The following is a 115,343-nucleotide window of genomic DNA, read 5'->3' as shown; positions in this document are numbered from 1 at the left end:
CGCCGCGCGGGTGAGGTTCAAACCGGCGCTCTCACCGCCGGGGTCAAGGACTTTCGGCTCGAGGCGGGTCAGGATGCGGAAGTTCTGGGCGTTGCCCTCGAAGCCGCCGCAGTCGGCGGCGATCTCGTTCAGCGCTCGCTCTCCGTTGTGGCCGTAGGGCGGATGGCCGATGTCGTGTGCCAACCCGGCGAGGTCCACCAGGTCGGGGTCACAGCCCAGCCCGATCGCCATGCCGCGGCCGATCTGGGCGACCTCCAGCGAGTGGGTGAGTCGGGTGCGCGGCGTCTCGCCCTGGCGCGGCCCGACCACCTGCGTCTTGTCGGCCAACCGCCGCAGCGCCGCACAGTGCAGCACCCGCGCCCGGTCACGGGAGAAATCGGTGCGGTGCTCGGTGTCGGTGCCCGGCAGCGCGGCACCCTTCGGCGGCTCGACCACCAGTCGCTCGCGGTCGAACTCGTCGTAGGCATCTCCGGTCGCTCTCACCGACGGATAGTCTGCCAGCAGCAACCGGCCCGACCGCGTCGCACACTAGATTGGCGAGCATGCGCTTCGTCCGCTTGCTGACCGTCCTGCTCGCGATGATCACCGCCGGTGCACTCCTGGCGCCGGTGGCGGCTGCCGAGCCTCCATTCCGGCTCCCCGGTTACGTCACCGACAATGCGGGCGTCCTCAGCGACGCCGGCCGTGCCGAGGTGACCTCGGCGATCGATTCCCTCTACAACAGCCGCAAGACCCGGTTGTGGGTCGTCTACGTCGATTCGTTCTCCGGCCAGCAGGCCGAAACCTGGGCGCGCAACACGATGCGGACGAGCGACCTCGGCTCTTTCGACGCGCTGCTCGCGGTCGCCACCGTCGACCGCTCGTATGCCTTCCTGGTGCCCGACAGCGCCACCGAGCTGAGTTCCAGCCGGGTGGAAAGCGTGCGCCGCAACAGCATCGAACCCGCACTGCGTCAGAACGATTGGGCCGGAGCGGCGGTGGCGGCGGCCGACGGGCTGGGCCAGTCCACGAGTTCGAGCATCAGCTGGACCGGATTGCTGGTCGCCTTGGGGGCGATCGCGCTCGCGGTCGTGCTGTTGATGATCTGGCGCCGACGGCGCCGGCGGAAGCGTCGGAAGGCCGAGTTCGCCGCTGCGCGCCGAGTCGATCCCGCCGATCCGCAGGCATTGTCGGCGGTATCCCTGGACGCCCTCGATGACCTATCGAAAGCGATGGTGGTCGAGGTCGACAACGCGGTGCGCACCAGCGACCAAGAACTGGAACTGGCCGTCGAGGAATTCGGCACGGCGCGGACCGAACCGTTCACACGCGCGGTCACCAATGCGAGGACGACGCTGACCCAGGCCTTCAACGTCCGGCAGATCCTCGACGACGCGATCCCGGAGACCCCGGCGCAGCGGCGCGACCTGCTGACTCGCGTGGTGGTCGCCGCCGCCAAGGCCGATCGTGAGCTAGATGCGCAGCGAGACGCCTTCGCCGACCTGCGGAACCTTGTGATCAACGCGCCGTCCCGGCTGGACGGGATGACCCAGCAGGTGGTGGATATCACCGCCCGGCTCGACCCGTCGCGGCAGAAGCTCGCGCAACTGCACAGCGAGTTCGACGCGGCGGCGCTGAGCTCCGTGGCCGGCAATGTGGACGCGGCCAAGGAACTGCTCACCTTCGCCGACCAGAACATCGCCCGGGGACGGGATCTGGCCGGCCATCCGGTGCCGGGCCGCCAGTCCGAACTCGTCGAGTGTGTGCGTGCGGCCGAGTCCGCCCTGGCCCAGGCGCGCGGACTGCTGGACGCGGTCGACAGCGCCGCCAGCGATATCCGCCGGGCCGCCGCGACGCTGCCCGCCGCGATCGAGGACATTCAGAACGGCATCAAGCAGGCCAGTGCCCTGTTGCAGCAGGGCAACGTGCCGCAAGCCGCCCAGCTGACCGAGGCGCGCGACGCCGCAGCGGCCGCGGTGGCGGCAGCACAGCGCTCGAAATCGGTTGACCCGCTGGGCTCCTTCACCGAGCTGACGAGGGCCGACGCGGATCTGGACCGGCTGCTGGCCGCCGTCGAACAGGAGCGGGAGGCAGCAGAGCGACTCACTCGCGCGCTGGACGAGGCACTGTTCACCGCGCGGTCGCGGGTTCGGTCGGTGTCGGACTTCATCGACACGCGCCGCGGCGTCGTCGGTCCGGAGGCCCGCACCCGCCTGGCCGAAGCCGTCCGTCAGATCGGCGCCGCCGAGGAGAAGCGGTCGACCGATCCGGCCGAGGCCATCGCGCATGCCAACGGCGCGGCGATGCTGGCGTCGCAGGCTCAGAGCCTGGCCAACGCCGATATGCAGAACGCACAACGCTCGTACATGGGTCCGTTCGGCGGCGGAGGCGGCGGAGGCAACATGGGCGCGATCATCGGCGGCATCCTTATCGGCAACATCCTCAGCGGAGGGATGCGCGGCGGTTTCGGTGGGTTCGGCGGCGGCGGATTCGGTCCGGGTTCGTTCGGCGGCTCCGGCGGCGGAGGCGGGATGTTCGGCGGCGGCGGCCGCTTCTGACGAGCACTATTTGCCAACGCAACTCGTTCGGGGGCGAAAGTCGTCCCACCGAGCGAGCGGCGGCCCCGTGATCGCGGTTGCTTTCGAGGGGCCGCTGCGGGGTCCCCGCACAGCCGGAAGTATCGACACAACCCGTCGGACCGCCAGGTGCGAATGCCGGAACAGGACTATGATCCCCGACAACTGACAGCTTCCCGGAGTCGGTGCACCTATCGTCGGTGGTGACCTTCTGCGTGGTCGGGAGGACACATCGATGAGCGGAACCCGTGGCCCACGCCGTGGCCCGGTTGTTTGCTGGACCTATCGGCCAGTGGGGTCGACGCCTCCGCCGTGACGGGCCCATGGTGACCAAACTGGAGTCTCCGGAGTTCGCCGACGTCGTCGCCTTCTTGGTGTCGGCCGCTCAGCAGGTGTCCGGTCTGGTGGTCGAGGGCGAGCCGGGAATCGGCAAGACGACGTTGTGGGGCGCCACCATTGAGCAGGCCCGAAACCAAGGGTTCCGGGTGTTGTCGGCGCGCGCGGGGTCGGCCGAGGTGGTGCTCACTCTCGCGGTGTTGGCGGACCTGTTCGGCGAAGTCGAGGCCGATGTGCTGACCGAGTTGCCGCAGGTCCAAAGTGTCGCGGTGGAAAGACTCATCGAGCAGGCCGGCGAAAGCCCCGCGACCAACGAACGGGTGCTGGGCTCGGCGTTCCTGACGGTGGTCGAGCGCCTCGCGACACATGCGCCGGTGCTAATCGCAATCGACGATGTGCAGTGGCTGGACGCGTCGAGCGAGGCCGCACTTTCGTTCGCGGTCCGGCGGCTCAAGGGAACGGTCGGGGTCCTGCTGACGGCGCGTTCGGATGCTGCCGGGCCTCAGGCAGCCTCGTGGTTGCAGTTGAGAAGAGCCGACGGCGTCGACCGGATTCGGGTGAGTCCGCTGACTCTGGGCGGTCTGCACGCGCTGTTCTCGGCCCGGCTGGGTCGATCGCTGCCCCGCCCGACAATGGTGCGGATCGCCGACATCTCCCGCGGCAACCCGTTCTACGCTCTCGAACTGGCGCGCACCATCGACGACCCTGCGGCCGGGATCGAGCCGATGCTGCCCGGTAGTTTGAGCGCGCTGGTGCGGGCCCGACTGGCCGGCCTGGAGGAGGACGTCGGCGCTGTGCTGCTTGCCGCGGCGACCGCCACGACGCCAACGGTCCAACTGCTGGCCCGGGCCACCGACATGGATGCCTCGCGTGTGGTCGAACTGCTCGATCAGGCCGAGGCCCGCGGCATCGTCCGCGTCGACTGCTCACGAATCCACTTCACCCACCCGCTCTTGGCCAGGGGCATATACACCGACGCCGGTCACGCCGCACGCCGCGCAGTGCACCGCAGGCTGGCCGAGGTCGTCGCCCAGCCCGACTTGCGCGCTCGCCATCTCGCGTTGTCCGCCGCGACCGCTGACCCCGAGTCGCTGGCGGCGCTGGACGCGGCCGCTGAGGCGACCCGCGTCCGGGGCGCACCCGCGGCAGCGGCCGAGTTGGTCGATCTTGCAATCAGGCTCGGCGGTGACACCACGCACCGCCGCATTCTGGCGGCCAGTTTGCACTTCCGGGCGGGCGATGTCCGACGTTCCCGCGCAGTCCTTGAGCCGGCCATCGCAACGCTTGAACCCAGCGCGCTCCGAGCCACCGCACTGAATCTGCTCGCCGCCACCCGGATCTACGACGACAGCTTCGTCGAAGCTGCCGAGTTGCTCGAGGGCGCGCTGGGCGAGGCGGAAGCCAATACGTCGCTGCTGGCCCAAACATATCTGGCCTTGTCGTTGGCTCAGGCCATGACGGGCAAGTTCAACGAGGCCGTGCACAGCGCTCAGAATGCCGTCACCCGCGCCGAAGAATGCGGTCACACCGGACTGATCAGCCAGACGCTGTCCTTCTGGGTGTCGCTGAAGTGTATGTACGGACTAGGCCTCGACGAGCCGAGTCTGCACCGCGCGCTGGCACTGGAAAGACTCGACAAGGACGTGCCGATCAGCTTTCGTGCGAGCGCGGCGAGCGCGCTGGTGCTGGCCTGGGTGGGGCGGCTCGAGGAAGCCCGCGCGCAGATGATCCGCGTGCGGCGGCACTGCCTCGAACGCGGCGCCGAGAGCGACATGATGTGGATCGCGAGCTACAGCACGCTCATCGACATCTGGTTGGGCCGCTTCGCCGATGCGGCGCTGCTCGCCGAGGACACCATCGAACGCGCCCAACAACTCGACGGTCTCAACATGATCGTCATCGCCAGGCTGGTCCGGACAGCGGTCGCGGCTTACACCGGAGCCGAGGAGCAAGCGCGCGCAGAGGCTAGCGAGGCCATCGAAGGCGCGCGGGAATGCGATGCCACCTACCTGACTGAGTGGCCGATCATGAGCTTGGGGTTCCTGGAGGTCTCACTTGGCAACTACGCCGAAGCGTTGTCGACTCTGCAGCCGCTGCTCGACAGTTTCGACACCACGCCGGGGACCGAGCTCATGACCTCGGCCTACCTTCCCGACGCCATCGAGGCGATGATCGCGCTGGGCCGGTCCAGCGACGCCGAACCGCTGATCGACGCCCTCGAACGCAACGGCAGCGACTTGGATCGCCCATGGATGCTGGCGGTCGGAGCCCGCTGCCGCGGAATGTGGCTGGCCGCGAAAGGTGACCTGGAGGCCGCCGACGATGCGGTGCGCCAGGCGATCAAGCACCATCGACGCTTACCCATGCCTTTCGAGCTGGCCCGGACCCAACTGCTGCTGGGCCAACTCGAGCGTCGGCAACGCCACCGCGAAGCCGGCGCCGCGACCCTGCGCAAGGCGCTGACGGCATTCGAGACTATGGGGACCCCGCTCTGGGCCGAGCGGGCGCGCACCGCACTCGCCCGCACGGCGCCGAGCCCGGGGTCCGTCCTCATCCCCTCCGAACAGCAGATCGCCGAGCTGGCCGCGTCGGGCATGAGCAATCAAGACATCGCCGCAACTCTGTTCATCAGCGCCAAGACCGTCGAGGCCAACCTGACTCGCATCTATCGCAAGCTCGAAATTCGGTCCCGGGCCCAACTGACTTCTCACCTGCAGACGCCATAGGGACGCCGCGAGGGAAATCCCTATTTCGCGGCACGCCCGACCGAACCTAACGTCCCGTGGGTGGTCAACTCGGCGTCCGAATCCCCGTGCTACCTCGCGGAGTGGTACGGGCCGAAGGTCACCAGACGGCCACTCGACGAAACCGTCGCCAGGCTCGGCACCGGGATCTCGGCTATCCGAGACGAGGGTTCGGCGGTGCGACTGCTGGTGGCGATGACGGCGCACGGCGACGAGGTGCTCTACAGCGTGTTCGCCGCGTCTTCGCCCGACATCGTCAGGCGAGCATGCGAGCGCGCGGGTTTCCCGGCCGAGCGGGTCACCGCGGGTATCGAAGCTCGTGTCCTGCCGAGCGGACCGTAGGACGGTACGACGATGCGATCGCCGAAGCCGATCAACTGCTCAGCGGGCCGGGGCGAGCCGCGAGGTATTGCCGGCACATCGAAATACGTTGTCAGGAACCAATTTTCAATCCAAGAATCCTCCGTTGCAGCGAAAACCCGCTGGGTCAGGGCAGATGAGGTGTGACAAATGGCAGATCACCCGTCGTCTCACGACGACTCAACACCCGAGAACACGTCTGAACAAGAGGTGACCCAAGCGTCGCCGACACAGTCGCAGCCCACCGTGCACCGCGACGAAGCCGACAGTGGCGCCCCAACCGAGATGATCGGACGGGTGAAAACCGGTCCTGGGCTCCGCGACCGCACCACCAGGCGGGTGCTCATGGTCTCCGCCGCCGTCGTCCTCGTCGCGACCTTGGCCTTCGGCCTCACCCAGATCATTCGGAAGGATGCGCCACCTGTGGTCGAGGAGACCGCTGCGGCCGAGGTGTTCCTGGAACCGGCCGACTCAGCCGGTGACAGCCCCTTCGCTCCGACATCATTCGCGACAGCGCAGCCCGACCCGACCACTCCCGGCACTGACCCGCTCGGGCCGCCTCCGGCAGCGCCGCCCCCTGCGCCGGACGGCCAGGCCGCGCCGATGACACTGCGCACGGCCAACGGCGACCTGCCGGGCCTATACGGCGGCACGCTCGACACGACGACGTGTGACGTCGAGCTGATGATCAACTATCTCGATGCGAATCAGAACAAGGCCAAGGCATGGGCAAGCGTGCACCGCGTCGCACCGAACCAGATCAGGGCCTACGTCACCGAGCTCACGCCCGTGCTGCTGCGAACCGACACTCGCGTCACCGACCACGGATACATCGAGGTGGCACAGGCGATTCCGCGGCAAGCGGTGCTGCAGGCCGGAACCGCGGTGCTCGTCGACAAGTACGGCTCGCCGCGCGCGCGCTGTATCTCCGGCAGCCCGTTGCTGGACCCGATAGCGGTAACAACCCCTGCGCCCCGGCGCGCGGGCAACGCGCCCGTTCCGCCCCCGGCTCGGCCCGCCTGGAACGCGGCCGTTCCGCCTCCGGCCCGGCCCGGGGCGCCCGTGGCAGTTCAGCCAGTGGCCGCGCCTGCACGTGCCCGGGTCGTTTTCGTCGGTCCGCGGTGGCCCCGCTTCGACCCGCTGACGATCGTGGTGATCAGGCGAGTCGCCAGAGCCATCGAGTGGTTCCTGCTGTGGGATTTCCGCCGGGGGACGTTGTTCGCCCGCCGGATCGGCAACCTGATCCGCGACATCGCCAACCTCTTCGACCCGCGCCTCGCAAGGATTGTTCCGGCGAACCTTCTCGCGAACCTGCGGGCCGGCAGGCCGGCGCTGGTTCCGCCACCGCTGCAACCGCCTTTGCCACGAGGTCCCGCGCGCCAGGCCCCAGGCGCACCAGCCCCGGCCGCACCGGCCCCAGGCGCACCAGCCCCGGCCGTGCCGGCTCCGGGTCAGGCACCGGCCGCGCCGGCTCCGGGTCAGGCACCGGCCGCGCCGGCTCCGGGTCAGGCACCGGCGGCGCCGCAGGGACCCGCGCCCGCGCCCCAGGCCCCGCAAGCACCCGCACCGGTGCAGCAGCCTGCAGCGCCACCGGTCGCTCCACCCCCGGTATTCGTCGACGACGGTCCGGTATCGGTTCCGCCTCCGCTCGTCGACAGCTGGGATGAACCGCCGGTCGCGGACCCGGGGATCTCCGGTGGGCATCCCGAAGGGATAGTTCCGCAACAGCCGATGCCCGCCGGCGACATGCCCGAGCACCAACCGCAGATCGCCGACAGCACGCCGTCCGATGGCGGCTACGCACCCGGCCACGTCTCGGAGGACCCGGGCGTATACGTACCGCCCGTGGACGGCTCGAACACCAATCCCGACTATCCGGAGTTGCCGGCGCCGAGTTCGGGCGGGCACGATACGGCGCCGATCCAGGACGCCCCAGCCGAGATCCCGCAGGACACCGGCTCGTATGACGATCCCGGATATCAGCAGCCCCTGGCACCGGATTCGGGCGGGCATGAAACCGCGCCCATCCAGGACGCCCCGGCCGAGCTTCCGCAAGATTCCGGCGGTTACACATCGCCCGACTACGGCAGCCTGCCCGGTGCTTCCGACAGCGGTGGCGACCCGGGTGGCAGCCTGCAGTGCGATCCGGTTCTCAATCCGTGTTAGAGATCAGCAACCCGGCAACCGGGCGGCCAGGTATTCGCTCACATTGTCGAGGGCGACCCGGTCCTGGGTCATCGCGTCGCGCTCGCGGATCGTGACGGCCTGGTCCTCGAGTGAGTCGAAATCGACCGTCACGCAGAACGGGGTGCCGATCTCGTCCTGGCGACGGTAGCGCCGACCGATCGCGCCGGCGTCGTCGAAGTCGACATTCCAGTACTTGCGCAGTTCCGCCGCGAGGTCGCGAGCCTTCGGCGACAGCGCCTCGTTGCGCGAAAGCGGCAGCACCGCGGCTTTGACCGGCGCGAGGCGCGGATCCAACCGCAGCACCGTGCGCTTGTCGACGCCGCCCTTGGCATTGGGTGCCTCGTCCTCGGCGTAGGCATCGACCAGAAACGCCATGAACGACCGCGTCAGCCCGGCCGCCGGCTCGATGACGAACGGCACGTAGCGCGTGTCGTTGGCCTGGTCGTAGTACGACAGGTCGACACCGGAATGCTTTGCGTGGGTGGACAAGTCGAAGTCGGTGCGGTTGGCTATGCCCTCGAGCTCCCCCCACGGGTTTCCCTGGAAGCCGAACTTGTACTCGATGTCGACCGTGCGCTCGGAGTAGTGCGACAGCTTCTCCTTCGGGTGCTCGTAGAGCCGGAGGTTGTCGCGGTCGATGCCGAGTTCGACGTACCACTGCAACCGCTCGTCGATCCAGTACTGGTGCCATTCGCGGGCGGTCGACGGCTCGACGAAGAACTCCATCTCCATCTGCTCGAACTCCCGCGTCCGGAAGATGAAGTTGCCCGGCGTGATCTCGTTGCGGAAGCTCTTACCCGTCTGGGCGATCCCGAACGGCGGCTTCTTGCGTTGCGTGGTAACCACATTGGTGAAGTTGACGAAGATGCCCTGCGCGGTCTCGGGCCGCAGGTAATGCAACCCCTCCTCGGTCTCGATCGGCCCGAGGTAGGTCTTGAGCATCATGTTGAAGTCGCGCGGTTCGGTCCACTGCCCCTTGGTGCCGCAGTCCGGGCAGGCGATCTCGGTCATCGCCACGGACTCGGGATCGGCGATCCCCTTCTTCTCCGCATACGCCTCCTGCATGTGGTCCTGCCGATGACGCTTGTGGCAGTTGAGGCACTCGACCAGCGGATCATGGAACACGTCGAGATGCCCCGACGCCACCCACACCTCGCGGGGCAGGATGATCGCCGAGTCGAGGCCGACGACGTCGTCGCGGCTGGTAACCACGGACCGCCACCACTGGCGCTTGATGTTCTCTTTGAGTTCCACCCCGAGCGGGCCGTAATCCCATGCCGACCTGGTGCCGCCGTAGATCTCCCCGGATTGGTAGACCAGACCGCGCCGCTTGGCCAGGTTCGCCACGGTATCGATGATCGCGGAAGAGTGAGCCACGACTGGACAGCCTAGCGATCCCGCTCAGCGGCGTTGACATGCGTACAAGCGCATGTATCGTTGGCCGTAATGAAAACCGTTTCCAGTTTGGCTGGCGGGCTGCCCGGCACCGCGGAGGACTCGCACGCACACAGCGGCGCACCGTTTCCCGAGCTGCCGCCGCGCGATGTGCTCGACACCTCCGGCGACCTGCTGCGGGCGCTGGCCGCGCCGGTGCGGATCGCGATCGTCCTGCAGTTGCGGGAGTCGGCGCGCTGCGTGCACGAACTCGTCGACGCGCTGGCGGTGCCCCAGCCGTTGGTGAGCCAGCATCTGCGGATCCTCAAGGCAGCGGGCGTGGTTTCCGGCGAGCGGTCCGGACGCGAAGTGATGTACCGCCTCGTCGATCATCACCTCGCCGACATCGTCGTCGCAGCGGTGACACACGCTGCCGAGGCCGGCGAATGAGCGTGACGAAACTCCGGTCGACCCGTCAGCGCGCGGCGATCGCGGCACTGCTGGAGAACCTCGACGAGTTCCGGTCGGCCCAGGAGTTGCACGACGAGCTGCGGCGGCGCGGCGAGGGCATCGGGCTGACCACCGTCTACCGCACCCTGCAGCAGATGGCGGCCGCGGGCGTCGTCGACACGTTGCGCACCGACACCGGCGAGTCGGTGTACCGGCACTGCTCAGAGGATCACCATCACCACCTGGTGTGCCGGGCGTGCGGTTCCACCGTGGAGATCCAGGGTGGAGATGTCGAAACCTGGGCCGCCGACATCGCTCACGAACACGGGTTCTCCGATGTCAGCCACACGATCGAAATCTTCGGTGTCTGCGGCGGCTGCGCGTCGGGGAACGGTTCAGCCGACTAACGCCCGACGAACCTCGGCGCCGGTGGCGAGCACCATGAGTATCAGCGTCCGCAGCGCATCGTCGGTCAGGCCCGCGGCGGGAAAGTTGTAGCGCAGCAGCACATCCGCGGACTTCTTGGAGTTGCGCCTGGCCCCCGCGGCGACCTGTTTGTCGCCACTCTTGGCCGCCAGCGACACCGTGCCCAGCAGCGTGTTGTGCGCGTGTTCGGCGACCGAGGCCCGCAGCTTGGCGTCCAACGGCAGGTCCCAGGCCAGAATCTGGGTGAGCGACACCAGCTCGAGACCCTCGGCGACCGGAACCGTGCGCAAGGAGGCGAACGTCTCGTCATGATGGACGGTGACCGCCCCGTCGTCCTCCCGGGTCACCGGGAGCACACCCTCGAGGATGTCGCCCAGCCGCTCCTGCAGCCCCATCACGCTCTGCCGCTCGGATACATCATTCGGCTCTGCCGAAGCGCCGGTTGCGGTTGACGTACTCCTCGCACGCCGCCCACAGATCGCGGCGGTCGTAGTCCGGCCACAACTTGTCCTGAAACACGAACTCAGCGTAGGCCGCCTGCCACAGCAGGAAGTTGCTGGCTCGCTGCTCCCCCGAGGTCCGGATGAACAGGTCGACGTCGGGGATGTCGGAGCGGTGCAGATGCTTGGCGAAGGTGGCTTCGCTGATGCGGTTCGGCTTGATCTTGCCGTCGACGGCCAACTGCGCGAGCTCGCGCGTCGCCTCGACGATCTCGGTGCGGCCGCCGTAGTTGACGCAGTAGTTGATCGTGATGACGTCGTTGCCGACGGTCATCTGCTCGGCGATATCGAACTCCTTGGTCACGCTGCGCCACATGCGTGGTCGCGAGCCGACCCAGCGCATCCGCACGCCCATGTCGTTGAGGTTCTCCCGGCGACGGCGCACCACTTCCCGGTTGAACCCCATCAGAAACCGCACCTCCTCGCTGCTGCGGTTCCAGTTCTCGGTGGAGAACGCGTACACCGTTAGGTGCTTGATACCGATTTCGATTGCGCCGCAAGTGATGTCGATGAGTACAGCCTCCCCCATCTTGTGCCCCTCGGTGCGGTGCAGGCCACGCTGGGTGGCCCAGCGCCCGTTGCCGTCCATGACGACGGCGACGTGCTTGGGCACCTGGTCGGCCGGGATCCGCGGCGCGGCTGCCTTCGAGGTGTGCTGGGGCGGGCGGGCGAACCGGCCGTTGGTGCCCGCGGGAATTTCGGGAAAGACGACGGGCCACGTCGACTTGTCGGGAAACGTCGGGTAGTCGTCAGGCGCCGGGGGCAGCTGTGGGTAGGTCCCCTGGGCCTTCCTCCTCCGCCCAGCCCGTTCGGTTGCCATGTGCCACATCATTCCCGACCAGCGACACATGCTGGTCGGCAGCCACCGAGGTGCGGTGATCGGCCAGGGTTCTGTCCACCCGGTACACCCGCTCGACCAGCGGCAACGTCCGTAGCTGGCGTTCCAGATGCCACTGCAGATGCGCGGCCACCAAACCGCTGGCCTGGCTGCGGTGCGACGCGTTCGACGTCTGGGCGTAGTCCCAGTCCCCGTCGTGCAGGGCGGTCATCAGGTCCAGCACACCCTGAGGCGGCGTCACCGACCCGGACGGCCGGCAGTGCACGCATACGCTGCCACCGGCCGCCACGTGGAAGGCCCGGTGTGGACCCGGTGCAGCGCAGCGGGCGCATTCGGTCAGCGCCGGGGCCCATCCGGCGATCCCCATGGCCCGCAACAAGTACGCGTCCAACACGAGCTCGCGGGGCCGACCGCCGTCGGCCACCGCCCGCAACGCGGCCACCGTCAGCCGGTGCAGCGCGGGCATCGGGGCGCGTTCCTCACCGGCCAGACGTTCGGCGGTCTCCAGCACAGCGCACGCGCAGGTGTAGCGGCCGTAGTCGCTGACGATGTCGGTGGCGAACGCGTCGATGGCCTGCACCTGGGTGACGATGTCGAGGTTGCGGCCCGGATGCAGCTGAACGTCGATGTGCGCGAACGGCTCCAGCCTGGCGCCGAACTTGCTGCGGGTGCGCCGCACCCCCTTGGCCACCGCCCGCACCAAGCCGTGCTCGCGGGTGAGAAGGGTCACGATCCGGTCGGCCTCGCCGAGCTTGTGCTGGCGCAGCACCACCGCCCGGTCCCTGTACAGCCGCATCGGTTCAGTCTCCCACTGCCGTCCGTCGATTCCGATCCGCACCGCCGATATCCTCGTACGTGATGGTCGAAAACGTGCGATTCCCCACCCTGACTCAACAGCTCTTCCAGCTCGCGAGCGGCTCGCTCACGTCGGTGGAACTGGTTGCGCGCTCGCTCGACGCCATCGCCGCAAGCCAGCCGGCGCTGAACGCCTTCCGGGTCGTGTTCACCGAGCGGGCACTGGCCGACGCCGCCCGCGCGGATCGCAAACGTGCGGCCGGCCAGGATCTTTCACGATATCCGCTCTTGGGTATCCCGATCGCGGTCAAGGACGACGTCGACGTCGCCGGGGTGCCGACCCGGTTCGGGGCCGACGGCAACATCCGCCCCGCCCACCAGGACGCGGAGGTGGTGCGGCGGCTGCGGGCGGCCGGCGCTGTCATCGTCGGCAAGACCAACACCTGCGAGCTGGGTCAGTGGCCGTTCACCAGCGGGCCGTCGTTCGGCCACACCCGCAACCCGTGGTCACGCGAGCACACCCCCGGCGGGTCGTCGGGAGGCAGCGCCGCGGCGGTGGCGGCCGGACTGGTGACCGCCGCGATCGGTTCCGACGGTGCGGGCAGCGTGCGCATCCCCGCCGCGTGGACACATCTGGTCGGAATCAAACCGCAGCGCGGCCGCATCTCGACGTGGCCACTGCCGGAGGCGTTCAACGGCATCACCGTCAACGGTGTGCTGGCGCGCACGGTCACCGACGCCGCACTGGTGCTCGACGCGGCGTCCGGCAACGTCCCCGGCGACCGCCACCAGCCGCCGCCGGTGACGGTCTCGGAGCACGTGGCGCAGGCGCCCGGCCCGCTGCGGATCGCGATGTCGGACCGGTTTCCGTTCACGATGTTCCGGGCCAGGCTGGACCCCGAGATCGAAGCCGCGATGGCCGTCGTCGCCACCCAACTGGAGGACCTCGGGCACAGCGTCTTCGCAGCCCACCCCGACTACAGCCTCGAGATGTCATGGAACTTCCTGGCCCGGTCGACGTCGGGACTGCTCGACTGGGCCGACCGGCTCGGTCACGACGTGACCTTCGACAAGCGGACCAGGGCGAACATGCTCACGGGACGGCTGCTGTCCGAGCACGTGCTGCGGAAAGCCCGCGCCCGCGAGGCCCGCGCGCACCGCCGCATCGGCTACATCTTCAACATCGCCGACGTGGTGGTGGCGCCGACGACCGCGCAACCGCCGCCGAAGGTGCACGACTTCGATCACCTCGGTGGGCTGGCCACCGATCGCACGATGATCAAGGCCTGCCCGGTCACCTGGCCGTGGAATCTGCTGGGGTGGCCCTCGATCAACGTGCCCGCCGGGCTCACCTCCGACGGCCTGCCGATCGGCGTGCAGCTGATGGGACCGGCGCACAGTGAACCGTTGCTGGTCTCGCTGGCCGCGGAGTTGGAGGCGATCAACGGCTGGACGATGCGCCAGCCGGAGCCGTGGTGGCTCCCCGAACCGGCGCCCGACCCTGAGCCGAAGGCCTCCGGCGAACCCGTAACGAGTCCCGACCGGCCAAAACCCCAGGACGTCTCCGACGAGGTCGCGTAAAGTCTCCCGGCATGAGAGCGCTTCGCTACGCCTGTGCAGTTTCGGCTCTGGCCATGGTGGGTGGCGCGATCGCCGGCACTCCGGCCGCCGCCGCGGACAACAAGCGGCTCAACGATGGCGTGGTGGCCAACGTCTACACCGTGCAACGGCAGGCCGGCTGCGACACCGACATCAAGATCAATCCCAAGTTGCGGCTGGCCGCCGAGTGGCACACCAACGACGTGCTCAACAACCGCGCGCTGAACGCCGACATCGGGTCGGACGGGTCGACCACCGCCGACCGAGCGCGCAACGCCGGCTATGCGGGCGCGGTCGCCGAGACCGTCGCGATCAACCCGGCGTTGGCGATCAGCGGCATCGAGCTGATCAACCAGTGGTATCACCGGCCTGACTACAAGGCGATCATGGCCGACTGCTCCAACGTCGACATCGGCGTCTGGTCGGCGAACTCACTGGACCGCACGGTGGTGGTGGCCGTCTACGGCAAGGGTGACGGCGCCCCGCCGGCGCACGGGCCCGACCGGCCGTTCGGGCAGCCGGGCTCGGGCGCCCAGAACTGACGCGCTAGAAGCCCAGCCGGCCCAGCTGTTTCGGGTCGCGCTGCCAGTTCTTGGCGATTTTCACCCGCAGGTCGAGATAGACCTTGGTGCCCAGCAGCTTTTCGATCTGCTTGCGCGCGGCGGTGCCGACCTCACGCAGCCTGACGCCGCCTCTGCCGATGACGATGCCCTTCTGGCTTTCCCGTTCGACGTAGAGGATGGCGTGCACGTCAATCAGCTCACCTTGTTCCGGCGAGCGGCCCTCCCGCGGGGTGACCTCCTCGATGACGACGGCCAGCGAGTGCGGTAGTTCGTCGCGAACACCTTCGAGCGCGGCCTCCCGGATCAACTCTGCCATCAGCGTTTCCTCGGGCTCGTCGGTGAGTTCCCCGTCGGGGTAGAACGCCGGCCCGGGTGGCAGCTCGGCGGCCAGCACGTCGACGAGCACGTCGAGGTTGTCCGCGGCCGTCGCCGACACCGGAACGATCTCCGCGTCGGGGCCGACCAACTCGCTCACCGCAACCAGTTGTGCAGCGACGCGGTCCTTGGGCACCTTGTCGATCTTGGTGACGATCGCGACCAGCGCGGTGTTGGGCGCCACGGCGCGGATCTGGTCGTGGATCCAGCGGTCGCCGGGGCCGATCTTCTCGTCGGCGGGGATGCACCACCCGATGACGTCGACCTCGGAGTAGGTGTCCTTCACCAGATCGTTGAGCCGCTGCCCGAGCAACGTGCGGGGCCGGTGCAGACCCGGCGTGTCGACGAGGATGATCTGGAAGTTCTCTCGGTGCACGATCCCGCGGATGGTGTGGCGCGTGGTCTGCGGCCGGTTCGACGTGATTGCCACCTTCGCGCCGACCAACGCATTGGTCAGCGTGGACTTACCGGTGTTCGGCCGACCGACGAAGCAGACGAACCCCGAACGAAATTCGGTCATGGCAACCTCGTCGAATGTGAATCCTTGGCGATTTTTCGCCCGAGTCTCCGCCCTGGTTTCACATTGCGCGCCCGGATCGGTCGGTGACGATGATCGCCGCGTCCGGCGACAGTTCGCGGACCGCGGCGACGCCCCCGTCGTCGGAAGATCCACCGACCAGCACGGCGGCCTCCAGACCGGTCGCACCGCTGGACACCGCGGCGGCGACGGCGGCCTGGAGCGCGGTGAGGCCCAACGACTTCAATGTCACCGGAGCACCGGCATAGGTGCGGCCGTCGGCGTCGCGCACGGCGGCGCCACTGGCCGCCTCGACCCTGGCCATCGCGCCGCGCGCCAGCGTCACCAGCTTGGCGTCCTCGGCGTCGAGGTCACTCATCATCGTCGCTCTTCGCGAAAGTCTGGGTACGGCTGACCAAGACGGTGCCGATGCGCACCCGCCCGCGGTGGTCCGGTCCGCCTTCGGCCTGCAGCCGCAACCCGTCCCACATCACCTCGGCGCCCGGCAGCGGCACCCGGCCCAGTTCCAGCGCGACGAGGCCACCGACGGTGTCCACGTCGAAATCGTCGTCGAACTCGATGTCGTAGAGCTCGCCGAGATCCTCGATCGGCAACCGGGCCGATACGCGATAGCGGTCGTCTCCCAACGCTTCGACAGGCACCACTTCGCCGGCGTCGTACTCGTCGACGATCTCGCCGACGATCTCCTCGAGCACATCCTCGATGGTGACCAGGCCCGCGATGGCGCCGTATTCGTCGACCAGCAGGACCATGTGGACGCGGTCGCGCTGCATCTCGCGCAGCAGGGCGTCTAGCGGTTTGGAGTCCGGCACGAACACCGCGCGCCGCATGACATCGGAGACCTTGGTGCCGCGGCCGCCGTCGGTGGAGTAGTACGTCCGTTGGACAAGGTCTTTCAGATACACGACGCCGACCACGTCGTCGACGTTGTCTCCGATCACCGGGATGCGGGAGTGGCCACTGCGCACCGCCAGCGAGGTCGCCTGCCCGGCCGACTTGTCGCTCTCGATCCACACCATTTCCGTGCGCGGCACCATCACCTCACGAGCCGGGGTGTCGCCGAGTTCGAACACCGACTGGATCATCCGCCGTTCGTCGTCGGCCACCACACCGCGCTGCTGCGCCAGGTCGACCACCTCGCGTAGTTCGATCTCGGAGGCGAACGGGCCGTTGCGAAAGCCGCGACCCGGCGTCAGCGCGTTGCCGATCAACACCAGGAGCCGGCTCACCGGGGTGAGCACCACCGACGTCGCCTGCAGCGGAAGAGCGGCGAACAACGAGATCGAATAGGCGTTCTGCCTGCCGACCGTACGCGGACCGACGCCGATCACCACGAAGCTCACCACGGTCATGATCGCGGCCGCCGAGATCAAGCCCCAGCGGACACCGGTGTAGTCATCCAGATAGGCGGCCAGCAGCACCGTCGCGCTGACTTCGCACGCGATGCGAAGCAGCACAACGAGATTGATGTAGCGCGGCCGCTCGGCCATGATCTTGTGCAAGCGCACCGCACCGGGCCGCTCCTCGCGCACGAGTTCCTCGACGCGCGCGATGGACACGGTGCTGATCGCCGCGTCGATCGCCGCGAACAGCCCGCCGAACGCGACGAGCACGATCGCGAAGATCAGCTGTCCGACGCTGGTCACAGTTCGTCGAAGTATCGGGAGTTGTCGAGCAGCCTGCGCTCCTTCTCCGACTGCCGATCCAGGTGGTACGCCTCGACCTGGTCGGCCACCCACTCTTCGAGCAGTTGGCGCTGCAGCGTGAACATCTCTTTTTCCTCGGCGGGCTCGGCGTGGTCGTAGCCCAGCAGGTGCAGCACTCCGTGCACGGTGAGCAGCGCCAGTTCCTGGCCCAGCGAGTGGCCGGCCGCGGTGGCCTGCTCGGCGGCGAACTGCGGGCACAGCGCGATGTCACCCAACATGGCCGGCCCGGGTTCGGGGGCGTCGGGCCGCCCGCCGGGCTCGAGTTCGTCCATCGGAAAGCTCATCACGTCGGTGGGGCCGGGCAGGTCCATCCACCGCATGTGCAGGTCGGCCATCGCCGCGGTGTCGAGCAGCACCATCGACAGTTCGGCCGCGGGGTTGACCTTCATCTTGCGGATGACGAAGCGGGCGACGCTGATCAGTTCCTCTTCGGAGACGTCGATACCCGACTCGTTGGACACCTCGATGCTCATATCGACCGCTACCGTCGGGGCCGGCCGCCGCCGGAGGCGCGTCGCTGCGCCCGGTTCAGCTGCGCCGGCTCTTCTTGTCGGGCATAGGCGTCGACGATCTCCGACACCAACCGGTGCCGTACCACGTCGGCACTGGTGAGCTCGGCGAAGTGGATGTCGTCGATCCCGTCGAGGATGCGCATCGCGGCATGTAGTCCCGAAGTGGCTCCACCGGGCAGGTCGACCTGCGTGATGTCGCCTGTGACAACAATTTTCGAGTTGAAGCCGAGGCGGGTCAAGAACATCTTCATCTGCTCGCCGGTGGTGTTCTGCGCCTCGTCGAGAATGATGAACGCATCGTTCAACGTTCTGCCGCGCATATACCCCAACGGCGCGACCTCGATCACCCCGGCGCTCATCAGCTTTGGGATCAGCTCGGGATCCATCATGTCGTGCAGCGCGTCGTAGAGCGGCCGCAGATACGGGTCGATCTTCTCGCTCAGTGTGCCGGGCAGAAAGCCGAGCCGCTCCCCCGCCTCGACGGCCGGCCGGGTGAGGATGATCCGCGACACCTGCTTGGACTGTAAGGCGTTGACCGCCTTGGCCATCGCCAGATACGTCTTGCCGGTACCCGCGGGGCCGATACCGAACACGATGGTGTGCGCGTCGATCGCGTCGACGTAGCGCTTCTGGTTCAACGTCTTCGGCCGGATCGTCTTGCCGCGCCGCGACAGGATGTCGAGCGTGAGCACCTCGGCGGGCGACTCGTTACCGGTTCCGGTGAGCATTCCCACGCTGTGGCGCACGACGTCCGGGGTCAGCGACTGGCCGTTGGCCACGATCGCGATCAGTTCGGAAATCACCCGTTCGGCCAAAGCGACGTCCGCCGGTTCACCCGAGAGGGTGAGTTCGTTGCCGCGCGCATGGATATCGGCGGCCAGTACGCGTTCGAGCGCGCGCAGGTTCTCGTCGGCGGAACCCAGGAGGCCCACGACGAGGTCGGGCGGAACATTAATGCTGCTGCGTACCGACTCAGAAGGCTGATCAGCCTGCGACGGGTCAGCGGTCGTCTCGCGGGGCGTCAAGAGGGTTCAGTGCCTGCTTTCTGGATCCTTGCCTGGTCATGCCGTGCTCTCACAGTTTACCGCTGGTCAGCGAACACGACCCAATGGTTAACCCCGGCACAGTAGCTCGTTGGCGGGCAGGTCCTTGTTCAGCACCTTGTTCGCCTGCTCGACACCCGTCACAGGCAGGACCGTCATGTCGATCAGTGCCACCTGAGCCAGCAGCGAAGCCTGATCCCAATAGATCCGCTCGAAGGCCACCTTCTCACCGTCGAAGCCCATGACCACCACCACCGGCAGACGCACTGGCCGTCCCGTGGGCGCCACCCCGGGCAGGAAGGTGTCCATCACGACGTCGTGGGTGAAGCTCATGATCATCTCGTCGACGACCTTGTCCGTGCCGACGGTACGGCTCACCGGGATGATCTCGGTGTCGTCGGGCCAGTGCCCGATGAAGTGCGCGCCGTAGAACTCGGCCACCGCCTGCCGGCCCACCCCGCCCATCATCGTGGGCACGTGATTGACGAAGGGGTCGGCAGTCATCGTCGCCATGGTGGCGGCAAGGTCCTTCGCCACGAACTCGTCGGCGACGTGTTCGTCGAAAATTGCGCCGAGATCAAATGTCTTGCTCATAGCGGTCACGCTATTCCCAACGCGGCGTCAATACACCCAGAGCGCCAAGCGCGACGGCGGCCGCGGTCGAGGTGCGCAGCACCGTGGGCCCCAGCCGCACCGCTGTCGCGCCCGCGTCGGACAGCGCGGCGAGCTCGTCGCCGGCGATTCCGCCCTCCGGCCCTACCACCAACGTCACCGAATCGGCCTCGGCCACCGGCATGTCGGCCAGGGGTTGCCTCGCCGACTCGTGCAGCACGAGCACCACGGACTTCCCGTCACGAAGCCCGGCGACCAACTCGGTCGTCGACAGCGGGCCGCTGACCCCGGGAATGCGGGCCCGGCGTGATTGTCGGGCCGCCGACCGGGCCACCGCGCTCCACCGACGCAGACCCTTGTCAACCTTGGCCGCGGACTCCCACCGCGCCACACATCGTGACGCCTGCCAGGCGACGAGCGCATCGGCCCCCGCCTCGGTGGCCAGTTCGATCGCCAACTCCGAGCGGTCGGACTTCGGCAGCGCCTGCACGACGGTGACGGTCGGTGACGGCTCTGGTACGAAACGGCGCTCCAGCACCCGCGCCGTCAACCTGCCCTTCCCGACCTCGTCGACCTGGCATCGGGCCAGCTCCCCGGCGCCGTCGCTGAGCTGCAGCCGCTCGCCCCGCCGGATACGGCGCACGTTGGCCGCGTGGAAGCCTTCGTCGCCGTCGACCACAGCGAGCTCGCCGACTCCGGGCAGCGCGTCGACGTAGAAAAGCGCGTCGGTCACGGCTCGTACGCCCGAAATTGCAGTGAGGGTCGTTGATCGCTGTCCGATACAGCCCTGAGCGCAATCTCGCGCATAGGCTTCGGCACAGGTACCGCCCGATCAGCGGCCGCTGAAGGTCTCACGCAGCCGGCTGAACAGGCCGCCGCCGGCGGCGGAGGCCGCCTGCGTGGAGCGCACCTCGGGTACGTCGCGCGCCCGATTCTCCTTCAGTTTGCGCAGCAACTCGGTGTCCTCGTTGTCCAGCCGCGACGGCACCACGACGTCGATATGCGCGTGCAGATCGCCCCGCACCCCGGAACGCAGATGCGGCATGCCGTGCCCGCGCAGCGAGACCACCGCACCCGGCTGAGTGCCCGACGGGATCGTGATCTCAATCGGTCCGTCGAGGATCGCGTCGACCGTCACCGTGGTGCCCAGCGCCGCGTCGACCATGGGCACCGAGATCGTGCAGCGGAGGTCGTCGCCGTCGCGCAGGAAGGTGGCGTGCGGCTGCTCGTGCACCTCGACGTACAGGTCGCCGGCTGGTCCGCCACCTGGGCCGACCTCGCCCTGGGCGGCCAACCGCACCCGCATACCGTTGCCGACACCGGCGGGGATCTTCACGCTGATCTCCCGCCGGGAACGCACGCGGCCGTCGCCGCCGCAGCGATGGCATGGATCGGGAATGACCTCGCCGACGCCGCCGCACACCGGGCACGGCCGCGACGTCATCACCTGGCCCAGCAGCGAGCGCTGCACCGTCTGGATCTCGCCGCGGCCCCCGCAGGTGTCGCAGGTGACCGGGCTGGAGTTGCCGTGGGTGCCCTTGCCGTGGCAGAGGTCGCACAGCACCGCGGTGTCGACGGTCACCTGTTTGGTCACGCCCGTCGCGCACTCCGATAGGTCCAGGCGCATCCGCAACAGCGAGTCCGAACCCGGCCGCACCCGACCGACCGGACTGCGGGTGGTGCCGCCGCCGCCGAAGAACGCCTCGAAGACGTCGCCCAACCCGCCGAAACCCGAGAAGCCGTTGCCGGCGCCGGCCGCCGATGCCAGCGGATCGCCGCCGAGGTCGACGATGCGGCGCTTCTCCGGATCGCTGAGCACCTCGTAGGCGGCGCTGATGTCCTTGAACCGCGCCTGGGCCTCTTCGTCGGGGTTGATGTCGGGATGCAGTTCGCGCGCCAGCTTGCGATATGCGCGCTTGATCTCCGCATCCGTCGCGCCTTTGCTCACTCCGAGCAGCCCGTAATAGTCGCGTGCCACGCTGACCTTGCCTGACCTTCCTGGTTAACCGTTCCGGTTTACCGGGTGCCTAAGACTTCCCCGATATAGAGAGCAACCGCAGCGACATTAGCGATAGTTCCCGGATAGTCCATTCTGGTGGGCCCGAGTACCCCCATGCCGCCGTACACCTTGCCCGACCTTCCGTACGTCGTGGTGACCACCGAGGTGCCCGCCATCTCCTCGGCCTCGGTTTCGTGGCCGATGCGCACGGTCACCTTGCCGGCCTCCTGCTGCGCCGCCAGCAACCGCAGCACCACCACCTGCTCCTCGAGCGCCTCGAGCACCGACCGCAGCGAACCACCGAAGTCCGCGGTGTTGCGGGTGAGGTTGGCGGTGCCGCCCAGCAGCAGTCGCTCCTCGCGGTGTTCGACGAGCGTCTCGACCAGCACGGTCGCCGACCGGCCGACCGCATCGGCGAGCCCACCCTGCCCGTCGAGGTGTGACGCCAGATCCGACACCGCGATCGACGCGGCAGCCAGGGGTTTGCCCTCGAGAGCCTGCCCGAGCAGGTCGCGCAGCTTGGTCACGTCGTGTTCGTCGAGCGCGTCGCCGAGTTCGACCATGCGCTGGTCGACCCGGCCGGTGTCGGTGATCACCACCAGCAGCAGCTTGGCCGGGGTCAGCGCGACCACCTCCAGATGGCGGATCGTCGATGTCGACAGGGTCGGGTACTGCACGATCGCCACCTGCCGCGTCAGCTGGGCGAGTAGCCGCACGGCGCGGCGCAGCACGTCGTCCAGGTCGACGCCGGACTCCAGGAACGACACGATCGCGCGGCGCTCCGACGAGGACAACGGTTTGACCTCGTCGATCCGGTCGACGAACTCGCGGTACCCCTTCTCGGTGGGGATCCGGCCGGAGCTGGTGTGGGGCTGGGTGATGTAGCCCTCGGCTTCCAGCACCGCCATGTCGTTGCGCACGGTCGCGCTGGACACACCGAGGTTGTGCCGCTCGACCAGTGTCTTCGATCCGATCGGCTCCTGGGTGGCAACGAAGTCGGCGACGATCGCGCGCAACACCTCGAACCTGCGGTCGTCGGCGCTACCCATGTCTGTTCACCCACCTCTCGAATCGCGTTTGACCCATTTTACGGTCACCAGCAGCGGCGATAGCGCCCGAGCGGCTTTCCGGTCTGGACGCGAGCGCGGTGCACTAGCCTTGCTACGTGTTGCCATCGTGATATCAAGCCCCGGGGGGACGACGCGGAGGACGTTGGTCCCATGATTTTCAAGGGTGTCAGGGAGGGCAGGCCCTACCCCGACCACGGATTGACATATCGCCAGTGGGCGCAGATCCCGCCGTGTCAGATCCGGCTCGACGAGTTGGTCACCACCACCACGGTGCTCGCGCTGGACCGGTTGCTTTCGGAGGACTCGACGTTCTACGGCGACCTCTTCCCGCACGCGGTGAGATGGAAGGGAATCGTCTACCTCGAGGACGGGCTGCACCGTGCGGTACGGGCCGCGCTGCGCAACCGCACCGTGTTGCATGCGCGCGTGTTCGACATGGACGTCCCATTGGCCCAGCGGGTCTAGCAGTCACCGAACGGATTGGCGCACTTGGTCTCTCGTCGACGACGGGGCCGCGGTCAGGCCGGCCCCCAGGATGCGGTCCGACAACAACCCCAGACATGACAGGTTCGGGAAACCCGGCCCCTGCGTGAGCCCGGACAGGCCCGGCAGAAACAGCTTCGGTTGCACACCGGTGACGGCGAGGTCGTCGGAGATCGACTCCTGCAGCACGTCCGGAGTCAGCGGAGCCCCGAGGCCGAGTTCCAGTAGATCCAACGCATCCTGGCCGAGCAGCGGCACGAACCACATCGCGTCGGCGCCCGAGCCGTCGATGACGAGATCGAAGCCGTGGACGGTCTCCAGCGCTTCCCCGCCCGCAGTGGTGCTCAGCGTCAACCGGATTCGGTCCTCGCGGGCGACCGCGTGCGCGACCCGGCCCCGGAGGTGTCGGATCCGGTCGTCGGCGAGCAGTGCCTCCTGCACCCGGGCGGAGAACACCCCGCGGTCCGTCCGCATCATCGCGTCGCGCCGCTGCCCCATCGTCAGGCTGCTCCAGCCGGTGGGGTCGGAGAACAGCATGTTCTCGAAGAAACCCTCGCCCCTGGTGAACAGGGTAACCTGCGGTGAGATCACGGTGATCGTCGAAACCCGGTGCCGGAACAGCTCGTTGAGCATCGAGGCGGCGGTCTCGCCGCCACCGATGACCGCCACTCGCTCGGCGCAGATCAGATCGTGCTGCGCGGCGCGGTGCCAGAACTGCGCGATCGAGAGCACCCGGGGATTGCCGGGCAGGATCGAGCGCTCGGGCCGGCCGGGCCCGGTGATCATCACGCCATCGGCCACCACCGTGCGGTCGGGTGTGTGCAGCGCCCACCGCGGTTCGCCGGTTTCGGTGTCGACCGAGATGGCCCGCACCTCACCGCTGATGACGTTCATCTCGACGTTGCCCGCGACCCAGCGCAGATAGTGGCTCCACCGGCGGTGGGTGGGCGCGGGCCTGCCGCGGTCGATCCACTCGGCGAACTGGCCCGTCGAGATCAGGTACTGCTGCCAACTGTGCCGCGTCATGCGCTCGTCGAGCTCGGCGTTACGGCGCGGCACCAGAGCCGAGCGGTACGGGAAGCCGACGTCCTTCTCGGGGCTGGTACCCAGCCGGTGCTGACCGTCGGTCCAGCCGCCGTCGGCCTGCCAGTTGGCGGCGACCCCGGTCTTCTCGACCGCGACGACCTCGGGCACGGCAATGCCCATGTCGCGCAGTTCGGCGGCCTTGGCGGCGACGGCGACGGCCTTGGCGCCCGCACCCACCACCGCGAGCGTCCGGTTCATGAGACGACTTCTCGGAGCGATTCCTGCCACATCGCCTGCAGCGTGGCGAGGTCATCGGCGGTCAGGATGTCGGGCAGCGTGCGCCACTGGGTGCCCAGCACCGGCGCGTCAGTGCCACCGACCACCGCCGCCAGCACGGTCAGCTCGTGCCGGACGGCCAAGTGCGGTTCGGGCAGCGGTGACACTGCCGCCAGCAACGCGCGGTCGGGACGCAGGGCGCCGCCGTCGAGGCCGACGTGCACGCGGCCCAGGAAGTTGAGCAGCAGCTGCGGCTCGTGCAGTGCCGTCAGACGTTCGGCGGTGTCGGGACGCAGATAGCGCAGCAGACCGTAATCGACGCCGTCGCCGGGGATCTCGGCGACGTCGCTGGCCGACCGCACCCGCAGTGGATAGATCGCGCTCAGCAGACCGACGGTGTCGGAGGTGTCGGCGCCGTCGACGAGGCCGTCGGCGCGGCCGTGGGTTTCCAGGGCCAGCAGTGGCGGTGGCGTCTCCTGGCCTCGGTGCCGCCGCCAGCGGGTGACGGTGCGCGCGGCGGCCGCGGCCAACAGGTGCGGCGTGGGTTCGGCCCCGTCGAGCAGCCGTTGCGTGATGTCGGTGTCGGTCACCGCCATGGATACGACGAGACCGCCGACCCGATCGGTTTGCGGGCGCACCCGGCGGGCGCCGAGAGGCGGGTCGTCGCCGTCGAGTTGGGCGGCCCAGAAGTCGGCCGTGTCGATCAAGTACGCCCGGTCGCCGAGTAGGCGCGACCAGCATCCGTAGCCGGTGTGTTCCCGAGTGGGCGACGGGTCTCGCCCGGACGCGATGCTGTGCCACGCCGCATCGAGTTCGGCCAGCACGATCCGCCAGGACGCCGGGTCCACCGCCAGCACGTGCGCGGTGAGCAGCAGCACACCGGCGCCGTCGGGCGGTCGCAGCCACACCGCGGCGAGCATCGAGCCGCGCTGCGGGTCAAGGCGTTCCACCGACTGCCGGGCGTATTCGGCGACGGCTTCGGTGAGGGCTTCCGCGGTGTCAGAGCCCACACGCACCTCGGTCAGGAGATCCTGCGGCCCATGCTGCTCGACCAGCGTCATCGTCTGCCGGTCCAGTCGGCTGCGCAGTACCGGATGACCGTCGACCACGGTGTGCAGCAGTCGCTCGAGTTGTTCGCCGGTGATGCCGTCGGGCAGCCGGATGGCCTCGGTCTGTGCCAGTCGTCGCGGGTCCCCGTACTCGACGAGCCAGCGCGCGTTGGGTAGCAAGGGCAGCGGCCCGCCGAGCTCCTCGCCATGCCCGGCGACGGCCGCTTCACTGTCGACGGCGGCGGCCAGTTCGCGCAGCGTCGCGCATTCGAGCATCAGTCGGGCGCGCAGCGGGATTCCGCGTCTACGCGCGGCCTGAACCACCGACAGCGCCACGATGCTGTCCAGCCCCAGCGCGAGAAAGTCTGCGTCCACATCGATTTGGGCACCGTCGAGCAGCTCTGACAGGACGGCCGCCAGCGCCCTCTCGGTATCGGTCTGCGGCGCGGCCGACGGGCCATCGACGACGGCGATGGCGGTGAGCGCGGCTTCGTCGATCTTGCCGTGCGCGGTCAGCGGCATCTGGGCGATCACCACGATCGAGTGCGGAACCATATAGCGCGGAAGGTGTTTCGACACCAGCGCGCGAAGCTCGGACACGTCGGGGGCCGGCTCGGCGGCGACGAAGGCCACCAGCTGCGGACCCCATCGCTGTTCGCGCACCACGATGTGAGCGTGCCGCACGGCCGGATGTGTGTGCAGCACCGCGGAGACCTCGGTCGGCTCGACCCGGAAGCCGCGAATCTTGACCTGGGTGTCGGAGCGCCCGAGAAACTCCAGCGCGCCGTCGGGTAGGCGTCGCACCACGTCTCCGGTGCGGTACATGCGGCCGCCCCGCCCGAACGGATCGGCGACGAACCGGCTCGCGGTTTCGCCATGCCTGCCGAGATAACCGCGGGTCAATTGGTCGCCCGCCAGGTACAACTCCCCTGGCACACCGTCGGGCACCGGCCGCAGCAAGGAGTCCAGGACGTGCGCCACGCTGGGCGACGTGGGCCGTCCGATGGTCGGCCGGTCGTGCTCCGCGATCGTGGCGACCACCGCTTCCACCGTGGTTTCGGTTGGGCCGTAACAGTTGTAGGCCGCCATACCGGTGCGCGTGCATTCGTCGCGGATCAGGTTCCAGGCCGGTATCCCGACGGCCTCGCCACCGAGCGCCAGCACCCCGAGCGGCACCGTCGTGAGCAGTCCGACGGCGTGCAGTTGGGCGAACATCGACGGTGTGGTGTCGATCAGGTCGATCCCGTACCGGCCGATGGTCTCGACCAGCGCCTCGGCGTCACGTTGGACACCGTCGTCGACGATGTGCACCGCGTGCCCGTCGAGCAAGGCGGCCAGCGGTTGCCAGGCGGCGTCGAAGGTGAACGACCACGCATGGGCGACCCGCAGGCGGTGCCGCAACCGAGCGGACGCCGGCCGCAACACGTTTCGGGCATGGTCTTCGGCGTAGGCCAGCAACGCCTGATGGGTGCCGACGACGCCCTTGGGCCTGCCGGTGGTGCCGGAGGTGAACACCATGTACGCGGCCTGGCCGGGCAGGGCGGCCACCGGCCGGAAGTCGTCGGCCGACTCGGTCGAGGCCGCGCAAAGCATGTGGTCGTCGACGACGGCCGTCGTACCGCACTGGTCGAGGATGTCGGCGATCCGCTCCGCGGGCATCCCGGGGTCCAGCGGCACGATGACGCCGCCGGCCTTCAGCACGGCCAGCATCGCGATCACATACTGCGGTCCGCGCGAAAGCCGGATCGCCACAGGAGTTTCCGCGCCCACCCCCGTCGACACCAGGGTCGCCGCAACTCGGTCGGCGGCCTCGTCGAGTTCCCGGTAGGTGAGTTCACCGCCGGACCAACTCAACGCCGGTGAGCCCAGCCGCGCACTTGCGGTTTCGGTGAAAGCGGTGTGTACGCCGAGATGCGCGGGGGCCGGCGCGATGGCCGTGATCGCTCCCTCACGGTCGATCAGGACGCTGACGTCACGCAACGGGCGGTCCCAGTTGGCGGCCAGCCGCTGGGCCGTGATCAGCAGCCGGCGCCCAAGCGATTCGGGGCTCATCTGGCCGAGCGCGCCGTCGATCACCTCGACCAGGACCGTGAGCTCGCTGTCGCTGTTGTGCGCGGCGATGGTGACCGGGAAGTGCGACACGCTCTCCAGCGCCGCCGGCCGGAACGTCGCACCGTTGGCGACGAAGTCTGCGCCGCCGACCAGACCGCCGGGCGGGAAGTTCTCGTAGACCAGCAGGGTGTCGAACAGCTCACCGATACCGGCCAGCGAGCGCAGTTCGTTGTGCGGCAGGTAGCCGTGGTCGCGCAGCTTGGCCGCCTCGCGTTGCAGCGCAACGCATTGGGAGCCGACCCGGGCGGCCGGGTCCAGCCGGATCCGCAGCGGCACGGTGTTGATGAACAGACCGACCATGGTTTCCACGCCGGCGAGTTCGCCGGGCCGTCCGGCCACCGTCACCCCGAACACCACGTCGGAGCGGTCGGTGAACGCCGACAGCACTGCTGCCCAAGCCATCTGCATCAGCGTGTTGAGCGTGACGCCGCGTGATCGCGCGGCGTCCTCGAGCCGCTCCGAGGCGGCGCGATCCAGCTTGAGCTCGGTGCGGCGCGGCTCCCCGCTGGGCGGTTCCCCCGCGGTGAGCGCTGGGGTGACGAACGTCGGACCGTCGAGATCGCCGAGATGCTCACGCCACAGGTTGCGGCTGGTCTCGTGATCCCGGCCGGCGAGCCAGCCGATGTAGTCGCGGTAGGGGCGCGGTGGCGGCGGCAGCGCGGCCGGGTCGCCGCCCGAACGGTACAGCGAGATCAATTCGCCGACGAACAACGGCAGCGACCAGCCGTCGATGATGATGTGGTGCGCGACGACGATGAAACGGAAGCGAACGCCTTCCTTCTGGTCCGGGGCTTCGATCAGAAGGAACCGGATCGCCGGTCCGCGTCCGAGGTCGAACGGTCGGCGCCGTTCGTCGGCCTCCAGCGCGTCGACCTCGCCGGCGGTCGCGGTGATGTGGCGCCAGGGCAGGTCGACGCGGGTGGGGACCACTTGCACCGGCTTGCTCTGCGCCCGCAGGAAACTCGCCCGCAGGTTGGGGTGGCGCGCCAGCATCGTCGCCGCACACTCGCGCAGCAGGGCCGCGTCGAGTTCGCCGATCACGTCGGCGGCCATCGCGATGACGTACGGATCCGCACCCCCCTCACCGGCGCTCAGCTGCGCCAGCGAGAACAACCCCTGCTGCAGCGGGCTGAGCGCCATCACGTCCTCGATGGCGACCGTGGGTTCGGTCCTGGGATGGGTTGAAGTCACGGCGTGCCGTCCTGCGACGCCGACCACATCGACGTGACCGCCGCCAACTCGTCGGCCGACAGCCCGGACGCCGCCATCGGCGCGTGGCGGATGTCGGGTGTCTCGGTTTCGCCGCCGGCGTCGTCGACCCGGGCCGCCAAGTCGTGAATCGCGGGGTGCTCGAACACCATTCGCGCGGTGATCGTCAGTCCCGCGTCCCGTCCGCGGGCCGCCAGCTGCACCGCGAGGATCGAATCGCCACCCAGCTCGAAGAAGTCGTCGGTGCGGTTGACCACGGGCACGTTCACGATGTCGGCGAGGAGCGTCGCGAGCGCGCGTTCGGTGTCCGTGCGCACCGCTTCTGCCGGGCCGGCGGCTGTCGAAGTGCGGCTCAGTTCCGTCGTGTCGGCGAACTCGACCCGGCCGTTGGCGGTCCAGCGACCGCGTCTACCGGTGGCGCGCAGTTCGGCGCCGGTCTCGTCGACGACGTGCTCGTAGACGTCGCCGACGACGCCGATTGCGACCGGATCGCGCCAGCCGTCGAGTACGCTGGCCGCCGCCGCCGCGCTGAACCGCTGTACCAGGCGGCGCTCGTCGCGGCCGGCGATCTGCACATCACGCACCCGCTGATCCGGATCGTCGGCGAATGCGGCCAGCACGCGTTTCAGCCACCCGACGAATCGTTCCGCGGTGTCGCGCCGGTACAGGTCAGTCCGGTAGATGACATGCCCGCGGTAGCCGTCGTCGGCGCCGAAGAAGTTGACCGACAGGTCGGCATGCGCGACGTCGAACGGCGGCTCCAGCGGGGTGAACGTGGTGTCGCCGCCCGGCCCGGACTCGATGACCTGTCCGGCGGGCAGCGCTTCACGTACGTGCACCACCACCCCGAACAGCGGGTTGCGTGACAGCGACCGCGCCGGCCGTACCGCGTCGACCACCTGGTCGAACGGCAGGTCCTGGTGGGCATAGGCTTCCAGCGCCGTGTCCCGGGCCCGGCGCAGCACCTCACGCAGCGTCGGATTCTCGGTCAGGTCGTTGCGCAGCACCACGATGTTGACGAAGAAGCCGACGAGCGGGTCAAGTGCCGCTTCAGTGCGGCCCGCGACCGGAGTACCCAACGGAATGTCCGGGCGCTCACCGGCTTTGTGCAATGCGACCGCCACCGCCGCCTGCAGCAGCATGAATTCGGTGACTCCGAGTTCCCTGCCGAGCTCGGCGATCTTCGCGCGGGCGGCGGCGTCGATGCCGAACTCGACGGCGTCGCCCTCCCCGCTCAGCACGGGCGGCCGCGGGAAATCCGGTGCCAGGCCCGGGTCTTCGTGCAGGCCGGCCAACTGGCGGCGCCAATAGTCGCGCTGCGCCGCGAGGGGGCCGTCGGACTCGGCGAGCCGCGCCGCCTGCCACGCCGCGTAATCGGCGTACTGGATCTGCAGTGGGGCGAATCCGGGCGCGTGCCCGGCGCGCCTGGTGCGGTAGGCGGTCAGCAGGTCGCCGAACAACACCAGCGCCGACCAGTGATCGGCGGCGATATGGTGCACCACCAGCGAGACCACGTGGGCGTCCGGCGTCGCCAGCACCGCGGCCCGCACGGGCAGGTCATGTTCGAGATCGAAGACGTGCCGTCGCTCCTTGTCGAGTTCGGTCTGCAACCAGGCGGCGTCGGCACCATCGGTGCGGCGCACCGCGACGTCCAGCTCGTCGTTGACGAACTGATATGGGGCACCGTCGATTTCGCGGTAGGTCGTGCGCAGCACGTCGTGCCGGGCCACGACGTCGCGCACCGCCCGCACGAACGCGTCGGCGTCACAGGGGCCCTCGATGCGGGCGGCGAACGGGATGTTGTTGACCGGGCTCGGGCCGTCGATGCGGTACTGGAACCACATGCGCAACTGCGAGGCCGACATGGGCAGCGGCCCGTCGTGCGGGACGGGAACCAGTCGCGGCCGGGTGCGGCCCGCGTTCGACGCCGCGTCGATGCGCTGCGCCAGGGCCGCCACGGTGCCCAGTTCGAAAACCTCTCGAACACCGATGTCGGCGTTGAACGCAGCGCGCACTCCGGCAACGAGTTTGGTGGCCAGCAGCGAATGGCCGCCGAGGTCGAAGAACGAGTCGTCGGCGCCGATGTGGTCGCGGTCGAGGAGTTCGGCGAACAGGTCGGCGATCCGCCGCTCCGTCCCGTCGTCGGGCTCGCGGTAGGCGGCGCCGGACCCGATGTCGGGGTCGGGCAGTGCCGCCCGGTCGATCTTGCCGTGCGCGGTGATCGGGATCTCGTCGATGACGACGTAGGCCGCCGGTGTCATGTACTCCGGCAGCGCGGCCGCGACCCGGTTGCGAATCCGTTCGACCTCGACGGTCTTGGAGCCGCCGGCCGGGGTGACGTAGCCGACGAGACTCTTGCCGACCCCGGGCAGCTCGCCGACCAGCACGACCGCCTGACCGACGCTGGGGTCGACCGAGATTGCGGCCGCCACTTCGCCGAGTTCGATGCGGAAGCCGCGGATCTTGACCTGTTCGTCGGCGCGGCCGACGAACTCCACGTCGCCGTCGACGTTGCGGCGGGCCAGGTCGCCCGACCGGTAGAGCCGAGCACCGGGAGTGAACGGGTCGGCGACGAACCGCTCGGCGGTCAGCCGTGGCCGGTGGTGGTAGCCGTGGGCCACATGTGTTCCGCCGATGTAGATCTCACCGATCACCCCGACCGGGACCAGTCGCAGGGCGTCGTCGAGCAGGTGGATCTGGGTGTTGATCTTCGGCTTGCCGATCGGCACGATCCGGGTGCCCTGCTTGCCCTCGACCCTGTACCGGCTCGCGTTGATGACGGTCTCGGTGGGTCCGTAGAAGTTGTGCAGCAGCGCGTCGAATGTGGCGTGGAACTTGTCGGCCAGCTCGCCGGGCAGTGCTTCACCGCCGATGGGTACCCGCTGCAGCGTCCGCCACTGGTTCACCCCGGGCAGCGACAGGAACAATCCGAGCAGCGAGGGAACGAAATGCATCGAGGTAATGCCTTCGTCGTGTAGCAGTTCGGCGAGATAGCCGACGTCGCGCAGTCCGTCCGGACGGGGGATCACCAGCCGGCCGCCGCACGCGAGCATGCCGAAGATCTCGGCGATCGAGACGTCGAAACTCGGCGAGGCCACCTGCAGCAGGCGCTCCTTGTCGTCGATTCCGTACTCACCCTTGAACCAGACGAAGTACTCCGCGACGGGCCGGTGCGGCACCGGAACACCCTTGGGCAGACCGGTCGACCCCGAGGTGTAGATCAGGTACGCGGTGCTGTCCGGAGACAGCGTCCGGACCCGGTCGGCGTCTGCGGGGTTGGCGATGGGGAACCCGTCGAGGTCGGCGATCGGTTCGCGGATGATCAGTTTCGGGTCGGAGTCCGAGAGGATGAACGTCAGCCGGTCCTCGGGGTAGGTGGGGTCGACCGGCTGGTACACCGCACCCGCCTTGATCACACCGAGTGCCGTGATCACCAGCTCCGGCGACCGGTCCAGCAGCACCGCGACCCGGTCCTCGGCGCCGATCCCCCGCTCGATCAGCCAGTGCGCCAACCGGTTCGCCGACTCGTTGAGCTCCCGGTAGGTGTACTCACGTCGCTCGTAGACCACGGCGACCACGTCGGGCGTGCGCGCCACCTGAGCTTCCACCAACGCCGTCATCGTCGACGGCGCGGTGACGAACTCCTCGCCGGCCGACACCCGGCGCAACCAGTCGGCGTCGTCGGGCCCTATCACATCGAGCGCGCCGATGGGGAGGTCGGGGCGCTGCAGCGCATCGTCGAGCAGCGCGGCATAGTGCTCGAGCAACTGGCGGACCAGTGCCGCGTCGAGGATCTCGACGAGGTACTCGGCCTCCACCACGACACCGGCGTCGAACTCGACCATGACACCCAACGGCAACTGAGTGAGATGACCGCGCAATTCGGCTCGGCGGCAGGTGATTCCGGGCGGGTTGAAACCTTCCCCGTCGGCGCCGCGCGCACCGAAGCTCACCCGCGTCATCCGCTCCACGCCATGGCGACGGTCGGGATTCAATTCGCGCACCACCCGGTCCAGGTTCACACGCTGGTGCGCGAACGCGCCGACCGCTGTGTCTCGGGCGTGCGCGAGGAAGTCGCGGAAGCTCTGGCGGGCACCGGGACGCAGGCGCAGCGCCACCGTATTGCCGTAGTAGCCGATCGCGTCCTCGACGTCGGCGGTGCGGTTCAGCACCGGCGTGGCAACCAGGAAGTCATCGCAGCCGGTGTAGCGCTGCAGCAGCGCCCCGAAGGCGGCCAGCAGCACCATGTACGGGGTGGCGCCCGCCTGCTTGGCCAGCGCCGCGACCCGGTCCACCGTCGCCTCCGGCAACCGCAGCGTCAAGCGCGCAGAACGCCAGTTCGTCGGCACCGCAGAGCCGTTCGGTCCGGGCAGCTCCATCGGCTCGGGTGGATCGGCCAGCACGTCGCGCCAGAAGTCCAGATCCTCCTCGACCGAGCCGAGCGCGTGCGATGGCGGTGTGACGGCGGGCCCCAGCGGCTCTCCGATGTACGCCCGGGTCAGATCGCCGAAGAACACCGGCCAGCAGCCGTCGTCCCAGGCGATGTGGTGCGCGGTCAGCAGCATGATGTGCTCGTCGGGGGCGGTGCGCACGACGGCGAGCCGCAGCGGCGCATCCGTGCCCAAGTCGAACGCGGCCCCGAACTCGCGCTGCGCCAACACTTCCAATCGAAGCCGGCGCGCGTGCTCGGAGAATCCGGTCAGGTCGTGCTCGGTCCAGTCGGACGCCAGCCCGTCGTGCACCGTCGGTCGCGGTTCGCCGGCGTCGTCGACGTGGTAGGTGGTGCGCAGCACGGGATGGCGCGCGGCGACCCTGTCGACGGCGTCGTGCAACCGGGCAACGTCGAGATCACCGGTGATCCGGTACGACAGGCAGATGTTGAGGATCGCTCCGGTGGGGTCGGCGGCCTGGGCGAACCACATCCGGCGCTGCCCGTCGGACAGCCCGTCCGCCGCCGCGGACGACGCACTGTTCGTGCGCAGTCCCCGCTCGGCGAGCTTGCGGCGCAACAGCTCCAGTCGCCGGTCCTTTACCTGCTCGCGGATATCGACGGTGTCAGTCACGCGTGTCCACCTTCTCCGATCGTTCTGTGCTGTCCAGGTCGGCGACGAGTTCGCCACCGGTGATGCCGCCGAGCAACGTGGCCAACGGCACTTTGTGGCCGGCCGCCCGTTGCAGCCGCTTGCGTAGGTCCAGGGCCAGCAGCGAGTCGACACCCAGGTCGAGCAAGGACATGTCGAGGTCGATCGAGGCCGCCTCAAGGCTGAGCACCGCGGCGAGCGCCGCACGCACGCACACCTCGGTGCTGACGCCGGGTTCGATTGTGGGCTGGACGGTTTCGAGGGATGCGATCTGGCTGTCCAAAAACACCCGTAGCCGGGCCTGGTCGGCGCTCAGCAGCAGCGGGTCCTCGCCATGGTCGCGCAGGCTGGCTTCGACGGCGGCCTCGGGCGCCATCGGCAGCAGCCCGGAGCGCTCGATCATGGTGAGCTCGTCCGCGCCGGCGATGCCACTGCCCCGCCACAGCCCGTACCTGGCGGCCAGGCAGTGCTGACCCTCGGCGCGCAGTTGGCCGGCCATCACGTCGAGCATCCGGTTGGCGGCCGAGTACGCCACATGCGCACGCCCGCCCCACACGCCGGAGACCGAAGAGCACAACAGGATTCGAGCGTCAGGACGCATCGGCCATTGCTCGGTCATCCGGGCCAGACCACCGATCTTCGCGGCGGTGGTGTCCGCGAACATCGCCGGTGTGAGCGCGTCGTGATCGGCGAAGGCCGCAGTGCCTGCGGAATGGATGAGCAGCGATGCGCCGTCACCGCCGAACTGCTCGGCCGCCGCCCTCACGTCGCCAGCGGAGGTGATGTCGCAGCGCGGTGCGAGCACGTCGACATTCGGTGCCGAAGCGGCCAGTTCGGCCATGAGGGCATCACCGACGCCGCTACGGCTGAGCAACACGATGCGGCGTGCGCCGTGGGCGGCGAGATAGCGGGCGAAGTGCAGTCCGACCGCCCCGTTGCCGCCGGTGATCACGACGTCGTCGAGCACCCCCGCCGCCGCGCGCCAGGACGGTGCGGGCTCGGCCGACTCGACCACGGTGCGGGCGAAAACCCTTGGGCCCGAACCGTCCTCGCGGACAGCGGACTCGGGTGTGCCCATCAGGAGCGCACGCACCGCCGCGGCGGCGGTGGCGTCGTCGAGTTCCCAGGACGGCAGGTCGAGATGCCGGAACGCCTGCTCGGGCCGTTCGAAGCCGATACTGCGGTGCATCGCGGCCAGCGCGGTCTGTGCGGGCAGCGCCATGGGCTCGCCGGACCGGACATGCTCACCGCCGACGGTGACCAGACACATCGCCCGGCAGTGGGGTCCCGCCGTGTCGGCGTAGTCCAGCAGGCCGGCGCCGACCAGATGGGCGACCTCCTGGGCGGCGCGTTCGGCGTCGGGATGATCGAGCAGCGGCGCGACCGCCGCGACGAGCTCGGCCCGGCCCGGCTCGACGATTTCGGATCCGTTGTGGCGCAGCGCTGTCCGCAGTCGTTCGCCCAGTGGTCCGCGGGGCCCGGCGAGATCGAGCACCGCGACGCGTTGCGCGGGCCCCTGCGACCGTTCGATCGGGTCCCACTTCTCGCGGGCGACGGTGAGCCCGTAGACCGGCGCCGGCGGCTGCGGTTCGGCCCACAGCCGCACCGCCCGCATCGGCGCGTTCGGGAAGTCCCGCAAAGGTGGTTGCGACGCGACGTCGACCAGGTCGGTCCACCGGTATCCGGGGTCGGCGACCGCGGCGGCGGCGATGTTGGCCGACAACGCGTCGACGAGTGGTAGGTCGCGAAGCCCCGAACCGAGGACGAGCGGATCGTCGTCGGCCAGCAGATCGCCCAGCGCGAACGTCAGCGCCGGATGCGCCGACATCTCGATGAACGCCGCCGCGCCGTGGCGCCGCGCGGCGGCCACCGCGCGGTCGAACCGCACGGTGTCGCGGAGGTTGCGGTACCAGTAGTCGGCGAAGCCGGTGCCTGCGGGCACCACGTCCGCGGTGGTCGAGCCGATGAACTGGACTGGCGCATCGATGAATCGACCGTGCGGGAGCAGCGCGAGCAGGTCGTCGCGCACCCGCTCCAGTGCGCTGGTGTGCCCGGGGTAGGTCACGTCGAGTTCGCGGGCGAACAGCCCCTGTTCGGTCGCCGCCGCCATGAGCGCGCCGACCGCGGCACGCTCACCGGAGACCGCCACCGAGGCGCCGGCGTTGACCGCGGACACCTCCAGCCAACCCGGGGTCGACACCACCAGTCGTTCGGCATCCGCGAGCGAAACCCCCAGTGCCGCCATGCTGTAGTCACCGCGGATCCGATCGACCGCCTTGGCCCGCGCAATGACCACCGCGGCGGCGTCGAACAGTGTGATGCTTCCGGCGACGTAGGCGGCGGCGACCTCTCCGAGGCTGTGCCCCACCACCAGATCCGGCACGATTCCGTACGTCCTCCACAGATGGGCCAGGGCGACGGCGTGGGTGAACTGGGCGCCCTGGATCTGCGTCTGCGGCCAGTCCCCGCCACCGGAGTCGGCGGTCAGGTACGGCAGGGGCGACGGTTCACCGGTGGCCACGAACGCCTCGGCGCACCGGTCGACGTGTATCCGGTACATCGCGGAGCGCCGGTAGGCCTGCGCACCCATGCCCGGCCACTGGTTGCCCTGTCCTGGAAACACGAAAGCCGTTCGGGTCGGCGCCGATTGCGACGAGCGGACGACCAACGGGTGGGTGGCGCCCGTGATGACGGCGCGCAGGCCGTCGGCAAGTTCGGCGGTGTCGGCGGCACGAACCACCGCGCGGTGCTTGCGCAACCGACGGGTGCGCAGCAAGGCGGTGGCGACCGTCTGCATGTCGGGGCCTCGATCGAGGTAGCGCAATATCGCCTCGGCGTCGGCGGCCACGAGTTCTTCGGCGTGTGCGCTCAACACGACGGGGATCCGGCCGTCGGGGAAACCGGAGGGCGTCATCACGCCGCCTTCGACGGGCTGGCTGGAATCGACACGACCAGGTGGGCGTTGGTGCCGCTCATGCCGAATGCGGTCACCGCCGCTAACCGCTCGTTGTTGAGGGCCGGCCATGGCGTCAGCTCGGAGGCCAGCCGTAACCCCTGACTGTCCCAGTCGATTTCGCGGCTGGCTTCGTCGGTGTGCAAGGTGGCCGGGACCGCTCCTTTCTCGGCGGCGATCAGCACTTTGGCCAGGCCGAGCCCGCCGGCGGCGGCTTGTGTGTGGCCGAGGTTGGACTTCACCGAGCCGAGCAGGCCGCCTTCGCCGGGGGCGGTGGCGCCGTAGGTCGTGGCCAGCGAGATCAGTTCGGTGCGGTCCCCGAGCCGTGTCCCGGTACCGTGTCCCTCGATCATCCCGATGTCTTCGGGCCGCACACCGCTCTGCTCGAGCCCCCGTGCGAACAACCGCGCCTGCGCCTGACCGCTCGGTGCGGTCAGGCCCACGGAACGACCGTCCTGGTTCAGGCAGGTGGCCCGCAGCTCGGCGAGCACCCGACGCCCGGCGCGCATTGCCCCCGAACGGTGCTGCAGGACGAACATCGCTGCGCCCTCGGCCCATACGGTGCCGCTGGCGTGCGCGCTGTAGGGCCGGCAGCGACCGTCGTCGGACAACGCGTGCTGCTTGGAGAATTCGACGAAGAAGCCGGGCGAGCCCATCACGCACACGCCACCGGCCAACGCGAGGTCGCAGTCGCCCGACCGCAGCGCCTGTGCCGCGGTGTGAATTGCGGTCAGGGTGGACGAGCAGGAGGTGTCGATGGTCAGGGCTGGACCGGCCAGCCCGAGCGTGTAGGCGATCCGGCCGGAGATGACACCGAGCGCGGTTCCGGACATCAAATGCCCCGTGAGGTTTGAGAACTGGGCCAGATCGGGACCGTATCCCATCGCCGAGGCGCCCACATAGCAGCCGGCGTCGTGGCCTGCGAGGTCGTCGGGGTTGATCCCGCTGTTCTCCAGCGCGCGCCACGCCACCCGAAGCGCGACTCGCTGCTGCGGGTCCATCGCGACCGCCTCCCGCGGGGATATCCCGAAGAACTCGGGGTCGAAAAGCGCTGCACTGGAGAGGAACCCACCGAGGTCATGAATGCGCTTGAACCCGTCGCGCTGTGAGCCGTCGAGCACGTCACGGACCGACCACCCGCGGTCCCGCGGGAACGGGCACAGACCCTCGCGCCGTGCGACCAGCAGGTCCCAGTAGCTTTCGGCGGTGTCGATTCCGCCCGGAGCCTCGATCGCCATTCCCACGATGGCGATCGGATCGGCTGCGGCGCCGTCCGGTGTGCTAACCGGCATTGACCAACTCCGCGACGGTCTCGAGGTGGTCGTCGAGGTAGAAGTGCCCGCCGTCGAACAACGACAGCGTGAATACGCCGTCGGTGTGAGTTTGCCAGCCGCGCAACATATCTTGGCTTATTCGGTGGTCGTCGCGGCCGCCGATGGTGTGAATGTCGGCGGCGAGGCGGGCGCCGGGCTCACACGCGTAGCGGTTGAACGCCCGGTAGTCCGCCCGCACCGCGCGGACGAGCAAGTCGATGAATTCCTCCTCGGCGAGCAGGCGGGGGTCCGTTCCGCCGAGGTCGACCATGTTGGCGATGACGTCCGCGTCGGCGGTGGGCAGCCGCGGTGAGGTGGCGATGGTCGACGGCGCCTGACTCGCCGAAACCCACAGCTGCCGAACGGGAACGCCGTGGCGCTCGGCGACCCGGCCGAACTCGAAGGCGATCACCGCGCCCATACAGTGACCGAACAGTCGCAGCGGGCCCAGCCGGGACCAGTCGCCGGCCGCGAACAGATCGGCCGCCAGGTCCTCGACCGTGTCCGGCGCCGGATGGGACAGTCGGTCCGCGCGTTGCGGGTACTGGACGACGTAGGCGTCGTCGCCGCCACCCGCCAGCGCCGACGCAAACGCCCGGTAAGCCGCCGCCGCGCCGCCCGCGTGAGGAAAGACCACTGTCGCGCCGTTCGACGACTGCCCGGCGCAGCGTTTGATCCAGGGCGCGAAGGTCAGTTGGCTCTGCTCGTCGATCATCGTGTCGGTGTCGCGTCGAGGCTGCGGTGACGGTGCCGGAAGGGAGCCTGCGAGTCCGCGGCGAAAACACCCATGATTCCTCCGTGTATTTAGCGCAGGCTGTCCTAAGTAGGAAGTGAGGTTACCCTATCCTTCTTGCCGCGGACACGGCTACGTCCTCCCCGCGGCCTGTCCGGTCGCATCCGTTTGAGCTGGATGAACGCCGTTCCTGCCGCCAGCCGGACGTGACGCGCTGGTCCGGGCACCGCGCTACGTAACGTAAAAAGGTGGTTACGAGGAAAGGATCGCGGGCATGGATCTGGCAGGCGTCGGTGTGTGGAGTTCTGCGCTTCGGTACGGCGATCAGGGCGAGGCCGCCGAGGCGGCCGCGGAGCTGGAGGATCTCGGCTTCACCGCGCTGTGGATACCCGACGTCGGCGGACCCGTCCTCGATTCGGTGGAGCACCTGCTGTCGTCGACCAAGCAGGTCGTGATCGCCACCGGAATCCTCAACCTCTGGATGCACGAGCCCGCCGACGTGGCCGCGCGCTACGCCGCGCTGGCCGAAAGCCACGGCGAACGCTTTCTGCTGGGCATCGGGGTGAGCCATGCACCGCTGATCGACTCGAGGGAACCAGGCCTCTACCGCAGGCCGCTCGCCGCGACCCGCAGATATCTCGACGACATCGATGCCACCCCGCGGCCGGTCCCCGTCGCCAACCGGGTGCTCGCGGCCCTGGGCCCGAAGATGCTCGAGCTCGCCGCGACCCGCTCGCGCGGTGCGCACCCGTATCTGGTCACTCCCGACCACACCCGCTACGCCCGCGAACAACTCGGCGACGGCCCGCTGCTGCTGCCCGAGCAGACGGTGCTGCTCACCACCGACGCCGACGAGGCGCGCACGCTCGGAACCGATTGGCTGCGTTCGTATCTGGCACTGCCCAACTACGCCAACAACCTGCTGCGGTCGGGCTTCACCGAAGCCGATGTGGCCTCTGTCAGCGATCGGTTGTTCGACGCGCTCATCGCCTGGGGCGACGAGGAGACGGTGCTGAAGCGGGTCCATGAGCACCGCGACGCCGGCGCCGACCACGTCTGCGTGCAGGTGCTCACCGCCGACCCGCGGGGGTTCCCGCGCGACCAGTGGCGGCGACTGGCCCTTGCCCTAAGGTGAGCCTTGAGCTGACGACTCGAGTTCGGACAGCACGTCGGCGGCGTCCATCCCGGCCACCGCCAGGTAGACCTCGGCCACCGCGTCGAGCCGCTCACTTACGGGTTCGCGACCGGCCAGTCGTTCGGCGAGCTTCGACACACACCGAGTGGCGAACATGTCGGTGACCAATGCGGTCGGGGCGTCGAGCCAGTCCCGGACGCGGGCGATCACCTGCGTCGCCAGCACCGAATCCCCACCGAGGCAGAAGAAGTCGTCGTCGACCCCGACCCGGGCGTCGAGCACCTCACCGACGATCGCGGCCAGTGCGGATTCCAGCGGGGTCGACGGCGCCCGGTAGGCCGGCGCTGTGGGAACCTCCGCTTCGGCGAGCTGTCGCGCGACCGCTTTGCGGTCGATCTTTCCGTTGACGCCGAATGGTATTCGATCGGTCACCACTATGACCTTCGGAATCATGTGCGCGGGAAGCAATTCGGTCAACGCGGTGGTGATCGCTTCGGAGTCCAGGTCGGCATCGGTGACCGTTGTCAGTGCGGCGAGGGTGTCGCGTTCGCCGGATACGACCGCGGCGACTGCCGCGTCCACACCGGGCACGCGCTCGAGCGCCACTTCGACCTCGCCGAGTTCGACCCGGTATCCGCTGATTTTGATGCGGTGGTCAACGCGTCCGACGAACTCCACGGCGCCGTCGGGCAGATAGCGCACGAGATCGCCGGTCCGGTACCAGTTTCGGCCGTCGTGCCGAACGAACTTTGCTGCGGTCAGTTCGGGTCGTCCACGATAACCGCGCGCCACGCCACGGCCCCCGACCCAGAATTCGCCCGGTACCCAGTCCGGGCAGTCGGTCCCGTCGGCGGCGACCACGCGACAGGCGTTGTTCGGCAGTGGAGTGCCGAAGGGCAATGCCGTCCAGCTCGCAGGTATGTCGGCCGGTTCGCAAATGGTGTTGTGCGTTGCCGTTTCGGTGGCACCGCCCAGTCCGGCGAATCGCGCGCCGGGTGCTCGGGTCCGCAACGCCTGGGCCAATTGGGTCCTCACCCAGTCTCCACCCGTTGGCACGACCCGCACCGTGGACAACCGGCGACTGTCTGCCGGCACGACCGCAACGAGCATCTCCAGCCACCCGGGCATGAAGTGCAGCACCGTGACACCGTGTTGGTCGATCAGCCGAGCCCAGGTGTCGGGATCGCGCCGATGCCGTTCGTCGACGACGACGATCGAGCCGCCGGACCGCAGCGTGCCGAAGATGTCGAGCACCGACAGATCGCACTCCAGGGTCGACAGCGCCAAGCAGCGGTCGGCCGGCCCGATTTCGAAGTGCCGGTTGATGAACTCGATGGTGTTCATCGCGGCGTCGTGAGTGACTTCGACACCCTTGGGTTCTCCGGTGGAGCCCGAGGTGAACAGTACGTAGGCCAGCTCGGCGGGATCCGTTGCAGCCGGCGAGGTTCGGGTCGCCGAGTCCGCACCGGACCGGATCGCCTCGGCCACCGTCAGGGTGGGCAAGCCCACCGGGTCGCGTCGATCCCCGCACACCAGCGCGAGCCGCACATCCGCGGTCTGCAGGATCCGGGCAGCCCGGTCATCGGGCTGGTCGGCACCGATCGGGAGGTACACGCCACCGGTGGCCAAAATTCCCAGCAGCGCTGGAATCTGTTCTGGCGTCTTGGGTCCCATTACGGCGACCGTGTCACCGGCCGCGATACCGTATTGACGCAGGGTCGTCGCCACGGCCAATGACTGCTCGGCCAGCTGCCCATAGCTGAGATCGCCGAGGCTGGAGAACACCGCGGGAGCGTCGGGTTGTCTTGCCGCAGCGCGGAAGAAGCCGTCGTGCAGCGCGTCTCCGCTCGGCTCTGTGGTCACGCCGTTGACGGCATCGCGCACCGTGCGCTGCGCTTCGGTCACCGCAGGCGGATCCGGCGCCGCCCAGGAACTGTCGTCGGTGGCCAGCCGGGTCAACTCGGCGAGATGATAGGCGAACATCGCATCGATCACGCCGGGCCGGAACGCCTCTTCGCGCACATCCCAGTTCATCAGCAGCCCACCGTCGAACGGGGTGACCTGTGCGTCGAGCAGCACCTGCGGCCCCTGGGAGATATGCCAGACCGGCGTGCCGAACTGCTCTGTCACATCGCCGGCAAACAGGTCGCCGAGGCCGAGAGCGCTGGTGAATACGAACGGTGCCAGCGCCTGGGAGCCGCGGTGCCGGCTCAGGTCCCGCAGCACCGAGAGGCCGGAGTAGTTCGAATGGCGTGCGCTGGTGTGCAATGCCGCCTGCACGATGCGCGATCGGGCCAACGCGGTGTTCGCACCGGTGAGATCGATGTCGAGCATCAGCGACGACGAGAAGTCACCGACCAGCTTGTCGACGTCGGGATGGAACGGCTCGCGGCCGAACATCGGCAGATTCAGCAGGAGATGTCGACTGGTCGACCAACGGGCCAGGGTTCCGGCGTACGACGCCGCCACCACCATCGCCGGGGTGACACCGTGCCGTCGGGCCGCGGCGAACAGCGCATCGCGTGTGGCGGAGTCGAAGAAGTGCCAGCGTCGGGTGTTGCGTCGGGGGTTGTTCTGCTCCGAGGGCGGAACAAGCGGCAGCGCAGGCGGTTCCGGCAGATGCGGGATTCGCTGCGCCCACCATCGGCGGTCCTCGTCGGGTGCTGTCGCGGCGGCGGTGAGCGCCGACCGGTACTCGCGATAGGTGTAGTTCAGTGCGGTGAGTTCTTCGCCCCGGTAGAACGCTGCGAGGTCGGCCATGAAGTTGCGGTAACTCACCGCATCGGCGGCTTGCATGTCCATGTCGACGTGCAACCGTGTCGCGCCGCCGGGAAGTAGCGAAAGGCTCAGCTCCAGCACCTCGTCGTGCAACATCTGATGAGATTTCGCCTCGCGGATCTCGGTCAGGCGCTTCGCCGCGTCATCGGCGCCGAGGTCACGAAGGTCGATCACCGATACATCCAGTTCGCGGTCGCCGACCCGCTGCATACCGTCGGGGAGAATCTCGACCCGCAGCATCGGATGGCGGGCCGCCAGCTTCGCTGCGGCGACACGCAGTCGCTGCGGATCGACTCCGATGCCGTCGAACTCGACGTAGAGGTGTGCTGCGACGCCACCAAGTTGCTGTGTCTCGTCGCGGCCGAGCCACAGGGCTTGCTGGATCGGAGCCAGTGGGAACGGATCGGTTTGCTCGCCGAGGGCCGGCTGAGCCGTCGACTCGGGGCCGCCGCGACTGGCGCGGCCGGCCACCAACGCCGTCCACGCCGCCACGGTGGGCTGCTGCGCGAGCGCGGCGAAGTTGACGTCGATACCCCGTTTCCGCCACCGCCCCGACAGCGACATCATGCGGATCGAGTCGAGTCCCGAGGCGATCAGGTCGGCATCCGGGTCGACTTCGCCGGGGCTCACGCCGAGAAGTTCGGCGACCTCCTCGCGGACGCAGCGATCGACCGAACCCGTCTCACCGACACCCACGCGAACCTCCGATTTAGTGCAGGCTGCCCTAACTAACGCGGGGAACGCTACCGTATATTCGAGGCACCGAACACACCTACCCCAAGGGGCACGCATCCCTCATGAGCACCGGTTTCGAGCAGCGCCCACCAGCAGAGAACCCGGTTCAGCAGCGCGCTCTCGGCGACCTCACGACCGGATTCGTGCCGTTTCCCACCGACCGCGCCGAGGAGTACCGGCGGGCCGGGTACTGGACCGGCCGGCCACTCGACTCGATCCTGCGCGATGCGGCGGGGGCCTGGCCCGATCGGACCGCTGTGATCGATCGCGGCGTCAGCTACACGTTCGCCGAACTGGACGCGCGGGCCGACCGCATCGCGGCGGCACTGGCCGACCGCGGCATCGCGCCCGGCGACCGGATGCTGCTGCAGCTGCCCAACACCTGCGAGTTCGCGGTCGCGCTCTTCGGTGTGCTGCGGGCGGGCGTCGTTCCGGTCATGTGCCTGCCGGGCCATCGCTCCGCGGAACTGAACCACTTCGCGGCGGTCAGCGGCGCCGTCGGCCTGATCGTGCCCGACTCGGTCGGCGGCTTCGACTACCGCGCACTCGCCGACGACCTCGTCGAAGACAACCCCGGGCTGCAACACGTGTTCGTTCATGGGGAGCCCGGCCGGTTTCAATCCTGGTCTGCGCTAGCCGATTTCGACGGTCCACTGCCCGAGTACGGGCCGGTCGATCCCGACACGCCCGCCCTGCTGCTGGTGTCGGGCGGCACCACCGGGCTGCCGAAGCTCATCGCGCGCACACACAACGATTACCTCTACACGGCGCGCACCAGCGCGCGCGAGTGCCTCCTGACCGGCGACGACGTCTATCTCGTCGTGCTGCCCGCCGGCCACAACTTCCCGTTGGCGTGCCCGGGCCTGCTGGGCTCGATGAGCGTCGGCGCCACTTCGGTTTTCACCACCGACGCCAGCCCCGAGGCAGCGTTCGCGTTGATCGATCGGCACAAGGTCACCGTCACCGCTCTGGTCAACGCGCTGGCCAAGGTGTGGACCCAGGCGGGCGACTGGGAACCGGTGCTGCCGACGTCGCTGCGGCTGGTCCAGGTCGGAGGTTCGCGGATGACACCGCAGGAGGCCGAGTACATCTTGGCCGGGCTCACCCCCGGTCTGCAGCAGATCTTCGGGATGGCCGAGGGCACGCTGAACTTCACCCGGCCCGACGATCCCGTCGACGTGGTGGTCAACACCCAGGGCAGGCCGATGTCGCCGCACGACGAGATGCGGGTGGTCGACGAGTCCGGTGCGGAGGTCGCGCCGGGTCAGGAAGGCGAACTGCTGGTGCGCGGCCCGTACACGCTCAACGGCTACTACCGCGCCGACGACGCGAACGCGCGGTCGTTCACTCCCGACGGCTTCTACCGCAGCGGTGACCGGGTGCGGATCTTCGCCGACGGCCCGCGGGCCGGTTACGTCGAGGTGACCGGGCGCATCAAGGACGTCATCCACCGCGGCGGTGAGACGGTGTCCGCGTCGGATCTCGAGGAACACCTGTTTGCGCACCCCGCGATCTACGCAGCGGCGGCCGTGGCGCTGCCCGACGACTTTCTCGGCGAGAAGATCTGCGCCGCGGTGGTGTTCAAGGGGCCGCCGATCACGCTCGCCGATCTGAACCAGTTCCTCGACGAGCGGGGCGTGTCGGCCCACAGCAGGCCCGACGTGCTGGCGCCACTGCCGAGGTTGCCCAAGACCGCGGTCGGCAAGGTGGACAAGAAGAAGGTCGTCACCGAATTGATGTCGTGATTCCGCCGCCGAACTGAAGTTGTACATCAGTGTTCGGCGCCTTCTCGCGCAGATCTTCAGTCTCGGTAGGGAATCTGGTCAAGCCTGCTCGGATGAACCCGGTGCGCCGAGCAATTCGACGAGCCGCTCGGATACCGCCGCAGCCGTCGGGTTCTCCCACAACAGCGTCGGCGGCAACGACAACCCGGTCTGCCTCTCCAGTTGGCGCAGCAGCCCCACCGTCATGATCGAGTCGACCCCGAGTTCCACCAGCGGAAGACCGGTGTCGATGTCGGCCTCCGCCACACCCAACTGCGCGGCGACCGCGGTTGCGACGACCTGCGCGACACGCTCGGGGTCCGCGTCGACCGAGCTCCACGGCGGCGCCTCCTCGATGCCGGACTCGGTCTCCGAAGGTGCCACATCGGCTAGCATCGGCACTGCTGCCGCGGCCGGAAGCAACGGCAGGACAACCATATTCGGCTCGTCGTGTCGCATCACATGGTCCAGCGCACGCATCGCCTCGTCCGCCCCGACGGTGTCCATTCCCAGCGCGTCCAGTTGCGCAGCGACGAAACGGGACGTCGAGCCCATGCCCAGACCCCGCCATGCGGTCCACGCGACGCTGACGGTGCGGTCGCCGAGACCCCGCCGGTGCCGCGCCATCCCGTCCAGGAAGGAGTTCGCGCACGCGTACGCACCCTGGCCGGGAAAGCCGGCGAGGTAGCCGCACGACGAGAACAACACCATCCAGTCCAACTGCTCCGGTGGAAACACCTCGTGAAGGGTGAGTGTGCCGTCGACCTTCGGGCGCATCGCCGCGGTGAAGTCCTCGGGCGTCGTGTTGACCAACAGGGCGCCCGCCTCGACACCGGCCGCGTGGATCACACCGCGCACCGGGGGCAGGTCCCGCAGCGCGCCGCGCAGTTTGTCGGCGGCTCCTGGCGCGGCGATGTCGATCGCCACGACGTGGACGGACACGCCTCGGTCCTCGAGCGCGGTGACGGTGCGAACCGGATCCGAATCCACTTGCCATTCGGCGCGATTCGGCATACCGCGGCGTGAGAGCAGGACCAGTCGACGGGCCCCGATGTCGGCCAACCGCTGTGCCATCCGCAAGCCCAGCACCCCCGTCCCGCCGGTGATCACATAGGTGCCGCCCGCCCAACACTGCATCGGCGCGGCGGTTCGGGGGCCGGCGGGCGCGAGCTTCGCCGAGCGTGCGACGCCGTCACGCAGCACCACGACCGGATGACCGTGCACCGAGGCGAGGACCCCGACCGGAAGTTCGGCAGTGGCCAGGTCGAGCACCCCGGCGAACACCTTCGGGTGTTCGGCGGCGGCGACCCTGGCCAGTCCCCACAGCGGCGCGTGCGCCACGTTCGCGCCTTCGTGCACGTCCTGGGTGAGCACCCATATCCGTGCCTGGGCACCGCGCTCGAGCAGAGTTCGCAACGTCTGGTTGACGACGTTGACCGACCGTCCCGGCGAATCGTGCTTGCGCGGGAGCACCAGCACGACACTGTCTCGGCCCGCCAACTCGGCGGCAGAGGTCATTTCGGACGCGTCCTCACAGTGCGCATGTGGCACCCCGGCGGCCGACAGGTCCCGCGTCACGAACTCGCGCGCGGCTGCGTCGCCGCCGACGATCACGACCGCTCCCGGCCGGCTGTCCGCCTGCCACGGCGCCGGATGCCACGACACGCGGTGCAGCATCCGGGACACATCGCCGCCGGAAGGGTTCTCGAGTTGCTCGAACGACATCCCCGTCAGCGAGGCGAGCACCTTGCCGGATTCCTCGGCGAGCAGCACGTCGGTGGCGGTGGTGCCCGGCCTGCGCCGAACGTGCAGCAACGCCACCGCGGGTGGTCGGCCATGCACCTGCACCCGGTCGATACGGGCCGGCATCCGCAGCCGCGGCGGCCCGTCGAACACGGTGGAGGCCGCAGAGGTCGCCGCGTCCAGGAGCGGGGCCCAGGTGGCGGGCGTCGTGCGGTCCCCGTTAGCGGCGACTTTGGCGAGCAGTTCCCCGTCGCCCCCGTGCAATTCGAGGATCTCCCAATCGAATCCCATCGCGGCGACGCCCAGCGTCGCGAGCGTATCCACCACGTGGCGCGACGGCAGCAGATTGCGACATCCCTCGCGGGCGGCAAGCTCGTCGAGCACCTCGCCGAGGAGGTCCTCGATGTCGTCCTCGGCGGCGGCCACCGCGCTGCTGTGGGTCAGCCAGCCGCCGTCGTCGGCATCTTCATCGTCGTCGACGAGGCGCGTGGCCAGCGTCAGCGCGCGGTCCTGCAGCACCACCTGCACATCGCGGGCGCGGGCCGGTGCCACCGGGGTGCGCAACCGGACATCGACGAGATCCGTGCCCGCGCGGTCACAGCGCGTACGCAATTCGCCGGCCGCACCGAGGAAGGTGTTGATGATGACGGCGGCGGGCACGATCTCGGTACCCCTCACCGGATGGTTGCCCGGATACGGGCGGGTGTCGAGGTCGACCCGGGTCTGCCACATCTTGGCGGCCACGGCGCCGGTCACCTCGGTCCGGCCGCCGAGCAGGGTGTGGGTGTCGGCGTCGTGCATACCGCGGCCGCCGGGCGGCGGTGCGGGGGTGCGCCAGAAACGGCGGTGCTGCCACTGCGTCACCGGCAGGTCACGCGCCCACGGCGCGGCCTCCAACCCGTGGTCGACCGGCGCGCCGTGGCAGTACAACGCCCCGACCGCCGCTGCCACCGAACGCATCTGGGGGCGTTCCCGACGCAGTAGCGGGACGACGGCGTGTTGGTCGGCACCGACCGAGGTGAGCGTCTCGACGATCGAGTGCGCCACCACGGGATGGGCCGACACCTCGAGGAACAGCCGGTGCCCGTCCTCGATCGCCGCCGAGACGGCTTCGGCGAACCGCACCCGGTCGCGCAGGTTCGCCACCCAGTAGCGCTGGTCGCGCGGTGCAGTGGAGCGGGGGTCGGCCAATGCCGTTGTGTAAAGCGGTATCTCGGGCGTCCGCGGCGGTGGTAGTTGCGCGGTGAGGCGGCCGAGTTCACCGGTGAGGGCCTCCATCGCCGGGCTGTGGAACGCGACGTCGGTGTTGACGCGGCGCACCATCACCCCCTGATCGGCCCACCGCCGGCAGATGTCATCGACCGCGCTCACCATGCCGGATATCACCGTCGACTCCGGCGATGCGCTGATCGCCGCCACCACGTCGGCCCGTCCGGCCAACCGCCGGTCGGCCTCGGCGAACGGAAGGCGCACCAACGCCATCACGCCATGCCCCATCACCGACCGGAAGCCTCGGGCGCGGTAACACGCCACCGCGGCGCCGACGGCCAGGTCGAAGACGCCGGCGGTGACGCATGCGGCGACCTCGCCGACCGAGTGGCCGATCACCGCCGCCGGCGCGACACCGCGCGACCGCAGCATCGCGGCCAGGCCCACCTGCATCGCGAATGTCAGCGCCTGCACCTGATCCGTGCCGCCGAGTTCCCCGGAGGTCAGCACGCTGCGCGCCGAGAACCCCAGCTCGGCGGTGAACACCGGATCGATGTTGTCCACGACGGCCGCGAATTCCGGTGCCGCGGTGAGCAGTTCGCGTCCCATCCCGGTCCAGTGCGAGCCGTGGCCGGAGAACACCCAGACCGCGCCCTCGGTAGCGGCGGGCAGCACCGTCCCGGTCACCACGGCAGGGTCGGGCGCATCGTCGGCCAGCGCGGTCAACCCGGCCGCGACCCCGCAAAGGTCGTCGGCCACCACCGCGGCCCTGACCGGTTCGTGGGAGCGGCGCGCCCACAGGGTGGCCGCGACTTGCCCGATGGGCGGCGGGTCGTCCCGTAGGTACCCGGCGAGCGCGCCCGCCTGCGTGCGCAACCGGGCGACGTTGCGCGCGGAGACCGGGATGATCGCCGGAAGGCGGTGCGGCGGTGCGGCTTGGATGCCCCGCAAGGTGGCCGGCGCCTCCTCGAGAAGGACATGTGCGATGGTGCCGCCGTAGCCGTAGCTGCACACCGCTGCACGCCGGGGTGCGCCGTCGGCGCGGTCCCAGGACTCCACCTGCGTCGGCACCCGCAACCCGCTGTCGGCCCAGTCCACCGCCGGGGTCAACGTCGTCAGACCCGTCGTCGGCGGGATGGTCTGGTAATGCAGGGCCAGCGCGGCCTTGATGAGCCCGACTATCCCGGCGCCACCTTCGAGGTGGCCGACGTTGGGCTTCACCGACCCGATGCGGCACGGCGCGTGGGCGGGCCTGCCCGCCCCGTAGACCGATGCCAGTGCCCGTATTTCGGTGGGGTCACCGGACGGTGTGCCTGTGCCGTGCGCCTCGACGAAGCCAATGCTCGCGGGTTCGACACCCGCGGCTTCGCATGCGCGGCGGAACATGTCGGCCTGCGCATCGCCGTTGGGCGACATGATGCCGACGGTCCACCCGTCCTGCGCGACGGCGCCGCCTCTTACGACCGCGTACACGTGGTCACCGTCGTGCACCGCATCGGCGAGCCGCTTGAGCACCACGACCCCTGCGCCCTCGCCGCGGCCGTAGCCGTCGGCGCACGCGTCGAAGGTCTTGCATCGGCCGTCGGGCGCGGTCGCGCCCGCAACGTCGAGCACCCGGGTCAGCCCCGGCCCGATCAGCGCGCTGACCCCGCCCGCCAACGCCAGCGACGTCTCACCGGCCTTGAGCATCTGGCACGCCTGGTGCACCGCGACCAGTGATGCCGCACATGCGGCGTCGAGAGCCACGCTGGGGCCGCGCAGGTCGAGCAGGTGAGACACCCGGTTGGCGATACCGCACAGCGATGTGCCGATCCCGGTCCAGGCTTCGATACCGGGCAGATCTTCCATGATGAGCTTGCCGTAGTCGTCGGAGTTGACGCCCATCAGCACCGCGGCGTCGCTGCCCGCCAACGACTTCGGGGATATCCCCGCGTGTTCGAGCGCTTCCCAGCTCACTTCCAGCGCCAGTCGCTGCTGGGGATCCATCAACTCGGCCTCGCGCGGGGACACCCCGAAGAACTCGGCGTCGAACCCCGCCAGGTCGTCGAGAAACGTTCCCCACCGCGTGACGTCCTTGAGCACCGCGGCATTGCGCGGGTCGCGCGCAAGGTAGGGCTCCCAGCGTTCCGGCGGCACCTCACGGACGTCGCTGCCGCCGTCGAGCAGGAACTTCCAGAACTGTTCCGGCGTACCGATGGCACCGGCCACCCGGCAGCCGATCCCGATGATCGCGACGGCGGTCTCGGTCACCTCAGACGGACCCCGAACTCTGGATAGCCTTGCCTAATAAACCACACGACATGGCGGCCATATTCGCATAGCCGAGCTCGTTCATGGGGCCTACGACGGCGCCGCCGAGGTGGCGCCGATCACGTTCGAAAGGGCTCCGGCGCCGATTCGGATATGGGTGGTCGAGGCTGGACAGCGTGCGGACGGCGAGCGTTCGGCCCGGTCAGTCGAGCAGATCGCGGACCACCGCGTCGGCCAGCAACCGGCCGCGATCGGTGAGCACCAGTCGTTCGGCCGCGCGGGTCAGCAGCCCGTCGGCGACGGCTGTCTCGACGCGCCGACGTTCGGAGTCCGTCAGCACGCGCAGAGGCAGCCCGTCGCGCAACCGCACCCGCAGCATCACGTCCTCGATGTGCATGGTTGCGGAGTCGAGTCGTTCGTAGCCGGCCACCGGCAGCCGGCCGTCGGTCAGCGTCTGCGCATAGGCGTTGGGATGCTTGACGTTCCACCACCGGACGGTGCCGACGAAGCCGTGCGCGCCCGGCCCGGCACCCCACCACTCGCCGCCGTTCCAGTAGCCGATGTTGTGTCGGCACTCGCCGCCCGGCCGGCTCCAGTTGGAGACCTCGTACCAGTCGAAACCGGCGGCCGCCAACCGCGCGTCGAGTAACTCGTAGCGGCGGGCCAGCACGTCGTCGTCGGGCGTTGGGAGCTCGCCGCTGCGCACCCGCCGGGCCATCGCGGTACCTTCTTCGATCACCAATGCGTACGCCGAAACGTGGTCGACGCCGGCCTCGACGGCCATGTCGGCCGAACGCAGCAGGTCGTCGTCGGACTCCCCCGGCGTGCCGTAGATGAGGTCGAGGTTGACGTGGTCGAACCCCGCCGCGCGGGCCTCCCTGGCCGCGGCGAGCGCCCGGCCCGGCGAATGCGTCCGGTCCAGCGCTGCGAGCACATGCGGCACCGCCGACTGCATGCCCAGCGAGACCCGGGTGTACCCGGCCGCGCGCAGCTGCGCGAACAACGAAGGAGAGGTCGACTCCGGATTGGCTTCGGTGGTGACCTCCGCGCCGCGGGCCAGCGGAAAGTTTGCGCGCACGGCGTCGAGCACGGCGGCCAGGCCGGACCCGCCCAGCAGCGACGGCGTACCCCCACCGACGAACACCGTGTCGACTTGCCGGACCACGTCGAGATGCTGCGCCGCCTGGGCCAGCTCGAGGCGCAGCGCCGCCAGCCATCCGTCGGGGTTGGAGCCGCCCAGTTCGCCGGGGGTGTAGGTGTTGAAGTCGCAGTACCCGCAGCGAGTCGCGCAGAACGGCACATGGATGTAGACGCCGAACGGTCGCCCCCGGGTGGAGGTCATGGCCGGCAGCGCCACCGGCGGGGCGAGGCTCCCGGCTGCCGCGGTTCGGACCGTCATACGGCCAGTTTCCCAGACCGCGATTCTGCTCACCGTGACCGCAAATCTCCCCCGGTTAGGGCCGGCGCGCGAGTCGTGGCACAATTGGCGACGTGACTGCCGTCCGCATCTTCCCCAAGCGTGTATCGCTGGTGGCGCGTCGGCACGTCGACTTCAAGCGCGTGTGTACCTGTTGCTGTCTGCCCTGACGCAGCGTTGATCTAGACCCAGCCCCCGTACTTTCAGCTGGCCGCCGGATCTGCGCCGCCGGACGGCCCCGGTGATGACGCGCGATCCGGCTCCTTGAAGGAGCCAAACCATGACCACAACGGAATCCAAGCCCCGCCGTACCTCGGCCGGCCCGCCGGCGCCCGCCAAGAAGACCCGTGCCGAGGGCCAGTGGGCGCTCGGCTACCGCGAGCCGCTCAACGCCAACGAGCAGCTCAAGAAGGACGACGACGCGCTCAACGTGCGCCGCCGCATCGTCGACATCTACTCCAAGACCGGTTTCGACGGCATCGACAAGACCGACCTGCGCGGCCGGTTCCGCTGGATGGGTCTCTACACCCAGCGTGAGCAGGGGTACGACGGCACCTGGACCGGTGACGAGAACGCCGACCTGCTCGAGGCCAAGTACTTCATGATGCGCGTGCGCTGCGACGGCAAGGCGTTGTCCGCCGCAGCGCTGCGCACGCTGGGTCAGATCTCCATCGACTTCGCCCGCGACACCGCCGACATCTCCGACCGGATGAACCTGCAGTACCACTGGCTCGAGGTCGAGAACGTACCCGAAATCTGGGAGCGGCTGGCCGCGCATGGTCTGCAGACGACCGAGGCGTGCGGTGACTGCCCCCGCGGAATGCTGGGCTCACCGCTGGCCGGCGAATCACTCGACGAGGTGCTGGACCCGACGCCCGCACTCGACGAAATCGTGCGGCGCTACATCGGCAATCCCGAGTACTCCAACCTGCCGCGCAAGTACAAGACCGCGATCTCGGGCCTGCAGGACGTCGCCCACGAGGTCAACGACGTCTCCTTCATCGGGGTCAACCATCCCGAACACGGCCCTGGTCTCGACCTGTGGGTTGGCGGCGGACTGTCCACCAACCCGATGCTGGCCCAGCGGCTCGGCGCGTGGGTTCCGCTCGACGAGGTGCCCGATGTGTGGGAGGCGGTCACCGCGGTGTTCCGTGACTACGGGTATCGGCGGCTGCGGTCCAAGGCCCGGCTGAAGTTCCTGATCAAGGACTGGGGCGTCGAGAAGTTTCGTCAGGTGCTCGAGGACGAGTATCTCGGCCGCAAGCTGATCGACGGGCCGGCGCCCGAACCGGTCAAGCATCCGATCGACCACGTCGGCATCCAGAAGCTCAAGAACGGGCGCAACGCCGTCGGCGTAGCGCCGATCGCGGGCCGGGTGTCCGGCACCATCTTGACCAAGGTGGCCGACCTCGCCGAGGCGGCGGGCTCGGACCGGATCCGATTCACGCCCTACCAGAAGCTGATCATCCTCGACGTGCCCGACGACAAGCTCGACGAACTGTGCGCCGGCCTCAATGCGCTCGGGTTGCCGCCGGAGCCGTCGCACTGGCGCAAGAACCTGATGGCCTGCACCGGCATCGAGTTCTGCAAGCTGTCCTTCACCGAGACGCGCACCCGCGCGCAGGGGCTGGTTCCGGAGCTGGAAAAGCGGCTCGAGGACATCTCGGGCGAATTCGGGGCACAGCTCGACGTGCCGATCACCATCAACATCAACGGCTGCCCGAACTCGTGCGCGCGCATCCAGGTCGCCGACATCGGGTTCAAGGGCCAAATGGTCGACGACGGCGACGGCAACTCGGTCGAGGGCTTCCAGGTGCACCTGGGCGGCAGCCTCGGGCTGGACAGCGGCTTCGGCCGCAAGCTGCGCCAGCACAAGGTGCTGTCCGGTGAAGTCGGCGACTACATCGACCGGGTGGTTCGCAACTTCGTGAAGCAACGCGAGCAGGGCGAGCGTTTCGCGACGTGGGCGATCCGAGCGGACGAGGCGGACTTGAGGTGACCGATTTGACGACGGGGACCGATCTGCAGGCGCTGGCCGAACGCGGTGCGGCCGAACTCGACGGTGCGAGCGCGCTGGACTTGTTGCGCTGGACCGACGAGAACTTCGGCGGTGATTACGTGGTGGCATCGAACATGCAGGACGCGGTGCTCATCGATCTGGCCGCCAAGGTGCGGCCCGGGGTGGACATCCTGTTCCTCGACACCGGCTACCACTTCGTCGAGACCATCGGCACCCGCGACGCCGTCGAGGCGGTCTACGACGTGAACATCGTCAACGTCACCGCCGAGAAGAGCGTCGCAGAGCAGGACGAGTTGTTCGGCAAGGAGCTGTTCGCCCGCGAACCCAACGAGTGCTGCCGGATGCGTAAGGTCGAGCCGCTCTCCAAAGCGCTACGCGGATACTCGGCCTGGGTGACCGGAATCCGGCGGGTGGAGGCGCCCACGCGCGCCAACGCCCCATTGATCAGCTGGGACAAGGCATTCGGGCTGGTGAAGATCAACCCGTTGGCGTCCTGGACCGACGACGACATGCAGGCCTACATCGACGACAACAGCATCCTGGTCAATCCGCTGGTGTACGAGGGCTATCCGTCGATCGGCTGCGCGCCGTGCACGGCGAAACCCGCCGAGGGCGCCGACCCGCGTAGCGGACGCTGGGCGGGCACCGGCAAGGTCGAGTGCGGGCTGCACGCATCGTGAGGTCCCAGTGACCCTGGTGCTGACGGCGCACGGCAGCGCCGACCCCCGGTCGGCGGAGGTGACCCATGCCGTGGCGGGCCGGGTTCGGCGCCTGCGGCCGTGGCTCGACGTCCGTCCGGCGTTCCTGGAGCAGAACGGCCCGAGCCTGCTCGACACGCTTCGCGGTCTGCGTACCCCCGGGGTGGTCGTACCGTTCCTGTTGGCCAGCGCATTTCACGCCCGCATCGACATCCCCGCGATCGTCGAGGAGTCGGGCGCGGTGGTCGAACGGGCCGACGTGCTCGGCGAGGATCCCGCGCTGTTGACCGTGCTGCGCCAGCGGCTGGCCGAGCTCGGGGTCTCTCCCGACGACGACGGACTCGGCGTCCTGGTCGTCGCGGTGGGCTCCTCGCATCCGGCCGCGAATGCCCAGACCGCGACCGTCGCCCACGCTCTGCGTAGCGGAACGCGATGGGCCGGGGCCGAAGTCGCGTTCGCCACCGGACCGTACGCCGGTGTCGCGGACGCCGCTCAACGGCTGCGTGCCGGCGGTGCTGGGCGACTGGCCATCGCACCGTGGTTCCTGGCCCACGGCCGAATCACCGACCGGGTCGCTACTTACGCTGCGGCAGAAGGTATTCCGATGGCCGAGCCGCTCGGCTCACACAACCTCGTCGCTGCCACGGTGCTGGACCGCTACGACGCGATCACCGCGGGCGCCGCGGCGGCCGCCTGATCGAGCTCAGGGCCTGACCTCGAACACGTTGTTGAACGGGGTCTGCGCGGCGAGGCGGAAGCGGCTGAACCCGGCCGTGGTCACGGTGTCACGGATGCGAGCGGGACCCGCCTGAGTGCCCAGTGCCATGCCGACGGGCTGAGCCAGCGACGACGGTGTGCACAACAGCGTGGAGAACCCGTAGTACGCCCGGCCGATCGGGTTGAGGTTGTCCTCGACCCGGTCACCGGCCGCCGGTTCGACCACCATCCATGTGCCGTCGTCGGCGATGACGTCCCGCACATGGCGTGCCGCGCCGATCGGATCGCCCATGTCATGCAGGCAGTCGAACATCGTCACCAGGTCATAGGGTCCGCCGCCGAAGGCGTCTGCCGCCGCGGTCTGGAAGCTGATCGATCCCGTCGCCGATGCGGCGCTTCGCGCACGGGCCACCGCGACGGACTCCGCATGGCCATCGGTCCCGATGAACGTCGAGGCCGGAAAGGCTTGAGCCATCAGGATTGTCGATGCTCCGTGACCGCAACCGACGTCGGCCACCCTGGCGCCGGCCGCCAACTTGTCCACGACCCCGTCCAACGCCGGTATCCAGTCGTCGACCAGATGCGCGGCGTACGTCGGGCGAAAGAACCGTTCACAGCCGACGTGGACATCGGGGTTGTGCTCACCCCATCCGACGCCAGCCCCGGATCCGGCCGCCTCGATGATTCGCCCTGCGTCCGTTGCCGTTCCGTGGGCGATCTGGAACAGGCCGCCGACGAACGCGGGGCTCGTCTCGTCGGTCAGCGCGACCGCCTGCTCGGGCGGCAGGTGGTAGCGCCCGGTCGATGGTTCATACTCCACGAACGAACCCGCGGCCTGCGCATTGAGCCATTCCCTCGCGTAGCGCCCGTCGGTGCAGGTGCGCTCGGCCAGTTCGGCAGGGGTGCTGGGTCCGTGCTCGGCCAATGACCGGTAGTACCCAAGTCGGTCCCCATGACGACGAGGGCGCAGTTGAGCGCGGCCCCGGCTTCCTCGACCGCGCGAAACACAAAGGCCATGAGCTTGTCCGGGTCGACCTGCGTAGGTGTGCTCAAGGTGTTCATGCCAACCACTGAACCAGCACGGACCCATGGAGCGGATGGGGCGATTGCCCCATCTTTCCGACCGAGAACTCAGGCCTTCGTCAGCGCGTCGTCGTCGGCTTTGTCACTCGGTGGGAGGTGGTTACCACCCGGCAGCGGCGGCACCCTGGTGGCGCGGACGTAGACCGTGTCGCCGTCCTTGAGGCCGAGCGCCTCGGCGTCGCCGCGGGTGATCTGCGCGGTGAACGGTGTCTGGTCGGTAGCGCTGTGGAGCTCGACGCGGACTTCGAAGCCAAGCATGACGATCCGGTCGATGATCGCGCGTACCACGCCGGTCGCCCGCACCGACTCGTCGCTGGTGGCGATCGCCATGTCGGGATTGCGGCCGACGCGGATATCGTGCGGGCGGACCAGCGACCCGTTGAGCGACGACACCGCACCCAGAAACGACATCACGAAGGCGTTGGCGGGCGCGTCGTAAACCTCTGCGGGCGAACCGACCTGCTCGATGCGGCCCTTGTTCAGCACCGCGATCCGGTCGGCGACGTCGAGCGCCTCGGATTGATCGTGGGTCACCAGGACGGTGGTGACCTCCACCTCGTCGTGCAGCCGGCGCAGCCAGGCCCGCAGGTCCTCGCGCACCTTGGCGTCCAGCGCGCCGAACGGTTCGTCGAGCAGCAGCACCTGCGGGTCGACCGCCAGCGCCCGCGCCAACGCCATGCGCTGACGCTGGCCGCCGGAGAGTTGGTTGGGGTAGCGGGTCTGGAAACCGGCCAGCCCCACCACTTCGAGGAGATTGTCGACCTTCTCGGCGATCTCGGCCTTCGGCCGCTTGCGGATCTTCAGCCCGAACGCGACGTTGTCGCGCACCGTGAGGTGTTTGAACGCCGCATAGTGCTGGAACACGAAGCCGATACCGCGGCGCTGCGGCGGTACGTTGGTGACGTCGCGCCCGTTGATCGTGATGGTGCCGGTGTCGGGTTGGTCCAGGCCCGCGATCGCCCGCAGCAGCGTCGACTTGCCCGACCCGCTGGGTCCCAGCAGCGCGGTGAGCGAACCGGCCGGCACCTCGAAATCGACGTTGTCCAAGGCCGCGAAGTCGCCGTAATGCTTGTTGGCGCCCCGCACCACGATCGCGTCGCTCATCGTCTCCTTCTCCCCATGCCTACCTGCTGTCCCGGGACCGGCGGGCGTCGAACACGACCTGCGCGATCAACACCACCACGGCCACGGACATCAGCAGAGTCGACACTGCGTAGGCGCCGTACTCCGCACCCCGGTTATATCGGTCCGACACCAACAGCGTGAGTGTTTGTGATGTTCCCGGCAGGTTGGACGACACCATGAGGACGGCGCCGTACTCACCGAGGGTGCGCGCGATCGTCAACACGACACCGTAGGTCAGCCCCCACCGGATGGACGGCAGCGTGACGCGCCAGAACGTCTGCCACCACTGCGAACCCAGCGTCGCCGCGGCCTCTTCCTGGTCGGTGCCGATCTCGTGCAACACCGGTTCGACCTCACGGATGACGAACGGCACCGTGACGAAGATGCTCGCCAGCACGATGCCGGGGAACCCGAAGATGATCTTGAGACCCAGGTTGTTGTCGACGAAACCGAAGAGCCCCGCCGAACCCCACAGCAGTATCAGCGCGACACCAACAACCACCGGCGACACCGCGAACGGTAGGTCGATGACCGCCTGCATGGCGCTCTTGCCACGAAACTTGTTGCGCGCCAAGACCAGAGCCGTCGGCACCCCGAACAGCACGTTGAGCGGCACCACGATCGCGACCACCAGAAGCGACAGTTGCAGCGCCGATATCGCCGCCGGGGTCGTGATCGATGCGACGAACGCGCCCACACCCGGTGCGAAGGTGCGCCACAGGATCAGGCCGACCGGGACTACCACCAGCACGATGACGTAGGCCAGCGCAAGGTAGCGCAGCAGGTGCTTGACCGCGGGAGAGAGGATCATTGGACCAGCTCATCGCGTTTGGCGGCGCGTGCGCCCACGGCGCGCAGGATCAACAGCACCGCGAACGAGATCGCCAGCAGCACAATCGATATCGCCGCGGCACCGGTGCGGTCGTCGTTCTCGATCAGCGTCCTGATCCACTGGGAGGACACCTCGGTCTCGCCGGGCACGGCACCGCCGATCAGCACCACCGAACCGAACTCGCCGATGGCGCGTGAGAACGCCAGGCCGGCACCCGAAAGCAGCGACGGCAGAAGTGCGGGCAGCATCACCCTGGTGAAGATGATCCAGTTGCTGGCGCCCAGTGAGGCCGCGGCTTCTTCGACCTCGCGGTCGAGTTCCAGCAGCACCGGTTGCACGGAGCGCACGACGAAGGGCAGCGTGACGAACAGGAGTGCCACCCCGATGCCCCATTTCGTGTGCTGCAGGTGCAGACCGACGGGGCTGGCCGGTCCGTAGAGTGCCAGCATCACCAGGCTGGCCACGATGGTCGGCAGTGCGAACGGCAAGTCGATCACCGAGTCGACCAATCGCCTGCCGGGGAACTCGTCGCGCGTCAGCACCCACGCCACCAGCAGTCCGAAGACCAGGTTGACCAAAGTCACCCCGACCGAAACGGTCAACGTCACCCGGAACGACTCGATGGCCGCGTTCGACGTGACCGCGAGCCAGAACGCCTTCCATCCCCCGCCCGCGGCCTGCCAAAGGATCGCGGCCAGGGGCAGCAGCACGATGAGGCTCAACCAGATCGAGGCCGCGCCCACGCGCAGCGACGTGGTCCCGTACCGGCCGCCCAGGAGGCCGGGCGTCCGGTCGCCCGCACCGTCGGGCCGGGTCGCCTCGAGGTGGGGACCCGGCGTTCCCGGCGCTGGGGTCATCCAGTCGCCTGCTTGTAGATCTTGGTGATGCTGCCGTTGTCCTTGTCGAACAGCGTCGGGTCGACCGCGTCCCAGCCGCCCAGATCGGCGATGGTCCACAGCTTCGCCGGCGTGGGGAAGTCGGTGGCGAAATCCTCGGCGACGGCCGGGTCGACGGGCCGGAAGCCGGCCTCGGCCCAGATCTTCTGCCCCTCCGGGGTGTAGAGGAAATTCTTCAGCGCGTTGGCCTTGTCCAGATGCGCGCTCGAGGTGACCACGGCAACGGGGTTCTCGATCTTGAACGTCTGCGGCGGGTTGACGTGCTCGACCGGCTTGCCCTGTCGCTCGACGTTGATGGCCTCGTTCTCGTAGCTCAGCAACACGTCGCCGGTGCCCTGCAGGAACACGTCGGTGGCTTCGCGGCCGGACCCGGGCCGGGTCTTGACGTGCTCGCTGACCAGCCTGTTGACGTAATCGATGCCGGCCTGCTCGTCCTGGCCGCCGTTGCTCTTGGCCGCGTAGGGCGCCAGCAGGTTCCACTTAGCCGAGCCCGAGCTGAGCGGGCTCGGGGTGACGACCTCGATACCGGGTTGCAGCAGGTCGTCCCAGTCCCCGATGTTCTTGGGGTTGCCCTCGCGAACCACGAACGTGACCACGGACCCGAACGGGATGCCCTTGGTCGCGTCGGCGTTCCAGTCCTTGGCCACCTTGTCGGCCTCGACCAGCCGGGTGATGTCGGGTTCGACCGAGAAGTTCACGATGTCGGCGGGCTTGCCGTCGACGACCGCTCGGGACTGGTCGCCCGAGGCGCCGTAGGAGGGGGTGACGGCGACGCCCTCGCCCTCCGACGTCGCGGCGAACGCCGGGATGATCTTGCTCCAGCCCGGTTCCGGCACGGCGTAGGCGGCGAGGGTGAGCGTCGTGTCGGCGGTGTCGCCGCCGCGCTCGCCCACCACGTCGCTCGATCCGCCACCACACGCGGCGAGCACCGCGGCGGTGGTGGCCAGCGCCGCAGCGGCGCGCCAGGAGTTGGAGATGTTGACCATCGGTGACCTTTCCTTGGGGACTCTAGGTGGCACCCGGACCGACGGGAAGGCGATGGATCAGCGCGAGCGCGTCATCCCACAGCCGTTACCGACACCGAACCGCGGACGGGTAAGGAATCAGCAACAACAACAAACATCAGCGACGGCGCTCAAACCCACGGCAATGAGGGCCAGCACATGGCCGCTTCCGTTGCCGGACGCTGTCTGCATGGCGCGAAGCCTAACAGAGATTCCGCAAGCTGCTCGTCGCGGGTTTCCTGCGATGTCACCGGGTGAACAGCCACATGACGAGCACCAGGATCAGCAAGATGACGAGCACCAACGTCACTCGCGACCGCGGCATACCGCCGCTCATCGTTCGGCGTCCCGATCGTCGTGACGCAAGTGGCGCAGCAACCTGATCCCGTTGCCGAGGGCGCCGTCGAACACGACCGCGAGGCCGTACGCCAAGGCGAGCACCACCGGCATCACCAGTGCGGTCTGGGCGACGAACGGCAGGCCGGTGAGCCACAGCTCGACCCCGTCCCACCAACTCAAGAAGCCGCCCACACGGTCACCCTATGCGATGCGAAGATGGGCTCGTGTCCACCGACTGGGACCCCGCCCGCCCGGCAGGGGACACCACCTGCATCGTGGTCGGTGGCGGCCCGGCGGGCATGATGCTCGGGCTGCTTCTGGCCCGCGCCGGGGTCGAGGTCACGGTGATGGAGAAGCACCCCGACTTCCTGCGCGACTTCCGCGGTGACACCGTGCACGCCAGCACGCTGCGACTGCTCGACGAATTGGGGCTGTCCGACGAGTTCGCCGCCGTCCCGCACCGCGAGATCGAGAAGCTGGCGCTGACCGTGCAAGGCACCCAGGTTGTGATGGATCTGCGACGTATCCCGGGGCCGCACAAGCACATTGCGCTTGTTCCGCAGTGGGATTTTCTCGAACTGCTCGCGTCGGCCGCGGAACGGGAGCCGTCCTTCACGCTGCTGCGCAGCACAGAAGTGCTGGGACCCGTCTGCGTGGACGACGCCGTGGTCGGGGTCCGCTACCGCGGTGCCGACGGCGAGGTTCACCAGATGCGCGCGACGTTGACCGTCGCGTGTGACGGGCGGTCTTCGACGCTGCGCACCGCGATGGGCCTGAGGCCGAAGAAGTTCGGGGTGCCGATGGACGTCTGGTGGTTCCGGGTGCCCCGGGACGCCGAGGATCCGCATGGGCTCGCCGGTGTGCTCGGCGCCGGACATGCGCAGGTCGCCATCGACCGCGGCGACTATTTCCAGTGCGCCTACATCATCCCCAAGGGCCGCGACGAGCAGTTGCGCGCGCAGGGAATCGCATCGCTGCACCGCGGTGTGGTGAGCCTGGTGCCGTGGTTGGCCGACCGCATCGGGACGGTGACGTCGTTCGACGACGTGAAACTGCTCGACGTGCAACTGAACCGGTTGCGCCGCTGGTACACCGAGGGCCTGCTGCTGATCGGCGACGCCGCCCATGCGATGTCGCCGGTCGGCGGGGTCGGGATCAACCTCGCGGTGGCCGACGCCGTCGCGGCGGGGCGGATCCTGGCCGGCCCGTTACGTGCGGGCACACTGTCGAGTAGGCATCTGGCGCGCGTGCAGGCCCGGCGATGGTTGCCTGCGGTACTGATCCAGTCGGTGCAGAAGATGATCCATCGCCGTGTCATCGGGGTGGCCGTGGCGTCGACCGGGCAGGCCGATCCGCCCCTGCTGGTGCGACTGGCCGCCAGGCTGCCGCTGCTGCGCGGGGTGGTGGCGTACGCGGTGGCGATCGGTCCCCTGCCCGAACACATTCCGGCGTTTGCCCGCCGGGAGCCGCCCGGTTAGCGAGCCGACAAGTAGACGCCGGGCACGTCGGCAGTCGATGATGGCGACATGGTTCTGCAACAAACCGGGCCGTCGGATGGGTCAGCGGAGACCGAGAACGGGGCGAAGCCCGCCCAAGCCGTCATGGCCAGCACGCCGCTGACCGTGACCGCACCGACGCCCTACGCGCCCACCGGAGCGTTGCGGAACCCGTTTCCGCCCATCGCCGACTACGGCTTCCTGTCGGACTGCGAGAACACCTGCCTGATCTCCTCGGCCGGGTCGGTCGAGTGGTTGTGCGCACCGCGGCCCGACTCCCCCAGCGTGTTCGGCGCCATTCTGGATCGCGGCGCCGGCCATTTCCGGCTCGGACCCTACGGGGTGACCGTGCCCTCGGCGCGGCGCTACCTGCCCGGCAGCCTGATCCTGGAGACGACGTGGCAGACCCACACCGGCTGGCTGATCGTGCGCGAGGCGTTGGTGATGGGTCCGTGGCACGACCTCGAGGCCCGATCGCGCACGCACCGCCGCACGCCGATGGACTGGGACGCCGAGCACATCCTGTTGCGCACCGTGCGATGCGTGAGCGGCACCGTAGAACTGGTGATGAACTGCGAGCCGGCGTTCGACTACCACCGCATCCCCGCCACATGGGAGTACTCCGCGCAGGCGTACGGCGAGGCGATCGCGCGGGCCACCCGCGACGCCGACGCGCATCCCACGCTTCGGCTCACCACCAACCTGCGGCTCGGCTTGGAAGGACACGAGGCGCGGGCACGCACGCGGATGAAGGAGGGCGACAACGCGTTCGTCGCGCTGTCCTGGTCCAAACACCCGGCACCCCAGACCTACGACGAGGCCGCCGACAAGATGTGGCAGACCAGCGAGGCCTGGCGCCAGTGGATCAACGTCGGCGACTTCCCGGATCACCCGTGGCGGGCTTATCTGCAGCGCAGCGCGCTCACCCTGAAGGGGCTGACGTACTCCCCGACCGGCGCGCTGTTGGCCGCACCCACCACCTCGTTACCGGAAACGCCTCAGGGCGAACGCAACTGGGACTACCGCTATGCGTGGGTGCGCGATTCGACGTTCGCGCTGTGGGGCCTCTACACGTTGGGCCTGGACCGCGAGGCCGACGACTTCTTCGCGTTCATCGCCGACGTGTCCGGTGCGAACAACGGTGAGCGACATCCGCTTCAGGTGATGTATGCCATCGGCGGCGAGCGCACGCTGGTCGAGGAGGAGCTGCGCCACCTGTCGGGGTACGACGGGGCGCGGCCGGTGCGCATCGGCAACGGTGCCTACAACCAGCGGCAGCACGACATCTGGGGCACCATGCTCGATTCGGTGTACTTGCACGCCAAGTCGCGTGAGCAGATCTCCGACACGCTGTGGCCGGTGTGCAAACTCCAGGTCGAAGAAGCGATCAAGCACTGGAAGGAGCCGGATCGCGGCATCTGGGAGGTGCGCGGCGAACCGCAGCACTTCACCTCCAGCAAGATCATGTGCTGGGTGGCGTTGGACCGCGGTTCCAAACTGGCCGAACTCCAAGGCGAGAAATCCTATGCCCAGCAGTGGCGAGCGACTGCCGAGGAGATCAAGGCCGACGTGCTCAAGCACGGCGTCGACTCCCGGGGCGTGCTGACGCAGCGTTACGGCGACGACGCGCTCGACGCCTCGCTGCTGTTGGCCGTGCTGACCCGCTTTCTGCCGCCCGACGACCCGCGGGTGCGGGCCACCGTGCTGGCGATCGCCGACGAGCTCACCGAGGAAGGTCTGGTGCTGCGCTACCGGGTCGAGGAGACCGACGATGGGCTGTCCGGCGAGGAGGGCACCTTCACGATCTGCTCGTTCTGGCTGGTTTCGGCGCTGGTCGAGATCGGCGAGATCAGCCGCGCGAAGCACTTGTGTGAACGCCTGCTGTCGTTCGCCAGCCCGCTGCACCTGTACGCCGAGGAGATCGAGCCGCGCACCGGCAGGCACCTGGGTAACTTCCCGCAGGCGTTCACCCACCTGGCGTTGATCAACGCCGTCGTGCACGTGATCCGCGCCGAGGAGGAAGCCGACAGCTCGGGCGAGTTCGTCCCCGCCAACGCCCCGATGTAGGCACCTTTCCTGGCGCGACAAGACGCAAGACCGCCTGTGTTTCTGCGGCGTCAGGAATAGCCGATCTTCTGCAGCATCAGGTTCGCGACCGCCGCGGCATCCTGGGCGCCGCTGTCGCTGGGCCCGGCGACGTCGGCGATCTCGACGTCGACGATGCAGTCGCCCGCGACACCGAGCGCGCGCTGAATCGTCGACCCCGCGTCCTGCATCACGACCGCGAACACGATGCGGTTGTCGAGGCCCACGTCGGTGATCCGGCTGGAGCCCTGCGCACCGCGGTCGTGTTGGTGCAGCACCAGTGTCTGGCCATTGCACCGGTGCCACTTGTCGGCCGATGCGGCGAAGAACTCGCCCGCGGCGTCGGCGTCGATGAACTCGACGACCCCGAAGAACCCGGTTGCGGTGGGCCCGTTGACGTCACCTCCGGCCCAGGACTGGCTGGCCACCGACCGCACCGGGCTGGCCTGGTAGACCACCTTTTCCAGCCGGTAACCGGTGCTCACGCAGTCGACCGGGGTGGCCTCGGCCTCCTGCACGCCCTGCAGCAGCACGTCGGCGCCACCCTCGACCAGTTGGCCCATGAAGCCGGTGGCGCCCAGCGTCGCGGTCAGTTCCTCGGCGGTTGGCAGCGCCCGGTCCAGTGTCCGATTCGGCGACGGCTTGACGACCTCGGCGACGCGCGGGGCAGGAGCATCGGCGGCGGGCACCACCGAACAGCCGGCGAGTGTCGCGCATGCGCCCAGCACCGCCGCCGCCATCGCCGCCGAGCGCATGGCTGTCTACTTCTTGGCCTTGTCGGCGGACGAGTCGGTGGACAGCGCGGCGACGAACGCCTCCTGCGGCACCTCGACCCGGCCGATCGTCTTCATCCGCTTCTTGCCTTCCTTCTGCTTCTCCAGCAGCTTGCGCTTGCGGCTTATGTCGCCGCCGTAGCACTTCGATAGCACGTCTTTGCGGATCGCGCGGATGTTTTCGCGAGCGATGATCTTGGAACCGATCGCGGCCTGCACCGGAACCTCGAACTGTTGACGCGGAATCAGCTCCTTGAGCTTGGTGGTCATCTTGTTGCCGTAGGCGTACGCCGACTCCTTGTGCACGATCGCCGAGAACGCGTCGACCGGCTCGCCCTGCAGCAGGATGTCGACCTTGACCAGGTCGGCCTCCTGCTCGCCCGCCTCCTCGTAGTCGAGGCTGGCGTAGCCGCGGGTGCGCGACTTCAGCGCGTCGAAGAAGTCGAAGATGATCTCGCCCAGCGGCATCGTGTAGCGCAGCTCCACCCGCTCCGGCGAGAGGTAGTCCATGCCGCCGAGCTCGCCGCGCCGCGACTGGCACAGCTCCATGATGGTCCCGATGAACTCGCTCGGCGCGATGATCGTGGTCTTGACCACCGGCTCGAAGACCGCGCGGATCTTGGCGTCCGGCCAGTCCGAGGGATTGGTGACGACGATCTCGCTGCCGTCCTCGGTGACGACCCGGTACACGACGTTGGGCGACGTGGAGATGAGATCGAGGTTGAACTCGCGCTCGAGGCGCTCGCGGGTGATCTCCATGTGCAGCAGCCCCAGAAAGCCGCTGCGGAAGCCGAATCCCAGCGCCACCGAGGTTTCCGGCTCATACGTCAGCGCGGCGTCGTTGAGTTGCAGTTTGTCCAACGCGTCGCGCAGATCCGGATAGTCCGAACCGTCAACCGGATACAGCCCCGAGTACACCATCGGGCGCGGCTCGCGGTACCCGGTGAGTGGTTCGGCGGCGCCGTTGCGCGCCGTCGTCACGGTGTCCCCGACCTTCGACTGGCGCACATCCTTGACGCCGGTGATGAGGTAGCCCACCTCGCCGACGCCGAGACCGGCGGAGGCCTTGGGTTCCGGCGAGACGATGCCGACCTCGAGCAGTTCATGGGTGGCGCCGGTGGACATCATCTTGATGCGTTCGCGCGGCACGATCTTGCCGTCGACGACGCGGACGTAGGTCACCACGCCGCGGTAGGTGTCGTAGACCGAGTCGAAGATCATCGCCCTGGCCGGCGCGTCGGCGTCGCCGACCGGCGGCGGCACCTCGCGCACGACGTGGTCGAGCAGGTCGGCCACCCCTACGCCGGTCTTGCCGGACACCCGCAGCACGTCGCCGGGCTCGCAGCCGATGATGTGGGCGAGTTCGGCGGCATAGCGGTCAGGGTCGGCCGCGGGCAGGTCGATCTTGTTGAGCACGGGGATGATGTGCAGGTCGCGATCCAGCGCCAGGTAGAGGTTGGCCAGCGTCTGCGCCTCGATGCCCTGGGCGGCGTCGACGAGCAGCACCGCGCCCTCGCACGCCTCCAGCGCACGGGAGACCTCGTAGGTGAAGTCGACGTGCCCGGGGGTGTCGATCAGGTGCAGAACGTAGTTCTCTTCGGCACCGACGTCGTCGGTGACTTTCCAGGGCAATCGCACGTTTTGCGCCTTGATCGTGATTCCGCGCTCGCGCTCGATGTCCATCCGGTCGAGGTATTGCGCACGCATGTCGCGATCGGCGACGACGCCGGTGAGTTGCAGCATCCGGTCGGCCAACGTCGACTTGCCGTGATCGATATGGGCGATGATGCAGAAGTTCCGGATCTGCGCCGGCGCCGTGAAGGTCTGATCGGCGAAACTGCTGATGGGAATCTCCTGGTGAGGCGGGGCGGCGGGTACCACCAGCGTATCGAGGCGGTGCCCGCAGCACACAATCGCGCGGTACCGGCCTCGCTTATGCTCGGGAACATGGCTCCGCCCTGGAAAGCGATGCAGACCTTCCAACGCTTCGCGGAGAACCTGGTGTTCAACGAGGCGCCGAAATTCATTCGCCAGATCGGTCAGTCCGAGACCGTGCAGCGCGGTATCCAGCAAGGCATCAGAATCGGTTTGGAGACGATCGCGGGCGCCTCGAGGGACGAGGCGCCGGCGATCACCGCGGGACGGCCGGTCAGCAGCAACTTCGTACCGACCGCCCACCGGGCCCGCAAGGTGGTGTACGCACCGGACCTCGACGGCCGCGCCGATCCCGGCGAGATCGTGTGGACCTGGGTGGTCTACGAGGACGATCCGACGCAGGGTAAGGATCGGCCCGTGCTGGTGGTCGGGCGCGACCGGTCCACGCTGCTGGGCCTCATGCTGTCCAGCCGGGACCACCATCGCGACGATCCGAACTGGGTGGCCATCGGCACCGGCACCTGGGACTACGAGGGCCGGGCCAGTTGGGTGCGACTGGACCGCGTGCTCGACGTTCCCGAAGGCGGGATCCGCCGCGAAGGTGCGATCCTCGCCCGGGAGAGGTTCGAAGCGGTCGCCATTCGCCTGCGCACCGAATACTCCTGGAGCTGACGCCCTTTCCCGTTGCGCGAGCGACCGTGGCTGTACGCGACACGCCGCGCAGATTTGGCATTTCGCGGTCTCTCGCGAGGAAATCTATCGCGGGTCGCGCCACATCGGCCACAGGCTCGGGCCGCCGTCGGGCAGTCTGATCTCACCGGTGACCACGAACCCGAAGCGCTGGTAGTAGCCGATGTTGTCCGGGTTGCTCGACTCGAGGTACGCGGGAGCGTATGTAGCGTCGCAGCGGTCCAGCCGCGAGCGCATCAGCGCCTGCCCGAATCCGGTGCCGCGGACGGTCGGGTCGCTCCCGATCACCCCGAGATACCAGTGCGGCTCCTCGGGATGTTGCGCCTTCATCAGATCGGCCATGTATTGACCTCGGCGTACCTGGGCTCCGAACGCCCGAATGAACGCCGGCATCATCCTCAGTTCCTGCAGCCGCGTCTGCCGCCACTTGCCCGGCGGGTCCCACAGCGCAGCGGCTCCGACGCGTCCGTCGCCGGCTACCTCCACTCCTTCGGTGCGCAGGAAATGCTGGCGGGTCATCGTGGCGAACATCCGCCTGAGGCCGCGCTCACGCGTGGCGTCGTCGGGCAGCATCCAGGACATCACCGGATCGTCGTAGAACGCCCGCGCAAGCACTTGCGACATGTCGCGCACATGCTGCCGGACCGCGGGCGCGACCGAGACGTCAGCCACGGGTGATGTAGGCCTGCAAATGCTCCTGTTGGGTCTCGAGTTCTTCCATCCGGGTCTTGACCACGTCGCCGATGCTGACGATGCCCGCGAGCCTGCCGTTCTCGATGACCGGGATGTGCCGAACCCGGTTCGTCGTCATCAGCGCGCTGAGGCTGTCCACCGAATCGTTGGGCTCGCAGGTGGCCGCAAGGGCGGTCATGATCTCCGACACCGGACTGTGCAGCAGATCAGCACCCCGAGTTCGCAGTGCGCGCACGACGTCGCGCTCGGAGACGATGCCGACCACGCCGTCGGGTGAGACCACCACCACCGCGCCGATGTTGTGCACCGATAGCTCGGTCAGCAGCCCTGCGACCGAGGTCTCCGGGGTAATCGTGGCCACCGCGGCGCCCTTGCTCCGCAATACATCCGCGATCCGCATCTTCGCCTCCGCTCGTGATGTAACTCACAGGCTAGTCGAAGGCGCGCGGCGCGGAAGGGTTTGTGAGGTTGCAACCGGGTCACGTCCTTGCGGGACCACGTCAGGTATATCTGGGGCCATGATCGAGGTCACGCTGCTTGGCACTGGAAGCCCCATTCCCGACGCGCGACGCGCGGGCCCGTCGACGCTCGTCCGCGCGGGCGGGCAGACGTTTCTGGTCGACTGCGGCCGCGGCGTACAGCAACGCCTGACGGCCGCGGGCGCCGCCGCCAACGGGTTGTCGGCGCTGCTGTTGACGCACCTGCACAGCGATCACATCGCGGATCTGGGCGACCTGCTCATCACCCGGTGGATCAGTACCTTCTCACCCGACCCGGCGCCGCTGCCGATCATCGGACCGCCGGGCACCGCCGAGGTGGTCGACGCGACGCTCGAGGCGTTCGGCCACGACATCCGGTACCGGATCGCGCACCACCACGACCTCACGTCCCCGCCCGCCGTGCAAATCGAGGAGGTCACCGCCGGCGTCGTGTGGGGCAGCAACGGCGTCGCGATCAGCGTGGCGCCCACCGACCACCGGCCCGTCGCCCCGACGATCGGATTCAGGATCGAGCACGCCGACGCGTCGGTGGTGCTGGCCGGTGACACCGTGCCGTGTGAAAGCCTCGACGAGCTGGCCTCGGGCGCAGGCGCTCTCGTGCATACGGCGATTCGTAAGGACCTGGTCGAACTGCTGCCACAGCAGCGCATCCGCGATATCTGCGACTACCACTCCTCGGTCGAGCAGGCCGCCGCCACCGCGGCGCGCGCGGGCGTCGGCATCCTCGTCCTGACCCACTACGTCCCGGCGATCGCGCCCGGTCAGGAGGACAACTGGCGCGCGTTGGCCGCCAAGCACTTCGACCGGCAGATCGAGCTCGGCGATGACCTGCTTCGCGTCGAGGTTCATCCCGGTGTCGGTACCAAGCCGGCCGGGTAGCCGTACCCACGCGCTCAGGCCAGCCGGGTGATCTCGACGACAACGTCGAGGTCCGTCGACCCTTCGCCGGAGTAGATCCCTTTCAGCGGGCTCACATCGGAGTAGTCGCGACCGACACCGACGCTGACGTACTGCTCGTTGATCGGGGCGACGTTGTTGGCGGCGGCGTTGCGCAGGGCGCGCAGCAGATGCGAGGAGTAGTCACCGACGGCACGCACCCGATGGGTGGCGAACAGGTTAGGAAACACGCGCGCCATGGTTCGGCGGTTCTCCATCACATACGACACCCCGGACGGCGAGCGCAGGTTGTCCTCGAGCACCCGAAAGTCGCCCTTGGCGTCCCGGATGAGGTCGATGCCCGCGACGTGATCCGCACTCCGTTGGGCGGGACGATGCCCAGCGGCCTCACGGTGGAAGTGTTCACAGGATGTGATCAGTCGGCGTGGAATGACGCCGTCACGCAGGATCTCCTGTTCGCCGTAGATGTCGTCGAGGTAGAGCTCGAGCGCCTTGACCCGCTGGATGATGCCGCGTTCCAGGCGCGTCCATTCCGCCGCGGAGATCAGGCGCGGCACCAGGTCGAGGGGGAAGGGCCGTTCCTGGCCGGACAGCGAGAACGTGATGCCCTGGTTGATGAAGGCGCGCCCGAGCGCCTCGGCACGCCCCTCCAGCTCGGAGGTGTCCGACGGGGCGAGCTCGGCGTAGATGCCTTTGTAGGGGCCCCGGACGTTGCCCTGCGGGTCGAACGTCTCGTCGAACGCGCTTCCGACGTGGTTGTAGCCGGCGAAGACACCTTCATAGCGCTTGGCCTGCTTACCGGCACCCCGCGCCAGTCGCGCGGACTGGGTCGGCGGGGTTCGCAGGGTCACCCGTGCCATGCTGCAACACTTCGGACATTTCGGCAGGCCAGCAGGCTCACTTTGGGCATTTACCCTCTCCGCTGGTAGCCTGAACACTCGCTGCCCGCCTGTCGGGCGCCTACCAGACTTTGGGAAACCCCTACCGGATTTACGAAGGACTACACGCGTGGCCAACATCAAGTCGCAGGAAAAGCGGATCAAGACCAACGAGCGCCGCAGGCTGCGCAACAAGTCGGTCAAGTCGTCGCTTCACACGGCGGTCCGCGGATTCCGGCAGGCCGTCGAGGCCGGCGACAAGGACAAGGCCCGCGAGCTGCTGACGTCGACCAGCCGCCAATTGGACAAGGCCGCCAGCAAGGGCGTCATCCACAGAAACCAGGCCGCCAACCGCAAATCTGCGCTGGCCTCGTCGTTCAACAAGCTCTGAGCGTTCAACAAGCTCTGATAGTCCGCCCGCTCAATCTGCTATGAGCTCGGCGACCCTCCTGACCGTCGCCTCCAGCGCGTAGTCCGCGTCGGCCGCGGCGCCCTTGACGTCCGCATTGAGCGCGGCCACCAAGCGCATCGCCTCGGCGACCGAGGTGTTCGACCACCGCCGCGCCTGTTTCTGCGCCTTCTGCACCCGCCATGGCGGCATCCCCAGCTCTGACGCCAGCCGGTAGGGGTCACCCGACAGCGGCCGCACCCGCGCGATGGTGTGCACCGCCTCGGCCAGCGCGTCGGCGAGCACGACATGCGGTTCACCGCGCATCATCGCCCACCGCAGGGCTTCGGCGGCTCCCGCGACGTCGCCGACGACCGCCTTGTCGGCGACGTCGAACCCCTTCACCTCGGCCTTGCCCGAGTGGTAGCGACGCACTGCCGCCGCGTCGACGATGCCTCCGGTGTCGGTGACCAACTGCGAACACGCCGCCGCCAGTTCCCGAATGTCCGAGCCGATCGCGTCGAGCACGGCGCTTACAGTGTCGTCGCCGGCCTTCACCTTCAGCGCACGAAACTCGCGCCGGACGAAGTCGGCGCGCTCGGCAGCCTTGGTGATACGCGCGCAGGGATGCACGTGCGCGCCGAGTTTCGTAAGCTGATCTGCGAGCGCCTTGGCACGCCCGCCGCCGGAGTGCACGACGACGAGCATGGTGCCCGGCGGCAAGTCCGCCGCGGCGTCGGCGATCAGCGCGACCGCGTCCTTGCCCGCCTCGGCCGCCGACTCCAACACCACGACTCGTTCGTCGGCGAACAACGACGGGCTCAGAAGCTCGGCGAGCTCGCTGGTGCTGACCTCCCCCGCGCGCAGGCGATCGACCGGTACGTCATGGACGCCGGCCTGCTTGCGCGCCTCCCGCAGCACTGTTGCCACCGCGCGCTCGACCAGCAGCTCCTCGTCGCCGAGCACCAGATGCAACCGCGCTGCCTCGCTCACCCCACGATCGTGTCACGACCACCCGACAGGCCCGACACCGTCCACGCCAGCAGGCACACCGCGGCGGCACCCACGCCGACCCGGACCCAGCGCCACCGCCAGGCGGCCACCGCCACGATGCCGCCGGCGGCGATCAGGATCAGCCCCGGCAGCCCCGACGGCACCGGCACCGACGCCCCGGGGACGGCCGCCGACCAGCGGGCCATGTTCAGGAGCCACCACAGTTCCGGTCCGGTGAAGCGGATCAGCAGGTCGGCGCCGGCGGGCCAGATCCGGCACAACGCGGCCGCGGCGGTACCGACGACGGTGATCGGCGGGATCACCGGCGCCACCGCGACATTGGCGACGACCGAAACCACGCTGAGCGTTCCCGCCATCCCGGCGACCAGCGGCGCGGTGACCAGTTGTGCGGCGGTGGCCACGCTGAGCGCGTCGGCGGCCGGCTTGGGCCAGCCGCGGTCGACGAGCCGCCGCGACCACGCAGGGGCGAGCACGACGAGAGCCGCAGTCGCCGACACCGACAGCGCGAAGCCGATGTCGACGGCCAACTCCGGGGAGGCGGTCAGCAGCAGCAGCACGCTGGCCGACAACGCCGGGATGGCCTGCCGACGCCGGTGCGACAACACCGCCAACAGCGCGATCGCCCCCATCACCGCGGCGCGCAGCACGCTCGCCGACGGCTGCACGACCACCACGAAGGCCAGCAACGCGACCGCTGCGAGGCCGACCGCCGCCCGCGGGCCGATCAATCCCGCCGTCAACAGCACCGCCCCGCACACGATCGTGACGTTCGCCCCCGAGACCGCGGTCAGATGCGTCAAGGTGTGACGAATGCATGGAAAGGTCCAGAATGTCTGAACAGAATGACGACCTGCACGCGGAAGTGCAGGGATACCCGGTCGCCGCGGCAGCATGGCAGATGATCGCGCACGCCTGCGCGTTGACCGACGACCGCGAGGCAGCCATTGACGCGATGGCTGCCGACGTTCGCAGCCTTGAGGCATCGGGCGACATAGGGCAGGCCGCCGTCGTGCTCGCGCTGGTAGCCGCGAACGCGATGGGCAACGACGAGATAGCGGCGAAACACATCGCGGCGACCGCCGATGCACGCGGCGAATTTGCGGGCATCGTCGCCGCCTGCCTTCGGCAGTTGAGCAACGAAACCGGAGATTCCGACGACATCCGGTGACGAACCCGCGTCGCCCACCCGACACGCGAGACACGCCAACGGCATGCGCCGTTTGTGCCCGGCGCGCCGTGGGGGGAATCCACTAAAACCCCACGGCGCGCCGGGTGGTCTACGGCGTCACCAAATCAACCGCGACGATGGCCCCGGCGTCGTGCTGCAACAGCGCGAAATACGTTTCGGCCCGCAGCTTCACCGTGTTGTTGTCGAGGTCGGGCAGCGATGCCAGCAGCACGTCGGTGCCGTGCGCGCTGAACGCCGCGCCGTTGACCACGACACCGATGCCCGCGGTGATCGCATCGTTGACCAGCAGCGTCGTGCCGTTGAACGCCACGACCGGCGCCCCTACCGTGTCACCGGGGCCGACCGCGGCCTTATCGGCCAACAGCGGATAGTCGGCGCTGTTGATCACCAGCGCGGTCGGTTTGGCGCCGGTCTGCGCCCACACCTTCGCGATGCCCGCGTCGGCCATATGGCTGGCGCTCGTGGCGTAGGTGACAGGTGTGCCCGCGGCGGTTTCCAGCGCGTCGGCTATCGCCGCGTTGACGCTGAAAACGCTTTCGGCGGCGAGCCGCTCGGACACCGCCGCAGCGCCGACACCGAATCGGATGACTTGATCGGAGACGACCGACGTCACCGCGAACGCCTTAAGCGTCGCCGACGCCAGCGCCGGATCGCCCATCGCGGGCTTTGTGCCGCCCTCGTCGGTGGCCGTCTGCGCCACCAGCGCGTCGTACAGCGGCCCGGAGACAGTCAGACTGTCCGCGGGAGTGAACGGGATGCCCGCGGCCTGCCAGAGCCACTGCGGCCGGCCCAACTGTTCGACGGCGACCGCGCCGCGCGCCCCGGCGTTGGCCGACGTGATCGAGCGGCATTCGATCTGCACACGCGCGGGCACGCCGCGGGTCAACGCTTGCGCGAACTCGGCGAGCTGACCGCTGTCCTCGGGCCGCGAGCCGCGGGTCTCGACGGCTGTGGCGACCGCTGATCGCATCCGCTCGGAGTGCTCGGCAATCGCGTTCGCCGCCATCAGCGCTTCGAGCTCGGCGCGGTCGTCGCGTATGAGTTGATCTTCGCGCGGCGTGAGGTCGCGGCCCTCGGCAACGCAGCGATTCGCGCGCGTCTCGACACGCTCGGCGGCGGCTCGCAGACGCGCCTCGCGTTCCTCGCGGGACAGCTCTACGAGCGCGTCAACATCGGTTCGTGTGCTCATATCAGTTCCAACTTTCGTGGGGAAATTCGGCGACGGCGCGACGCCAGCGCGCGCACCGCAACAACCGAAGGGATGAAAGGGACAAAAGGCCCGGCGGCCTGGGGCGCGCGAATCTGGCGTCGGCCCCGAAGGATATGCGGACAACGGCCCGAAACCCCTCGAAAAGTGGATGACCGCAACGGCGGTCGAACCCACAGCCCGCAACGGCGGACGGTTCCAAGCATACCGGCTCAAATTCCTAGTTCGGCGATGAGCTTCGCCAGCGCCAACCGTTGCTGGCGCAGTTCGACCAGCGTGGAGCGCGGGCAGTTGTCGCGCGCCGACGCGGCGCCGAGACGTTCGCACAGGTCCGCGGTGCGCGCCGCTTCGATCAGGATGATGCGCTCACCGGGCGTCCACTCGTCGTAGCGCTTGAGGGCGTCGCGCCACAGTCGGCGGCCCGCAGCGCCGAGACTGCGCGGCGCATAGGGTGGTCTGCTCATGTCCTGCTCCGTTCAATCGTCGCCGGTCCGATACCGGCATTTACCTGCGAAAATGGGCGGAATCGCTTGTGTTCCAGTCGGTTTCGACTGCCTGCAGGACGCGAAATGCGTTGCGGCGCAATCAATCTAGCGGTATTCGAACACCTGTTCGGAAAACGTGGGATGTATAGCGAGCGGCCAGGGTACTGTCCGGCACTCCAGCTACCAAAAAAAGTGGCCTCTACCAGCATGAACAGGTTTACAGCAAACCCTGATGGCGGTTTAATCGCCCTCAAACCCTGCGGATGAATCCGCTTGCCGCGCAACGCTTTTCGGCCGATGCGCGATAGCCGAGATGCGTTGGCCCGCAGACTGATTGCGGTCATGCCCTGGCCCCTTCGTTGTCAGTAGTGACCCGGCCTCGGTAGCGCCCGGCGACGACGCCGGGGGGTCGCCACGCATGCGGCAGCGACGACACCCAGCGTCGGCAGTCGGGCAGCGACGGGCACCGCTGGCACAGGCGCAGTGCGGCGTCACGGCTGGCGGCGTCGTCAGCGTCGAACATCCACGGCTGGTCGCGGCACAGCGCGCCGGGCAATCGTGGGGCGCGGTGCAGTATCGCCGCGGTGAGTGTGAGCCAGCCCGGGCGGTGGGCGTCGACGGGGCGTCGCGAGGAGCGGCTCACGGCGCTGGGCGCCATTGCACGATGCCGGCGGCGGCCGGGCAGTGGTCGTCGTGGTAGACGTGGCCGATCGCGTCACCGCCGGGTAGCAGGATGATCGCGCCTTCGGCGGTGCAGTCGGCGCAGGCGTCGGTCAGACCGTGGATGACGCCGGGTAGCCCGGTTGTGTCGACGCGGTGCTGTAGTTCGATGATGCGCCGGGCCGATCGGGGGTCGCGGGCTTTGGCTCGGCGCTGGCGTCGGTTCATGACGTCGACCCGTCGTCGGGTGACGCAGGTGACGCAACGAATGTATGACGGCTATATGTGCGCGCGCGTAGGGGAACAGTTTCTTGCGTCACCTGCGTCACCCCTCGTCCTCCACCTGCGGTTTTAGCGCAATACCATCGCGCCATCGCTGACCGTGCGAAGCCTTCGTCGGGTATCCCTGCCGGTCGAGAGCACACGCGCCGCGCTTCCCATCGCTGCGACTTCGTGCCTATGCGGACAACATTCGGATAGGGGCGGTTTGGCCCGGCGCGTGTGGCTGTCCTGGTCAATGTGGCTGTTCCTTTCTGATGGTTTCCACTTCTCCACCTCTCCACTTCTCCACCCCCTAGGGGTTGGGGGGTGGTGGAGAGTTTGTGGCTGGGGGGTGGAGAGAGGTGGAGAGAGGTGGAGAGGTTCATTTCACGACCGCTTTGTAGAACGGTCGTTTGTCGGTCCCGTCGTTGATGAGGTCGCCGCATTTCAGCAGGTCATCGAGCGCGCGGTAGAACGTGCCGTCCGTTAGGTCGCTCACCTTCCGAAGCTCGGACTTGCTGGCGCCTGTGGTGGAGAAATAGTGGCGGAAGGTGGCGAATAAGCGCTCCGCGCGCTCCGGTCTCTCCACCCCCCAGGTGGAGAGATTTACGGCCGAAAGGGTGCCGCTTCCCGAGCCCTCGATGAGGTCGAGTCTCAGCTCGTGGCGGTCGGCTTCGGGGCCGTCTTTTCGCTTCTCCCGGTTGAGGATGACCACCCCGTCGTCGCGGGTGGTCGAGTAGACGGTGTCCACCCCAGCCTCGAACGCGGAGCTTCCGCGTAGCGTCTTGGCATCCTTGCCGGTGTGATGCACGCCGAGCACGACACCGCGACGGCCGGGTGTCCTGTCGAGCAGCCAGTACAGCCGGTCAACGATAAGGCCGGTGTCTTTGGCGGAGTTCTCGTCGGCGCCGACCATGCATCGCGCCATTGTGTCGATGAGAACGAAGCTGTAGCCGCCCCAGTCGATGAGCGCCCCCAGGTTGGCTACGTCGGCGGGCGTGTTGAGGTTGACCGGTCGCGGCAGTACCGCGAAGTTCTCGTCGCTAACGCTGGTGTGCCACCCGGTTTCCCAGGCGTCGATGCGCCCTTTGGCCCCGAATGCCCCCTCAGCGGCGATGTAGAGCACCCGGCCGCGCTCTGTTGCCCTGCCCTGCCAGGGACGGCCGGTAGCGCCGCAGAGAGCCCAGTCGAGTGCGATGAACGTCTTGAACGTCCCGCGGTGCCCGTAGAGCAGCGCACAGGTTCCTTTGTCGAGCACGTTATCGATGAGCGGTGCCGGGTTGGGCAGGGTGCGCAGCGCGGAGCGGGTGAGCAGCAGCCCGGCGTAGGTTGGCGGCTTTGTCTGCCCGCCGCCGCTGTCGCCATCGTCGCTCGGTCCGCTGGCGGTCTGCCCGCTGTCCATCCACTTGCGGTTCTGCCGGTCGTCAACCACCTTGAGCCAGCACGTCAGTACGTCGTCGTCGCTGCGTTCGGCGAGCCGTTGCGCCAGATCGGCGCGACGGCTGACTACCGATCGCGTTTGACCGAGGACTAACTCGGCGTCATAGCACGCGCCGACGACGCGCATGGTGTCCTCGGAGCGGTCGCCGGTGTCGAGGGCGAGCGCCGCCTGCACCGTCGGATAGCCGTCGAGGTTGACCGGCTCGGGCACACCCGCGGGCGTGGTCGTCATCGCCGAGCTGGTCACCTGTTCGCCGTTGCGCCCTTTGACGGTCGACTCGGTCAGGACCACGCCGAGCTCCGACGCCAGCGTGTGCGGGTTGGCTCGGTCACCGTTGGGCGGTATCAGCCATGTGACGGGCGCCGGATCGGCGCCGGGCGTGAACACGGTCGGCTTGAAGCTGAGCGTGCCCGGCGGCCTCAGCACGTCGTTAGCGCTGATCTTGGCGTCGGCGCCGAAGTGCGCGACCAGGGCGCGCTCGAGCGCTTTGTGCTGATACGCCGGAACCGATTCGGACAGCGGCACGTAGACGTGGGCGTGACCGGATGTGCCCGAAGCGACGGCGAACCCGCCGAGATCGCGAACCTTCTGCGGATCGCATTCACGGTCGACGTCGGCGTGTACCAGGATGCGGCCCACGGCGCCGCCGGGTGTGCGTTTGTCGGTCCACATGAGGTAAGGGCACACGTACACGTCGCCGTCGTGGCTGGCTTCGGCCAGCGTGCGGGCCAGCGCCTCGGCGTCATCGGGCCATGCGGAGTGATTCTCCTGCCACACCCGATGCTTGTATTTGCCGTCGACGAGGTGCGGGTCGCGGCCGATGGCGGCGTGCGCCCGGCCGGTCTGGTCGCCGTAGCAGGCGTTCAGGTAGTCGAGAATGTCGCTGTAGCCGGTAATATCGGTGTCAGCTTCAGCAGGCTGGTGAGTGGTGGTTTCCCCATGGGAGGCCGCCACTTCGCTTTCAGGTGGCATCGTTGGTCGCCTCCCGCGCTGCGCAGCGCTTGCAGAGCCCGCCGCGGGCGCGGTCTTGTGAGCGGGTCAAGACCCTTTGGCAATCGCGGCAGCGTGGCTGCCATTCGGGCGTGTTCACCGCACACCGCCGCGGAAGTCTAGGATCCGTGGATCATCCTGACCTTCGGCGCGGACGGGCCGTAGAAGCTCGGCCAAGCGGGTGCGTTGCTCATCGCTCAGCGGCGGCGCCTGCGCAAGACAACGGGTGACGTAGTCGGCGATTTTTGCCTCGGCGAGGTCGCGGCGGGCATCGACTTCGGCCGCCGGATCTTTCGCTTTGGCCGCCCGCGCGACGCGGGTGGCGGCGGATCTGACTTGAACTTCGGACATGAAGGGCTCACCTCTCGGTAAGCCCTCTCGGCTAGCGACCCGCCCCAGCGGCGGACAGTACGTCAAGGCTGAAACCGCCGTGCACGCAAAGCCCGGGTTTCCCTCGACAATGCGCCTCGCGAACGGTCCCGCCGACTAGACGAGCCTGTCTTCGTGCTGTCGACTGTAGCACATAGCAGTCGCGCTACTAATCGGATATCGCTGTCGCCCTTGCTATCTCGTCATAGGTATTGACACACTGGCCTAAGCCTTCCAGGTGATCTCCACCGACTCGGGATCGAACCGCGGCCCGCTGGTAGTCCGCAGAATGCGAACCTCCACAAGCAGATCCACGACGGCGCGGCGCTGCTGCGGGGTCAACGCCGCCCACACTTTCGCGGGGTCGCCTGACTTCACGAGGTCGCCGAGTACCTTCGCTCTGCTCGGCGACGCGGCGGCGAGCTTCGCCTCGTCGAGCTTGGGACGCACCGCCGCGCTGATCGTCGTCAACTGCGCCTTAGTGATCGCCCCGGCGGCGAACGCCTCGGCTGCGTCGGTGAGACGGTCCTGCAACTCTTGGACGCGCACCGCGGCGGCGTGCGCCTCGTCGGCGCGCTCAGGCTCGGCGAGCAACTCGGCGGCGTCGGGCTGGGCGAGTCGACCGACGATGACGCGCGTAACGAGGTCATCCACCGACGCCAGATCGCGGATGACGTGCGCCGCCCGGCAGCGGTATATCGGCTTGGACTCGCCTTTGTACGGCTTGCTTCTGGCGACGGTGATCGGGCCGCCGCACACCCCGCAGCGGGCGATAACCGAGAGCAGGTGTACGCGCCCGTCGCGGCCGGGGTTGGTTCGGCGGGCCGGATTGGACAGAATCGCGGTGATCTGGTGAAAGTCGGCGACCGGCAGAATCGGCGCCCATTTTCCCTCGCCGATGACCTCGTCGTGGTGAATCCGCAAGCCCGCGTTACGTGGCCGTAGCAGCATGTCGCGCACAGTCACATCGCGCCACGGCCGACCGGTCGCGGTCACATGACCGGCATCGTTCAACGACCGCGCGATCGCCTTGACGCTCTCTCCCGCCAGTACGCGCGCGGCCGCTTCCCGCACGACGGCCGCCTCGGCGGTGTCGAGAGTTTTCCTGTCGTTGGTCCAGCCGTAGGGGCGGCATCCGCCGTGGTGCAAACCGTCTGCGGCGTTCGCCTCTAGCTTGCGGCGGATGCGCTCCGACTTGTGCTCACTTTCGTATTCGGCGACCTGCCCGACGATTCCGGCCTGCATGCGACCCGAAGGCGTGGACAGGTCATATGCGCCAGCGGTGACCGTCTCAACTTTCACGCCGTATTCGTTGACGAGGTCGATAAACGGGACCAGCTCGCGCATCTGCCGGTGCAGGCGGTCCGGGTGCCAGGCGACGATGACGTCTATTTCGCGCGCCCTGACGGCTTCCAGCATCGCGAGGTAGCGCGGTCGTTGCTTGCGCCGGTTGTGCGCGCTGCGGTCGTTGTCGCAGAAAACGTCGACTACGGTCCATCCACGCTCAGCGCACAGCTTGCGGGCGTCGTCCTCTTGTCGTTGAACGCCGAGCGCTTCACCGCTCGCATCGGCACTGATTCGCGTGTAGATGGCAGCACGGCCCGTTGATTCCATGCAAATACGATACACTCAGATGCGTCAAACCCGCCGCGCGGAAATCGGCCGTCATCTGGTTGGGCACCCCAGAGGTGTCGCCAAGCACGAGCGCCGGCAGCATCGCGGCCTGATCGGCGGGCAGCGACCGCCGTGCGGCGTCGGCGAAGCCTGCGCGCACGTCGTTGGCCGCGCGGTGGATTGCGGCCGGTTCGCCGTAGGTGGGGTCACCGACCACCGACAGCACCGCCACGCTCAGGTCGCGCCGGGTGGGTCTGCCGATCCGGGCCCGGAATGCAACCGGTGTGTTGGCCGCCAGGTCGGCCACGTCGAGGCTCGACGCGAATACCACCACCTGGCCCGATATTTCGTGATCGTCCATCGACAGCAGGGAAGCGCGGAACATCGTCCGGTTCCCGCCGAGCGTTCGCGGGCTCTCTGTCGGGGTGAGCACGACGGCGGCGACCGTGCCGTAGCGCTGTGTGACCGGATGCTGGCGCAACTCGTCGACCCGTAAGCCGATCGCGATGCCGAACGCCGTCGCGACCACCGCGACCGCGAGGACACTCGCGCCGAGACCTCTCCTGTCGGCCTCCGCCCGGCGGCCACTACCCCACCACCCCAGCACCGCGGTCGCGACCACCGCCCCGACAGCGGCGGCCACCGAACCGCCGGTCTGCCAAACGATTCCCGCGCCGGTGACCGCCCAGCTGGTCAACGCGGCCGGTACCAGGCGCAGATCGAGCGGGGTAGCGCCGGCGTCGGTCACCGGCTTCACACATGGACGAGGTCGCGCAGCTTATTCAGCCGCGCGGGTCCGATACCGTCGACATCGCCGAGCTGGTCGACGCTGGTGAACCGACCGTTGGCGTCGCGCCAGGCCACGATCGCGGCGGCGGTCACCGGGCCGATGCCAGGAAGCGTGTCGAGTTGCTCGACCGTCGCGGTGTTGAGGTCCACCTTGCCTCCCGACGGTTCGTCGGCAACCCCTGTCGCCGGCGCATTCGGCGTAATGGTCGCCGCGGCGCCCGGGCTGACCGAGCTGCCCATCGCGGCCGGTTCCCCCGGTGGCGCCTCGATACCCACGACGATCTGCTCACCGTCGGCGATCCGCCTTGCCATGTTCAGCCCCACCAGGTCGGCGCCGTCCAGCGGCCCGCCCGCCGCGGTGAGCGCGTCCGCGATCCGCGCACCCGTCGCGAGCGTGACCAGTCCCGGCTTGTGCACCAGGCCCACGACGCTGACGACGACGGGTTCGTCCGATCCCGCGCTCGGTGTCGGGCTCGCCGACGAAACCATCTGCACCGGTGGCAGTTTGGCGGCGGTCACCACCGGAGTGTCGTCACGCACCAGCACGAAAACCGTGATCAACAGCGCGAGCACACCGATGCCGGCCAGCGCGATGACACCGGCTCGACCGGGATCGGCACGCGCGGCGCCGATCCAGCCCGCGGGGCCGTTGCCCGTGGTGTCGGGCAGCCAGCGGGTCAGCGACGTGTCCGGCCGACGATGATCGTCGTCGGTGTCGGGCTCCACCTCGGCACCGAGCCGGCGCTGCAGCCTCTCGGCGGGCAATTCGGTTCGCATGGTTGAAAAGTTAGGCACGAACGCCGACGACGACAGGCGCCAGTGGCGGCCGGCGACGCGCCCTGTGGATGAAATGAGCGTTGGGGATAACGCGGATGTCTACAGTGTTGCTGTGGATCGTCGAGTGCCGATGGTCGCTGCCATCGCGTTCGCGGTGCTCTACGCGGTTGCGCTGCTGACGGTTCCCGCGCAGCCCGGCATCGACCGGCCGGGCCTCGACCTCGTCGCCCACATCAACGAGCACGCCAGTGCACTGCGGACCCAGGCCCTGTTGCTGGCGTTCGGCTCGCTGGCACTGGTGGTGGTCCTCGGCCACGCTCGGGACCGGCTGGCGGGCCCGTACGCTTTCGTGTTCACGATCGGCTCCGCCGTCGTCCTCGTCCAGATCGGCATCGCGACGTGGTTCACCGCCGGACTGGCGCTGCATCCCGGCGAGCTCGGCTCCGGAACCGCGCGGGCGATCACCGACGTGGTCGCGATGTCGGGACCCGTCCTCACCGTGGCCAACATCATGGTTTCCGCACCAATCTTGTTGGCCGCCAAAGAAGGGCGATTCCCACACTGGCTCGGCATCGTCGCCGCAGTCTTCGCCGTCGAACAGCTCATCGAGACGATCACCATCATCGGACCGCCGGGAAGCTTCATCTCCCCGGGTGGGCCGATGAACTTGTACCTCGGCGGGCCGCTGTTCATTCTGTTCTTCCTGGCGCTCGGCGTGGCACTGTCGCTGCCCGCAGAGACCGAGGCACTGGAGTCTGAGCGGGGCGACCTCGCCGGGCCCGACCCGGAATAGGCCCGGAATCCCGCCGACGCACTACCATTCCACCGATGGCGATGTTGCAGCGATTCACCAACCGCCGGGTGATGATCACCGGAGCCGGGTCGGGCATCGGCCAGGCCACGGTCCTGCGGATTCTCGACGAGGGCGGCACCGTCGTCGCCGCCGACGTCAGCCAGTCCGGACTGGCCGACACCGAGGCCAAGGCCACCGAGACGGGCGGCCGGCTCACCACCGTGGTGATGGACGTCGGCAGCGAGGATTCTGTGGTCGCCGCGCTGTCGGCCGCCGTCGCGGCGATGGGCGGGCTGGACGCACTCGTCAACGCCGCGGGCATTCTGCGGTCGGCACATCTGGCCGACACCACGCTCGCCGACTTCGAGCACGTCCTGCGCATCAACCTCATCGGGACGTTCCTCGTCATCCGCGAAGCCCTGCCCGCGCTGCGCAACGGCACTGCGCCCGCGGTCGTCAACTTCAGTTCGACGTCGGCGAACTTCGCACACCCGTACATGTCGGCGTACGCGGCGTCCAAGGGCGGCATCCAGGCGATGACGCACACGTTGGCGCTGGAGTTCAGCAAGGAGGGCATCCGGTTCAACTGTGTGCAGCCCGGCTCGATCTCCTCGGGAATGACCGACGGCACAGGGCAATCCGGCCAGAGTGTCGGGCCGGGCCTTCCGGCAGACGCCGACTACACGCTGTTCGGCAAGATCCTGCCGACGCTGCCGGTCGACGGCGACGGTATGTTCGCCAAGCCCGACGCGGTGGCCGCCGTGGTGGCCATGCTGGCGGCGCCGGAAGCGTACTTCGTCACCGGCACCGAAGTCCGCATCGACGGCGGCACCCACATGTGATCACGTTGACACCAAGGAGATTCGTGACGACACCGCAGCGGCCACTTCGTGTCATCCAGTGGACCACCGGCAACATCGGCCGTCGGTCCCTGCACGCGATCATCGGACGCGATGACATGGAGCTGGTCGGCGTCTACGCCCACGGCGCGGACAAGGTCGGCGTCGACGCCGCCGAACTGGCGGGCTGGCCCGAACCCACCGGTGTGACGGCCACCAACGACATCGACGCGCTGCTGGCCCAACATCCCGACGCCTGCTGCTACAACCCGCTGTGGCCCGACATCGACGAGCTGACCCGGCTGCTCGAGGCCGGGGTCAACGTCTGCTCGAGCGCCGCCTGGATCACCGGCGGCAAGCAGTCCCCCGAAGACCTCGACCGCATCCGAAAGGCCTGCGAGAAAGGCAATTCGACGATCTTCGGCAGCGGAGCGCACCCCGGCATGAGCAATATGGTGGGGATGGTGTTGTCGGGCGCCTGTGAACGCGTCGACGAGATCCGCATCACCGAGTCGGTGGACTGCTCGACGTACGAATCGGCGGGAACGCAGATCGCGATGGGATTCTCACAGGATCCGCAGACGCCGGGACTGGCCGAGAGTGTACGGCGCGAGAGCGAGGTGTTCGCCGAGTCGGCGGCGATGATGGCCGAGGCGATCGGCGCCGAGCTCGACCGGATGACCTTCGACGTCACGTTCACCGCGGCCACCGGTGACTCCGATCTCGGGTTCATGCAGATTCCCGAAGGCACCGTCGCGGGTGTCCACGGTTATCACCGCGGCTGGGTAGGCGAGAAGAACGTCGTCAGCGTCGGATTCAACTGGATCATGGGTGAGCACGTCACCCCGCCCAAGCCGCTCGAACACGGGCACGTCATCCAGGTGTTCGGAATGCCCAACATGCGCACCGTGCTGCACTGCCTGCCGCCGAAGGACTGGACCGAGCCCGGCTTCATGGGGCTGGGAATGATCTACACCGCGATGCCGGTGACCAACGCCGTGCCTGCAGTGGTGGCGGCCCCGCCGGGCATCGTGACGCTCAAGGATCTTCCGCCGGTCACCGGCCGCGCCGCGGTGTAGCGTCCGCGAGCGCTCACCTACGTACGGTCTTCTGCACTTTTTGCGTACCACACTGCGCGCTCGTCGAACTCAGAGGCGCTGCCCGAGAATCGCTTTGCCGGGGCCGTCGAGATCTGCGAGCGCCGCGGGTCGACCCGTCATCGCCATCATCAGCGCCTCCCCCGACCCAGTCACCTCCGCGCCCTCCCCGTGGGTTCGGTCGAGGTCGGTCGCGCGCAATCGAAGCCCCCGGATTCGGCGGCCCGCCCCGAGTCGAGGGTTGCCGGGAAGCAGCGGCAGGGTGCGGGCGAGACGATCGGCGGGGATGGTGCGCGGTCGGTTCAGCGCACGTCGAATGTCCTGATGGTGCACGGTGCCGTCGACGAAACCGATCATGCCGCCCAGACGCGCCGTCGAACCGCTCGGATACAGGTGCCGGTTCAGGTACGCGAGCATCTCGCGTGGTGACAGCGTCGCGAATTCATCGACTCCAACCTGATTGGCGTGCACGACGCGGCCTTTGGCGAACCGCTTGAGCAACCCGAGGGCGCTGAGCTCTTCGTAGCTGACCACATGCGTCACAACGTCATTGACGGTCCATTTGGTTCACAGGCTGGGGTGATGCCATTGCTCGGGCGTCAGGTCGGCAAGGAACGCCGCCAGATCGGCCCGTTCAGCGCGAGCCAGGTCCTTCAGATCAGCGTCCTGGTGAGACGGCATCACCCGTAAACTAGTCCCGGCTCCCGGGCCGACGCAACAGCGCGCGACTACTCCGCGAGTTGGACGACCACGCCGATCGCGCCCGTGCCGAGGTGGATCGACAGCACCGGACCCATATCCCTGACGGCGAGCATTTCGAGTTGAGGAAGCCGGTCCGTCAGCGCGGCGCCGACCTCGTCGGCTCCGTCGTGATTGTCGACGTGGTGGACCGCGATCGACGCCGGACGGTCTTCCACGAGATCGGCGACACGGTCCACCATCGCCGCGTGCGCCCTGCTTGTCGTCCGGATCCGTTGGTCGAGCACGAGCCGGCCGTCGACATCGAGGCTCAGCAGCGGTTTGACCGACAACGCGGTACCCAACCACGAGGCCGCGGCGCCGATCCGCCCGCTGCGACGCAGGTTGTCCAGCCGGTGCACCACGATGAACGCGTGCGTGCGCTGCACCGCCGAACGGGCAAGGGACTCAACGGTATCCAGATCCGAGCCGGTGGCCGCCGCCCGGGCCGCCGCCACCGCCGTGAATCCCACCCCCATCGCCGCCGACCGCGAGTTCACCACCCGCACCGATGACCCGAACTCGCGGGCGGCCTGCACCGCCGAACTGTAGCTACTCGACAGCGCTGCCGACAGGTGCACCGCGACCACGCCGTCCCCGCCGCTGTCCCGCAGTGCCTGCCGGTATGTCTGCGCGAGGTCGGCGGGCGTCGCCCCGGCGGTGCTGGCGCGCGGCACCTCGTGGATGTCATAGGGCACCTCGTCGATACCGTCTCGCAGATCGATCAGATCGACCAACACGTGCAACGGAACCTGACGGATGTCCCACTGCTTCAACTCGTCGGGCGTCAACCGTGCCGACGAGTCGGTCACCACGACTACGGACATGGCACTCCCGCTTCGGCGAGCGCCTTGAGCATCGAATCCGCCACCGCCTGATGAGCTTCGAAGCTCCAGTGGATGCCGTCGGGATTGCCTTGTCCGCTCATGATGTACTCACCGACCGCCGCTTTGAGGTCGACGAGCGGAACGTCGTGCTGCTCAGCCCATTCGGTGATCGCCCGCACGGTGCCGTCGCGACCGTGGTGCGCCCTGCCGTACGTGTCGGCGATGTGTACCGAGGGCAGGCAGGCGACGACGGGAATTCCGGGCCGGTTGAAATCGATGGCGTTGCGGGTCATCTCGAGGTACTCGGCGGACAGATGCGGTGGCAGGGCTGCGCGCGCCACCGGCGACAGGCGTGGCTGCACCCAGCAGTAGCCGTCGCGCACCCAGCGCCGCAGCCACGACGGGCGCACATAACGGATCAGTTCTCGCGCCGCGGTGGGCAACGGCGACGGCAGGGAATCCATCCCGCCCGTGGCGAACACGACCGCGCCGGCTCGCGGCAGCGCCGCCCAGGCCCGCGGATCCTGCGTCGCCGCCCACCACACGTCACGGCATGTCCAGCCGATTCGCCCGATCAGATCGACATCCCAACCTAGCTGCGCGGCAACGAGATTGGGCCAGATTCGCGGATCGTCTGCCGGCAGTCCACCGGTGGGTCCGTAGTAGGACAGCGAGTCGCAGAAGACCAGAAGGGTCCGACGTTCACAAGACATCGTTGGCAACCTGCGCCGAGGCGTTCCACACGTCGAGCCGCCACCGGACGCCTCTCGGCGGGGCGTGGGCGGAGCTGTGCCCGGACAGCTGGACCCAGCTGGCGTTTCCCATGCCGCCGAGGATCGGCCAGTTGTCGACGGGTAGGCCCAGCAGCGCCGCGGTCAGGGCGGCGATCAGCCCGCCGTGGGCGACCAGCACCACGGGCCGGTCCGCTTGGTCCCCGGCCTGATCCAGGCCCCACGTGGTGTGTTCGGCGATGAGCTCGTCGACCAACGGCCTGCTTCGCGCCGCGACGTCGACGCGGCTCTCCCCGCCAGGCGGCCCCCACCTCGAGTCGTTCCGCCACGCCATCCGCGCCCCGGGCGCTATGGTGTCGACCTCATGGTGCGTCAACCCCTGCCACTGACCGAGGTGGGTCTCCCGCAAGCGCACGTCGGCCACCACCGGCATGGCGACGCGATCTCCTAGTACCACCGCGGTGTCGAGCGCCCGCCGCAGATCGGACGACACGATCGCCAGCGGTTGCCGTTTGGCCAGTACCTCCGCGGCCGCGACCGACTGATGACGCCCTAGATCGGACAGCTCGGTGTCCAATTGGCCCTGCATGCGGCTGCCCGCGTTGTACTCGGTCTGCCCGTGCCGCAACATGACCAGGCGACGGACCCTGCTCACTGCCGGCCGTCCTCGTCCGTCACTTCTCGCGCAAGCGGCTCATCGACATCGATCGGGATCGTCGGGCAGTCCCGCCACAACCGGTCCAGCGCATAGAAATCCCGTTCGTCCTGATGCTGGATGTGCACCACGATGTCGACGTAGTCGAGCAGCGTCCAGCGGCCCTCGCGGGCGCCTTCGCGGCGGGCCGGCTTATAGCCCGCGAGACGCATCTTCTCCTCCACCTCGTCGACGATCGCGTTCACCTGACGTTCGTTCGAGGCCGAGGCGATCACAAAGCAGTCGGTGATGACGAGCTGGCTCGAGACGTCGATGACCACGACGTCGTCGGCCACTTTGGACGCGGCCGCCCGCGCGGCCACCGTGGCCATGCGCACGGCTTCGTCGGAGGCGCTCATAAGTGCTCCCCCTGGGCTGCCAATGGTTGGGCCCCATAGAGTTTGCGCTTGGCCACGTACTGGACGACGCCGTCGGGCACCAGATACCAGATCGGCCGGTTCTCCTCTGCTCGCTTACGGCAGTCGGTCGACGAGATCGCCAGCGCGGGCACCTCGACGAGTCGGAGCGCATCGTCGGGCAATTCCTTGACCGCCGCGGCGATGTGCTTACCGTCCAGTTCGTAGCCGGGCCGGCTGACCCCGACGAAGCGTGCTATGGCGAACATCTCCTCCCAGTTCTGCCACGTCAGGATCGCCGCCAGTGCGTCGGCCCCGGTGATGAAGTAGAGGTCGGCTTCGGGGTTGAGCGCCCGTAGATCGCGCAACGTGTCCTTGGTGTAGGTGGGGCCACCGCGGTCGATATCCACGCGGCTGACCGAGAACCGTGGATTGGACGCGGTCGCGATCACCGTCATCAGGTAACGATCCTCCGCGGCGGTGACATGGCGGTACTTCTGCCACGGTTGGCCGGTCGGAACGAACACCACTTCGTCGAGGCGGAACCGGTCGGCGACCTCGCTGGCTGCCACCAGGTGCCCGTTGTGGATGGGATCGAACGTCCCACCCATCACGCCGAGCCTGCGTCGAGGAGCCACGAATAGCCAGCTTACGGGGCTTCCGCGAAACTGTATTCCAGCAGGCCTCCACTCGCACTTTCTCTGCTGGAATACCGTTTCGCGGAATCAGTCAGACCGGTAGCAGCTGGTCGATCACCGACGCGAGCTGTTTGGCTGAGCGGCATTCGTGCATGGTGATGACGTCCTCATAGCGCGGCACCGCCGAGTCACCGCTGCCCCACAGGTGGCGGGGTTCGGGGTTCAGCCAGTGTGCGTGCCTGCTGGAGTTCACCATGTGCGCGAGCAGGTCGGTTTCCGGGTTGCGGTAGTTGTTGCGGCCGTCGCCGAGGATAAGCAGCGCGCTGCGCGGCGAGAGCACGTTGGGCCACCTGTCCATGAACGACACGAACGCATGCCCGTAGTCGGAGTGCCCGTCGCGGGTGTACACGCCCGCCTCGCGGGTGATGCGCTGCACCGCTACCGCCAGATCGGCGTCCGGGCCGAACAGTTCGGTGACCTCGTCGGTGGTGTCGATGAAGGCGAAGACGCGGACACGGGAGAACTGCTGGCGCAGTGCGTGCACGAGCAGCAGCGTGAAGTGGCTGAAGCCGGCGACCGAGCCCGACACGTCGCACAGCACCACCAGCTCGGGCCGCGCCGGATGCGGCTTCTTGAGTACCACGTCGATTGGCACACCGCCGGTGGACATCGACTTGCGCAGTGTCTTGCGCAAATCGATCTCCCCCGCCCGCGACCGCCGCCGCCGCGCGGCCAGCCGGGTCGCCAGCGTGCGGGCCAGCGGTGCCACCACCCGGCGCATCTGACGCAGCTGCTCGCCCGAGGCGCGCAGGAACTCGACGTTCTCGGCGAGCTGCGGCACACCGTACATCTGCACGTGCTCGCGACCGAGCTGCTCGGCGGTGCGGCGCTTGGTCTCCGCCTCGACCATCTTGCGCAACTGGTTGATGCGCTGCGCGGCAAGGGCTTTGGCGATCTGCTCCTGGGTCGGCGTGGGCTCCTCGCCGTACGGGGCGAGCAGGCCGGCGAGCAACCGGCCCTCGAGGTCGTCGAGGTTCATCGACTTCAGTGCCTGATACGACGAGTACGACGGGCCCCGACTCGAGTTGTACCGGCCGTAGGCCTCGACGATCTGGGCGATCATCGCGGCCATCCGCTCGTCGAGGTTGGCCAGCTCCGCGTTGTCGGCCAGCATCTCCAGCAGCGCCGACCGCATCGCTTCGATGTCTTCGGGGGGCAGGCCCGGGTCGGCCTCGTCTGCTCCATTTTCGTCGTCCACCAGAATCGTCTTGGCGCCCAGCGCGGCGGGGAACCACAGGTCGAACATCGCATCGTAGGTGTCGCGGTGGTCGGGGCGGCGCAACACTGCGCATGCGATGCCCTCACGCAACGCCTCGCGGTCGGCCACCCCCAGTACGGAAACCACCCGGCCGGCGTCAACGGTCTCGGACGGACCTACAGAAATACCCTGGGCGCGCAGCGCTTCGACGAACCCGACGAGGTGACCGGGTAGGCCGTGCGGCGCCAACGGCTGCGGCGGTCGGGTCCGGCGGACGGCCATCTCAGTTCAGCCTCAGCTCGCCGGACGCCTTGATCTGGTCGGATTGGTGTTTGAGCACCACGCCGAGGGTGGCCGCAATCGTCGCGTCGTCGATGGTGTCCAGGCCAAGCGCCAGAATGGTGCGGCCCCAGTCGATCGTCTCGGCCACCGACGGCAGCTTCTTGAGCTGCATCCCGCGCAGTACGCCGATGATCTTGACCAGTTCGTCGGCGAGCCGCTCGGGCAGCTCCGGCACCCGGGACAGCAGAATGCGCCGCTCCAGGTCGGGGTCGGGAAAGTCGATGTGCAGGAACAGACACCGGCGTTTGAGCGCCTCGGACAGCTCACGGGTGGCGTTGGAGGTCAGTACGACGAACGGCGCTCGTTCGGCGGTGATCGTACCGAGTTCCGGCACGGTCACCGCGAAGTCGGACAGCACCTCGAGCAGCAGGCCTTCGATCTCGATGTCGGCCTTGTCGGTTTCGTCGATCAGGAGCACGGTCGGCTCGGTCCGGCGGATCGCGGTCAGCAGCGGCCGCGACAGCAGGAACTCCTCGGAGAACACGTCGTCGCGGGTCTGGTCCCAATCCCCGTGCCCGGCTTGAATGCGCAGGATCTGCTTGGCGTGGTTCCACTCGTAGAGGGCGCGGGCCTCGTCTACGCCCTCGTAGCACTGCAACCGGACCAACTCCGAACCCGTCGACTGCGCGACGGCGCGGGCCAGTTCGGTCTTGCCGACACCGGCGGGACCTTCCACCAACAGCGGCTTGCCGAGCCGGTCGGCCAGGAAAATCGCTGTCGCGGTTGCGGTGTCGGGCAGGTAGCCGGTTTCGGCGAGCCGCCTGCCGACATCGGAGATGTCAGCGAACAGCGGTGCTGGGCGTGCAGGGACGCTCATCGGACAAAGTCTCCTGTTCAGGCGGGGCGGGTGTGACCAGTATCGGGCGAGCCCCACACAATCCACTTGCTTGACGTCAATTCGGGCAGACCCATGGGTCCGCGGGCATGCAGCTTCTGGGTGGAGATGCCGATCTCGGCACCGAACCCGAACTGCTCGCCGTCGGTGAACGCCGTCGACGCGTTCACCATCACCGCGGCCGCATCAACCCGCTCGGTGAAGCGTTGCGCGGCAGCCAGATCCGTTGCCACGATGGCTTCGGTGTGCCCGGTGCCGTACTCGTTGACGTGGGCGATCGCGGCGTCCACCCCGTCGACCACGGCCAGCGCGATGTCCATCGACAGGAACTCGGCGCGCAACTCCTCGTCGGACGGGTTGTCGTGCACCGTCACACCGGCGTCCCGCAGCGCCTTGGTCAGGCGCGGCACCGCGCGATCGGCGATCGCGGCGTCGACCAAAACCGATTCGGCCGCGTTGCAGACGCTGGGCCTGCGCGTCTTGGCGTTCAGCAGGATGCGTTCGGCGACGTCGAGGTCGGCCGAAGAATGGACGTACACATGGCAATTGCCGACGCCCGTCTCGATCGTGGGGACCGTGGCGTCACGGACCACCGCGTCGATCAGTCCCGCGCCGCCGCGCGGGATGACGACATCGACCAGGCCGCGAGCCTGAATGAGGTGCGTGACGCTGGCGCGGTCGGCGCTGGGCAGCAACTGCACCGCATCGACCTCGAGCAATTCGGTGGCCAGCGCGGCCCGCAGCGCGTTCACCAGCGCTGCATTGGAGTCGGCCGCCGACGAGCTGCCGCGGAGCAGCACCGCATTGCCGGATTTCAGCGTCAACCCGAACGCGTCGACGGTGACGTTCGGCCTGCCTTCGTAGACGATCCCGACCACGCCGAGCGGCACGCGCTGCTGGCGCAGTTGCAGACCGTTGGGCAGGGTGCGGCCCTGCAGCACCTCGCCCAGCGGGTCGGGAAGCCGCGACACCTGACGCAGCCCGTCGGCGATGCCCTCGATCCGGTTCGGGCTGAGCGCGAGCCGGTCGAGCATGGCCTCGGGCGTGCCGGCGGCGCGGGCGGAGTCGAGGTCGTGTTCGTTGGCCTCCAGGATCTGCCGCGTCGACATGAGCACGTGGTCAGCGGCGGTGTTGAGCGCCCGGTTCTTGGTGTCGGAGCTCAGCGTGGCCAGCACGCGCGCCGCCACGCGCGCCCGGCGGGCGGCATCGTGCACCTGCTGACGCAGGTCGGCGACATCGGCGCCCAGGGGTGCCTGCACACTCATTTATCCAGGGTATCGAACAAGCACCGGGCGTCCGACACGCGTCAGGTAAGGGCCCTGCATTAGCGTTGGCGTCTATGGCGCCGCGGGTCTGCAGCCGGGTATGCGTGGTCGGCAGTGTCAACGCCGATCTCACGTTCACCGTGCGCGCTCTGCCTCGCCCCGGCCAGACCGTGCTGGCGTCCGGCCTGTCGAGCTCGCCAGGCGGTAAGGGTGGCAACCAGGCGGTCGCGGCGGCCAGGGCCGGCGCGGCGGTGCGGCTGGTTGCCGCGCTCGGCAGTGACGGGTCGGCCGATCGGTTGCGCGCTCACCTCGACGCCAACGGAGTCGGCCTCGACGGCGTTGTCACGGTGCCCGGCCCGAGCGGATCGGCCGTCATCCTCGTGGACTCGTCGGCGGAGAACACGATCGTCGTCGCACCGGGTGCGAACGCCGCGCTGAGCGTCGATTCCGCCGAGGTGCGGGCCGTCGTAGCCGACAGCGACGTGGTGTTGCTGCAACTTGAGATCCCCATTCCCACCGCCATAGCCGCCGCCGGGGTGGCACGCGCCGCCGGTGCAGCCGTGATCATGAACGCCTCACCGACGGGGGCCGCACCGCACGACCTGCTCGCGTTGTCCGAGTTGGCCGACGTCGTCGTGGTCAACGAGGCCGAGGCCGGCGAGTGGCACTGGCCGGTGCCCCATCTGGTGATCACCCGCGGTTCGCGCGGGGCGAGCTATCTGGGCGACGGCGAACGCTTCAACGTCCCGGCACCGGCGGTGCGGGCGGTGGACACCACCGGCGCGGGTGACGTGTTCGCCGGCGTGCTCGCCGCGCACTGGCTCGACGGTCACGAGACCGCACTGCGGCGAGCCTGCGCCGCGGCGGCCTTGTCGACGTTGGTCCCGGGGGCGGGCGATTGTGCGCCGTACGCCGAGGCCATCGACGACGCGGTATCCAACCGAGCGACAGAAAGGCAGCTATGACGACCACCCAGCCGAGCACCACCAGCAGCCCGCGACCGCCCGAGGGCGACTGGCTCGGCACCCCGTTCCTGAAGTTCACCCGCGAAGGCGCGTTCGGGGTGTGCCGGCTCGACCGGCCGGAGGCCCGCAACGCGATGACGCCCGCGATGTATTTCGGGATCAAGTACGCGGTCAAGCACGTCGAGGGCGATCCGGATCTCGCCGGACTGCTGATCACGGGCACCGGCGACGTCTTCGCGCCCGGCGGGGACATGGGCGGGGGCGGCGCCGACAACTGGATGACCTTCGGGCCCGCGCTGGGGATGGACGCATTGCCGTTCGACACGCTGCGCCAGTCCGCGAAACCCGTGGTGGCGGCGGTGAACGGGCTGTGCCAGGGCGGTGGGCTGCAGATCGCGCTGTGCGCCGACATGGCCGTGGTCAGTGAGCGGGCCACATTCCGGGTGCCCGAGCTGTACCGCGGGATCGCCGACACGTACTACAGCCACATGCTGGCCCGGCTGATCGGGCCGGTTCGCACTCGCGACCTGATGTTCACCGGGCGAACGCTGTCCGCGGCCGAGGCGCACGACTGGGGCATGGTGGCCCGGGTGGTGCCCCACGACGAGCTGCCCGAGGCCGCTCGGGAGGTCCTGGCGCAGTGTTGCCGTACCGCGCCCGCGGCCAGAACGGTCGTCAAGTCCAGCCTCGACAACTACATCGGCCTCTACGACCGTATCGGGATGCAGGCCAGCCTCGGTGCGCCCGAGTCAATCGAAGGGTTCATGGCGTTCAAGGAGCGCCGCTCCCCGAACTGGGTGCATCCCGACCTGCGGATCGGCGGCCGCCTCTGACTTGCGATTTGTGGAGCGCTACCGGCGCTCACCGCCGGTGCGGCTCCACAGATCGCGAGTCCGCGAAGGAGTCAGCATGCCGATCACCGCAATCGTCCTGTTCGTGTCGTTTGCCTTACTCGGGTTCGGTTGGCGCAGTTGGCGACAGCGCCGCCGGACCGGCTCGACCGGCTTCCGCGGCATCAGCGGCCGGCCGCTGTCGCTCGAGTGGTTCGCCGGGGTGGGCTTCATCGTGGCCATGGGCGCCGCGGTCGTCGCGCCGGCCCTGCAGTTGGCCGGTGTCGTCGCACCGTTGGCACCGTTCGACCGCCCGTGGCTGAACATCGCCGGCATCGTGATCGCGGTACTCGGCATCATCGCAACGCTCTACGCCCAGTTCGACATGGGTGACTCGTGGCGGATCGGGGTGGACGCGGGCGAGACCACGACGCTCGTCCGCAGCGGCGTGTTCGGTTGGGTGCGCAATCCGATCTTCACCGCGATGTTGATTTTCGGCCTGGGGATCGCATTGATCACACCGAATGTCGTCGCTGTCGTCGGCTTCGTCCTGCTGATCGCGACGATCGAGGCTCAGGTGCGTGTCGTCGAGGAGCCGTATCTGCTCGCCACACACGGCGACGCATACCGCGACTATCTCGCGACCGTGGGCCGGTTCGTGCCCTACGTCGGGCGCGTTTCGGTGCGCTAGCGATCGGATACGCACCGAATCGCGTTACTCCTCGGGGATCTCCCGCTCGATCTCGTCGAGCCAGATACGGGCGGACATGTCCGACGGCGCCCGCCAGTCACCGCGCGGGGAAAGCGATCCGCCGTGCGAGACCTTCGGCCCGTTCGGCACGGCCGAGCGCTTGAACTGTGCGAACGAATAGTAGCGCTGTGCGAACACCTGCAGCCAATGCCGAATCTCCTTCAGCGAGTAGGCAGGCCGCTTGTCCTCGGGAAAGCCGGTCGGCCAGTCGCCGCGCCCAGGATCGCTCCAGGCATGCCAGGCCAGGAACGCCACCTTCGAGGGGCGGAACCCGAAGCGCAGCACCTGGAACAACGAGAAGTCTTGCAGCACATAGGGTCCGACCTTGGACTCGCTGCTCTGGATCTCTTCGTCCTCGCCGGCGGGTATCAGTTCCGGCGAGATCTCGGTGTCGAGCACCGATTGCAGCACCTCGTTGACCGTGTCGTCGAATTGCTTGGAGGTGATCACCCAGCGAATCAGGTGCTGGATCAACGTCTTCGGCACGCCGCCGTTGACGTTGTAGTGCGACATCTGGTCGCCGACGCCGTAGGTCGACCATCCGAGCGCGAGCTCGGACAGGTCGCCGGTGCCCAGCACGATCCCGCCGCGCTGATTGGCCAGCCGGAACAGATAGTCCGTGCGCAGCCCGGCCTGCACGTTCTCGAACGTGACATCGTAGACCTTCTCGCCGCGACCGAATGGGTGGTCCATGTTCTTGAGCATCAGTTCCGCCGTCGACTTGATGTCGAGTTCGGTGAACGTCACGCCCAGCGCCTCGGCCAACCGCAACGCGTTGCCCCTGGTGCGGTCTCCGGTGGCGAAACCCGGCATGGTGAACGCGAGAATGTCGCTGCGTGGGCGCTGTTCGCGATCCATCGCCCGGGCGGCGACGATCAGCGCATGGGTCGAGTCCAAACCTCCGGACAGCCCGAGGACGATCTTCGGGTAGTGCAGCGCACGCAACCGTTGTTCGAGCCCGGCCACCTGAATGTTGTAGGCCTCGTAGCAATCCTGTTCCAGTCGTTCGGGATCCGATGGCACGAACGGAAACCGCTCGATGTGCCGGAGCAGGCCGATGTCACCGGACGGTGGATCGAGCTGGAACTCCACCCGCCGATAGGAGTCCGTCGAGGCGCCGTGGTGTCTGCGGTTGTCGTCGAAGGTGCCCATCCGGATGCGTTCAGCGCGCAGCAATTCCAGGTCGACGTCGGCAACCGATCGGCGCTCGCCCTTCGGGAACCGCTCGGACTGCGCAAGGCACTCGCCGTTCTCCCAGATCATCGTCTGGCCGTCCCAGGCGAGGTCGGTCGTCGACTCGCCCTCCCCCGCCGCGGCGTAGACGTAGGCGGCCAGGCACCGCGCCGACGCCGAGCGGGCCAGCAGGCAGCGGTCCTCGGCCCGGCCGATCGTGATCGGGCTGCCGGACAGGTTGGCCAATACCGTCGCGCCGGCCAACGCCGCCGACGCGCTCGGCGGGATCGGCACGAACATGTCTTCGCAGATCTCGACGTGCAACACAAAGCCCGGCATGTCGGTCGCGGTGAACAACAGATCGGGGCCGAAAGGCACGTCGGTGTCGCCCATTCTGATCGCGCCGCGCACATCGTCACCCGGAGCCATCTGGCGTCGCTCGTAGAACTCCCGGTACGTCGGCAGGTAGGACTTCGGCGCCACGCCGAGCACCCGCCCACGATGGATCACCACGGCGGTGTTGTAGATCCGGTGCCGATAGCGCAGCGGGGCACCGACCGCCAGCACCGGCATGAGATCTGCCGACGCGACGACGATGTCGAGCACCGCGTCCTCGACCGCATCGAGCAGTGCGTCCTGCATCACGATGTCCTCGATCGAGTACCCCGACAGCGTCAGCTCCGGGAAGACCGCGAGCGCGACATTGTCGTCGTGGCAGGCGCGTGCCAACCGCAGCACCGATTCGGCATTGGCCGGCGGGTCGGCAAGCGCCGTGCGGTGCGTGCAGGCGGCGACGCGGACGAAGCCGTGCCGGTACGCCGAGTAGAAATCCATGCCTCATTGTTGCCCGAAAACGGAACGGGGTATGCAAGTCCCCATGAGTGACACCGTTGTGCTGGTCATCGACATGATGAACACCTACCGTCATCCCGACGCCGAGAAGTTGGCGCCACATGTCGCCGAGATCATCGACCCGCTGGCCCGGCTCGTCGCCGAGGCCGGCGAACGCGACGACGTCGACCTCATCTACGTCAACGACAACTACGGCGATTTCAGCGCCCAGTTCAGCGATATCGTGCAGTCGGCACTGCAGGGTGAGCGGCCCGACCTGGTCGAGCCGATCGTCCCGCAGAAGGGCTGCCGGATGCTGACCAAGGTGCGCCACAGCGCCTTCTACGCCACATCGCTGGCCTACCTGCTGGGGCAACTGGAGCCGCAGCGGGTGGTCCTCACCGGTCAGGTCACCGAGCAGTGCATCCTCTACACCGCGCTGGACGCCTATGTCCGGCACTTTCCGGTCGTCGTCCCACCGGATGCGGTCGCTCACATCGACCCGGAACTCAACGACGCGGCGCTGACCATGATGAAAAGCAATATGAGCGCCGAGATCACTCTGGCTGCACAGTGTTTGCCCTGATCAGTTGCGACCCGATCCGGGCGTTTCGCGCAGCCGTAGGTGGGTAGCCCGTCTCCGGCGGTGTCAAGGATTGGGAGAACTGCCCATGCCCGTACCCGCAGCATGCTGCCGGAGGCAGGGATGAGTGATACGAAGCGCGATCGCGTCGCTGAACCATGGGGCATACGCACGCCGTACGGAAAGGGCGGACACTGGCCCGACCGAGTCGACATGCACATCGCCGACGGGCTGGACCCGGAAGCGGTCGACCGGTGGGTGCCCTCAGCGTCGGTGCTGCATTCCAACGGCGACGGACTCGACATCGCGGTCAAGGACGGCCGCATCGTCGGCGTCCGCGGACGGGCCGTCGATCGCGTCAACCACGGCCGGGTCGACACCAAGGACCTCTTCGGGTGGCAGGCAGGGGCATCCGCCGACCGGCTCACCGCTCCGTTGGTGCGCCAGAACGGCAAACTGGTCGAAACCGACTGGGACACCGCAATGGAGCGGATCGTACGCCGCAGCAAACATCTGCTCGACACGTTGGGTCCGAGCTCGTTCGGTTTCTACACCAGCGGTCAGCTTTTCCTCGAGGAGTACTACACGCAGGGTGTGATCGCCCACGGCGCGATCGGCACCAACCACGTCGACGGAAACACCCGGCTGTGCACCGCGACGGCGGCCGAGGCGCTCAAGGAGTCGTTCGCCTGCGACGGCCAGCCCGGCTCCTACACCGACGTCGACCACGCCGACGTGATCGCCCTCTTCGGGCACAACGTCGCCGAGACCCAAACCGTGTTGTGGATGCGGATGCTCGACAGGCTGGCCGGTGAGGACCCGCCCGCCATCGTGTGCGTCGATCCGCGACCGACTCCCGTCGCGCAGCACGCCACGGTGCATCTCGCGCCCATGCCGGGCACCAACGTCGCGTTGATGAACGGGCTTCTGCACGAGATCCTGCGCAACGACTGGGTCGACCACGACTACGTCGACGCCAATGCGGTCGGCTTCGACGAGCTGCGCAAGAGGGTTGCCGAGTTCCCACCCGACCGTGTCGCGGAAATCTGCGACGTGCCCGCCGAGGACATCCGGGAGGCCGCACGACTGCTCGGCACTGCCGACACACTCCTGTCGACCGTCCTGCAGGGCTTCTACCAATCCCATCAGGCCACGGCTGCGGCCGTGCAGGTCAACAACATTCACATCGTTCGCGGAATGCTGGGCAAGCCGGGGTGCGGAATCCTGCAAATGAACGGCCAACCCACTGCGGAGAACACCCGCGAGTGCGGCGCGGACGGTGATCTGGCGGGATTCCGCAACTGGTCCAACGACTCTCATATCGAAGAGCTCGCGCGGCTGTGGAACATCGACAAGTTGCAGATTCCGCACTACGCGCCGCCGACGCACGCGATGCAGATGTTTCGTTACGCCGAGCAGGGCACGTTGCGGCTGCTGTGGATCAGTGCCACCAACCCCGCTGTGTCGCTTCCCGAACTGCACCGTATCCGAGACATCCTGGGCCAAGACCGGTTGTTCGTGATCGTCCAGGACGTCTTCCGCACCGAGACCACCGAACTCGCCGACGTGGTGCTGCCCGCCGCGGCATGGGGTGAGAAGACGGGCACCTTCACCAACGCCGATCGCACCGTTCACCTCTCGGACAAGGCCGTCGACCCACCGGGCGAGGCGAAGTCGGATCTGGACATCTTCCTCGACTACGCGCGGCGGATGGACTTCCGGGACAGCGACGGCGCACCCCTGCCGCCGTGGACCGACGCCGAGTCGGCATTCGAGGCGTGGAAGCGATGCAGTGCCGGACGTCCGTGTGACTACACCGGTCTGAGCTACGACAAGCTGCGGGACTCCGGCGGAGTGCAATGGCCCTGTAACGCAGACAATCCCGACGGCACCGAGCGGCTGTACGCCGACGGCCGATTCTGGGCGACGCCCGATTACTGCGAGGCCTACGGCAAGGACCTGATCACCGGCGCGCCACTGGAGCCCACCGAGTATCGCGCGATGAATCCCCTGGGTAAGGCGATCATCAAGGCGGCCGAATACATTCCGCCGCACGAGCCACCGCGCGCCGAGTATCCGTTCGCGTTGATCACCGGCCGGACCCTCTACCAGTTCCACACTCGCACCAAGACAGGGCGCGCACCGCAACTGCAGGCGGCCGCCCCGGATGTCTGGGTGGAGGTGTCGAAAGCCGACGCCGGCCGGTTCGGCGTCACAGAGGGCGACGTCCTCGAGATCAGCACGCCGCGGGGGTCGGTGACCGCCCAGGCCCGGGTCTGTGGAATCCGCAACGGCGTGCTGTTCTTGCCATTTCACTACGGCTATTGGGATGTCGACGAAGAAACGGGGCATCACCGCGCCGCCAACGAGTTGACGATCACCGACTGGGATCCGGTGTCCAAGCAGCCCATCTACAAGACCGCGGCAGCCCAGCTGCGCCGGATAGCCGGCTCGACGTCGCCCGCCCCCGCACCGACCACCGCGGCGGCGGCTCCGGTTTCCGCCGACGTCGACGCGACGACCGGCGGGACGGCGGCCGAGGCTACGGAGTTCCTGACATCTGCGGAGAAACCATGAAACTCGGCATGGCGCTTCGAGAGTTGCACCGCTCGGAAGTGCGGCTGGCCCGCTCGCTTGACTCGGTCGCCGCTCGCCACCACAGCGATCACGCCATCTACCATGTGGCGCTCGGTCTGGCCGGATGGTCGCGCGAGCATGTGGAACTGATCGCCGAGACCGGGCGGTGCTACGGCGTCCGGCTCCGTGCTCGTCCGCGCACCTCGGCGCTCACCGAGTCTGTGCAGCGGTGGGTCAGCGACCGCCTCGGCCGACGTCCTGAACCGGCGCTGCTGCTGCTCGCCGATCTACGGCGGCTGCACCGACAGGCCGCCGGTGTTTCGCTCGACTGGGAGCTGCTGGCCCAGGGGGCCCAGGCGGCCAAGGACGAACGGCTGCTCGAGCTGGCTCAGCGGTGTCATCCGCAAGCGCTGCGGCAGATGCGCTGGGCCAATGCGATGCTCAAAGAACTGTCGCCGCAGGCGCTGATGAGCTGAGACTCGTACTCTCGGTCATGTGGAAGCGCCCGAACTCGTCGACGTGCTGCGTGGCCGCCGACTCGCCGTGCTCACCGGCGCCGGGATCTCCACCGACTCCGGGATCCCCGACTACCGCGGGCCGGACTCGCCGCCGAGCAACCCGATGACGATTCGGCAGTTCACCTCCGACGCCGGGTTTCGGCAGCGCTACTGGGCGCGCAACCATCTCGGCTGGCGGCACATGGACGTCACGCTTCCCAACGTCGGCCATCGAGCGCTCGCGGCGCTCGAGGCCGCGGGTGTGGTGCCGGGGCTGATCACCCAGAACGTCGACCTGCTGCACACCAAGGCCGGCAGCGGCAACGTCGTCAACCTGCACGGCACGTACGCCCACGTGGTCTGTCTGGATTGCGGGCACACCATGTCGCGAGCCGCGCTGGCCGGCCTGCTGGAAGCCGCCAACCCGGAGTTCGCCGAGCGGGCCGCGGAGGCCGTCGGCGGCATCGCGGTCGCACCGGATGCCGACGCCGTCGTCGGCGACACCGGGTCGTTCCGCGTCGTGGACTGTCCGCACTGCGGCGGGATGCTCAAACCCGACATCGTCTACTTCGGCGAAAACGTGCCCAAAGAGCGTGTGGAGCACGCATATTCACTGCTTGACGAGGCTGACGCCCTGCTGGTGGCCGGCTCGTCGCTGACGGTGTACTCGGGCTATCGCTTCGTACGCCGCGCCGCGGCGGCAGGCATGCCGATCGCGATCATCAACCGCGGATACACCCGCGGCGACGACCTGGCGACGGTCAAGATCGACAACGGATGCTCCCCCATGCTGGCGTTATTGGCCGACGAGCTGCCCGCGAGGGGATTTCGGTGCGCATCCAATCGCTAGGCGATCAGTAGCGCACCGAAATCCCTCTTAGTACTGCAGCCGTAGATCGGGTGTGGTGGGATTCGGCGTGTCTGCCCAGGTCGAGGCGGTGACCGCGGCATTGTTCAGAGTTTGTGAAGACAACAGAAAATGCCGCGGCCGCCGCGGTTCATAGCGTAGACCCTGACCGATGGCAGGCCGAGTTCTCGGCGGTGTTGGACCGCATCGCGCCGCGTTTTGCCCGCTACGAGCCGCTGCGGCATGCCGGCGCGTTGATGGCCGGACTGGTGTCGGGTCTGGATCGCAAGAATTGCTGGACGATCGCCGAGCACCGCGGCGCGGCCACGCCCGATGGTCTGCAGCATCTGCTGGCACGCGCCAGCTGGGACGCCGATGACGTTCGCGACGATCTGCGCGACTACGTCATCGACGCCTTCGGAAATCACGAGGCGATCCTGGTCGTCGATGAAACCGGGGATGTCAAGAAGGGCACCCGCTCGGTCGGTGTGCAGCGCCAATACTCTGGTACCGCGGGCCGCATCGAGAACTCCCAAGTGGCGGTGTATCTGACCTACGCCGCACCCCGCGGACACGCTCTGATTGACCGGGCCCTGTATTTGCCCAAGTCCTGGACCGAGGATCCTGACCGCTGCACCGATGCGGGGATTCCCCACGAGCACAGGGGTTTTTCGACTAAGCCGGGGCTGGCCCGGGCGCTGATCGCCCGCGCTGTCGAGGCGAAGATTCCCGCGGGGTGGGTGGCCGGCGATGAAGTCTACGGCGCTGACCCGCGCCTGCGGGCCGACGTGCGCACGCACGGCCTGGGCTACGTGCTGGCGATCGCGGCCAACCGCCGGGTGCCCACTCACGCCGGTCCGATACGCGTCGATGCGCTGCCGGCGTTGATCCCGGCTCACGCTTGGCAGCGCCATTCCGCCGGCGCCGGGGCACACGGCCCCCGGCTGTACTCCTGGGCGTGGTTTCGGCTGCTACCTGAAGACGACACCGACAACGGTGTGCACCATTTGCTGATCCGCCGCAACGATACGACCGGCGAGCACGCCTACCTACGCTGCTACAGCCCGCGGCCGGTCCCGCTGCGCACCCTGGTTGCCGTGGCCGGACAACGCTGGCGCATCGAGGAATCCTTCCAAGCTGCCAAAGGTCTTGTCGGCCTCGACCAGCATCAGGTCCGGCGCTGGACTTCCTGGTATCGCTGGACCACCTTGGCCATGCTCGCGCATGCCTTCTTGGCCGTGGCCTGCGCCATCGAACGCGACACTCAACCCGCCCCGACAGGCCTGATCGCCTTGACAGTCAACGAGTTTCGTCGACTATTCGACGCCCTGCTGCTCGTCACCAACCAGACCCTCACCAGCCTGCTGGCCTGGTCACGATGGCGAAGACGCCACCAGTACCGAGCACGGATATCGCACTACCGACGACGCCTAAATCAATGATCCCGATCTACGGCTGCAGTATTAGACGGCCACCAAATCGTCGGCGTGGACCGCCGGGCGCCGCAGTTCCGGCGGCAGGTCCGACGTCGACCGGCCCAACATCGACGCCAGTTCGCCGCGGTCGTAGGCGACCACGCCGCGCGCGACCATCGTCCCGCCCTGCGATCGCAACTCGACGACGTCGCCGCCGTAAAAGCGCCCCGACACCGCGGTGATGCCCGCGGGCAGCAGCGAGCGCCGCTGTCGTACCACTGCGTGCACCGCCCCGTCGTCGAGCGTCAGAGCGCCCGCGGCCTCGGCGGCGTACCGCACCCAGAACCGGCGCGCCGACATCCGCTCGGGTCGCGGAGCGAACACCGTGCCGACCGACGCGTCCGCCAGCGCGGCCGCCGCGTCCGATGCGGCGGCCAACAGCACCGGCACCCCTGCGTCGGCGGCCAGCAGGGCTGACGACAGCTTCGACGCCATTCCTCCGGTACCCAGATGGCTGCTCCGGCCGGCCACCACACCGTCCAGATCGCCCGGCCCCGCAACCTCGGAGATGAAGCGCGCCCCGCCTGTTTCGCGCGCTTTTCGAGGATCCGACTCGTAAAGCCCGTCGATGTCTGACAGCAGCACCAGCGCGTCGGCGCCGACCAGGTGCGCCACCAGCGCCGAGAGCCGGTCGTTGTCCCCGAACCGGATCTCGTTGGTGGCCACGGTGTCGTTCTCGTTGACGATCGCCACCGCGTGCAATGCCCGTAACCGGTCGAGTGTGCGTTGTGCGTTGGTGTGCTGCACCCGCATCGAGATGTCGTGCGCGGTCAGCAGCACCTGTCCGACGGTGCGCTGGTACGGGGCGAACGCCGCACTCCACGCATTGACGAGCGCCACCTGCCCGACGCTGGCCGCCGCCTGCTTGGTCGCCAGGTCAGTGGGGCGTTTCGACAGTCGCAGCGGTTCGATACCCGCCGCGATCGCCCCCGACGACACGATCACCACGTCCGAACCGGCCTTCATCCGGCCTTCGATGGCTTCGACCAGTACGGCGAGCCTGCTGGCGTCGAACACCCCGGACGGCGTGGTCAGCGCCGTGGTGCCGATCTTGACGACGACGCTGCGCGCGGTCCGGATCGCTTCCCGGTGCGCCGAATCGCCGGAGTGCACGGGGGCCGTCATGACTCACCGCCGGGTTTGCGTCGCTCCTTGCGGGCGGCCTTGCGGTCAGCAGCGCCGACCCGGTCGGTCTGCTCGAGGCGCTGATCGGTGCCACGGCCCGACATCGGCACGTCCACCCCCGCAGGGGTCTGTGGCTCCCAATCGAACGTGACCTCCCCGATCGTGACGGCGCATCCGGGCCGGGCGCCCAGCTTGAACAGTTCCTCTTCCACACCGAGCCGTGCCAGCCGGTCGCCGAGATATCCGACCGCCTCGTCATTGGCGAAATCGGTTTGGGCGACCCATCGTTCGGGTCGAATCCCATGTACGACGAAGCCGCCGTGACCGTCCGGGTCGATGGTGAAGCCGCTCTCGTCCACGGGGACGGGCCGGATGACGGGCCGGCGCGCAGCCGGCGCGGGCTGTGAGTCACGGTAAGCCGACACCATCTCCCACAGGGCGAACGTCAACGGCCGCAACCCTTCTCGGGTGACAGTGGAGACCTCGAACACCGGCCAGCCGTACCTGCGCTCGACCTCGTCGCGCACGAAGTCGGCCAGCTCCCGCGCGTCGGGCAGGTCGATCTTGTTCAGCACCACCGCGCGCGGACGTTCCGCGAGGTCGCCGAGCGTCGTATCCCCTTGCAGCGTCGGCGTGTACGCGGCCAACTCGGCTTCCAGGGCGTCGATGTCGGAGACGGGGTCGCGGCCCGGTTCCATCGTCGCGCAGTCGACCACGTGCACCAGCACCGCACAGCGTTCGATGTGGCGAAGGAAGTCCAATCCGAGCCCGCGTCCCTCCGACGCGCCGGGGATCAGGCCGGGCACGTCAGCGACGGTGAAGGTGTTGCCCCCGGCAGACACCACGCCGAGGTTGGGCGCCAGCGTGGTGAACGGGTAGTCCGCGATTTTCGGCTTGGCCGCCGAGATGACCGAGACCAGCGAGGATTTACCCGCGGACGGAAACCCGACGAGCCCGACGTCGGCGACGGTCTTGAGTTCCAGGGTCAGGTCGCGGGCCTGGCCCTTCTCGCCCAGCAGCGCGAAGCCCGGGGCCTTGCGCGCCCGCGACGCCAGTGCGGCGTTGCCCAGACCGCCGCGGCCGCCGGCGGCGGCTTCGAAGCGGGTGCCGGCGCCGACGAGGTCGGCGATCAGCCGGCCGTGCTCGTCGAGCACGACGGTGCCGTCGGGAACGTTGACCTCGAGATCTGCGCCCGCGGCCCCGTCCCGGTTGCTGCCCGCGCCCGGCTTGCCGGACGGCGCCACGACGTGCGGGTGGAAATGGAAGTCGAGCAGCGTGTGCACTTGCGGATCGACGACCAGGATCACGCTGCCGCCGCGGCCGCCGTTGCCGCCGTCCGGGCCGCCGAGGGGTTTGAACTTCTCGCGGTGCACCGACGCGCAGCCGTTACCGCCGTTGCCGGCCCGCGCGTGGATCACGACGCGGTCGACGAACCGGGGCATCGGACTTCCTTTCCGTGACGAGTGTGAAGCTACCGCCGGATCTCAGCCTGAAGTCGCAGCAGCTTCACATTCGCGGCGGAAAGTCAGGCCTCCTGGGGCGACGGTCGCACGACGCTGACGGTCTTGCGGCCGCGCTTGGAGCCGAACTCGACCGCGCCGGGAGCCGTGGCGAACAACGTGTCGTCACCGCCACGGCCGACGTTAGTGCCGGGATGGAAATGAGTACCCCGCTGCCGCACCAGAATCTCGCCGGCCTTGACGATCTGGCCGCCGAACCGCTTGACGCCGAGCCGCTGTGCGGCGGAGTCACGACCGTTACGCGAGCTGGACGCGCCCTTCTTGTGTGCCATGTCTGTGGTTCCCCTCAGTGCTTTCTGTTCTTCGCCTGACGGCTCATCACTTGATGCCGGTGACCTTGAGGACGGTCAGCTGCTGACGGTGTCCCTGCCGCTTGTGGTAGCCGGTCTTGTTCTTGAACTTGTGGATGCGAATCTTGGGGCCCTTGGTGTGCTCGAGGACCTCACCGGTGACGGCGACCTTTTCCAGCGCCTTGGCGTCGGCGGTCACCTTCGACCCGTCCACGACGAGGGCCACGGGCAGCGAGACGCTGGCGCCCGGCTCGGAGTCGAGCTTCTCGACCTTCACCACGTCACCGACGGCGACCTTGTACTGCTTGCCGCCGGTCTTGACGATTGCGTACGTAACCTTGTCGGCTGCCATCGTCCTGCTTACTCCTACGTCGTTCAGTGGGCGCGCGCTACTTGCTGCTGCGCTGGTCTGGATTTCCGACTGCCGCCGACTCGCGTTTCCAGAGCCTGGCGACAACTGCTCAAGGCTACTTGAGTCGCCGCATGAGGGTCAAATCACCGCAGGTCACGGCTCGTCGGCGCGGGATCAGCGCTCGTGGGTCGGCGGGCCCGCAGGCCGAGCGGCCGCGCGGCGCCGATGCCGCCCGCCGGAGACGGCCGCCGGCGGCGGTGGCGCCACGTACTCCTCGGAGTCGTCGTCATCGGAGTCGTCGTACTCGTCATCGGAATCGTCATCGGCGCCGATGACCTCGATGTCGTCGTCGATGTCGTCGTCGTCGGAGTCCAGATCGATCTCGTCGTCGTCCTCGTCCTCGTCCGAGTCGGAGTCGTCCTCGGACTCGTCGTAGTCCTCCTCCTCGAGGTCCTCGATGTCGTCCTCCCCGGAGTCGATCACCGCGGTACGGATGGCCTCGGAATCGGTCTCGGCGACCTCTTCGGGCTTCCGTTCAGGGCTTTCGGCGGTGTCGTCCTCGTCGTCTTCGTCATGGCGACCGTTGGCGGCCGCCATCGCCTTGAACATCGGATGTTCGCCCGCGGGGTGCGGGGGCACCTTGGCGACCGCGACGTCGTCGGGTTTGCCGCCGCGCTTGCCGCGCCTACCACGTCGCCCGCCACCGTTCTCCGACTTGCGTCCGCTTCCCGACGTGGAGTCCACGGGGTCGCCGTGCAGCACGATCCCCCGCCCGGCGCAGTGGGTGCACGGCGTCGAGAACGCCTCCACGAGACCGGTGCCGAGCCGCTTTCGCGTCAGCTGCACCAGGCCCAGCGAGGTCACCTCGGAAACCTGGTGACGGGTGCGGTCGCGCGCCAACGCCTCGGTCAGCCTGCGCAGCACCAGGTCGCGGTTGGACTCGAGCACCATGTCGATGAAGTCGATGACGACGATGCCGCCGATGTCGCGCAGCCGCAGTTGGCGCACGATCTCCTCGGCCGCCTCGAGGTTGTTGCGGGTGACGGTCTGCTCCAGGTTGCCGCCCGAGCCGGTGAACTTGCCGGTGTTGACGTCGATGACCGTCATCGCCTCGGTGCGGTCGATGACCAGCGTCCCACCCGACGGCAGCCACACCTTGCGGTCCATCGCCTTGGTCAGTTGCTCGTCGATGCGGTGCACGGCGAACACGTCGGGGCCGTCCGGTGACCCCGGTTCGTACTTCGTCAGCCGCGGAAGAAGTTCGGGCGCAACGGAATTCACGTAGTCGTTGATGGTCTTCCAGGCGTCCTCGCCGGACACCGTCAACCCGGTGAAGTCCTCGTTGAACAGGTCGCGGATCACCTTGACCAGCACGTCAGGCTCTTCGTACAGCGCGACCGCCGCGCCGGCCTTCTTCGCGGTGATGTCCGCGGCCTTGGCCTCGACCTCCGTCCACCGCTTGGCCAGACGTTCGACGTCGGTGCGGATGTCTTCTTCCTTGACGCCCTCCGACGCGGTCCTGATGATCACCCCGGCATCGGGCGGCACGACCTCGCGCAGGATCTCCTTGAGCCGCTGACGTTCGGTGTCGGGAAGCTTGCGGCTGATCCCGGTCGAGGAGGCCCCCGGCACGTAGACCAGGTAGCGGCCGGCCAGCGAGACCTGCGTCGTCAATCGGGCGCCCTTGTGCCCGACGGGGTCCTTGCTGACCTGGACGACGACGTAGTCGCCCGGCTTGAGCGCCTGCTCGATCTTGCGGTTCGCGCCGCCGAGCCCGGCGGCCTCCCAGTTCACCTCGCCCGCGTAGAGCACCCCGTTGCGTCCGCGGCCGATGTCGACGAAGGCAGCCTCCATCGAGGGCAGCACGTTCTGCACGATGCCGAGATAGATGTTGCCGACCAGCGAGGCGGAGGCGGCCGAGGTGACGAAGTGCTCCACGACGACACCGTCCTCGAGCACCGCGATCTGGGTGTAGCGGGCGCCCTCGTGCGGCGGCTCGGTGCGGACCTTGTCGCGGACGACCATCATCCGCTCGACGGCTTCGCGCCTGGCCAGGAACTCGGCTTCGCTCAGAATCGGCGGACGGCGCCTGCCGGCATCGCGGCCGTCCCGCCTGCGCTGCCGCTTGGCCTCCAGGCGGGTCGATCCGCTGATGCCCTGGATCTCGCCATCGCCGCTTTGGGCGGACTTGTCGCCTCGCGTCGATTTCCGCGGCTCTCGCTCGTGGACGACGGTGTTCGGCGGGTCGTCGGGCGACCCGCCTCCGTCGCTGTCGTCCCCCGAGCCGGATTTACGACGACGACGGCGGCGACGACGGCGGGTGGCGCCATCCGCGCCGGTGTTCTCGTCGTCGCCGGTGTCCTCGTCGGAGTCGTCCGACTCGTCGTCCTGGTCGCTGCCCTGGCTGTCGTCGCCGTCGGTATCGGAGTCGTCACCGTTCTGCTCCCCGCGGCCCCGCCCGCGGCCGCGCCGGCCACGGCGGCGACGCCGCCCCGACGGCCGTTCGGACTGGTCGTCCTCCGCGTCTTGGCCGTCGCCGTCGTCGTCATCATCGTCATCGTCGTCGGAGTGGGCGTCGGCACCGGCGTCGTAGTCGAATTCGACCGGTTGCGGCGCCACGAACAGCGGCATGTATTCGGCGCGCTCCGGAGTCTCCGCCACGGGGGTCTCCAGAATCAACCGGGATTCCGGTTCGTCACCGTCGGTGGCTTCGGACGTGTCGGCGGGTTCGGGGTCGGTCGGCTCGTCTGGGCGCTCGGCGAGCGCCTGTCGCACCCGTTGCGCCTCGTCGTCTGCGACGGCGGACTCGGCGGTGCGAGGTCGACCGTCCAGCGCGGTCAGCGCTTCGAGAACCCGCTCGCTGGTGGTGCCGAGCACCTGGGCCAGCGAATCGACTCTCAACCCCTCCGGTTGAGCGTCCTGCGCCTGTCGTGTGTCTTCTGAAAGGTCTTGGGTCGGGACATCTTCGGCCACGTAGTCTCCTTAAGCCCCCGGGCGCGTCGTGTTTGACGCGGCCACGCGAGGGCTTCCGCTATTGACCCGGGTGACTTCGCCCGAGCTCTGTTGTGGTCTCGCCCCGGGGGGTCCACTGGTGGACCATCCCGGTGCCGGTCTGAATGATGGCTGGACGGTCGGCGCCGCATCACGCGTGGCGATGGTCGCGCACGTCTGAGTCTTCATTCGGGCGTCCGGCCCCCGTTAGCGGCCGGCTACCCGAGCCAAGTATCCCACATCACGTCGCCCCGCCCGACCAGGCTGGGCGAGCGCGGCCGTGATATCGCGGAATCACCCGCTACTTGCTGGGGAACCAGAGTTCGATCTCGCGCGCCGCGGACTCCGGCGAATCCGAGCCGTGCACGAGGTTGTCTTGGGTGATCAGCGCCAGGTCACCGCGGATGGTGCCGGGGGCGGCCTTCTCGACGGGGTCGGTTCCGCCGGCGACCTGCCGAAACGCCGCGATCGCGCGCGGGCCCTCGACGATGGCCGCCACCACCGGGCCCGACGTGATGAATTCGAGCAGCGAGCCGAAGAACGGCTTGCCCTCATGCTCGGCGTAGTGCTTGCGGGCTAACTCGTCGCTGACGGTCACCAGCTGCAGCGCCGCGAACGTCAGCCCTTTCCGTTCGATTCGGCCGAGAATCTCGCCGACGAGGCGCCGCTTGACGCCGTCGGGCTTGATCAACACGAGGGTCCGCTCAGTCGGCTCAGTCACGGCCGACAGAATAGCCGCCCAACCGGACTACTCGGCAGGACGCTGCTGTCCGGGCAGGAGGCCGCGCTTCTGCCTGCGCAGCACCTCGGCACGCAGGTACGCGATCAGCAGCCATACCACCAGGAAGACGACGCCGATGAAGCCGATCCCGCCGTGCACGAAGACGCCGGCGATCAGTGCCACCTGCATGGCCAGGTTCACCCAGATCGCCCACGGCCTACCCTGCAGGCCGGTCAGCAGCACCAACACCGCCGCCAGCCCGACGAGATAACCGCCGCTGGCCGCTGTGAGCCCACCGCCGATGCGTCCCACCACCGGCAGCGCCAGCAGCACCACAATGGCTTCCAGAATGAGCGTCCCGGCCATCACGCCGCGAAAGCTCCGCCAAGGGTCTGGAGCCGACGCGGCGACTTCGGGATCGGGAGCCGCGGAGCCGGGGTCGGGGGGCGGAGCGGTCATTGCGGGTCCTTTCCGAACAGCGTGCGCGCCGCTCCCGCGGTGACGACCGAGCCGGTGATCACCATCCCGGCGCCCCCGAACAGTTCCCCTTCGCTGCCGGCCTCCTCGACCAGCGCCGTCGCGGTCTCGATCGCGTCGGGCAGCGTGGCGGCGGCCAGCACCCGTTCGGGGCCGAACCTCTGCTCGGCGAGCAGCGCCAACGCCTCGACGTCGAGCGCGCGTGGCGACCCGTTGTGGGTGACTACGATCTGGTCGAACACGGGTTCCAGCGCGGCGAGGATGCCGTCGACGTCCTTGTCGCCCATCACCGACACGACGCCGACCAAAAAGCGGAAATCGAACTCCTCCTGCAGAGCCTGCGCCAGCGCGGCGGCGCCCGCCGGATTGTGGGCGGCGTCGATGAAAACCGTCGGCGCGCTGCGCATCCGTTCCAGCCGACCCGGGCTGGTCACCGCCGCGAAACCCGCCCGCACCGCCTCGACGTCGAGTTGGCGCTGCGCCCCGGCGCCGAAGAAGGCCTCGACGGCCGCCAGCGCCAGGATGGCGTTGTGGGCCTGGTGTTCGCCGTGCAGCGGCAGCAAGACCTCGGGGTACAGGCCGCCGAGGCCTTGCAGTTCGAGCAGCTGCCCTCCGACTGCGACCCGCCTGTCCAGCACCGCGAACTCCGAGTCCTCGCGCGCGACGGCCGCGTCGGCGCGCACCGCCTGGGCCAGCAGCACCTCCATCGCCTCGGGCGGCTGCCGGCCGATAACCGCGACCGTCTCGGTCGGTAGGAGATCGTCGTGCTGCTTGGTGATGATCCCCGCCTTCTCGGCGGCGATGTCGGCGATGGTGTCGCCGAGGTACTCGGCGTGGTCGACCCCGATCGGGGTGACCACCGTGACGGGGGCGTTGACGACGTTCGTGGCGTCCCAGCGCCCGCCGAGGCCGACCTCGACGACGGCGACGTCGATCGGCGCGTCGGCGAAGGCGGCGAACGCCATGGCGGTCACCACCTCGAACTTGCTCAGGCGCGGGCCACCGGCCGCCTCGGACTGCTGGTCGACCAGCTGCACGAACGGTTCGATTTCGCGGTAGGTGTCGACGTAGGTCGCGGGGCTGATCGGCCTGCCGTCGATCGAGATCCGTTCGACGGCCGATTGCAGGTGCGGGCTAATCGTGCGGCCGGTGCGACGGTGCAGCGCGGTCAGCAGCGCGTCGACCATCCGCGCCACCGACGTCTTGCCGTTGGTGCCCGCGATGTGGATCGCCGGGTAGCCACGCTGCGGCGAGCCGAGCAGTTCCAGCAGCGCCGAGATGCGCGCCGTGCTCGGCTCGAGTTTCGTCTCCGGCCAACGCTGGTCGAGCAGGTGCTCGACTTGCAGGAGCGCCGCGATCTCGTCCGGCGTCGGGACGTCCGCGGGTGCCGGCAGGTCCGCCGGATCGGTCATTTCAGCGACTCGAGCCTCGCGGCGATGCGGTCGACTTCCTCCTGCGCGATCTGGCTGCGGCCGCGGATCTTCTCGACCACCTCCGCAGGCGCCTTGGCCAGAAACGCCTCGTTACCGAGTTTCCCTGTGGTGCCGGCCAATTCCTTCTTTGCGGCCGCGAGGTCCTTCTCCAGCCGGTGCCGCTCGGCGGCCAGGTCCACAGTGCCCGACGTGTCGACCTCCACGGTCACCGTCCCGCGGGACAGCCGCACCTCGATCGCCGCCGTCGGCGCGAACCCGTCGGCATCGTCGGTCAGCCAGGCCAGCGAGCGGACCGCAGGCGCCTGCGCCTGCAAATCCGCGTCGTCGATGTCGGACAACCGGGCGGGCACCTTCTGCCGGTCGTTGAGGCCCTGGTCGCTGCGGAAGCGGCGCACCTCGGTGACGAGCTTCTGCATGTCGTTGACCCGTCGGGCCGCAACGGAATCGAGTTCGATGCCCGAGGGCGTCGGCCAGTCGGCGATCACCAGCGACTCGCCACCGGTCAGGTTCTTCCACAACACCTCGGTGACGAACGGCATCACCGGATGCAGCAGTTTGAGCAGCGTGTCGAGGACGCAGGCCAGCACCGCCGTAGTGTGGTTGGCGCCTTCTGCGAGCTGCACCTTGGCCAATTCGACGTACCAGTCGCAGAACTCGTCCCAGGCGAAGTGGTAGAGGGACTCGCACGCGTGGCTGAACTCGTAGGCGTCGAACGACGAATCCACTTCGGCGCGAACCTTTTCCATGCGACCGAGAATCCACCGGTCGGCGTCGGTGAGATCGTCGGCGTGGGGCAGCGGCGCAGGTGCGGCCCCGTTCATCAGGGCGAACCGGGTGGCGTTGAACAGCTTGGTGGCGAAATTGCGCGACGCGCGGGCGTGATCCTCGCCGATCGACAGGTCACCGCCGGGGCTTGCGCCCCGCGCCAACGTGAACCGCAGCGCGTCGGCTCCGAAGACCTCCACCCAGTCCAGGGGGTCGATGCCGTTACCGCGTGACTTGCTCATCTTGCGACCATGCTCATCGCGAATCAGCCCGTGCAGGAAGACGTTTTCGAACGGCATCTGCGGGCCGCGGGCCCCGTTCAGCGTGATCGCTGAATCGTCGGCGACGAACGTGCCGAACATCATCATCCGTGCCACCCAGAAGAACAGGATGTCGTAGCCGGTGACCAGCACGGTGGTCGGATAGAACTTCGCCAGGTCGGGGGTTCGGTCGGGCCAGCCCATGGTGGCGAACGGCCACAGCGCCGAGGAGAACCAGGTGTCGAGCACATCGGGGTCCTGCTCCCAGCCCTCCGGCGGGGTCTCGCCGGGGCCGACGCACACGGTCTGGCCGTCGGGTCCGTGCCAGATCGGGATGCGATGACCCCACCACAGCTGGCGCGAAATGCACCAGTCGTGCATGTTGTCCACCCACGCGAACCACCTGGGTTCGAGGCTGGGCGGGTGAATCATGGTGTCGCCGTTGCGAACTGCGTCACCGGCAGCCTTGGCCAAGGCTTCCACCCGTACCCACCACTGCAGCGAGAGCCGCGGCTCGATGGGCTCACCACTGCGCTCCGAGTGCCCGACGCTGTGCACGTACGGCCGCTTCTCTGCGACGATGCGGCCCTCGGCGGCCAGCGCCTCGCGCACCTTGACCCGCGCCTCGAAGCGGTCCTGACCGTCGAATTCGGTTCCGGTGCCGGCGATCCGGCCCTTGGTGTCCATGATGGACGGCATCGGCAGGCGGTGACGCAGGCCGATCTCGAAGTCGTTCGGATCGTGCGCGGGCGTCACCTTGACGGCGCCGGAGCCGAACTCGGGGTCGACGTGCTCGTCGGCGACGATCACGATCTCGCGGTCGATGAACGGGTGGGCCAGCGTCTTGCCAACCAGATCACGGTAGCGCTCGTCGTCGGGGTGCACGGCGATCGCCGTGTCGCCCAGCATCGTCTCGACGCGAGTGGTGGCGACCACGATGTGGGGTTCGTCGTCGTCGAGCGAGCCGTAGCGGAACGACACCAGCTCACCCTCGACGTCCTCGTATCTGACCTCGAGGTCGGAGATGGCGGTCTCCAGCTCCGGCGACCAGTTGACCAGGCGCTCGGCCTGGTAGATCAGCCCGGCGTCGAAAAGTCGCTTGAAAAGCGTGCGCACGGCGCGGGACAGGCCCTCGTCCATGGTGAACCGGTCCCGGGTCCAGTCCACGCCGTCGCCGAGACGGCACATCTGCTCGCCGATCGTGCCGCCCGACTCCCGCTTCCAGTCCCAGACCTTCTCGATGAACCGGTCGCGGCCGAAGTCCTCCTTGGTCTTGCCGTCGACGGCGAGTTGCTTCTCCACGACCGTCTGCGTGGCGATGCCCGCGTGGTCCATGCCCGGCAGCCACAGCACCTCATACCCCTGCATCCGCTTGCGCCGGGTCAACGCGTCCATCAACGTGTGGTCCAGTGCATGACCCATGTGTAGGTTGCCGGTCACGTTGGGCGGCGGCAGCACGATGGAGTAGCCCGGCTTACTGCTGGCCGCGTCGGCGGTGAAGTAGCCGGCCTTGACCCAGCCCTCATAGAGGTCGCTCTCTACTGCGCCCGGCTCCCAGGACTTGGGCAGGGCTTGCGCAGATGATTCGGGGCGGGGGGTCACCCCGCAATTCTAGGAACGACGCTCGAGAAGACACGAAGTGCCCCGATACCTGCTGGAAAAAGGGGCATTTCTCGTCTTTTCCCAGACCGAGGCGCTACTTCTTGCCGCCGAGCAGCCCGCCGAGGATGTCGCCGAGACCGCCGCCTTTGTCGCCCCCGAGCACGCTGCCCAGAATGGCGCCGAGCGGGTTGTCGCCACCGCCGCTGCCTCCGCCGAGGATGCCACCCAACACGTCGCCGAGACCGCCGCCGCCGGACTGCTGCTCGGGCGCCGACCCCTTCGTCAACTGCCTGCCGATGTAGGCGAGCACGATCGGCGTCAGGATCGGCAGCAGTTTCTGGATCAGGTCGCTGTTGCCGGCGCCGCCGCCGGCAAGCGCCGAGGCGACCTGGCCGGTGTCGTTGCCACCGAAGATCTTGGCGACGGCCCTCGCCCCGTCCGCCTCATTCACCTGGTCGACGCTCACCCCGCCGTCGAGCAGTCCCGCGTGGTTGGTGGCCGCCGACTCGATACCCGACGCGCCGGCGGGATCGCTGGCGTTCTGCTGCAAACCGCCGACGAGCACCGGAACCAGCGTCCGGATGGCGTTGTTCACCTCGCTCTCGTCGGCGCCCAACCGGCCCGCGATCTGCTGGGTGGGAATCTGATTGAACAGTTCGTCGAGATCGGCCATGACACATCTACCTTCGTCGCTGGGATCCTGCACCGCGAACCTGACAATAGTCCTCGCGACCACGAGCTACATGGGTTCCGCGCAGCGAAATCAGCCGAGGCGGGCCGTCTCCAACCTCACTCCGGCGGCGGGAAAGCGAGCGAGCAGCGCGTCGCCGATCGCCGCGGCGGGCGTGAGCACGCCGCGCAGGTCGGAAAGCCGGTCGCGATCCAGCGCCAACGCCAGCCCGGATTCCCCGAGCAGCACCGACGTCGCCTTGTAGCCGGGATCCCCTTTCTGCGACATGACGGCCCGGTACCGCGCGCCCGTGGTGGTCGACGTGTACGTCTCGACGGTGTAACGGCCGTTCTCGCGGGTGCGTTCGCTCGGGCCGGTGCCCGGCTTGGGCAGGACACGATCGACCAGCTTGCGCGGCACCCGGTGGAAGTAGCGGCTGCCCAACGCCATCGTCGTCGCATTGCCCGCCGCGGCCAACGCCGACGCGACCGGCGCGAGCGCCGACTTGCCCATGCTCATCTGCTCGCCGTACTCCAGCCCACGCCCATACGCGTAATCGAGTA

General features: G+C 68.4%; 97 protein-coding genes and 2 pseudogenes (2 of these 99 running past the window's edge). 32 read left to right on the top strand and 67 right to left on the bottom strand.

The window, feature by feature from the left end:
• On the bottom strand, nt 1–483 hold the start of the coding sequence (locus tag QGN32_RS20840; RefSeq protein ID WP_326546149.1) for a deoxyguanosinetriphosphate triphosphohydrolase. 774 nt of this gene lie to the left of the window's left edge; 483 of the gene's 1,257 nt are visible here — the first part of the coding sequence; the start codon lies at nt 481–483; its stop codon lies beyond the left edge, outside the window.
• Between the two features lie 59 nt (nt 484–542).
• On the opposite strand from QGN32_RS20840, the gene QGN32_RS20835 reads away from it, so the two are divergent.
• The 4 genes from QGN32_RS20835 (at nt 543) to QGN32_RS20820 (ending at nt 8,161) form a co-directional block, all read left to right on the top strand.
• On the top strand, nt 543–2,537 hold the full coding sequence (locus tag QGN32_RS20835; protein WP_326546148.1) for a TPM domain-containing protein: 1,995 nt from the start codon (nt 543–545) through the stop codon (nt 2,535–2,537).
• A gap of 344 nt (nt 2,538–2,881) precedes the next feature.
• Entirely contained in the window at nt 2,882–5,617 is a 2,736-nt protein-coding gene (locus QGN32_RS20830; protein ID WP_442791739.1) for a helix-turn-helix transcriptional regulator, read from the top strand.
• Nucleotides 5,618–5,677: 60 nt separating this feature from the next.
• Nucleotides 5,678–5,977, top strand: a complete 300-nt coding sequence (locus QGN32_RS20825) for a hypothetical protein (RefSeq protein ID WP_326546146.1) — start codon at nt 5,678–5,680, stop codon at nt 5,975–5,977.
• Nucleotides 5,978–6,145: 168 nt separating this feature from the next.
• Entirely contained in the window at nt 6,146–8,161 is a 2,016-nt protein-coding gene (locus QGN32_RS20820; RefSeq protein WP_326546145.1) for a DUF6777 domain-containing protein, read from the top strand.
• Between the two features lie 3 nt (nt 8,162–8,164).
• Here QGN32_RS20820 and QGN32_RS20815 read toward each other — a convergent pair whose 3' ends face one another.
• Entirely contained in the window at nt 8,165–9,559 is a 1,395-nt protein-coding gene (locus QGN32_RS20815; protein WP_326546144.1) for a glycine--tRNA ligase, read from the bottom strand.
• Between the two features lie 69 nt (nt 9,560–9,628).
• Between QGN32_RS20815 and QGN32_RS20810 the strand changes: the two genes are divergently transcribed.
• Complete coding sequence (locus QGN32_RS20810) at nt 9,629–10,006, top strand: ArsR/SmtB family transcription factor (protein WP_326546143.1); 378 nt, start codon at nt 9,629–9,631, stop codon at nt 10,004–10,006.
• A complete protein-coding gene (locus tag QGN32_RS20805; protein ID WP_326546142.1) occupies nt 10,003–10,413 on the top strand; it encodes a Fur family transcriptional regulator in 411 nt (136 codons plus the stop codon). The genes QGN32_RS20810 and QGN32_RS20805 overlap by 4 nt, the downstream gene beginning before the upstream one ends.
• Here QGN32_RS20805 and QGN32_RS20800 read toward each other — a convergent pair.
• The 3 genes from QGN32_RS20800 to recO are packed head-to-tail and all read right to left on the bottom strand — an operon-like array spanning nt 10,402 to nt 12,566.
• Nucleotides 10,402–10,827, bottom strand: a complete 426-nt coding sequence (locus QGN32_RS20800; protein WP_326549186.1) for a hypothetical protein — start codon at nt 10,825–10,827, stop codon at nt 10,402–10,404. The two genes, QGN32_RS20805 and QGN32_RS20800, sit on opposite strands and share 12 nt — an antisense overlap.
• Nucleotides 10,828–10,849: 22 nt before the next feature.
• Nucleotides 10,850–11,752, bottom strand: coding sequence for a decaprenyl diphosphate synthase (locus tag QGN32_RS20795; protein WP_326546141.1), 903 nt, complete (start codon nt 11,750–11,752; stop codon nt 10,850–10,852).
• Nucleotides 11,682–12,566: a DNA repair protein RecO gene (recO, locus tag QGN32_RS20790; RefSeq protein ID WP_326549185.1), complete on the bottom strand. Its 885-nt coding sequence runs from the start codon at nt 12,564–12,566 to the stop codon at nt 11,682–11,684. Before recO ends, QGN32_RS20795 begins: the two co-directional genes overlap by 71 nt.
• 62 nt (nt 12,567–12,628) lie before the next feature.
• On the opposite strand from recO, the gene QGN32_RS20785 reads away from it, so the two are divergent.
• Both QGN32_RS20785 and QGN32_RS20780 read left to right on the top strand, forming a co-directional pair.
• Nucleotides 12,629–14,146 carry an amidase gene (locus QGN32_RS20785; RefSeq protein ID WP_326546140.1) on the top strand — a complete coding sequence of 506 codons (1,518 nt, stop codon included), beginning with the start codon at nt 12,629–12,631 and terminating at the stop codon, nt 14,144–14,146.
• Between the two features lie 11 nt (nt 14,147–14,157).
• Nucleotides 14,158–14,706 carry a CAP domain-containing protein gene (locus tag QGN32_RS20780; protein WP_326546139.1) on the top strand — a complete coding sequence of 183 codons (549 nt, stop codon included), beginning with the start codon at nt 14,158–14,160 and terminating at the stop codon, nt 14,704–14,706.
• 4 nt (nt 14,707–14,710) lie between these two features.
• Here the strand turns inward: QGN32_RS20780 and era are convergent, their stop codons facing one another.
• From era to hrcA, 9 genes are all read right to left on the bottom strand, one after another.
• Nucleotides 14,711–15,622, bottom strand: coding sequence for a GTPase Era (gene era / locus QGN32_RS20775; protein ID WP_326546138.1), 912 nt, complete (start codon nt 15,620–15,622; stop codon nt 14,711–14,713).
• A 58-nt stretch (nt 15,623–15,680) separates the two neighbouring features.
• Entirely contained in the window at nt 15,681–15,998 is a 318-nt protein-coding gene (locus QGN32_RS20770) for a cytidine deaminase-like protein (RefSeq protein WP_326546137.1), read from the bottom strand.
• On the bottom strand, nt 15,991–17,286 hold the full coding sequence (locus tag QGN32_RS20765) for a hemolysin family protein (RefSeq protein WP_326546136.1): 1,296 nt from the start codon (nt 17,284–17,286) through the stop codon (nt 15,991–15,993). The genes QGN32_RS20770 and QGN32_RS20765 overlap by 8 nt, the downstream gene beginning before the upstream one ends.
• A complete protein-coding gene (gene ybeY / locus QGN32_RS20760; protein WP_326546135.1) occupies nt 17,283–17,819 on the bottom strand; it encodes an rRNA maturation RNase YbeY in 537 nt (178 codons plus the stop codon). Before ybeY ends, QGN32_RS20765 begins: the two co-directional genes overlap by 4 nt.
• An 8-nt stretch (nt 17,820–17,827) precedes the next feature.
• Nucleotides 17,828–18,883, bottom strand: coding sequence for a PhoH family protein (locus QGN32_RS20755; RefSeq protein WP_326546134.1), 1,056 nt, complete (start codon nt 18,881–18,883; stop codon nt 17,828–17,830).
• 87 nt (nt 18,884–18,970) lie between these two features.
• Nucleotides 18,971–19,495 (bottom strand): nuclear transport factor 2 family protein, encoded by a 525-nt coding sequence (locus QGN32_RS20750; RefSeq protein WP_326546133.1) that lies wholly within the window; start codon nt 19,493–19,495, stop codon nt 18,971–18,973.
• A 10-nt stretch (nt 19,496–19,505) separates the two neighbouring features.
• Nucleotides 19,506–20,246: a 16S rRNA (uracil(1498)-N(3))-methyltransferase gene (locus QGN32_RS20745; RefSeq protein ID WP_326546132.1), complete on the bottom strand. Its 741-nt coding sequence runs from the start codon at nt 20,244–20,246 to the stop codon at nt 19,506–19,508.
• A 99-nt stretch (nt 20,247–20,345) separates the two neighbouring features.
• Nucleotides 20,346–21,491 (bottom strand): molecular chaperone DnaJ, encoded by a 1,146-nt coding sequence (gene dnaJ / locus QGN32_RS20740; protein WP_326546131.1) that lies wholly within the window; start codon nt 21,489–21,491, stop codon nt 20,346–20,348.
• A gap of 38 nt (nt 21,492–21,529) precedes the next feature.
• Complete coding sequence (hrcA, locus tag QGN32_RS20735; protein WP_326546130.1) at nt 21,530–22,561, bottom strand: heat-inducible transcriptional repressor HrcA; 1,032 nt, start codon at nt 22,559–22,561, stop codon at nt 21,530–21,532.
• 171 nt (nt 22,562–22,732) lie between these two features.
• On the opposite strand from hrcA, the gene QGN32_RS20730 reads away from it, so the two are divergent.
• Nucleotides 22,733–23,047 (top strand): type II toxin-antitoxin system VapB family antitoxin, encoded by a 315-nt coding sequence (locus tag QGN32_RS20730; RefSeq protein ID WP_326546129.1) that lies wholly within the window; start codon nt 22,733–22,735, stop codon nt 23,045–23,047.
• A gap of 3 nt (nt 23,048–23,050) precedes the next feature.
• Here QGN32_RS20730 and mbtG read toward each other — a convergent pair whose 3' ends face one another.
• The 6 genes from mbtG to QGN32_RS20700 are packed head-to-tail and all read right to left on the bottom strand — an operon-like array spanning nt 23,051 to nt 38,799.
• Nucleotides 23,051–24,349 (bottom strand): NADPH-dependent L-lysine N(6)-monooxygenase MbtG, encoded by a 1,299-nt coding sequence (mbtG, locus tag QGN32_RS20725; protein WP_326546128.1) that lies wholly within the window; start codon nt 24,347–24,349, stop codon nt 23,051–23,053.
• A complete protein-coding gene (locus QGN32_RS20720) occupies nt 24,346–28,668 on the bottom strand; it encodes a non-ribosomal peptide synthetase (RefSeq protein ID WP_326549184.1) in 4,323 nt (1,440 codons plus the stop codon). Before QGN32_RS20720 ends, mbtG begins: the two co-directional genes overlap by 4 nt.
• A gap of 47 nt (nt 28,669–28,715) precedes the next feature.
• Nucleotides 28,716–33,800: a non-ribosomal peptide synthetase gene (locus QGN32_RS20715; protein ID WP_326546127.1), complete on the bottom strand. Its 5,085-nt coding sequence runs from the start codon at nt 33,798–33,800 to the stop codon at nt 28,716–28,718.
• Entirely contained in the window at nt 33,793–36,732 is a 2,940-nt protein-coding gene (mbtD, locus tag QGN32_RS20710) for a mycobactin polyketide synthase MbtD (protein WP_326546126.1), read from the bottom strand. The genes QGN32_RS20715 and mbtD overlap by 8 nt, the downstream gene beginning before the upstream one ends.
• On the bottom strand, nt 36,732–38,063 hold the full coding sequence (locus tag QGN32_RS20705; RefSeq protein WP_326546125.1) for a beta-ketoacyl [acyl carrier protein] synthase domain-containing protein: 1,332 nt from the start codon (nt 38,061–38,063) through the stop codon (nt 36,732–36,734). Before QGN32_RS20705 ends, mbtD begins: the two co-directional genes overlap by 1 nt.
• On the bottom strand, nt 38,053–38,799 hold the full coding sequence (locus tag QGN32_RS20700) for a thioesterase II family protein (protein ID WP_326546124.1): 747 nt from the start codon (nt 38,797–38,799) through the stop codon (nt 38,053–38,055). The genes QGN32_RS20705 and QGN32_RS20700 overlap by 11 nt, the downstream gene beginning before the upstream one ends.
• A gap of 292 nt (nt 38,800–39,091) precedes the next feature.
• Between QGN32_RS20700 and QGN32_RS20695 the strand changes: the two genes are divergently transcribed.
• Nucleotides 39,092–39,952, top strand: coding sequence for an LLM class F420-dependent oxidoreductase (locus QGN32_RS20695; protein ID WP_326546123.1), 861 nt, complete (start codon nt 39,092–39,094; stop codon nt 39,950–39,952).
• On the opposite strand, the gene QGN32_RS20690 is transcribed toward QGN32_RS20695, so the two are convergent.
• Nucleotides 39,944–43,426, bottom strand: coding sequence for a non-ribosomal peptide synthetase (locus QGN32_RS20690; RefSeq protein ID WP_326546122.1), 3,483 nt, complete (start codon nt 43,424–43,426; stop codon nt 39,944–39,946). The two genes, QGN32_RS20695 and QGN32_RS20690, sit on opposite strands and share 9 nt — an antisense overlap.
• 101 nt (nt 43,427–43,527) lie before the next feature.
• Here QGN32_RS20690 and QGN32_RS20685 point away from each other — a divergent pair, with 101 nt between their 5' ends.
• A complete protein-coding gene (locus QGN32_RS20685) occupies nt 43,528–45,210 on the top strand; it encodes a (2,3-dihydroxybenzoyl)adenylate synthase (RefSeq protein ID WP_326546121.1) in 1,683 nt (560 codons plus the stop codon).
• 78 nt (nt 45,211–45,288) lie between these two features.
• Here QGN32_RS20685 and QGN32_RS20680 read toward each other — a convergent pair whose 3' ends face one another.
• Both QGN32_RS20680 and hemW read right to left on the bottom strand, forming a co-directional pair.
• Entirely contained in the window at nt 45,289–50,430 is a 5,142-nt protein-coding gene (locus QGN32_RS20680) for a type I polyketide synthase (protein WP_326546120.1), read from the bottom strand.
• A gap of 202 nt (nt 50,431–50,632) precedes the next feature.
• Entirely contained in the window at nt 50,633–51,829 is a 1,197-nt protein-coding gene (gene hemW, locus QGN32_RS20675; protein WP_442791738.1) for a radical SAM family heme chaperone HemW, read from the bottom strand.
• Between the two features lie 92 nt (nt 51,830–51,921).
• On the opposite strand from hemW, the gene QGN32_RS24320 reads away from it, so the two are divergent.
• The 4 genes from QGN32_RS24320 to QGN32_RS20660 all read left to right on the top strand — a co-directional run bounded on the left by QGN32_RS24320 (nt 51,922) and on the right by QGN32_RS20660 (nt 55,262).
• Nucleotides 51,922–52,017 (top strand): Ms4527A family Cys-rich leader peptide, encoded by a 96-nt coding sequence (locus QGN32_RS24320; protein ID WP_442791737.1) that lies wholly within the window; start codon nt 51,922–51,924, stop codon nt 52,015–52,017.
• Nucleotides 52,018–52,127: 110 nt separating this feature from the next.
• Nucleotides 52,128–53,846, top strand: a complete 1,719-nt coding sequence (locus QGN32_RS20670; protein ID WP_326546119.1) for a nitrite/sulfite reductase — start codon at nt 52,128–52,130, stop codon at nt 53,844–53,846.
• Nucleotides 53,843–54,547: a phosphoadenylyl-sulfate reductase gene (locus QGN32_RS20665; protein ID WP_326546118.1), complete on the top strand. Its 705-nt coding sequence runs from the start codon at nt 53,843–53,845 to the stop codon at nt 54,545–54,547. The genes QGN32_RS20670 and QGN32_RS20665 overlap by 4 nt, the downstream gene beginning before the upstream one ends.
• Before the next feature lie 7 nt (nt 54,548–54,554).
• Entirely contained in the window at nt 54,555–55,262 is a 708-nt protein-coding gene (locus QGN32_RS20660) for a sirohydrochlorin chelatase (RefSeq protein WP_326546117.1), read from the top strand.
• Between the two features lie 6 nt (nt 55,263–55,268).
• On the opposite strand, the gene QGN32_RS20655 is transcribed toward QGN32_RS20660, so the two are convergent.
• The 7 genes from QGN32_RS20655 to QGN32_RS20630 form a co-directional block, all read right to left on the bottom strand.
• Complete coding sequence (locus QGN32_RS20655) at nt 55,269–56,207, bottom strand: class I SAM-dependent methyltransferase (RefSeq protein WP_326546116.1); 939 nt, start codon at nt 56,205–56,207, stop codon at nt 55,269–55,271.
• Nucleotides 56,208–56,413: 206 nt separating this feature from the next.
• The gene (locus QGN32_RS20650; RefSeq protein ID WP_326546115.1) at nt 56,414–57,469 is read right to left on the bottom strand and encodes a sulfate/molybdate ABC transporter ATP-binding protein; all 1,056 of its coding nucleotides are present in this window, start codon (nt 57,467–57,469) and stop codon (nt 56,414–56,416) included.
• A gap of 19 nt (nt 57,470–57,488) precedes the next feature.
• Entirely contained in the window at nt 57,489–58,301 is an 813-nt protein-coding gene (cysW, locus tag QGN32_RS20645) for a sulfate ABC transporter permease subunit CysW (RefSeq protein WP_326546114.1), read from the bottom strand.
• Nucleotides 58,298–59,179, bottom strand: a complete 882-nt coding sequence (gene cysT, locus QGN32_RS20640; RefSeq protein ID WP_326546113.1) for a sulfate ABC transporter permease subunit CysT — start codon at nt 59,177–59,179, stop codon at nt 58,298–58,300. Before cysT ends, cysW begins: the two co-directional genes overlap by 4 nt.
• Complete coding sequence (locus QGN32_RS20635; RefSeq protein ID WP_326546112.1) at nt 59,176–60,204, bottom strand: sulfate ABC transporter substrate-binding protein; 1,029 nt, start codon at nt 60,202–60,204, stop codon at nt 59,176–59,178. The genes cysT and QGN32_RS20635 overlap by 4 nt, the downstream gene beginning before the upstream one ends.
• A gap of 117 nt (nt 60,205–60,321) precedes the next feature.
• Complete coding sequence (locus QGN32_RS24315; protein ID WP_442791736.1) at nt 60,322–60,414, bottom strand: Ms4533A family Cys-rich leader peptide; 93 nt, start codon at nt 60,412–60,414, stop codon at nt 60,322–60,324.
• 141 nt (nt 60,415–60,555) lie between these two features.
• Nucleotides 60,556–60,753 carry a hypothetical protein gene (locus QGN32_RS20630; RefSeq protein ID WP_326546111.1) on the bottom strand — a complete coding sequence of 66 codons (198 nt, stop codon included), beginning with the start codon at nt 60,751–60,753 and terminating at the stop codon, nt 60,556–60,558.
• Nucleotides 60,754–60,860: 107 nt separating this feature from the next.
• Between QGN32_RS20630 and QGN32_RS20625 the strand changes: the two genes are divergently transcribed.
• Together QGN32_RS20625 and QGN32_RS20620 are read left to right on the top strand one after the other, a co-directional pair.
• The gene (locus tag QGN32_RS20625) at nt 60,861–62,039 is read left to right on the top strand and encodes an FAD-dependent oxidoreductase (RefSeq protein WP_326549182.1); all 1,179 of its coding nucleotides are present in this window, start codon (nt 60,861–60,863) and stop codon (nt 62,037–62,039) included.
• 48 nt (nt 62,040–62,087) lie between these two features.
• Nucleotides 62,088–64,124 (top strand): glycoside hydrolase family 15 protein, encoded by a 2,037-nt coding sequence (locus QGN32_RS20620; RefSeq protein WP_326546110.1) that lies wholly within the window; start codon nt 62,088–62,090, stop codon nt 64,122–64,124.
• Nucleotides 64,125–64,174: 50 nt separating this feature from the next.
• Here QGN32_RS20620 and QGN32_RS20615 read toward each other — a convergent pair whose 3' ends face one another.
• Together QGN32_RS20615 and lepA are read right to left on the bottom strand one after the other, a co-directional pair.
• Complete coding sequence (locus QGN32_RS20615; protein WP_326546109.1) at nt 64,175–64,897, bottom strand: sensor domain-containing protein; 723 nt, start codon at nt 64,895–64,897, stop codon at nt 64,175–64,177.
• 6 nt (nt 64,898–64,903) lie between these two features.
• Nucleotides 64,904–66,889: a translation elongation factor 4 gene (gene lepA / locus QGN32_RS20610; protein WP_442791856.1), complete on the bottom strand. Its 1,986-nt coding sequence runs from the start codon at nt 66,887–66,889 to the stop codon at nt 64,904–64,906.
• Between lepA and QGN32_RS20605 the strand changes: the two genes are divergently transcribed.
• Nucleotides 66,863–67,462, top strand: a complete 600-nt coding sequence (locus tag QGN32_RS20605) for a type II toxin-antitoxin system PemK/MazF family toxin (protein ID WP_442791735.1) — start codon at nt 66,863–66,865, stop codon at nt 67,460–67,462. The genes lepA and QGN32_RS20605 overlap by 27 nt on opposite strands.
• Nucleotides 67,463–67,546: 84 nt before the next feature.
• Here the strand turns inward: QGN32_RS20605 and QGN32_RS20600 are convergent, their stop codons facing one another.
• A complete protein-coding gene (locus QGN32_RS20600; RefSeq protein ID WP_442791855.1) occupies nt 67,547–68,104 on the bottom strand; it encodes a GNAT family N-acetyltransferase in 558 nt (185 codons plus the stop codon).
• A gap of 40 nt (nt 68,105–68,144) precedes the next feature.
• Nucleotides 68,145–68,573, bottom strand: a complete 429-nt coding sequence (locus tag QGN32_RS20595) for a CBS domain-containing protein (RefSeq protein ID WP_326546106.1) — start codon at nt 68,571–68,573, stop codon at nt 68,145–68,147.
• Between the two features lie 118 nt (nt 68,574–68,691).
• On the opposite strand from QGN32_RS20595, the gene QGN32_RS20590 reads away from it, so the two are divergent.
• Nucleotides 68,692–69,552: a ribonuclease Z gene (locus tag QGN32_RS20590; RefSeq protein WP_326546105.1), complete on the top strand. Its 861-nt coding sequence runs from the start codon at nt 68,692–68,694 to the stop codon at nt 69,550–69,552.
• 14 nt (nt 69,553–69,566) lie between these two features.
• Here the strand turns inward: QGN32_RS20590 and QGN32_RS20585 are convergent, their stop codons facing one another.
• Complete coding sequence (locus QGN32_RS20585) at nt 69,567–70,421, bottom strand: circularly permuted type 2 ATP-grasp protein (protein ID WP_442791734.1); 855 nt, start codon at nt 70,419–70,421, stop codon at nt 69,567–69,569.
• Nucleotides 70,422–70,578: 157 nt separating this feature from the next.
• On the opposite strand from QGN32_RS20585, the gene rpsT reads away from it, so the two are divergent.
• Nucleotides 70,579–70,839 carry a 30S ribosomal protein S20 gene (gene rpsT / locus QGN32_RS20580; RefSeq protein ID WP_326546104.1) on the top strand — a complete coding sequence of 87 codons (261 nt, stop codon included), beginning with the start codon at nt 70,579–70,581 and terminating at the stop codon, nt 70,837–70,839.
• Nucleotides 70,840–70,869: 30 nt separating this feature from the next.
• Here the strand turns inward: rpsT and holA are convergent, their stop codons facing one another.
• On the bottom strand, nt 70,870–71,829 hold the full coding sequence (gene holA / locus QGN32_RS20575; protein WP_326546103.1) for a DNA polymerase III subunit delta: 960 nt from the start codon (nt 71,827–71,829) through the stop codon (nt 70,870–70,872).
• A pseudogene (locus QGN32_RS20570) lies at nt 71,826–72,650 on the bottom strand (ComEC/Rec2 family competence protein); the annotation flags it as partial. The gene holA and the pseudogene QGN32_RS20570, both read right to left, overlap by 4 nt.
• A 29-nt stretch (nt 72,651–72,679) precedes the next feature.
• Between QGN32_RS20570 and QGN32_RS20565 the strand changes: the two are divergent.
• On the top strand, nt 72,680–73,018 hold the full coding sequence (locus tag QGN32_RS20565; RefSeq protein ID WP_326546102.1) for a hypothetical protein: 339 nt from the start codon (nt 72,680–72,682) through the stop codon (nt 73,016–73,018).
• A 109-nt stretch (nt 73,019–73,127) separates the two neighbouring features.
• On the opposite strand, the gene QGN32_RS20560 is transcribed toward QGN32_RS20565, so the two are convergent.
• The 9 genes from QGN32_RS20560 to QGN32_RS20520 all read right to left on the bottom strand — a co-directional run bounded on the left by QGN32_RS20560 (nt 73,128) and on the right by QGN32_RS20520 (nt 81,632).
• Nucleotides 73,128–74,228 (bottom strand): hypothetical protein, encoded by a 1,101-nt coding sequence (locus QGN32_RS20560; RefSeq protein WP_326546101.1) that lies wholly within the window; start codon nt 74,226–74,228, stop codon nt 73,128–73,130.
• Nucleotides 74,229–74,458: 230 nt separating this feature from the next.
• Nucleotides 74,459–74,710, bottom strand: coding sequence for a hypothetical protein (locus QGN32_RS20555; protein WP_326546100.1), 252 nt, complete (start codon nt 74,708–74,710; stop codon nt 74,459–74,461).
• Between the two features lie 361 nt (nt 74,711–75,071).
• The gene (locus QGN32_RS20550; RefSeq protein ID WP_326546099.1) at nt 75,072–75,389 is read right to left on the bottom strand and encodes a hypothetical protein; all 318 of its coding nucleotides are present in this window, start codon (nt 75,387–75,389) and stop codon (nt 75,072–75,074) included.
• A complete protein-coding gene (locus QGN32_RS20545; RefSeq protein ID WP_326546098.1) occupies nt 75,371–75,619 on the bottom strand; it encodes a hypothetical protein in 249 nt (82 codons plus the stop codon). Before QGN32_RS20545 ends, QGN32_RS20550 begins: the two co-directional genes overlap by 19 nt.
• A 415-nt stretch (nt 75,620–76,034) precedes the next feature.
• Entirely contained in the window at nt 76,035–78,065 is a 2,031-nt protein-coding gene (locus tag QGN32_RS20540) for an AAA family ATPase (RefSeq protein ID WP_326546097.1), read from the bottom strand.
• Nucleotides 78,066–78,179: 114 nt separating this feature from the next.
• On the bottom strand, nt 78,180–78,434 hold the full coding sequence (locus tag QGN32_RS20535; protein ID WP_326546096.1) for a hypothetical protein: 255 nt from the start codon (nt 78,432–78,434) through the stop codon (nt 78,180–78,182).
• 243 nt (nt 78,435–78,677) lie between these two features.
• Complete coding sequence (locus tag QGN32_RS20530) at nt 78,678–80,066, bottom strand: recombinase family protein (RefSeq protein ID WP_326546095.1); 1,389 nt, start codon at nt 80,064–80,066, stop codon at nt 78,678–78,680.
• Nucleotides 80,008–80,814 (bottom strand): hypothetical protein, encoded by an 807-nt coding sequence (locus QGN32_RS20525; RefSeq protein WP_326546094.1) that lies wholly within the window; start codon nt 80,812–80,814, stop codon nt 80,008–80,010. Before QGN32_RS20525 ends, QGN32_RS20530 begins: the two co-directional genes overlap by 59 nt.
• A gap of 5 nt (nt 80,815–80,819) precedes the next feature.
• The gene (locus QGN32_RS20520; RefSeq protein WP_326546093.1) at nt 80,820–81,632 is read right to left on the bottom strand and encodes a ComEA family DNA-binding protein; all 813 of its coding nucleotides are present in this window, start codon (nt 81,630–81,632) and stop codon (nt 80,820–80,822) included.
• A 112-nt stretch (nt 81,633–81,744) separates the two neighbouring features.
• Here QGN32_RS20520 and QGN32_RS20515 point away from each other — a divergent pair, with 112 nt between their 5' ends.
• From QGN32_RS20515 to QGN32_RS20505, 3 genes are read left to right on the top strand one after another with little or no spacing between them, the layout of a single operon-like run.
• Nucleotides 81,745–82,425 carry a hypothetical protein gene (locus QGN32_RS20515; protein ID WP_326546092.1) on the top strand — a complete coding sequence of 227 codons (681 nt, stop codon included), beginning with the start codon at nt 81,745–81,747 and terminating at the stop codon, nt 82,423–82,425.
• A 35-nt stretch (nt 82,426–82,460) separates the two neighbouring features.
• Entirely contained in the window at nt 82,461–83,267 is an 807-nt protein-coding gene (locus tag QGN32_RS20510; protein WP_326546091.1) for an SDR family NAD(P)-dependent oxidoreductase, read from the top strand.
• Between the two features lie 23 nt (nt 83,268–83,290).
• Nucleotides 83,291–84,343 (top strand): NAD(P)H-dependent amine dehydrogenase family protein, encoded by a 1,053-nt coding sequence (locus QGN32_RS20505; RefSeq protein WP_326546090.1) that lies wholly within the window; start codon nt 83,291–83,293, stop codon nt 84,341–84,343.
• A 69-nt stretch (nt 84,344–84,412) separates the two neighbouring features.
• Here the strand turns inward: QGN32_RS20505 and QGN32_RS20500 are convergent.
• The 9 genes and pseudogenes from QGN32_RS20500 to QGN32_RS20460 form a co-directional block, all read right to left on the bottom strand.
• Nucleotides 84,413–85,042 (bottom strand): annotated as a pseudogene (locus QGN32_RS20500) (maleylpyruvate isomerase family mycothiol-dependent enzyme).
• Between the two features lie 47 nt (nt 85,043–85,089).
• Nucleotides 85,090–85,926: a DegV family protein gene (locus tag QGN32_RS20495; RefSeq protein ID WP_326546089.1), complete on the bottom strand. Its 837-nt coding sequence runs from the start codon at nt 85,924–85,926 to the stop codon at nt 85,090–85,092.
• On the bottom strand, nt 85,917–86,639 hold the full coding sequence (octT, locus tag QGN32_RS20490) for a diglucosylglycerate octanoyltransferase (protein WP_326546088.1): 723 nt from the start codon (nt 86,637–86,639) through the stop codon (nt 85,917–85,919). The genes QGN32_RS20495 and octT overlap by 10 nt, the downstream gene beginning before the upstream one ends.
• On the bottom strand, nt 86,629–87,288 hold the full coding sequence (gene gpgP, locus QGN32_RS20485; protein ID WP_326549180.1) for a glucosyl-3-phosphoglycerate phosphatase: 660 nt from the start codon (nt 87,286–87,288) through the stop codon (nt 86,629–86,631). The genes octT and gpgP overlap by 11 nt, the downstream gene beginning before the upstream one ends.
• 20 nt (nt 87,289–87,308) lie before the next feature.
• Nucleotides 87,309–87,710 carry a ribosome silencing factor gene (gene rsfS / locus QGN32_RS20480; RefSeq protein ID WP_326546087.1) on the bottom strand — a complete coding sequence of 134 codons (402 nt, stop codon included), beginning with the start codon at nt 87,708–87,710 and terminating at the stop codon, nt 87,309–87,311.
• Complete coding sequence (nadD, locus tag QGN32_RS20475) at nt 87,707–88,318, bottom strand: nicotinate-nucleotide adenylyltransferase (protein WP_326549179.1); 612 nt, start codon at nt 88,316–88,318, stop codon at nt 87,707–87,709. Before nadD ends, rsfS begins: the two co-directional genes overlap by 4 nt.
• 118 nt (nt 88,319–88,436) lie before the next feature.
• Nucleotides 88,437–89,885: a vWA domain-containing protein gene (locus tag QGN32_RS20470; protein WP_326546086.1), complete on the bottom strand. Its 1,449-nt coding sequence runs from the start codon at nt 89,883–89,885 to the stop codon at nt 88,437–88,439.
• A 1-nt stretch (nt 89,886) separates the two neighbouring features.
• Nucleotides 89,887–90,762, bottom strand: coding sequence for an AAA family ATPase (locus tag QGN32_RS20465; protein ID WP_326546085.1), 876 nt, complete (start codon nt 90,760–90,762; stop codon nt 89,887–89,889).
• Nucleotides 90,763–90,779: 17 nt separating this feature from the next.
• Nucleotides 90,780–92,045, bottom strand: coding sequence for a glutamate-5-semialdehyde dehydrogenase (locus QGN32_RS20460; protein WP_326546084.1), 1,266 nt, complete (start codon nt 92,043–92,045; stop codon nt 90,780–90,782).
• A gap of 74 nt (nt 92,046–92,119) precedes the next feature.
• Here QGN32_RS20460 and QGN32_RS20455 point away from each other — a divergent pair, with 74 nt between their 5' ends.
• The 3 genes from QGN32_RS20455 to QGN32_RS20445 all read left to right on the top strand — a co-directional run bounded on the left by QGN32_RS20455 (nt 92,120) and on the right by QGN32_RS20445 (nt 94,531).
• Entirely contained in the window at nt 92,120–93,010 is an 891-nt protein-coding gene (locus QGN32_RS20455; RefSeq protein WP_326546083.1) for a PfkB family carbohydrate kinase, read from the top strand.
• A complete protein-coding gene (locus QGN32_RS20450; protein ID WP_326546082.1) occupies nt 93,007–93,843 on the top strand; it encodes an enoyl-CoA hydratase/isomerase family protein in 837 nt (278 codons plus the stop codon). Before QGN32_RS20455 ends, QGN32_RS20450 begins: the two co-directional genes overlap by 4 nt.
• A 76-nt stretch (nt 93,844–93,919) precedes the next feature.
• Nucleotides 93,920–94,531: a methyltransferase family protein gene (locus QGN32_RS20445; protein ID WP_326546081.1), complete on the top strand. Its 612-nt coding sequence runs from the start codon at nt 93,920–93,922 to the stop codon at nt 94,529–94,531.
• Between the two features lie 24 nt (nt 94,532–94,555).
• Here the strand turns inward: QGN32_RS20445 and QGN32_RS20440 are convergent, their stop codons facing one another.
• Nucleotides 94,556–96,598, bottom strand: a complete 2,043-nt coding sequence (locus tag QGN32_RS20440; RefSeq protein ID WP_326546080.1) for an NAD(+) synthase — start codon at nt 96,596–96,598, stop codon at nt 94,556–94,558.
• A 43-nt stretch (nt 96,599–96,641) separates the two neighbouring features.
• On the opposite strand from QGN32_RS20440, the gene QGN32_RS20435 reads away from it, so the two are divergent.
• The 5 genes from QGN32_RS20435 to QGN32_RS20415 all read left to right on the top strand — a co-directional run bounded on the left by QGN32_RS20435 (nt 96,642) and on the right by QGN32_RS20415 (nt 102,541).
• Nucleotides 96,642–97,181 (top strand): cysteine hydrolase family protein, encoded by a 540-nt coding sequence (locus QGN32_RS20435; protein WP_326546079.1) that lies wholly within the window; start codon nt 96,642–96,644, stop codon nt 97,179–97,181.
• 120 nt (nt 97,182–97,301) lie between these two features.
• Nucleotides 97,302–99,755, top strand: a complete 2,454-nt coding sequence (locus QGN32_RS20430; RefSeq protein WP_326546078.1) for a molybdopterin oxidoreductase family protein — start codon at nt 97,302–97,304, stop codon at nt 99,753–99,755.
• A complete protein-coding gene (locus tag QGN32_RS20425; protein ID WP_326546077.1) occupies nt 99,752–100,231 on the top strand; it encodes a hypothetical protein in 480 nt (159 codons plus the stop codon). Before QGN32_RS20430 ends, QGN32_RS20425 begins: the two co-directional genes overlap by 4 nt.
• Nucleotides 100,232–100,250: 19 nt before the next feature.
• Nucleotides 100,251–101,102 (top strand): NAD-dependent protein deacetylase, encoded by an 852-nt coding sequence (locus QGN32_RS20420; protein WP_326546076.1) that lies wholly within the window; start codon nt 100,251–100,253, stop codon nt 101,100–101,102.
• Between the two features lie 194 nt (nt 101,103–101,296).
• A complete protein-coding gene (locus QGN32_RS20415; protein WP_326548954.1) occupies nt 101,297–102,541 on the top strand; it encodes an IS701 family transposase in 1,245 nt (414 codons plus the stop codon).
• A 21-nt stretch (nt 102,542–102,562) separates the two neighbouring features.
• Here the strand turns inward: QGN32_RS20415 and proB are convergent, their stop codons facing one another.
• The 11 genes from proB to QGN32_RS20360 all read right to left on the bottom strand — a co-directional run.
• A complete protein-coding gene (gene proB, locus QGN32_RS20410; protein WP_326546075.1) occupies nt 102,563–103,699 on the bottom strand; it encodes a glutamate 5-kinase in 1,137 nt (378 codons plus the stop codon).
• Nucleotides 103,696–105,141: a GTPase ObgE gene (gene obgE / locus QGN32_RS20405; protein ID WP_326546074.1), complete on the bottom strand. Its 1,446-nt coding sequence runs from the start codon at nt 105,139–105,141 to the stop codon at nt 103,696–103,698. The genes proB and obgE overlap by 4 nt, the downstream gene beginning before the upstream one ends.
• An 83-nt stretch (nt 105,142–105,224) precedes the next feature.
• On the bottom strand, nt 105,225–105,491 hold the full coding sequence (rpmA, locus tag QGN32_RS20400) for a 50S ribosomal protein L27 (RefSeq protein WP_326546073.1): 267 nt from the start codon (nt 105,489–105,491) through the stop codon (nt 105,225–105,227).
• A gap of 46 nt (nt 105,492–105,537) precedes the next feature.
• The gene (gene rplU, locus QGN32_RS20395) at nt 105,538–105,861 is read right to left on the bottom strand and encodes a 50S ribosomal protein L21 (protein ID WP_326546072.1); all 324 of its coding nucleotides are present in this window, start codon (nt 105,859–105,861) and stop codon (nt 105,538–105,540) included.
• A 174-nt stretch (nt 105,862–106,035) separates the two neighbouring features.
• Entirely contained in the window at nt 106,036–108,834 is a 2,799-nt protein-coding gene (gene rne, locus QGN32_RS20390) for a ribonuclease E (protein WP_326546071.1), read from the bottom strand.
• A 319-nt stretch (nt 108,835–109,153) separates the two neighbouring features.
• Nucleotides 109,154–109,573 carry a nucleoside-diphosphate kinase gene (gene ndk / locus QGN32_RS20385; protein ID WP_326546070.1) on the bottom strand — a complete coding sequence of 140 codons (420 nt, stop codon included), beginning with the start codon at nt 109,571–109,573 and terminating at the stop codon, nt 109,154–109,156.
• A 27-nt stretch (nt 109,574–109,600) separates the two neighbouring features.
• Nucleotides 109,601–110,032, bottom strand: a complete 432-nt coding sequence (locus QGN32_RS20380; protein ID WP_442791733.1) for a DUF4233 domain-containing protein — start codon at nt 110,030–110,032, stop codon at nt 109,601–109,603.
• Entirely contained in the window at nt 110,029–111,462 is a 1,434-nt protein-coding gene (gene folC / locus QGN32_RS20375) for a bifunctional tetrahydrofolate synthase/dihydrofolate synthase (protein ID WP_326546069.1), read from the bottom strand. The genes QGN32_RS20380 and folC overlap by 4 nt, the downstream gene beginning before the upstream one ends.
• Nucleotides 111,459–114,110 carry a valine--tRNA ligase gene (locus QGN32_RS20370; RefSeq protein ID WP_326546068.1) on the bottom strand — a complete coding sequence of 884 codons (2,652 nt, stop codon included), beginning with the start codon at nt 114,108–114,110 and terminating at the stop codon, nt 111,459–111,461. The genes folC and QGN32_RS20370 overlap by 4 nt, the downstream gene beginning before the upstream one ends.
• A 94-nt stretch (nt 114,111–114,204) precedes the next feature.
• Entirely contained in the window at nt 114,205–114,783 is a 579-nt protein-coding gene (locus tag QGN32_RS20365) for a DUF937 domain-containing protein (RefSeq protein ID WP_326546067.1), read from the bottom strand.
• A gap of 90 nt (nt 114,784–114,873) precedes the next feature.
• Nucleotides 114,874–115,343, bottom strand: the end of a protein-coding gene (locus QGN32_RS20360) for a saccharopine dehydrogenase family protein (RefSeq protein ID WP_326546066.1). 817 nt of this gene lie beyond the right edge of the window; the window shows 470 of its 1,287 coding nt (coding positions 818–1,287); its start codon lies off the right edge, out of view; the stop codon is at nt 114,874–114,876.

Origin of the sequence: Mycolicibacterium sp. ND9-15, from assembly GCF_035918395.1 — a bacterium.
Taxonomy (GTDB): domain Bacteria; phylum Actinomycetota; class Actinomycetes; order Mycobacteriales; family Mycobacteriaceae; genus Mycobacterium.
Note: the sequence above shows the minus strand (reverse complement) of the source record. Positions and strands in the feature narration are given on the sequence as shown.

What these genes read in the sequence shown, in the direction of transcription:
- QGN32_RS20835 (WP_326546148.1), top strand. Translation starts at nt 543, where the DNA reads ATGCGCTTCGTCCGCTTGCTGACCGTCCTGCTCGCGATGATCACCGCC.
- QGN32_RS20820 (WP_326546145.1), top strand. Translation starts at nt 6,146, where the DNA reads ATGGCAGATCACCCGTCGTCTCACGACGACTCAACACCCGAGAACACG.
- QGN32_RS20810 (WP_326546143.1), top strand. Translation starts at nt 9,629, where the DNA reads ATGAAAACCGTTTCCAGTTTGGCTGGCGGGCTGCCCGGCACCGCGGAG.
- QGN32_RS20805 (WP_326546142.1), top strand. Translation starts at nt 10,003, where the DNA reads ATGAGCGTGACGAAACTCCGGTCGACCCGTCAGCGCGCGGCGATCGCG.
- QGN32_RS20800 (WP_326549186.1), bottom strand. Translation starts at nt 10,827, where the DNA reads ATGGGGCTGCAGGAGCGGCTGGGCGACATCCTCGAGGGTGTGCTCCCG.
- QGN32_RS20795 (WP_326546141.1), bottom strand. Translation starts at nt 11,752, where the DNA reads ATGGCAACCGAACGGGCTGGGCGGAGGAGGAAGGCCCAGGGGACCTAC.
- recO (WP_326549185.1), bottom strand. Translation starts at nt 12,566, where the DNA reads ATGCGGCTGTACAGGGACCGGGCGGTGGTGCTGCGCCAGCACAAGCTC.
- QGN32_RS20785 (WP_326546140.1), top strand. Translation starts at nt 12,629, where the DNA reads ATGGTCGAAAACGTGCGATTCCCCACCCTGACTCAACAGCTCTTCCAG.
- QGN32_RS20780 (WP_326546139.1), top strand. Translation starts at nt 14,158, where the DNA reads ATGAGAGCGCTTCGCTACGCCTGTGCAGTTTCGGCTCTGGCCATGGTG.
- era (WP_326546138.1), bottom strand. Translation starts at nt 15,622, where the DNA reads ATGACCGAATTTCGTTCGGGGTTCGTCTGCTTCGTCGGTCGGCCGAAC.
- QGN32_RS20770 (WP_326546137.1), bottom strand. Translation starts at nt 15,998, where the DNA reads ATGAGTGACCTCGACGCCGAGGACGCCAAGCTGGTGACGCTGGCGCGC.
- ybeY (WP_326546135.1), bottom strand. Translation starts at nt 17,819, where the DNA reads ATGAGCATCGAGGTGTCCAACGAGTCGGGTATCGACGTCTCCGAAGAG.
- QGN32_RS20750 (WP_326546133.1), bottom strand. Translation starts at nt 19,495, where the DNA reads ATGAGCAAGACATTTGATCTCGGCGCAATTTTCGACGAACACGTCGCC.
- hrcA (WP_326546130.1), bottom strand. Translation starts at nt 22,561, where the DNA reads ATGGGTAGCGCCGACGACCGCAGGTTCGAGGTGTTGCGCGCGATCGTC.
- QGN32_RS20730 (WP_326546129.1), top strand. Translation starts at nt 22,733, where the DNA reads ATGATTTTCAAGGGTGTCAGGGAGGGCAGGCCCTACCCCGACCACGGA.
- mbtG (WP_326546128.1), bottom strand. Translation starts at nt 24,349, where the DNA reads ATGAACCGGACGCTCGCGGTGGTGGGTGCGGGCGCCAAGGCCGTCGCC.
- QGN32_RS20720 (WP_326549184.1), bottom strand. Translation starts at nt 28,668, where the DNA reads ATGGCGCTCAGCCCGCTGCAGCAGGGGTTGTTCTCGCTGGCGCAGCTG.
- mbtD (WP_326546126.1), bottom strand. Translation starts at nt 36,732, where the DNA reads ATGACGCCCTCCGGTTTCCCCGACGGCCGGATCCCCGTCGTGTTGAGC.
- QGN32_RS20705 (WP_326546125.1), bottom strand. Translation starts at nt 38,063, where the DNA reads ATGCCGGTTAGCACACCGGACGGCGCCGCAGCCGATCCGATCGCCATC.
- QGN32_RS20700 (WP_326546124.1), bottom strand. Translation starts at nt 38,799, where the DNA reads ATGATCGACGAGCAGAGCCAACTGACCTTCGCGCCCTGGATCAAACGC.
- QGN32_RS20695 (WP_326546123.1), top strand. Translation starts at nt 39,092, where the DNA reads ATGGATCTGGCAGGCGTCGGTGTGTGGAGTTCTGCGCTTCGGTACGGC.
- QGN32_RS20685 (WP_326546121.1), top strand. Translation starts at nt 43,528, where the DNA reads ATGAGCACCGGTTTCGAGCAGCGCCCACCAGCAGAGAACCCGGTTCAG.
- hemW (WP_442791738.1), bottom strand. Translation starts at nt 51,829, where the DNA reads ATGACGGTCCGAACCGCGGCAGCCGGGAGCCTCGCCCCGCCGGTGGCG.
- QGN32_RS20670 (WP_326546119.1), top strand. Translation starts at nt 52,128, where the DNA reads ATGACCACAACGGAATCCAAGCCCCGCCGTACCTCGGCCGGCCCGCCG.
- QGN32_RS20650 (WP_326546115.1), bottom strand. Translation starts at nt 57,469, where the DNA reads ATGAGCGACGCGATCGTGGTGCGGGGCGCCAACAAGCATTACGGCGAC.
- cysW (WP_326546114.1), bottom strand. Translation starts at nt 58,301, where the DNA reads ATGATCCTCTCTCCCGCGGTCAAGCACCTGCTGCGCTACCTTGCGCTG.
- cysT (WP_326546113.1), bottom strand. Translation starts at nt 59,179, where the DNA reads ATGACCCCAGCGCCGGGAACGCCGGGTCCCCACCTCGAGGCGACCCGG.
- QGN32_RS20635 (WP_326546112.1), bottom strand. Translation starts at nt 60,204, where the DNA reads ATGGTCAACATCTCCAACTCCTGGCGCGCCGCTGCGGCGCTGGCCACC.
- QGN32_RS24315 (WP_442791736.1), bottom strand. Translation starts at nt 60,414, where the DNA reads ATGCAGACAGCGTCCGGCAACGGAAGCGGCCATGTGCTGGCCCTCATT.
- QGN32_RS20625 (WP_326549182.1), top strand. Translation starts at nt 60,861, where the DNA reads ATGATGCTCGGGCTGCTTCTGGCCCGCGCCGGGGTCGAGGTCACGGTG.
- QGN32_RS20620 (WP_326546110.1), top strand. Translation starts at nt 62,088, where the DNA reads ATGGTTCTGCAACAAACCGGGCCGTCGGATGGGTCAGCGGAGACCGAG.
- QGN32_RS20615 (WP_326546109.1), bottom strand. Translation starts at nt 64,897, where the DNA reads ATGCGCTCGGCGGCGATGGCGGCGGCGGTGCTGGGCGCATGCGCGACA.
- QGN32_RS20605 (WP_442791735.1), top strand. Translation starts at nt 66,863, where the DNA reads ATGGCTCCGCCCTGGAAAGCGATGCAGACCTTCCAACGCTTCGCGGAG.
- QGN32_RS20600 (WP_442791855.1), bottom strand. Translation starts at nt 68,104, where the DNA reads ATGTCGCAAGTGCTTGCGCGGGCGTTCTACGACGATCCGGTGATGTCC.
- QGN32_RS20595 (WP_326546106.1), bottom strand. Translation starts at nt 68,573, where the DNA reads ATGCGGATCGCGGATGTATTGCGGAGCAAGGGCGCCGCGGTGGCCACG.
- QGN32_RS20590 (WP_326546105.1), top strand. Translation starts at nt 68,692, where the DNA reads ATGATCGAGGTCACGCTGCTTGGCACTGGAAGCCCCATTCCCGACGCG.
- QGN32_RS20565 (WP_326546102.1), top strand. Translation starts at nt 72,680, where the DNA reads ATGTCTGAACAGAATGACGACCTGCACGCGGAAGTGCAGGGATACCCG.
- QGN32_RS20560 (WP_326546101.1), bottom strand. Translation starts at nt 74,228, where the DNA reads ATGAGCACACGAACCGATGTTGACGCGCTCGTAGAGCTGTCCCGCGAG.
- QGN32_RS20555 (WP_326546100.1), bottom strand. Translation starts at nt 74,710, where the DNA reads ATGAGCAGACCACCCTATGCGCCGCGCAGTCTCGGCGCTGCGGGCCGC.
- QGN32_RS20550 (WP_326546099.1), bottom strand. Translation starts at nt 75,389, where the DNA reads ATGGCGCCCAGCGCCGTGAGCCGCTCCTCGCGACGCCCCGTCGACGCC.
- QGN32_RS20545 (WP_326546098.1), bottom strand. Translation starts at nt 75,619, where the DNA reads ATGAACCGACGCCAGCGCCGAGCCAAAGCCCGCGACCCCCGATCGGCC.
- QGN32_RS20540 (WP_326546097.1), bottom strand. Translation starts at nt 78,065, where the DNA reads ATGCCACCTGAAAGCGAAGTGGCGGCCTCCCATGGGGAAACCACCACT.
- QGN32_RS20535 (WP_326546096.1), bottom strand. Translation starts at nt 78,434, where the DNA reads ATGTCCGAAGTTCAAGTCAGATCCGCCGCCACCCGCGTCGCGCGGGCG.
- QGN32_RS20530 (WP_326546095.1), bottom strand. Translation starts at nt 80,066, where the DNA reads ATGGAATCAACGGGCCGTGCTGCCATCTACACGCGAATCAGTGCCGAT.
- QGN32_RS20520 (WP_326546093.1), bottom strand. Translation starts at nt 81,632, where the DNA reads ATGCGAACCGAATTGCCCGCCGAGAGGCTGCAGCGCCGGCTCGGTGCC.
- QGN32_RS20510 (WP_326546091.1), top strand. Translation starts at nt 82,461, where the DNA reads ATGGCGATGTTGCAGCGATTCACCAACCGCCGGGTGATGATCACCGGA.
- QGN32_RS20495 (WP_326546089.1), bottom strand. Translation starts at nt 85,926, where the DNA reads ATGTCCGTAGTCGTGGTGACCGACTCGTCGGCACGGTTGACGCCCGAC.
- octT (WP_326546088.1), bottom strand. Translation starts at nt 86,639, where the DNA reads ATGTCTTGTGAACGTCGGACCCTTCTGGTCTTCTGCGACTCGCTGTCC.
- gpgP (WP_326549180.1), bottom strand. Translation starts at nt 87,288, where the DNA reads ATGTTGCGGCACGGGCAGACCGAGTACAACGCGGGCAGCCGCATGCAG.
- rsfS (WP_326546087.1), bottom strand. Translation starts at nt 87,710, where the DNA reads ATGAGCGCCTCCGACGAAGCCGTGCGCATGGCCACGGTGGCCGCGCGG.
- nadD (WP_326549179.1), bottom strand. Translation starts at nt 88,318, where the DNA reads ATGGGTGGGACGTTCGATCCCATCCACAACGGGCACCTGGTGGCAGCC.
- QGN32_RS20470 (WP_326546086.1), bottom strand. Translation starts at nt 89,885, where the DNA reads ATGGCCGTCCGCCGGACCCGACCGCCGCAGCCGTTGGCGCCGCACGGC.
- QGN32_RS20465 (WP_326546085.1), bottom strand. Translation starts at nt 90,762, where the DNA reads ATGAGCGTCCCTGCACGCCCAGCACCGCTGTTCGCTGACATCTCCGAT.
- QGN32_RS20460 (WP_326546084.1), bottom strand. Translation starts at nt 92,045, where the DNA reads ATGAGTGTGCAGGCACCCCTGGGCGCCGATGTCGCCGACCTGCGTCAG.
- QGN32_RS20455 (WP_326546083.1), top strand. Translation starts at nt 92,120, where the DNA reads ATGGCGCCGCGGGTCTGCAGCCGGGTATGCGTGGTCGGCAGTGTCAAC.
- QGN32_RS20450 (WP_326546082.1), top strand. Translation starts at nt 93,007, where the DNA reads ATGACGACCACCCAGCCGAGCACCACCAGCAGCCCGCGACCGCCCGAG.
- QGN32_RS20445 (WP_326546081.1), top strand. Translation starts at nt 93,920, where the DNA reads ATGCCGATCACCGCAATCGTCCTGTTCGTGTCGTTTGCCTTACTCGGG.
- QGN32_RS20440 (WP_326546080.1), bottom strand. Translation starts at nt 96,598, where the DNA reads ATGGATTTCTACTCGGCGTACCGGCACGGCTTCGTCCGCGTCGCCGCC.
- QGN32_RS20435 (WP_326546079.1), top strand. Translation starts at nt 96,642, where the DNA reads ATGAGTGACACCGTTGTGCTGGTCATCGACATGATGAACACCTACCGT.
- QGN32_RS20430 (WP_326546078.1), top strand. Translation starts at nt 97,302, where the DNA reads ATGAGTGATACGAAGCGCGATCGCGTCGCTGAACCATGGGGCATACGC.
- QGN32_RS20425 (WP_326546077.1), top strand. Translation starts at nt 99,752, where the DNA reads ATGAAACTCGGCATGGCGCTTCGAGAGTTGCACCGCTCGGAAGTGCGG.
- proB (WP_326546075.1), bottom strand. Translation starts at nt 103,699, where the DNA reads ATGACGGCCCCCGTGCACTCCGGCGATTCGGCGCACCGGGAAGCGATC.
- obgE (WP_326546074.1), bottom strand. Translation starts at nt 105,141, where the DNA reads ATGCCCCGGTTCGTCGACCGCGTCGTGATCCACGCGCGGGCCGGCAAC.
- rpmA (WP_326546073.1), bottom strand. Translation starts at nt 105,491, where the DNA reads ATGGCACACAAGAAGGGCGCGTCCAGCTCGCGTAACGGTCGTGACTCC.
- rplU (WP_326546072.1), bottom strand. Translation starts at nt 105,861, where the DNA reads ATGGCAGCCGACAAGGTTACGTACGCAATCGTCAAGACCGGCGGCAAG.
- QGN32_RS20380 (WP_442791733.1), bottom strand. Translation starts at nt 110,032, where the DNA reads ATGACCGCTCCGCCCCCCGACCCCGGCTCCGCGGCTCCCGATCCCGAA.
- folC (WP_326546069.1), bottom strand. Translation starts at nt 111,462, where the DNA reads ATGACCGATCCGGCGGACCTGCCGGCACCCGCGGACGTCCCGACGCCG.
- QGN32_RS20365 (WP_326546067.1), bottom strand. Translation starts at nt 114,783, where the DNA reads ATGGCCGATCTCGACGAACTGTTCAATCAGATTCCCACCCAGCAGATC.